The 115,343-nt window shown below is 56.7% G+C and carries 102 protein-coding genes and 2 pseudogenes (2 of these 104 cut by a window edge); 55 read left to right on the top strand and 49 right to left on the bottom strand.

Going from position 1 to position 115,343, the window contains the following annotated elements:
* The 3 genes from ACWKWM_RS04025 to ACWKWM_RS04035 all read right to left on the bottom strand — a co-directional run.
* Positions 1–127, bottom strand: the 5' end (the start) of a protein-coding gene (locus ACWKWM_RS04025) for an N-acetyltransferase family protein (RefSeq protein ID WP_483844866.1). The gene continues 329 nt to the left of window position 1, outside the view; only the first 127 of its 456 coding nucleotides appear in the window; its start codon is at positions 125–127; its stop codon lies beyond the left edge, outside the window.
* A 97-nt stretch (positions 128–224) separates the two neighbouring features.
* Positions 225–719 carry a GNAT family N-acetyltransferase gene (locus ACWKWM_RS04030; protein ID WP_483844867.1) on the bottom strand — a complete coding sequence of 165 codons (495 nt, stop codon included), beginning with the start codon at positions 717–719 and terminating at the stop codon, positions 225–227.
* Positions 720–920: 201 nt separating this feature from the next.
* Positions 921–1,208, bottom strand: coding sequence for an oxidoreductase (locus ACWKWM_RS04035; protein ID WP_483844868.1), 288 nt, complete (start codon positions 1,206–1,208; stop codon positions 921–923).
* A gap of 452 nt (positions 1,209–1,660) precedes the next feature.
* Here ACWKWM_RS04035 and ACWKWM_RS04040 point away from each other — a divergent pair, with 452 nt between their 5' ends.
* The 5 genes from ACWKWM_RS04040 to ACWKWM_RS04060 all read left to right on the top strand — a co-directional run bounded on the left by ACWKWM_RS04040 (position 1,661) and on the right by ACWKWM_RS04060 (position 8,628).
* Positions 1,661–3,136 (top strand): MFS transporter, encoded by a 1,476-nt coding sequence (locus tag ACWKWM_RS04040; RefSeq protein WP_483844869.1) that lies wholly within the window; start codon positions 1,661–1,663, stop codon positions 3,134–3,136.
* On the top strand, positions 3,133–4,161 hold the full coding sequence (locus tag ACWKWM_RS04045) for an HlyD family secretion protein (RefSeq protein WP_483844870.1): 1,029 nt from the start codon (positions 3,133–3,135) through the stop codon (positions 4,159–4,161). The genes ACWKWM_RS04040 and ACWKWM_RS04045 overlap by 4 nt, the downstream gene beginning before the upstream one ends.
* Before the next feature lies 1 nt (position 4,162).
* Positions 4,163–5,572: an efflux transporter outer membrane subunit gene (locus ACWKWM_RS04050; protein WP_483844871.1), complete on the top strand. Its 1,410-nt coding sequence runs from the start codon at positions 4,163–4,165 to the stop codon at positions 5,570–5,572.
* Positions 5,573–5,662: 90 nt separating this feature from the next.
* The gene (locus ACWKWM_RS04055) at positions 5,663–7,162 is read left to right on the top strand and encodes an FAD-dependent monooxygenase (protein ID WP_483844872.1); all 1,500 of its coding nucleotides are present in this window, start codon (positions 5,663–5,665) and stop codon (positions 7,160–7,162) included.
* A gap of 353 nt (positions 7,163–7,515) precedes the next feature.
* The gene (locus ACWKWM_RS04060) at positions 7,516–8,628 is read left to right on the top strand and encodes an NADH:flavin oxidoreductase/NADH oxidase (protein WP_483844873.1); all 1,113 of its coding nucleotides are present in this window, start codon (positions 7,516–7,518) and stop codon (positions 8,626–8,628) included.
* Between the two features lie 7 nt (positions 8,629–8,635).
* Here the strand turns inward: ACWKWM_RS04060 and ACWKWM_RS04065 are convergent, their stop codons facing one another.
* Positions 8,636–8,830, bottom strand: coding sequence for a hypothetical protein (locus tag ACWKWM_RS04065; RefSeq protein WP_483844874.1), 195 nt, complete (start codon positions 8,828–8,830; stop codon positions 8,636–8,638).
* A gap of 46 nt (positions 8,831–8,876) precedes the next feature.
* On the opposite strand from ACWKWM_RS04065, the gene ACWKWM_RS04070 reads away from it, so the two are divergent.
* The 5 genes from ACWKWM_RS04070 (at position 8,877) to ACWKWM_RS04090 (ending at position 12,984) form a co-directional block, all read left to right on the top strand.
* The gene (locus ACWKWM_RS04070; RefSeq protein WP_483844875.1) at positions 8,877–9,266 is read left to right on the top strand and encodes a tautomerase family protein; all 390 of its coding nucleotides are present in this window, start codon (positions 8,877–8,879) and stop codon (positions 9,264–9,266) included.
* A gap of 134 nt (positions 9,267–9,400) precedes the next feature.
* The gene (locus ACWKWM_RS04075) at positions 9,401–10,390 is read left to right on the top strand and encodes a zinc-dependent alcohol dehydrogenase family protein (protein WP_483844876.1); all 990 of its coding nucleotides are present in this window, start codon (positions 9,401–9,403) and stop codon (positions 10,388–10,390) included.
* A gap of 28 nt (positions 10,391–10,418) precedes the next feature.
* Positions 10,419–11,288, top strand: a complete 870-nt coding sequence (locus tag ACWKWM_RS04080) for an NmrA family NAD(P)-binding protein (RefSeq protein ID WP_483844877.1) — start codon at positions 10,419–10,421, stop codon at positions 11,286–11,288.
* Positions 11,289–11,327: 39 nt separating this feature from the next.
* Complete coding sequence (locus ACWKWM_RS04085) at positions 11,328–11,936, top strand: flavin reductase family protein (RefSeq protein WP_483844878.1); 609 nt, start codon at positions 11,328–11,330, stop codon at positions 11,934–11,936.
* 139 nt (positions 11,937–12,075) lie between these two features.
* Positions 12,076–12,984 (top strand): LysR family transcriptional regulator, encoded by a 909-nt coding sequence (locus tag ACWKWM_RS04090; RefSeq protein WP_483844879.1) that lies wholly within the window; start codon positions 12,076–12,078, stop codon positions 12,982–12,984.
* Positions 12,985–13,030: 46 nt separating this feature from the next.
* Here the strand turns inward: ACWKWM_RS04090 and ACWKWM_RS04095 are convergent, their stop codons facing one another.
* The 3 genes from ACWKWM_RS04095 to ACWKWM_RS04105 all read right to left on the bottom strand — a co-directional run bounded on the left by ACWKWM_RS04095 (position 13,031) and on the right by ACWKWM_RS04105 (position 15,680).
* A complete protein-coding gene (locus ACWKWM_RS04095; RefSeq protein ID WP_483844880.1) occupies positions 13,031–13,342 on the bottom strand; it encodes an EthD family reductase in 312 nt (103 codons plus the stop codon).
* A gap of 132 nt (positions 13,343–13,474) precedes the next feature.
* Positions 13,475–14,368 carry an NmrA family NAD(P)-binding protein gene (locus ACWKWM_RS04100; RefSeq protein WP_483844881.1) on the bottom strand — a complete coding sequence of 298 codons (894 nt, stop codon included), beginning with the start codon at positions 14,366–14,368 and terminating at the stop codon, positions 13,475–13,477.
* A 184-nt stretch (positions 14,369–14,552) separates the two neighbouring features.
* On the bottom strand, positions 14,553–15,680 hold the full coding sequence (locus tag ACWKWM_RS04105; protein ID WP_483844882.1) for a metallophosphoesterase: 1,128 nt from the start codon (positions 15,678–15,680) through the stop codon (positions 14,553–14,555).
* A 503-nt stretch (positions 15,681–16,183) separates the two neighbouring features.
* Between ACWKWM_RS04105 and ACWKWM_RS04110 the strand changes: the two genes are divergently transcribed.
* Complete coding sequence (locus ACWKWM_RS04110; protein ID WP_483844883.1) at positions 16,184–16,972, top strand: transporter substrate-binding domain-containing protein; 789 nt, start codon at positions 16,184–16,186, stop codon at positions 16,970–16,972.
* Positions 16,973–17,073: 101 nt separating this feature from the next.
* On the opposite strand, the gene ACWKWM_RS04115 is transcribed toward ACWKWM_RS04110, so the two are convergent.
* Positions 17,074–17,979 carry a LysR family transcriptional regulator gene (locus ACWKWM_RS04115; RefSeq protein WP_483844884.1) on the bottom strand — a complete coding sequence of 302 codons (906 nt, stop codon included), beginning with the start codon at positions 17,977–17,979 and terminating at the stop codon, positions 17,074–17,076.
* Positions 17,980–18,066: 87 nt separating this feature from the next.
* On the opposite strand from ACWKWM_RS04115, the gene ACWKWM_RS04120 reads away from it, so the two are divergent.
* The 4 genes from ACWKWM_RS04120 (at position 18,067) to ACWKWM_RS04135 (ending at position 21,940) form a co-directional block, all read left to right on the top strand.
* Positions 18,067–19,191, top strand: a complete 1,125-nt coding sequence (locus ACWKWM_RS04120; protein WP_483844885.1) for an alanine racemase — start codon at positions 18,067–18,069, stop codon at positions 19,189–19,191.
* A gap of 30 nt (positions 19,192–19,221) precedes the next feature.
* Positions 19,222–19,617 carry a RidA family protein gene (locus ACWKWM_RS04125; protein WP_483844886.1) on the top strand — a complete coding sequence of 132 codons (396 nt, stop codon included), beginning with the start codon at positions 19,222–19,224 and terminating at the stop codon, positions 19,615–19,617.
* A complete protein-coding gene (locus ACWKWM_RS04130; RefSeq protein WP_483844887.1) occupies positions 19,617–20,297 on the top strand; it encodes an HAD-IA family hydrolase in 681 nt (226 codons plus the stop codon). The genes ACWKWM_RS04125 and ACWKWM_RS04130 overlap by 1 nt, the downstream gene beginning before the upstream one ends.
* 119 nt (positions 20,298–20,416) lie before the next feature.
* Positions 20,417–21,940, top strand: coding sequence for a nucleobase:cation symporter-2 family protein (locus tag ACWKWM_RS04135; protein ID WP_483844888.1), 1,524 nt, complete (start codon positions 20,417–20,419; stop codon positions 21,938–21,940).
* A 31-nt stretch (positions 21,941–21,971) separates the two neighbouring features.
* On the opposite strand, the gene ACWKWM_RS04140 is transcribed toward ACWKWM_RS04135, so the two are convergent.
* Complete coding sequence (locus tag ACWKWM_RS04140) at positions 21,972–24,515, bottom strand: HWE histidine kinase domain-containing protein (RefSeq protein WP_483844889.1); 2,544 nt, start codon at positions 24,513–24,515, stop codon at positions 21,972–21,974.
* Positions 24,516–24,853: 338 nt separating this feature from the next.
* On the opposite strand from ACWKWM_RS04140, the gene ACWKWM_RS04145 reads away from it, so the two are divergent.
* A complete protein-coding gene (locus tag ACWKWM_RS04145; protein WP_483844990.1) occupies positions 24,854–25,375 on the top strand; it encodes a cupin in 522 nt (173 codons plus the stop codon).
* Between the two features lie 73 nt (positions 25,376–25,448).
* Here the strand turns inward: ACWKWM_RS04145 and dmeF are convergent, their stop codons facing one another.
* Together dmeF and ACWKWM_RS04155 are read right to left on the bottom strand one after the other, a co-directional pair.
* A complete protein-coding gene (gene dmeF, locus ACWKWM_RS04150; RefSeq protein WP_483844890.1) occupies positions 25,449–26,387 on the bottom strand; it encodes a CDF family Co(II)/Ni(II) efflux transporter DmeF in 939 nt (312 codons plus the stop codon).
* Positions 26,388–26,406: 19 nt separating this feature from the next.
* On the bottom strand, positions 26,407–26,682 hold the full coding sequence (locus tag ACWKWM_RS04155; RefSeq protein WP_483844891.1) for a metal/formaldehyde-sensitive transcriptional repressor: 276 nt from the start codon (positions 26,680–26,682) through the stop codon (positions 26,407–26,409).
* A gap of 182 nt (positions 26,683–26,864) precedes the next feature.
* Between ACWKWM_RS04155 and ACWKWM_RS04160 the strand changes: the two genes are divergently transcribed.
* Together ACWKWM_RS04160 and ACWKWM_RS04165 are read left to right on the top strand one after the other, a co-directional pair.
* Positions 26,865–27,167, top strand: a complete 303-nt coding sequence (locus tag ACWKWM_RS04160) for a DUF1883 domain-containing protein (protein ID WP_483844892.1) — start codon at positions 26,865–26,867, stop codon at positions 27,165–27,167.
* A 565-nt stretch (positions 27,168–27,732) separates the two neighbouring features.
* Complete coding sequence (locus ACWKWM_RS04165) at positions 27,733–28,209, top strand: hypothetical protein (protein WP_483844997.1); 477 nt, start codon at positions 27,733–27,735, stop codon at positions 28,207–28,209.
* Here ACWKWM_RS04165 and ACWKWM_RS04170 read toward each other — a convergent pair.
* Positions 28,180–28,326 (bottom strand): annotated as a pseudogene (locus tag ACWKWM_RS04170) (IS5/IS1182 family transposase); the annotation flags it as partial. The gene ACWKWM_RS04165 and the pseudogene ACWKWM_RS04170 overlap by 30 nt on opposite strands.
* 407 nt (positions 28,327–28,733) lie before the next feature.
* Between ACWKWM_RS04170 and ACWKWM_RS04175 the strand changes: the two are divergent.
* Positions 28,734–30,170: a carotenoid oxygenase family protein gene (locus tag ACWKWM_RS04175; RefSeq protein WP_483844893.1), complete on the top strand. Its 1,437-nt coding sequence runs from the start codon at positions 28,734–28,736 to the stop codon at positions 30,168–30,170.
* Between the two features lie 370 nt (positions 30,171–30,540).
* Here the strand turns inward: ACWKWM_RS04175 and ACWKWM_RS04180 are convergent, their stop codons facing one another.
* The gene (locus ACWKWM_RS04180; protein ID WP_483844894.1) at positions 30,541–32,016 is read right to left on the bottom strand and encodes an aldehyde dehydrogenase family protein; all 1,476 of its coding nucleotides are present in this window, start codon (positions 32,014–32,016) and stop codon (positions 30,541–30,543) included.
* Positions 32,017–32,048: 32 nt separating this feature from the next.
* Positions 32,049–33,800, bottom strand: coding sequence for an FUSC family protein (locus ACWKWM_RS04185; protein ID WP_483844895.1), 1,752 nt, complete (start codon positions 33,798–33,800; stop codon positions 32,049–32,051).
* Positions 33,801–34,002: 202 nt separating this feature from the next.
* Here ACWKWM_RS04185 and ACWKWM_RS04190 point away from each other — a divergent pair, with 202 nt between their 5' ends.
* From ACWKWM_RS04190 to ACWKWM_RS04220, 7 genes are all read left to right on the top strand, one after another.
* Positions 34,003–34,626 (top strand): TetR/AcrR family transcriptional regulator, encoded by a 624-nt coding sequence (locus ACWKWM_RS04190; protein ID WP_483844896.1) that lies wholly within the window; start codon positions 34,003–34,005, stop codon positions 34,624–34,626.
* Positions 34,627–34,758: 132 nt separating this feature from the next.
* Positions 34,759–36,120, top strand: coding sequence for an MFS transporter (locus ACWKWM_RS04195; RefSeq protein ID WP_483844897.1), 1,362 nt, complete (start codon positions 34,759–34,761; stop codon positions 36,118–36,120).
* Between the two features lie 19 nt (positions 36,121–36,139).
* A complete protein-coding gene (locus ACWKWM_RS04200) occupies positions 36,140–36,991 on the top strand; it encodes a fumarylacetoacetate hydrolase family protein (RefSeq protein ID WP_483844898.1) in 852 nt (283 codons plus the stop codon).
* 1 nt (position 36,992) lies between these two features.
* On the top strand, positions 36,993–37,814 hold the full coding sequence (locus tag ACWKWM_RS04205; protein WP_483844899.1) for an IclR family transcriptional regulator: 822 nt from the start codon (positions 36,993–36,995) through the stop codon (positions 37,812–37,814).
* Positions 37,815–37,842: 28 nt separating this feature from the next.
* On the top strand, positions 37,843–39,498 hold the full coding sequence (locus tag ACWKWM_RS04210) for a bifunctional 3-(3-hydroxy-phenyl)propionate/3-hydroxycinnamic acid hydroxylase (RefSeq protein WP_483844900.1): 1,656 nt from the start codon (positions 37,843–37,845) through the stop codon (positions 39,496–39,498).
* 14 nt (positions 39,499–39,512) lie between these two features.
* The gene (locus tag ACWKWM_RS04215) at positions 39,513–40,361 is read left to right on the top strand and encodes a VOC family protein (protein ID WP_483844901.1); all 849 of its coding nucleotides are present in this window, start codon (positions 39,513–39,515) and stop codon (positions 40,359–40,361) included.
* Positions 40,362–40,405: 44 nt separating this feature from the next.
* Entirely contained in the window at positions 40,406–41,887 is a 1,482-nt protein-coding gene (locus ACWKWM_RS04220; protein ID WP_483844902.1) for an aldehyde dehydrogenase family protein, read from the top strand.
* 71 nt (positions 41,888–41,958) lie between these two features.
* On the opposite strand, the gene ACWKWM_RS04225 is transcribed toward ACWKWM_RS04220, so the two are convergent.
* Positions 41,959–43,023 (bottom strand): hypothetical protein, encoded by a 1,065-nt coding sequence (locus ACWKWM_RS04225; protein WP_483844903.1) that lies wholly within the window; start codon positions 43,021–43,023, stop codon positions 41,959–41,961.
* Positions 43,024–43,317: 294 nt separating this feature from the next.
* On the opposite strand from ACWKWM_RS04225, the gene ACWKWM_RS04230 reads away from it, so the two are divergent.
* The 5 genes from ACWKWM_RS04230 to ACWKWM_RS04250 all read left to right on the top strand — a co-directional run bounded on the left by ACWKWM_RS04230 (position 43,318) and on the right by ACWKWM_RS04250 (position 49,903).
* Positions 43,318–44,634, top strand: coding sequence for a PucR family transcriptional regulator (locus ACWKWM_RS04230; RefSeq protein WP_483844904.1), 1,317 nt, complete (start codon positions 43,318–43,320; stop codon positions 44,632–44,634).
* 165 nt (positions 44,635–44,799) lie between these two features.
* Positions 44,800–45,783 (top strand): hypothetical protein, encoded by a 984-nt coding sequence (locus ACWKWM_RS04235; RefSeq protein ID WP_483844905.1) that lies wholly within the window; start codon positions 44,800–44,802, stop codon positions 45,781–45,783.
* 102 nt (positions 45,784–45,885) lie between these two features.
* Positions 45,886–46,881: a SphA family protein gene (locus ACWKWM_RS04240; protein ID WP_483844906.1), complete on the top strand. Its 996-nt coding sequence runs from the start codon at positions 45,886–45,888 to the stop codon at positions 46,879–46,881.
* Positions 46,882–47,027: 146 nt separating this feature from the next.
* Entirely contained in the window at positions 47,028–47,651 is a 624-nt protein-coding gene (locus ACWKWM_RS04245; protein ID WP_483844907.1) for a TetR/AcrR family transcriptional regulator, read from the top strand.
* A gap of 122 nt (positions 47,652–47,773) precedes the next feature.
* Positions 47,774–49,903, top strand: coding sequence for a TonB-dependent siderophore receptor (locus tag ACWKWM_RS04250; protein WP_483844908.1), 2,130 nt, complete (start codon positions 47,774–47,776; stop codon positions 49,901–49,903).
* A 143-nt stretch (positions 49,904–50,046) separates the two neighbouring features.
* Here ACWKWM_RS04250 and ACWKWM_RS04255 read toward each other — a convergent pair whose 3' ends face one another.
* From ACWKWM_RS04255 to ACWKWM_RS04290, 8 genes are all read right to left on the bottom strand, one after another.
* Positions 50,047–50,808, bottom strand: coding sequence for a 1,6-dihydroxycyclohexa-2,4-diene-1-carboxylate dehydrogenase (locus tag ACWKWM_RS04255; protein ID WP_483844909.1), 762 nt, complete (start codon positions 50,806–50,808; stop codon positions 50,047–50,049).
* Positions 50,809–50,817: 9 nt separating this feature from the next.
* On the bottom strand, positions 50,818–51,840 hold the full coding sequence (gene benC, locus ACWKWM_RS04260; RefSeq protein ID WP_483844910.1) for a benzoate 1,2-dioxygenase electron transfer component BenC: 1,023 nt from the start codon (positions 51,838–51,840) through the stop codon (positions 50,818–50,820).
* A gap of 10 nt (positions 51,841–51,850) precedes the next feature.
* Positions 51,851–52,339 carry a benzoate 1,2-dioxygenase small subunit gene (gene benB, locus ACWKWM_RS04265; RefSeq protein WP_483844911.1) on the bottom strand — a complete coding sequence of 163 codons (489 nt, stop codon included), beginning with the start codon at positions 52,337–52,339 and terminating at the stop codon, positions 51,851–51,853.
* Positions 52,336–53,727, bottom strand: coding sequence for a Rieske 2Fe-2S domain-containing protein (locus ACWKWM_RS04270; protein ID WP_483844912.1), 1,392 nt, complete (start codon positions 53,725–53,727; stop codon positions 52,336–52,338). The genes benB and ACWKWM_RS04270 overlap by 4 nt, the downstream gene beginning before the upstream one ends.
* 108 nt (positions 53,728–53,835) lie before the next feature.
* Entirely contained in the window at positions 53,836–54,783 is a 948-nt protein-coding gene (locus ACWKWM_RS04275) for an AraC family transcriptional regulator (RefSeq protein ID WP_483844913.1), read from the bottom strand.
* Positions 54,784–54,883: 100 nt separating this feature from the next.
* Positions 54,884–55,789, bottom strand: coding sequence for a catechol 1,2-dioxygenase (gene catA / locus ACWKWM_RS04280; protein ID WP_483844914.1), 906 nt, complete (start codon positions 55,787–55,789; stop codon positions 54,884–54,886).
* A 61-nt stretch (positions 55,790–55,850) separates the two neighbouring features.
* Complete coding sequence (gene catC, locus ACWKWM_RS04285) at positions 55,851–56,141, bottom strand: muconolactone Delta-isomerase (RefSeq protein ID WP_483844915.1); 291 nt, start codon at positions 56,139–56,141, stop codon at positions 55,851–55,853.
* Positions 56,142–56,170: 29 nt separating this feature from the next.
* Positions 56,171–57,292, bottom strand: a complete 1,122-nt coding sequence (locus tag ACWKWM_RS04290) for a muconate cycloisomerase family protein (protein ID WP_483844916.1) — start codon at positions 57,290–57,292, stop codon at positions 56,171–56,173.
* 102 nt (positions 57,293–57,394) lie between these two features.
* Between ACWKWM_RS04290 and ACWKWM_RS04295 the strand changes: the two genes are divergently transcribed.
* Entirely contained in the window at positions 57,395–58,261 is an 867-nt protein-coding gene (locus ACWKWM_RS04295) for a LysR family transcriptional regulator (protein WP_483844917.1), read from the top strand.
* Between the two features lie 108 nt (positions 58,262–58,369).
* On the opposite strand, the gene ACWKWM_RS04300 is transcribed toward ACWKWM_RS04295, so the two are convergent.
* Complete coding sequence (locus ACWKWM_RS04300; protein ID WP_483844991.1) at positions 58,370–59,155, bottom strand: cyclase family protein; 786 nt, start codon at positions 59,153–59,155, stop codon at positions 58,370–58,372.
* Between the two features lie 435 nt (positions 59,156–59,590).
* Here ACWKWM_RS04300 and ACWKWM_RS04305 point away from each other — a divergent pair, with 435 nt between their 5' ends.
* Positions 59,591–60,748, top strand: coding sequence for an alpha/beta hydrolase family protein (locus ACWKWM_RS04305; RefSeq protein ID WP_483844918.1), 1,158 nt, complete (start codon positions 59,591–59,593; stop codon positions 60,746–60,748).
* A gap of 122 nt (positions 60,749–60,870) precedes the next feature.
* Here ACWKWM_RS04305 and ACWKWM_RS04310 read toward each other — a convergent pair whose 3' ends face one another.
* From ACWKWM_RS04310 to ACWKWM_RS04375, 14 genes are all read right to left on the bottom strand, one after another.
* The gene (locus ACWKWM_RS04310) at positions 60,871–61,698 is read right to left on the bottom strand and encodes a cache domain-containing protein (RefSeq protein ID WP_483844919.1); all 828 of its coding nucleotides are present in this window, start codon (positions 61,696–61,698) and stop codon (positions 60,871–60,873) included.
* A gap of 93 nt (positions 61,699–61,791) precedes the next feature.
* Positions 61,792–62,991, bottom strand: coding sequence for a formaldehyde dehydrogenase, glutathione-independent (gene fdhA / locus ACWKWM_RS04315; protein ID WP_483844920.1), 1,200 nt, complete (start codon positions 62,989–62,991; stop codon positions 61,792–61,794).
* 114 nt (positions 62,992–63,105) lie between these two features.
* On the bottom strand, positions 63,106–64,080 hold the full coding sequence (locus tag ACWKWM_RS04320; RefSeq protein WP_483844921.1) for an NAD-dependent epimerase/dehydratase family protein: 975 nt from the start codon (positions 64,078–64,080) through the stop codon (positions 63,106–63,108).
* Between the two features lie 10 nt (positions 64,081–64,090).
* On the bottom strand, positions 64,091–65,074 hold the full coding sequence (locus ACWKWM_RS04325) for a fumarylacetoacetate hydrolase family protein (protein WP_483844922.1): 984 nt from the start codon (positions 65,072–65,074) through the stop codon (positions 64,091–64,093).
* Positions 65,071–65,646 (bottom strand): cupin domain-containing protein, encoded by a 576-nt coding sequence (locus ACWKWM_RS04330; RefSeq protein ID WP_483844923.1) that lies wholly within the window; start codon positions 65,644–65,646, stop codon positions 65,071–65,073. The genes ACWKWM_RS04325 and ACWKWM_RS04330 overlap by 4 nt, the downstream gene beginning before the upstream one ends.
* Before the next feature lie 16 nt (positions 65,647–65,662).
* A complete protein-coding gene (locus ACWKWM_RS04335) occupies positions 65,663–66,436 on the bottom strand; it encodes an SDR family NAD(P)-dependent oxidoreductase (RefSeq protein ID WP_483844924.1) in 774 nt (257 codons plus the stop codon).
* Between the two features lie 86 nt (positions 66,437–66,522).
* Complete coding sequence (locus tag ACWKWM_RS04340; protein ID WP_483844925.1) at positions 66,523–67,476, bottom strand: PDR/VanB family oxidoreductase; 954 nt, start codon at positions 67,474–67,476, stop codon at positions 66,523–66,525.
* 2 nt (positions 67,477–67,478) lie between these two features.
* Positions 67,479–68,519, bottom strand: a complete 1,041-nt coding sequence (locus ACWKWM_RS04345; protein WP_483844926.1) for a Rieske 2Fe-2S domain-containing protein — start codon at positions 68,517–68,519, stop codon at positions 67,479–67,481.
* A 48-nt stretch (positions 68,520–68,567) separates the two neighbouring features.
* A complete protein-coding gene (locus ACWKWM_RS04350; RefSeq protein WP_483844927.1) occupies positions 68,568–69,617 on the bottom strand; it encodes a Rieske 2Fe-2S domain-containing protein in 1,050 nt (349 codons plus the stop codon).
* 39 nt (positions 69,618–69,656) lie between these two features.
* A complete protein-coding gene (locus ACWKWM_RS04355; RefSeq protein WP_483844928.1) occupies positions 69,657–72,155 on the bottom strand; it encodes an efflux RND transporter permease subunit in 2,499 nt (832 codons plus the stop codon).
* Between the two features lie 3 nt (positions 72,156–72,158).
* On the bottom strand, positions 72,159–73,241 hold the full coding sequence (locus ACWKWM_RS04360; protein ID WP_483844929.1) for a WD40/YVTN/BNR-like repeat-containing protein: 1,083 nt from the start codon (positions 73,239–73,241) through the stop codon (positions 72,159–72,161).
* A 64-nt stretch (positions 73,242–73,305) separates the two neighbouring features.
* Positions 73,306–74,670 carry a DUF1329 domain-containing protein gene (locus ACWKWM_RS04365; RefSeq protein ID WP_483844930.1) on the bottom strand — a complete coding sequence of 455 codons (1,365 nt, stop codon included), beginning with the start codon at positions 74,668–74,670 and terminating at the stop codon, positions 73,306–73,308.
* A gap of 15 nt (positions 74,671–74,685) precedes the next feature.
* Positions 74,686–76,311 (bottom strand): DUF1302 domain-containing protein, encoded by a 1,626-nt coding sequence (locus ACWKWM_RS04370; RefSeq protein ID WP_483844992.1) that lies wholly within the window; start codon positions 76,309–76,311, stop codon positions 74,686–74,688.
* A gap of 161 nt (positions 76,312–76,472) precedes the next feature.
* A complete protein-coding gene (locus ACWKWM_RS04375; RefSeq protein WP_483844931.1) occupies positions 76,473–77,594 on the bottom strand; it encodes an FAD-dependent oxidoreductase in 1,122 nt (373 codons plus the stop codon).
* A 570-nt stretch (positions 77,595–78,164) separates the two neighbouring features.
* On the opposite strand from ACWKWM_RS04375, the gene ACWKWM_RS04380 reads away from it, so the two are divergent.
* Positions 78,165–79,091 carry a LysR substrate-binding domain-containing protein gene (locus ACWKWM_RS04380; RefSeq protein ID WP_483844932.1) on the top strand — a complete coding sequence of 309 codons (927 nt, stop codon included), beginning with the start codon at positions 78,165–78,167 and terminating at the stop codon, positions 79,089–79,091.
* Between the two features lie 160 nt (positions 79,092–79,251).
* On the opposite strand, the gene ACWKWM_RS04385 is transcribed toward ACWKWM_RS04380, so the two are convergent.
* From ACWKWM_RS04385 to ACWKWM_RS04400, 4 genes are all read right to left on the bottom strand, one after another.
* Positions 79,252–80,205, bottom strand: coding sequence for an NAD-dependent epimerase/dehydratase family protein (locus ACWKWM_RS04385; RefSeq protein WP_483844933.1), 954 nt, complete (start codon positions 80,203–80,205; stop codon positions 79,252–79,254).
* A 64-nt stretch (positions 80,206–80,269) separates the two neighbouring features.
* The gene (locus ACWKWM_RS04390) at positions 80,270–80,641 is read right to left on the bottom strand and encodes a Rieske (2Fe-2S) protein (RefSeq protein WP_483844934.1); all 372 of its coding nucleotides are present in this window, start codon (positions 80,639–80,641) and stop codon (positions 80,270–80,272) included.
* Between the two features lie 5 nt (positions 80,642–80,646).
* Positions 80,647–81,576: a VOC family protein gene (locus tag ACWKWM_RS04395; RefSeq protein WP_483844935.1), complete on the bottom strand. Its 930-nt coding sequence runs from the start codon at positions 81,574–81,576 to the stop codon at positions 80,647–80,649.
* 296 nt (positions 81,577–81,872) lie between these two features.
* Positions 81,873–82,598, bottom strand: coding sequence for an EthD domain-containing protein (locus tag ACWKWM_RS04400; protein ID WP_483844936.1), 726 nt, complete (start codon positions 82,596–82,598; stop codon positions 81,873–81,875).
* A 1,022-nt stretch (positions 82,599–83,620) separates the two neighbouring features.
* Between ACWKWM_RS04400 and ACWKWM_RS04405 the strand changes: the two genes are divergently transcribed.
* The gene (locus ACWKWM_RS04405; protein WP_483844937.1) at positions 83,621–84,910 is read left to right on the top strand and encodes an MFS transporter; all 1,290 of its coding nucleotides are present in this window, start codon (positions 83,621–83,623) and stop codon (positions 84,908–84,910) included.
* 21 nt (positions 84,911–84,931) lie between these two features.
* Here the strand turns inward: ACWKWM_RS04405 and ACWKWM_RS04410 are convergent, their stop codons facing one another.
* Positions 84,932–86,170, bottom strand: a complete 1,239-nt coding sequence (locus ACWKWM_RS04410; protein WP_483844938.1) for a LysR family transcriptional regulator — start codon at positions 86,168–86,170, stop codon at positions 84,932–84,934.
* 116 nt (positions 86,171–86,286) lie between these two features.
* On the opposite strand from ACWKWM_RS04410, the gene galB reads away from it, so the two are divergent.
* The 3 genes from galB to ACWKWM_RS04425 are packed head-to-tail and all read left to right on the top strand — an operon-like array spanning position 86,287 to position 88,835.
* Positions 86,287–87,027: a 4-oxalmesaconate hydratase gene (gene galB, locus ACWKWM_RS04415; protein WP_483844939.1), complete on the top strand. Its 741-nt coding sequence runs from the start codon at positions 86,287–86,289 to the stop codon at positions 87,025–87,027.
* Positions 87,024–87,740 (top strand): 4-carboxy-4-hydroxy-2-oxoadipate aldolase/oxaloacetate decarboxylase, encoded by a 717-nt coding sequence (locus ACWKWM_RS04420; RefSeq protein ID WP_483844940.1) that lies wholly within the window; start codon positions 87,024–87,026, stop codon positions 87,738–87,740. Before galB ends, ACWKWM_RS04420 begins: the two co-directional genes overlap by 4 nt.
* Positions 87,741–87,743: 3 nt before the next feature.
* Positions 87,744–88,835, top strand: coding sequence for a 4-oxalomesaconate tautomerase (locus ACWKWM_RS04425; protein WP_483844941.1), 1,092 nt, complete (start codon positions 87,744–87,746; stop codon positions 88,833–88,835).
* A gap of 121 nt (positions 88,836–88,956) precedes the next feature.
* Here the strand turns inward: ACWKWM_RS04425 and ACWKWM_RS04430 are convergent, their stop codons facing one another.
* The 4 genes from ACWKWM_RS04430 to ACWKWM_RS04445 all read right to left on the bottom strand — a co-directional run bounded on the left by ACWKWM_RS04430 (position 88,957) and on the right by ACWKWM_RS04445 (position 93,057).
* Entirely contained in the window at positions 88,957–89,424 is a 468-nt protein-coding gene (locus ACWKWM_RS04430; protein WP_483844942.1) for a DUF1203 domain-containing protein, read from the bottom strand.
* A gap of 380 nt (positions 89,425–89,804) precedes the next feature.
* Complete coding sequence (locus ACWKWM_RS04435; protein WP_483844943.1) at positions 89,805–90,182, bottom strand: RidA family protein; 378 nt, start codon at positions 90,180–90,182, stop codon at positions 89,805–89,807.
* 107 nt (positions 90,183–90,289) lie between these two features.
* Positions 90,290–91,558, bottom strand: a complete 1,269-nt coding sequence (locus tag ACWKWM_RS04440) for an OprD family outer membrane porin (RefSeq protein ID WP_483844944.1) — start codon at positions 91,556–91,558, stop codon at positions 90,290–90,292.
* A 206-nt stretch (positions 91,559–91,764) separates the two neighbouring features.
* Positions 91,765–93,057 (bottom strand): NAD(P)/FAD-dependent oxidoreductase, encoded by a 1,293-nt coding sequence (locus tag ACWKWM_RS04445; RefSeq protein ID WP_483844945.1) that lies wholly within the window; start codon positions 93,055–93,057, stop codon positions 91,765–91,767.
* A 300-nt stretch (positions 93,058–93,357) separates the two neighbouring features.
* On the opposite strand from ACWKWM_RS04445, the gene ACWKWM_RS04450 reads away from it, so the two are divergent.
* The 16 genes from ACWKWM_RS04450 (at position 93,358) to ACWKWM_RS04525 (ending at position 112,886) form a co-directional block, all read left to right on the top strand.
* Positions 93,358–94,626, top strand: a complete 1,269-nt coding sequence (locus ACWKWM_RS04450) for an MFS transporter (protein WP_483844946.1) — start codon at positions 93,358–93,360, stop codon at positions 94,624–94,626.
* 21 nt (positions 94,627–94,647) lie between these two features.
* A complete protein-coding gene (locus ACWKWM_RS04455; protein ID WP_483844947.1) occupies positions 94,648–95,271 on the top strand; it encodes a redoxin domain-containing protein in 624 nt (207 codons plus the stop codon).
* A gap of 46 nt (positions 95,272–95,317) precedes the next feature.
* Positions 95,318–96,442: a succinylglutamate desuccinylase/aspartoacylase family protein gene (locus ACWKWM_RS04460; protein WP_483844948.1), complete on the top strand. Its 1,125-nt coding sequence runs from the start codon at positions 95,318–95,320 to the stop codon at positions 96,440–96,442.
* Positions 96,439–98,406, top strand: a complete 1,968-nt coding sequence (locus ACWKWM_RS04465; protein WP_483844949.1) for an alpha/beta hydrolase domain-containing protein — start codon at positions 96,439–96,441, stop codon at positions 98,404–98,406. The genes ACWKWM_RS04460 and ACWKWM_RS04465 overlap by 4 nt, the downstream gene beginning before the upstream one ends.
* Positions 98,407–98,481: 75 nt before the next feature.
* Entirely contained in the window at positions 98,482–99,189 is a 708-nt protein-coding gene (locus tag ACWKWM_RS04470) for a GntR family transcriptional regulator (protein ID WP_483844950.1), read from the top strand.
* A gap of 162 nt (positions 99,190–99,351) precedes the next feature.
* The gene (locus tag ACWKWM_RS04475; protein WP_483844951.1) at positions 99,352–100,518 is read left to right on the top strand and encodes a pyridoxal phosphate-dependent aminotransferase; all 1,167 of its coding nucleotides are present in this window, start codon (positions 99,352–99,354) and stop codon (positions 100,516–100,518) included.
* Positions 100,519–100,656: 138 nt separating this feature from the next.
* A complete protein-coding gene (antA, locus tag ACWKWM_RS04480) occupies positions 100,657–102,057 on the top strand; it encodes an anthranilate 1,2-dioxygenase large subunit (RefSeq protein WP_483844952.1) in 1,401 nt (466 codons plus the stop codon).
* Positions 102,058–102,059: 2 nt separating this feature from the next.
* Positions 102,060–102,551 carry an anthranilate 1,2-dioxygenase small subunit gene (gene antB, locus ACWKWM_RS04485; protein WP_483844953.1) on the top strand — a complete coding sequence of 164 codons (492 nt, stop codon included), beginning with the start codon at positions 102,060–102,062 and terminating at the stop codon, positions 102,549–102,551.
* A gap of 17 nt (positions 102,552–102,568) precedes the next feature.
* A complete protein-coding gene (antC, locus tag ACWKWM_RS04490) occupies positions 102,569–103,600 on the top strand; it encodes an anthranilate 1,2-dioxygenase electron transfer component AntC (protein ID WP_483844954.1) in 1,032 nt (343 codons plus the stop codon).
* 58 nt (positions 103,601–103,658) lie between these two features.
* Positions 103,659–104,894 carry a dienelactone hydrolase family protein gene (locus ACWKWM_RS04495; protein WP_483844955.1) on the top strand — a complete coding sequence of 412 codons (1,236 nt, stop codon included), beginning with the start codon at positions 103,659–103,661 and terminating at the stop codon, positions 104,892–104,894.
* Between the two features lie 35 nt (positions 104,895–104,929).
* Positions 104,930–105,646, top strand: coding sequence for an SDR family NAD(P)-dependent oxidoreductase (locus ACWKWM_RS04500; protein ID WP_483844956.1), 717 nt, complete (start codon positions 104,930–104,932; stop codon positions 105,644–105,646).
* A gap of 583 nt (positions 105,647–106,229) precedes the next feature.
* Positions 106,230–106,547 (top strand): hypothetical protein, encoded by a 318-nt coding sequence (locus ACWKWM_RS04505; protein WP_483844957.1) that lies wholly within the window; start codon positions 106,230–106,232, stop codon positions 106,545–106,547.
* Positions 106,548–106,555: 8 nt separating this feature from the next.
* Positions 106,556–107,158: a hypothetical protein gene (locus ACWKWM_RS04510; RefSeq protein WP_483844958.1), complete on the top strand. Its 603-nt coding sequence runs from the start codon at positions 106,556–106,558 to the stop codon at positions 107,156–107,158.
* An 83-nt stretch (positions 107,159–107,241) separates the two neighbouring features.
* Entirely contained in the window at positions 107,242–107,385 is a 144-nt protein-coding gene (locus ACWKWM_RS04515) for a hypothetical protein (RefSeq protein WP_483844959.1), read from the top strand.
* 304 nt (positions 107,386–107,689) lie between these two features.
* Entirely contained in the window at positions 107,690–109,573 is a 1,884-nt protein-coding gene (locus ACWKWM_RS04520) for a DnaJ-like cysteine-rich domain-containing protein (RefSeq protein ID WP_483844960.1), read from the top strand.
* Between the two features lie 2,290 nt (positions 109,574–111,863).
* Entirely contained in the window at positions 111,864–112,886 is a 1,023-nt protein-coding gene (locus ACWKWM_RS04525) for a DUF4238 domain-containing protein (protein ID WP_483844961.1), read from the top strand.
* Between the two features lie 120 nt (positions 112,887–113,006).
* On the opposite strand, the pseudogene ACWKWM_RS04530 reads toward ACWKWM_RS04525, so the two are convergent.
* Positions 113,007–113,646, bottom strand: a pseudogene (locus tag ACWKWM_RS04530) (transketolase family protein); the annotation flags it as partial.
* A gap of 197 nt (positions 113,647–113,843) precedes the next feature.
* Here ACWKWM_RS04530 and ACWKWM_RS04535 point away from each other — a divergent pair.
* The gene (locus ACWKWM_RS04535) at positions 113,844–113,990 is read left to right on the top strand and encodes a hypothetical protein (protein ID WP_483844962.1); all 147 of its coding nucleotides are present in this window, start codon (positions 113,844–113,846) and stop codon (positions 113,988–113,990) included.
* A 628-nt stretch (positions 113,991–114,618) separates the two neighbouring features.
* On the opposite strand, the gene tnpC is transcribed toward ACWKWM_RS04535, so the two are convergent.
* Positions 114,619–115,343 carry the 3' end of an IS66 family transposase gene (tnpC, locus tag ACWKWM_RS04540; RefSeq protein ID WP_483844963.1) on the bottom strand. Its footprint extends 802 nt past the window's final position, so 725 of the gene's 1,527 nt are visible here — the last part of the coding sequence; the start codon falls outside the window, past its right edge; the stop codon is at positions 114,619–114,621.

Genomic DNA, 115,343 nt, shown 5'->3' on the forward strand with positions numbered 1-115,343 from the left:
TTCGTTGCACCTGTTCGATGATGTCTGGCGAATAGTCTTGAGCGTTTGATTCGCGCAATGCTGTGATGACGACCACGCTAATCGCTGTGGCGTCCGCGCTCGTTGCGTGTCGAATCATAAAGTTCATTGATGTCTCTGGCTCCAGTGTCGTTATTTAATCGTCAGTGCAGGGGGACAAGGGCGATGTGCAGCAATGAATACTGACCAAGAGTAATGAGTAAGTTCTAAGTCGGGATACAGACGCTGCTTCTTTCTCGGAAAATCCGTTTGCGCATTAATGCATTCTCAAGCTCGACACCACGTGACACGGAATGTCGGCGCTCCAGGACTTCAAAGCCATTGCGGATAAAGAAGGCCTGCGCTGTCTTGCTGACGTGTGAAGTTAGCTCATCGTACTGGTGGCCAGCGGCCTTTTGAAGAAGGTAACTCATTAACTGCTGACCTATACCTTGACGTGAATGAAAGCCCGAAACAAAAAAATGATCGATGTAACCGGTAGGTTGAAGGTCAGCGTAACCAACTATTTGCTCATCCAGCACTGCGACGAAGGGGTTTATGCCTCGAATGCGGGTGTTCCAAGCCATCCAATCCGGGTCCTTGGGTGCCCAGGCTTCTACTTGTTGAGACGTGTAGTCGCTACACGCGACCATCCGGATAGCTGATGAGAACACCTGAAACAGTGCTGCTTCGTCGCCTTCACAAAAAACTCGAATAATCATCCGGCTGCCCTCCTGCTCGCGGAGCAGCCATCTTAGCGAAAGCTGGAGGCTTCTAGCGAACGATCAAGGGTTATAAAACTTTAAACGAAAAACGGGCAACTGGCGCTTGGGATGGTGGCCAACAGAACGCCAGTAACCAGAAATTCAATCGCTGACGGTTTCTCTTGTATGACAAACGCCCGACTCATGCAGCCGGGCCCATTATTGGACTAGACGGTCAGGCTGTTGGCCAGACGCGAGAGGCGAGAGGAACTCATTGAGCAGGTAGCCAAGCGCTGTATGAATTTCAAGAACGTCAAAGCCCGCTTGGGCGGCACGACATGCGCCATGACCGAACGCCTGGACAATGCTCTTGATTTCTGCAGTCTCAAGCGCATGGGGAGCCGGACTTTGTTCCGTGAAAGGTATGGCCAAAAGCGCCCGAGGCCCTCTGTCCCAAGAACATACGCAAGTTTGAAACTGCTGGCTAAGTGATCCCCTTAGTTGCATTGGCTATGTTCAACCCCATTGGTCTACCTGATTATTTCGGAATTGGTTATCGGCCCATTTGTGCGTCTCTATTAGGATAGGGGCTTGCCGGAATAGGCCCTAATAGCACCAGAACATCAGGCGGTTACCCGCAAAATGTCAGCGGTTGCTCATATCTGGCGGGGGTGACCCGCAATGTCTTGCCACGACTAACAATTCACTAGGATCAGTTAACCAAGAGGCATAAGTCCTCAGGTTTTTCGCAGCTATTCACTTGTCACCGCAGTATCCAAATACTCGTGCGCAGACGCGCTTAATTGATCGGCACTTCACTTGACGTCGGCGTGTAACGCGCGAGTGGATGACCGATTTCCCGATTCTCCTCGCCTGGTCTGAGAGTTAAAAAGTTGTCATCCCCGATATCTGCGCCTGTCGCTGCATCCGGTTCCGCCTCGTTTGATGGTCGCCTGGCTGTGGGCCTGTTTGGAGTGCTGATTGCGGCGCTCACTTCCGGGATCAACGACCGTGTCACTGACATCACATTGATCGACACCCTCGGCGTTTTTGGTCTTGGCCATGATGAGGGCACATGGGTGAGCACTGCGTACGCTGCTGCTCAAGTGTCTGCGATGCTGATAGCCCCCTGGCTGGCGATTACCTTTTCTATCCGCCGCTTCGCGATTGCAGTGACGGTTGCGTTCACACTGCTTGGCATTGTCATTCCGCTCTCGCCCAACCTTCAAACGCTGCTCGTGCTTCGAGTGATGCAGGGCCTTGCGGGCGGTGCGTTGCCGCCGCTGTTGATGACGGTTGCCTTACGCTTCTTGCCCTGGAACATCAAACTTTACGGGTTATCGGCTTATGCGCTGACAGCCACATTCGGACCGAACCTGGCGATGCCATTGGCAGGGCTGTGGACGGAGCAGAGTGACTGGAAATTAGTGTTTTGGCAGATCGTCCCGACAGGTTTTCTGGGCGCTGCGTTGATTGCCTACGGTCTGCCACAAGACCCTTTGCGTCTGGAACGATTCAAGCAGGCTGATTGGCTCGGTGCCGCGCTTGGCGTGGGCTGGATCTCCATGCTGGTGATTGCTTTGAGTCAGGGCGAACGTCTGGACTGGATGGCCTCGCCGCTCATCGTTGCGATGTTGATGGGGGCGGCGGTTTGTCTGCCGCTGTTCTTGGTTAACGAGTGGTATCACCCTTTACCGCTGTTCAAGTTGCAACTGCTGCAACGACGCAATTTTGCCTATGGGCTGGCGACCCTCTGCCTGTTTGTCATCGTGGCCAGTGCAGGAGGCGCCATCCCTGCGGCCTACCTGATCGAAATTCAGCATTATCGCCCGCAGCAAGTGATGCCCATCGCCCTGTTGATTGCCGTGCCTCAATTGCTCCTCGCACCGCTGGTGGCGTTCGTCATCAATCGGCGCTGGCTGGATTCACGTTATGTGCTTGCGGCAGGTCTGGGTCTGTTAACGGTGGCGTGCGTCGGTGGCTCATTCATCACCAGTGAGTGGATACGCGAAGACTTTTACTTGTTGCAGGTACTGCACGCCATCGGCCAGCCAATGGTAGTCGTCCCCTTGTTGATGAACGCCACGGGCGTCATCGCGCCAATGGAAGGCCCGTTTGCCTCGGCGATGGTCAATGCCCTGCGGGGGCTGGCGGCCGTGGTTGCGGGCTCTGCGGTCGAGAACTTCGTCACCTGGCGCGAGCATGTTCACTCCAACGTTCTGCTCGATGCCGTGGGCTCGCGCTGGCACACCCTGGCGCAAACCCTGCCCCGGTTGCCGATGACCGAACTCGCCGAGCGTGTCAGAGCGCAAGCCTTCGTGCTGAGTTTTTCCGACGCCTTCCTGGCGCTGTTGCTGGTGATCGCCGTGCTGTTTTTCATCTTGTTGACCCTCCCGATACGCGCCTATCCACCGCAACCGCCGGTAACGCCATGAAGCATAGAACCGCTATTTCCCTCGTTGCCGCTGCAGTGCTGCTGTGCGTTGTTTATGGCATCTATCGCCTGTTGAGCGGTGGCTCGGTGCAGACCACCGATGATGCCTACATACGCGCAGATTCGGTGTTCGTGTCGTCGAGGGTGTCAGGCCAGGTCACGAAGGTGTTGGTCGAGGATGATCAGCCGGTGGACGTCGGGCAGCCGTTGGTGGTGCTCGATGATCGTGATTTTGTGGTTGCCAGGGCTGCAGCGGCAGCCGGCGTTCAGGGCTCCGAAGCGCAGGTGAAAAATCTGGCGGCGGGCATTGAGCGTCAAGCAGCGGTGATCGACCAGGCAGCTGCGACCACGCGATCCACCGCTGCGTTGATCAAATTTGCCGAGTACAACGCTCAGCGCTATCTGAACCTCTCCAATTCCGGGGCCGGGACCCAACAGGAGCGACAGAAGGCAGAAGCCGATCTGCATCAGCTTCAGGCCGCCCGCGACCGCGATGAAGCTTCGCGGGTTGCAGCCGTAAAGACTCTTGACGTGTTGAAAGCACAACTTGAAGTGGCCAAAGCAACACTGGCGCGCGATCAAGCGGCGTTGCGACAGGCCGATTTGAACCTCTCGTACACCCGAATATCTGCCCCGCAAGCCGGCATGGTTGGGCCGCGCTCGGTGCGGGTCGGCGCCTATGTGTCCCAAGGGCAACCACTGCTGGCTGTGGTGCCGCTGGCTGAGTCCTATGTCATCGCTAATTTCCGGGAAACGCAGCTTGCGCACATGCGTCAGCGCCAACAGGTGGAAATACGGGTGGACAGCCTTTCGGGGCAGATATTCAAAGGACATCTCTCTAGTGTGGCGCCGGCCAGCGGGGTTTCCTTTTCAGAAATCGCGCCGGACAACGCCACCGGTAACTTCACCAAAGTCACCCAGCGTATACCGGTAAAGATTGTGTTTGATGCCAACCAGCAGGACCTTGATCGCCTGCGCGTCGGCATGTCTGTAGTGGTCAGCATTGATACCGCTCAGGAGCAATGACATGAAGCGCCCGTTGCTGTTGCTGACCTGTCTGGGGCTTGGCGCGTGTTCGGTGGGACCTGACTTTCTCAAGCCCCAGCCGCAGCTGCCTGAGAGCTGGGCCGTTGCGCCAGGTTCCGAAACCTCGGCCGGCGGGGCAGTCGACAGCCTTTGGTGGCAGCAACTGGGCGATGACCAATTGACCTCTTTGGTCGCGCGCGCAGCGAAGTCCAATCTGGACGTGCGTACCGCCAGCAGTCGCTTGGATCAGAGCCGGGTCCTGCGCCAAGTCACAGGGAGTCAGCAGTACCCGGGTGTTAGCACTGGCTCCAGTTATCAGCGCGATCGAAGCAGCCAGAATGGACTGCTGGATCCTTCCAATCTCAATGGAAAGTCGCCTTATGAAGTCTGGACTGCAACCCTGGATGCCAGTTGGGAAATTGACCTTTGGGGGCGCGTGCGCAGAAATGTCGAAGCCGCCGACGCTGATATTCAGCTCACATCGGCACAGCGCGATGGCGTATTGCTGAGCATCGCCGCCGAAACCGCAACGGACTACATTCGCTTGCGTGGCGTTCAGGCGCGGCTCGCGGTTGCCCGGCAGAATCTTGAGATCGCCCGGCAAAGCGCCAACCTGACCCAGATTCGTTTCGACAACGGCGTGACCACTAACCTGGACACCTCCAACGCCGCTGCGCAGGTCTCCACCATCGAAGCCACGCTTCCCGTCTTGCAGGCGCAGCAAGACAGCCTGGTGAATGCGCTCAGCTATCTGCTCGCAGAGCCGCCACGCGCCCTCAGTGCAGAACTGCACGACGTAAAGCCGATTCCGCGTCCGGCGCCTGACGTGCCGCTCGGGCTGCCGTCTGAACTGGCTCAGCGACGACCGGATATCCAGCAAAGCGAAGCGGCGCTGCATCGCGCAACCGCCGAGATCGGGGTGGCCCAGGCGGACTTCTATCCGCGGGTTAGCCTGGGCGCAAGCATGGGCTATCAAGCATTGAACGGGTCCGATCTCGGCGCCTGGAATTCACGCCAATGGTCCTATGGCCCCAGCCTCTATCTGCCGATTTTTCAGGGCGGGCGCCTGACCGGGACGCTTGAGTTGCGCAAGCGTCAGCAGCAACAGGCAGCCTTGAATTATCAGCGCGTGGTGCTGGGCGCCTGGCATGAAATCGACAACGCGATGACTGATTACGCCGGTGAGAAACAGCATCACGCTGCCTTGCAGCAAGCGGTGCAGCACAACAGCGACGCGCTCGCCACCGCGCGTGATCGCTACAACCAGGGCGCCACTGATTTCATCAATGTGCTGGCGGTGCAACGGGCTTTGCTCGCCACGCAAAGCGAACTGGTGGACAGCGCCACTGAGGCAGCCATCGACCGCGTACGTCTTTACCGAGCTTTGGGCGGTGGCTGGCCGGCGCCCTGACTCTGGCAACACAAGGAAAATGGAACAGCTAAAGGGATTTCGATTGATCCACTCGCAATCAAAATCAACCGACAGATCTATGGATATCCAATGAATACCGACATCTTAATTGCAGGAGCCGGGCCGACCGGTCTGACACTGGCACTGCGTCTGGCACGCATGGGCGTTCGCTTTCGTATCATCGAGGCCAGCAGCGGCCCGGGCCAGGCGTCACGGGCAATGGTCGTCCAGGCCCGGACCCTGGAGTTCTACCAGCAACTTGGGCTGGCAGATGACTTGATCGAGCGGGGTATCCGCATCGACAGCATTCATTACAGCGAAGAAGGGCGGGATATCGCGAGCCTCTCCTGGGGTGACGCTGGCAAGGACATCACGCCTTATCCGTTCGTGTTGTCGTTCCCGCAGGATGATCACGAGCACTTTCTGGTGGAACAGCTGAGCAAGCTGGGCGTTGAGGTGGAGTGGGGCGTTGCGCTTGCGCGTTTTGAACAGCACCCGGATCGGGTTGACGTCACCCTGAGTCGAGGCGGCGTAGAAGAGCACTGCCAGCCCCGTTATCTGTGTGGATGCGAAGGCGCCCGCAGCGTGGTGCGCAAGCAATTGCAGGTAGGGTTTCCGGGCGGGACCTACAACCAGCTGTTCTACGTGGCCGATGTTGCGCTTGAAGGGCCGGCAAGTACCAATGTCTATCTGCATGCGGGCAAGCACAACATGGTGTTGATGGCGCCTGTGCGCAGCAGCGGCATGCAGCGGTTAATCGGCATCGTGCCCCCTGAGTTCGAAGGCCATGAAGGGCTGACGTTCGAAGATTTGCGACCCGGCGCTGAAGCGATGCTGGGCGTCACTGTCGGCAAGGCCAACTGGCTGTCGACCTACCGCGTCCACCACCGGGTCGCTGAACATTTCCATGTGGGTCGTGCATTTTTACTGGGCGACGCAGGGCATCTGCACAGCCCGGCGGGCGGCCAAGGCATGAACACCGGCATCGGCGACGCCGTCAACCTGGCGTGGAAGCTGGCAGATGTCATTCAGGGGCGCGCCAGTGAATCGTTGCTCGACACCTACGAAACCGAGCGCATCGCCTTCGCCCGCAAGTTGGTCGAAACCACCGATAAGGCTTTCGAAGGCATGGTCGGGGAGGGCTGGCGCAGTAAATTTCTGCGCAACTGGATGCTGCCTCATCTGGCCCCGCTGCTGAGCCACTTCGACACCTTCCGCAAGTCGCTCTTCCAGACCCTCTCGCAAACCAGAATCAAGTACCGCGACAGCTCGATCAGTGAAGGCCAGGTCGGTGAACTTCATGGCGGTGATCGGATGCCCTGGACCGGCGACAACTTCGGGCATCCGTCGAGCTTGTTTTGGCACGTGCAGGTGTTCGACGACGTCAATCCGGATTTTGAGCGCGAAGCTGGGCGTTTGGGTTTACCGGTGCTCAAGCGGCCGATGTCCGCGCGGGCCAAAAGCAATGGACTCAAGGAGAAGGCAGCCTACCTCGTCCGACCTGACAGCCACATCGCACTGGCGATGGAGCATCAGGATGGGAGCGTGTTGTCGGCATTTCTTCAGCGTAACGGCCTGACGCTGGTGTAACCTGCCTTGAAGTGCCGTCTGGCGATGCTGCAGATGGCCTTCAGCAGACACTGCGTCAAGCGCGCTTGCTGCGATCGAAATCGCGAGCAGGGGTGCAGGGTCAAGCTCCAGTCTGAGTCCTCGCAACTGCGTATGAACGGTCGCGCCCGCTCACAGGCTACTCCAGGACGAGCATTGCGGCCGTGCCGCAAACGTCATCGGCCCCCTTTCATTGCAGCCTAAAATTCCAGAGTGTTAAGCGCGACAGCCCATTTATCTGGACCGAAATCTCGACTGTACTAGCCCCCAAGCGCACTTGCGTCGAAGCCTTACAAGGCGTTCAACGAGGGCATTCAATTATCGAGGTCCAGTAAATGAGCTCACTTTTTTCGGCCTTCAAGTTACGCCAACTGACCGTTCAAAATCGCATTGCCGTCTCTCCGATGTGCCAGTACATCGCGAAGGATGGTCTGCCGAACAACTGGCATCTGATTCACCTGGGCGGGTTGGCCGCGTCGGGTGCGGGGCTTCTGTTCATTGAGTCGACCGCGGTCCTCCCGGAGGGCCGCATCACGCCAGGCGATCTTGGTTTGTATAACGACGCGACGCAGGCGGCATTCGTCCCGGTGCTTGCGGCGGTGCGCGAGTTTTCGAGTATCCCGGTGATTCTTCAACTGGGCCACGCCGGTCGTAAGGCTTCCAGTGCAACGCCATGGGACGGGGGGCAGTTGATTCCCGAGGGTGAGGGCGGTTGGACCACGTTTGCGCCTTCGGCAGTCGCGCACAAAGCCGGCGAACCTGCACCGCACGCACTCGACGCTGAAGGCATGGCGAAAGTGCTTGAGGCATTTGTTGTCGCAGCTGAACGCGCTGACAGGCTGGGTGTGGACGGTCTGGAGTTGCACGCTGCACATGGCTACTTGCTGCATCAGTTCCTGTCTCCCATCTCCAACCAGCGAACCGATGAATACGGCGGTTCACTTGCAAACCGCATGCGCTTTCCCCTCGAGGTTTTCCGCGCGGTACGTGCGGCATTCCCGCAACAAAAACCGGTTGGTGTGAAAATTACCGGTTCCGACTGGGTGGACGGCGGTATCGAGGAGCGCGAAGCGATTGCGTTCGCCGCTGCACTCAAGACGCTGGGCGTTGACTGGGTCTCTGTATCCTCGGGCGGTATTTCCCCGCTGCAGAAGATTACGGTGGGGGCGGGCTATCAAGTGCCGTTCGCTGAGGCGGTGAAACGCGCAACCGGTGTCACCACTCTCTCGGTGGGTCTCATTACCGAAGCTCAGCAAGCCGAAGACATCATCGCCAGTGGTCAGGCCGACTTCGTCGCGCTGGCCCGAGCCATGCTCTACGACCCGCGCTGGCCCTGGCATGCGGCTGAGAAGCTGGGCGGGACAGTTGAAGCGCCCGCTCCTTACTGGCGTGCACCGCCAACCGGTGTACACGGATTGTTTCGCAACATGACCTTTGGCGCACGATGACCCGCGATCAGTCCTCAGCCATGTTGGACTGCCTGCCGGAAACGCGCTTGATCAGCTCATCCGCTCGGGACAGGACCAGCTTTAGGACTGGGGAGGCATTTTCAGCAGCGTATGCCATGGCGAGCGCCACCGTGGGTGTGTCGCCGGACAGCGGCCGATACACGACAGACCAGGGCAGCAGGTTTTTGGCGTGCGCGGGCATCAGTGAGTCGACCAACAAGCGATTTATTACATGAGGGAGTTTTAGCATGCCACTGATCACAATCAAGGTAGCCGGCGCTGAACTGAGTGTTCAACAAGCCGAGCAAATTCAGGACGGTGCCGTAGACCTCATGGTCGATGTGTTGGGCAAGCAGCGCGATCGAATCGCGGTGTTCCTCGACAATGACCCCAAAGCCTCAGCGCGCGTAGGAGGCAAGCCTGCGTCGCTGGTTGCGCACATGGACGTCACGATCGGCGAGGGCACCAACACGGCGGCGCAGAAGAGTTCTTTCATCAACGGCGTCTACGAGTTGTTCGTCGCCCAGTTGGGGCCGGAGTTATCCCCTGTGACCTTTGTGGTACTGCATGACCTGCCGCTGGACTCATGGGGCTATGAAGGCATCACCAATGCCAGTCGGTATGCGAAACCAAGTTGATATCACCCGCTGCGAAGACTTTACCCCGCTGTTGCAGACCAGCGAAGTCGTCGTCAGCTAATACGGTGCTCTTTCACGACGGGCACCTCCAATTTTGAGTGTCATTAAAGGCGTCACGGCGCCGCGGAGTTCCCATGTCTCGTGTCATTGGTTTTACTCAATATGGCGGTCCAGAAGTCCTGACGTATACGGACATCGATGTACCAGCACCCGGCGACAACGAAGTACGAATTCAGGTCAAGGCCATCGGCCTCAACCGAGCAGAGTCGATGTGGCGCAACGGCGCCTATGTCGAACCGGTTAACCTACCCGCGCGTCTGGGCTACGAGAGCGCCGGTATCGTCGAGGCCGTGGGCAGCAATGTCACTCACGTTTCGGTCGGCGACCGGGTCAGCACGGTGCCGTCGTTCTCGTTGAACGACTACGGGATGTACGGTGAATTGGTCCTGGCCCCGGCTCACGCGGTAGTGAAACTGCCGGACTTTGTCTCCTTCGACCAAGGCACCGCGATCTGGAACGTGTTCATCACGCCCTACGGTGCGTTGATCGAAAACGGCCTGCTCAAGGCTGAGGATTTCGTGCTGATTCCCGCAGCCTCAAGCGCCGTAGGGCTGGGTACGATCCAGATCGTCAACTCTGTGGGCGCAACGGCAATCGCCATGACGCGCACCCGCGCCAAGCGTGACGAACTGCTCAAGGCCGGCGCGGCTTACGTGATCGTCACCGACGAACAGAACCTGGTTGCCGAGGTGAACACGATCACTGACGGGCGAGGAGTGAACATCGTCTTCGAGCCCGTGGGCGGCGCCAACTTCCCCAAGTTGATCGACGCATTGACGCCCGGCGGAACCGTGTTTATTTACGGTGCGCTCGCCGAGGACATAACGCCATTGCCGTTGCTTTCGATCATCTACAAACAACCGATCATCCGCGGCTATAACCTGTTCTCCACCACAACCGACGCGGCCCGCCAGAAAGCGGCGACCGACTTCATTTTCAAAGGGCTGGAATCCGGCCAGTTGAAAACCGAGATCGCCGCCAACTTCGCCTTTGACGACATAGTCGCCGCGCACCGTGAACTGGAGAAGAACCAGCACCTGGGCAAGATCGTGGTGAACGTCTAGTTCATTACGCAGCGGGGAGGGTGCAACGATGGCGACAAAAGTATTGATCATGGGAGCCACCGGGAAGGTCGGTGGCGCTGTCGTTTCGCTTCTGCGTGACGATCCGCAACTTCAAATCGTGGCCGGTGTACGTACGCCTTCGAAAGCCACTGACCTGGGCGTTCCTATTGTCGAGCTGGACATGGATCGCCCTGAAACTTTAGCGCCTGCGCTGGCCGGGATCGAACGTGTATTTATGCTCACGGGCTACACCGTGGACATGTTTCAGCAGAGCAAGAATTTTCTGAATGAAGCCAAACGAGCCGGGGTGAAACACATTGTCCATCTGGGGGCGTGTGGCGATGACGACACCAAAGTCGCGCATTGGGGTTGGCAGCAATTTGTCGAGAGGTACATTGAGTGGGCGGGTTTTACATTTACCCATTTAAGGCCGGACATCTACATGCAGAACTTGCTGAGCTACGGCGGGGCGAGGGCGGTGGATAGCGGCACGATCCGGCACTACGTCGCCGATGCACGGATCAGCTGGGTCGATTGCGATGACGTCGCCGCAGTGGGCGCAGCGTGCCTCAGGCTTCCGGAAAAACATGCTGGCAAGGTCTATCGGCTGGCGTCTGACGAGCAAACATTTTCTGCTGTCGCGGACACGCTGACCAATACCCTCGGGCAGACGTTTACCTACCAAGCCAGACCACCAGAAGAGTTCATGGACAAGGTACTGGCTGCTGGCGCAGACGCGGCCTACATGCATTCCGCGTACGAAAATTATGCCTTGTACACCGCTGGCGGAACGCCTGAGCCCGGTGCTGGGTTCGATGTGATGAACGCCATTCTCGGGCGCCCCGGGATCAAGTGGGCAGAGTTTGCCATCCGGCATGCCGCGCATTTTAAATACTGAACTCAAATCAGGATCGGCATTGTCCTTCGAGGAGTATTTATGAAATTCGATTTCACGCAAATCAGTCGCGAAATCCGCTACAAGCTGTTGGGTTCGACCGTGGTCCCACGTCCGATCGCGTGGGTGTCCACCGTTGACGGACAAGGACGCGAAAACGTTGCGCCTTTTTCGTTCTTCAACGTGTTTGGGGAGGACCCGCCGATCGTTGGGTTTTCGATCCTGCACCGTTCGGGGACCGACCTGAAGGACACCGGAAGAAACATCCGGGAGCGCGGCGAATTCGTTGTCAATCTCGTCAGCGACGATCAACTCGAAAGCATGGTCAGCTCCGCCGTTGATTACGGCCCGCTGGTCAGCGAGTTCGAGGAGGCGGGGCTTGTCTCGGCGCCGTCGGTTCATATCTCCACGCCGAGGATTGCCGAAAGCCGCGTCTCCCTGGAGTGCAAGCTGGTACAAATCATTGAGCTTGGGCCGATGCGCTCGCTGGTCTTGGGCGAGGTGCTGATGATGCACGTTGCCGATGAGTCGGTGATCGATGAGCAACGCGGCTGGATCGATACCGAGAGCCTGAGGCTGATCGGCCGTATGGGGCCAAATCGGTATGTACGCACGACTGACGTAGTCGAAAAAGCCGTTCCCTCCCGGTGAACATCCGCACATTTGCACTTAAGAGTTCCATACCCGACAAATTGAGCGGGCGGGATAAAGGCGAATACAGCGTCTTTCAGGCCTGTTTCCATCGGAACAACACGTTAAAGTCCGCCTTCTCAACGCGAGTATTTTGATCATGGATGTGCTTTTTGCCATGAAAGTGTTCGCCCGAGTCGTGGAAACCAACAGCTTTACACGTGCTGCGGACACGCTCCAGATCCCCAAGGCTTCGGCCACAATCATCCTTCAGCAACTGGAAGCTCATCTCAAAGTCCGACTGCTCCACCGCACGACTCGCAGTCTCAGTCTTACACCGGACGGAGCGGCGTATTACGAGCGCTGTGTATGCATTCTTGCGGACATCGAGGAAGCCGAACATGCTTTTTCCGTGACCGCCGACGCCCCCCGGGGAACATTGCGAATCGATATGCCGACCTCGCTGGGAAAGCTTCTGGTCTTACCGCACGTTTACGCCTTTCATGAACGCTACCCCGATATCGAGTTGATGCTCGGATTTGGGGACAAGCCCGTTGACTTGATTCAGGAAAGCGTCGATTGCGTCATCAGGGTGGGCACACTGCCGACGTCCAACCTGATCGCCCGGCGCCTTGGCCTGTATCGGCCCGTGACCGTTGCCAGTCCCGATTACCTGGCACGTTACGGTGTGCCTGAGTCGCTGGACGATCTCAAGCAGCATGTGGCCGCTAACTTTTTCTGGGGTCGTAACGGCCGACTGATGGATTTCAGTTTCACGCTCCAAGGGCGCAGTGTCGACATCAGAATGCGCGGTAACCTGGCGCTCAACGATACTGAAGCCTGGCTGCAATGTTGTTTGAAAGGGGTCGGTATCATCCAGGCGCCCCGATTCATGGCGGCGCCTTATCTGCTGTCGGGCGAGTTGGTGGAGTTGTTGCGCGAGTTCACGCCACCACCGATGCCTATTTCTGCGGTCTACCCGCAAAACAAGCATTTGTCCCCCACCGTCAGAGTGTTCGTCGACTGGGTTTGCGATCTGTTCGACAACCATCCGTTGCTGACGCAATGATAAGGCTGGGGGACGCCGGCCCTGAGTCGATGAGGGGTGTTGCGCGCTACCGGACGACTTCGCTGATTTGATAAACCGGTTTGGCGTTGGTGAAGTGGGCGACATCGTCCGCCAGTTCTTCGCCGTGAGGCGCAATGCCGGTCTGAAATGCCTCCAGCGATTCGCTGTACAGATGGCACATACCCACATAGAGCGGGGCGCTACCAGGCTCAATGCCTGAAAGTCCTTTGTCGATGCTGTACGAGGAAATGCTATCGCCCAGACGCTTCTGAACCAGCGGCATGTGGACATCGCGATAGTAGTCATGGTCAAAGGTCACACCGGGAGTAAGCGGGTACATCACACTGATCTTGATCATTTCAACACCTTCGATGGGTTATCCAACGTTACTCAAGAAGAGGGCAAGGCTAACGACCCGCATCACTGCAGGATTGTCCTTCGCGTCTGCGATGTGCCTGAGTGTCGTGAATCGTCAGCGATGCAGAGCCTGTCAGCGAGCGTTATAGGTCGCCGCAAAACGCTTGGCGAACGCTTCGATTGACGTGCCACCGAACGTTGCCTTGGTCTCGAAGAAGTGCTCGAACAGCAGGCCTTTGTCCAGCGTGTCGAACATTTCAACGTAGTCTCCGGCAGCGCCCTTGGCGAAGCCATAGCCCAGCAGCACCTGGCGGAAATCCTCCTGATCGAACTTTTCCCACTTCAGGTCTGGAATACCAATTTCCTTGCCGATCAACGTGGCAATCTCATCCGTGCCCGTCAAATCACTCACGACGTATTGATACGAGTGCCCCTTGAAATTCTGCGTGGCGAACGCCGCTGCGGCAGTCCGTGCGATGTCCTCGGGGTCGACAACAGTGAAAGTGCCTTGTGGGATATCGAACATGTTGCCCATGTGACCGGCTTTCTTAATCAGGTCGATCGACAGCAGCAGGTTGGAGTAGAAATACCCTGTGCGCAGGCTCAGCACGTTCACCTCCGGACTCAATGTGTTCAGCACATCTTCCGCCAGCCCCATGCCGCTGATCGGACCCGCGTCGTTGTGGCGATGAGCACCGTAGCTGCTGAGAAACACCACGTTCTTTACGCCCGTGGCCTGGATCGCTGTCTTGAAGTTTTCTGCGTACTTGATGCTTTGTTGCTTCTGGTCTGCCGAATCCCACATCGGTGGCAACATCAGATAAACACCGTCGGCACCGGCGAAGGTTTCCGTCAAGAAAGCCAGGTCTTCCATATCGCCGATGGCCGCGGTGGCGCCTTGTTTGATCAGGCCTGAGATATTTTTCGCGTTGCGACTGACGACGCTGACCTCATGACCCGCCTGAAGCAAGAGCTCGGTCAGCGGCTTGGACACGTTTCCAGCACTGCCTGTGACGATAAATTTCATGATGATCACCCGTTGGTAAAGGAAGAATTGCACTTGGCTACGAAGCCCGTAAGAGAGGACTTCGTTTCGGTGAAGTGACAATACGGTTCGCTTTAGTCGGGATAAATGCACTCAAATCGTAAACAGTATTTGGTCCTGCTAAACAATGCCGTGCGAGGAAATAATTGCTTGGAGTAGAGCGATGTTAGCCCGGCTCCCCGGCCCGCCTCAGTGTGATCCGCGTCAGCTCCGACGGCACGCCCAAACGCAGGGCAAAACCGGGCCAGAGCGCCGTGCCGTTGTTCACGTAAAGCTGCATGCCGTCAACGTCATAGAAGCCGGAAACGAAACCCTCGTTGGCCCGGGCGATGATCAGGTCGAGCGGGCGGATCATGCCGCCGTGGGTATGGCCGGATAACTGCAACGCCACGCCTTGGCTGGCAGCTTGCCGGGCATTGCGTGGTTGATGGTCCAGCAGGATGATCGGCGTATTGCCCGGCGCCCCGGCCAGCGCCTGTTTCAGGTCCGGCCCAGGCAAGCCGGCGCGCGGCGCGCTCAGGTCCGTGACCCCGGCGAGAATCAGTTGCGCGCCGCCACGCTCGATCAACGCGTGGCTGTTGGTCATGCGCTTCATGCCCAACGAGACGAAATGCTGCATCCACGCCTCATTGTCGAAGAAGTACTCGTGATTGCCTGGGATCACATACACACCATCTGGGGCATGCAGGTCCCGTAATGGCTCCACATCCTGCGTTCGGGCGCTGAGTGGGCCGTCAATCAGGTCGCCGGTGATCAGGATCATATCCACCCCCAAATCATTGGAGCGGTTCACCACCGCCCGCGCCCACGGCTCATCGAACAGCTTGCTGATGTGCATGTCACTCAGTTGCAACACCGTGTAGCCGTCGAATTGCGGCGGCAGATTTTTGATTGCTACCTCGATATCTTTCACCGGCGGCACACGCACCGCCTGGTGTACGCCAATGCCCGCCAGCAGTAGAGCCGCGGTGCCAACGGTGTAGCGCAGCGTGGCGGGTATGGTCAGCCACTGTCGACGAACCAGCATGGTCAGCAAGGTGCCCAGGTCGATGACAATTTGTAGCACGGCGATCAGCAGGATCGCGCCAAACGCCCAGTTGAAAAAGATCAACACCACCCTTGGAAATTCCGGGGAAAACACACTGCCGGACGAGAACCTGGCGTACAGGTGATATTGCGAGGCGGCCAGCAGCAACAGTGCACCGGCCAACCGGACGGGCAGGGGCCAAGGCATGGGCCAGATGAACCGAATGATCACATACAGGCAAGGGGTGCTGAACATAGCGTGAAACATCAAATTGCTCCTGAGGCTGTGATTGATCGGCCGACCGCTTCGCAAAAAGGCGCTGAAAGCACTTTACCAGAGAGGTTGAGATCAATCGCCACAGCGAAACGTTCATACTGATCCGCGTTTGCCCTGCACGTATTCGGCTGCGCGGCGCCAACGCAACTACGCGTCGTCGTCAGCCGTTTCAGACCAACACGAAATAAAATGTTGTCTCTTTCGGATCAAAACCTACATCCTTGCGTGTGGTTGTTTTCACCACGATCCATTTGCGCTAGCCGCCATGGATCAAATCCCCCCAGCGGGGCAGCTACAACGATGCACCGTGGACCGGATCGCCCAGGCAGCTTGCGCCGCATCACTGGCAAGAGCATGACCTCCTTCAAGAAGCCGTCCTTTTACCCCCTTTGATTCATCCCTGCCTCAGCTACGCCTACGGGTGCACGACCTCTGTCGTTGCCAGACTCGCAGGCGTCATGCTGTCCTTTGTTTAAATACTTTTGAGAGAAGCCATGAACCTATTTCGTCGTTGTCTGTTGAGCGCCTTTTTCGCCAGTGCTGCTTGTGCGGCCGTGCCATTTGCTCAAGCTGACGTGTTGTCTGATATCACCGGCAGGGGTGTGTTGAAAGTAGCGGTTCCCCAGGACTTTCCACCCTTTGGTTCCGTTGGCACGGACATGAAGCCGCGTGGTCTGGATATCGATATGGCGCAACTGATTGCCGACAAGCTTGGGGTCAAGCTGGTCCTGACGCCGGTCACGTCTGCCAATCGAATTCCTTTCCTGACCACGGGCAAAGTGGACCTGGTCATCTCAAGCCTGGGCAAAACCCCTGAGCGCGAAGAAGTGATTGGCTTCAGCAGTAAGTACGCGCCGTTTTACATGGGCGTCTATGGCCCTGAAGAAGTGAAGGTGAGCAAAGCTGCCGATCTGGACGGCAAGTCCATCGGCTTGAGCCGCGGCGCCCTGGAAGACATCGAAGTGTCCAAGGTCGCGCCGCCGGGCACCAAGATCAAACGGTTTGAAGACAACAACACCACCATCGCCGCATTCCTGGCCAATCAGGTTGACTTGATCGCCAGCGGTAACTCCACCATGGCAGTGATTGCCGACCAGAACCCGCACCGTCCACCGCTGCTCAAGTTCAAGCTCAAGGACTCCGGTTGCTACGTAGGTGTGGGCAAGGATGAAACAGCGCTCAAGGATAAGATTAACGGCATCGTGGCAGCCGCCAAGGCTGATGGAACATTGAACAAAATGTCGGAAAAATGGCTGAAGGAATCCCTGCCTGCCGATTTCTGATGAATCACGCCTCGTGGCTTACCCCTCAACTTTGCAACGGTTATTGCGCAGAGTGCTCAGTAATGGTGCCAAGGAGGGCCTGGAGGGATAAGTTCGGGTCTTCATGTCCTCCAAGGTGCTACAGGCCTGAACGAGTCCTGCAAAAAACGCATGAAGTTACGCGTGCGTTCGGGCAAACCTTCCCGTTGATGTGTCAACGCCACAACGTCCGCGTCCGGTAATTTCCAGGCCGGTAGCAGTCGCACAAGGGTGCCTTTGGCCAAGGCGTCGGCAACATCCCATTCAGACCGCAGGATGATGCCTTGGCCTTCACATCCCCATTGCCGGATGACGGCGCCATCATTACTGCTCAAGGTCGGACGGATGCGCACGCTTCGCGTTTTCCGTCCTCGGGTGAACTGCCACAAGGTCACGTCTTCGTTGTTCTCGCGTAAGGCAATGCACGGCAGTTCAGCGAGTTGTTCGGGCGTCTCGATTGGCCCCTGTCGTTCGAGAAACGCCGGCGAGGCACAGACGAACCGACGATTCGGCGCAAGGGTTCGGCCCACTAGATTTGACACTCCAAGCTGACCGATATGAATCACCACATCGAAGCGGTCGGTTGCCTCGACCATGGGCTGGTCAGAAAGGGTCAGCGCGATGTCGACCTCTGGGTGCAGGTTCTTGAAAGCGGCAACCGCAGGTGCAACGTACTGCCTGCCAAATCCAAAGGGCGCATTGATTTTCAGCTTGCCAACGAAACCCTTGCGCCTCTCATGCAAATCTTCCAACAAGGCGTCGAACTGCTCGAGGAGCTCGGCACCGCGCGCGCACAACAGCTCGCCTTCATCAGTGAAGCGCAACTGCCTGGCTGAACGGTCCACCAGACGGATACCAAGTTTTCTCTCCATTTGCTGAAGACGTTGAGTTACCGCTGACGGCGTCAGCCCAAGCTTGCGTGAAGCCTCCAGCAGGCTTTTGCTTTCACGAATCACGAGAAGGAAGCGAATTTCAAAGGCATCAGTCATTAAGGATTACTGAATCATAGAGTGAGTGAGTCTAAAGTTCACGACGGTTTTGAGGGCTTAGAATAGCGCCATTACCGGAGAGAACACATGGCAGAATTAGTCGAAACACCCTCGCTGTTACTGGACGTAGATCGGCTGGATGCAAACATCCTGCGAATGCGTGAAAAGCTGGCGCCATTCAATGTGAAACTGCGGCCTCACGTTAAAACCAACAAATCCCTTGAAGTGACTGAGCGCCTGTTTGAGGGTGGGCGAGGGCCGATCACAGTCTCGACCTTGCGTGAGGCGGACTTCTTTTTTGCCGCCGGCTTTACCGACATTCTTTATGGGGTCGGCATCGCCCCGAATAAATTTGCCCATGCCGAACGGCTGCTCGAACAGGGCGCTGCCTTGAAGTTAGTGCTGGATAATCTTGAGAGCGCTCGGCTGTTGGCGGATTTCGCCAAGAGCAGCGAGCAACGATTTGAGGTTCTGCTGGAAGTCGACTGTGACGGCCATCGTTCAGGTATTGCGCCGCAGTCACCCCTGTTGGTGGGGATCGCTGGCGTCTTGCGCGGCAATGGCGTGAAAGTCAGCGGAGTCATGACTCACGCCGGCAACTCTTACGACAGCCGCTCCATCAGCGAGATCCAGGCTTATGCCCGCCAGGAGCGAGCGGCTGTCGTCGATGCGGCGCAGTTGCTCAGCGATGCAGGATTCGAACTGTCGATCATCAGCGTAGGTTCCACACCCACGGCGCTGTTCACTGAGGATCTTTCAGGTGTCACCGAGATTCGCGCTGGCGTCTTCGCCTTCTTCGATCTGGTGATGGCGGGCCTGGATGTGTGCCGGGTCCAAGACATCGCGGTGTCGGTGCTCACCACTGTCATCGGACACCAGCCTGAGAAAGGCTGGACCATCGTCGATGCGGGCTGGATGGCGCTTTCCCGCGACCGAGGTACCGCCAGGCAGCGTGTGGATCAGGGATACGGCATTGTTTGCGACATCCACGGCGAGCCCATTGGCGATCTGATCGTCACGGCGGCCAATCAAGAGCACGGCGTCATCTCATCACGCTGCGGCGATATCGAAGCGGCCAAAGAGCTGCCCGTCGGGACGCAGCTGCGCATTCTGCCCAACCATGCCTGTGCCACTTCTGCGCAGCACGGCGGTTATCACGTCCTGACCCAGGGACGCCTCCTGGGTTACTGGCCGCGCATCTCGGGCTGGTAACGACGTACAACTCATGACTGGAGAGATTTGATGGAACTCATCACCTCACAAAAGTTGCCCGCGCCGGGTGGGCATTACTCGCAAGGCGTGGTGACGGGCGGTTTGCTGTTCGTTTCCGGGCAACTGCCGTTTGATCCGGCAACAGGCACCTTCGCAAAGGGTATCGACGCTCAATTCGTACAGGCGATGGCGAATGTCGAAGCGGTGCTGCTGGCTGCCCATGCAAGCCTGGCGAATCTGGTGAATGTACAAATCTTCATCGCGGATGTAGAGCAATGGCCCATCGTAAATGCGCACTACGCGAAAGTGATGGGCACCCATCGACCGGCGCGGGCAATTATCCCATGCGGTCAGCTCCACTACGGCGCCTTGGTTGAAATTACCGCTATCGCAGAACTTCCTCACCTTAAACAGGAAACACTGTAATGACTTCAAATCTGTCTGCGAACTCGGATAAGGGGCAACAGTGTGCCTCAGTCGAACTCGTATTATTTGATCTGCTCACCGCTTTGCTTGATTCCTGGACGCTGTGGAACTCCGTTGCCGGATCAGAGCAAATGGGCCGGACATGGCGGATGGCCTACCTGAAGGCGACCTACGGATGCGGCAGCTATCGGCCCTATGAGACCCTGGTGGAAGAAGCCGCCATTGCAGTGGGGCTTGGCAGGCAAGCAGCCGCTGAACTTGAAGCGCGTTGGGGCGAGCTGCAGCCTTGGTCTGAAGCCAAGGCTGTACTGGCTTCACTTAAGCCCCACTACAAGCTTGGGATCGTGACCAACTGTTCGGAGAAACTGGGGCAAATCGCAGCCGATCTGCTGGGCGTCCCTTTTGACGTAGTCATCACTTCAGAGAAGGCCGGCTTTTACAAACCAGACCCTGCACCTTATCGGATGGCGTTGGAGACCCTCGACATAGCGCCCGCCAATGCAGTCTTTGTGGCGGGCTCCGCTTACGACCTGTTTGGCACCCAGAAGGTAGGACTGCCGACGATCTGGCATAACCGTGTAGGCCTTGCTGCGCCTGAAGGTGCTCCGGCGCCGTTGCTTAGCAGGCCCACGCTGGAGACCCTCGCAGCGGACCTGTTGAGCATCAACCCGGGGGCATAATGGCGTTGGTGCGGCTGCATCGCGGATCAGCCAGTCGTGATGATTGTATACAAAGGTATAGACATAATTCGATAATATTGAATACAGTACCTCACAACAAAAATGTGGGTACCACCATCATGATCGAGTCCCAGACTACCGCTGTCCGCCCTGAAGATAAGAACCTTGGCCTTTTCGCCAACATGGCTTATGGGCTTCAGCACGTGTTGACCATGTACGGAGGCATCGTTGCGGTGCCATTGATCATCGGCCAGGCGGCGGGGCTGTCTCCTGCCGAGATCGGGCTGCTGGTGGCCGCCTCGCTGTTCGCTGGAGGGCTGGCGACCCTGCTGCAAACACTGGGCGTGCCGTTCTTCGGCTGCCAACTGCCTCTGGTGCAGGGCGTGTCGTTCTCAGGAGTCGCCACCATGGTGGCGATTGTCGGGAGCCAGGAAGGCGGCGGCGTACCGTCGATTCTCGGTGCCGTCATGGCCGCATCGTTGATCGGGCTGTTGATTACCCCGGTGTTCTCGCGCATTACCCGTTTCTTCCCACCTCTGGTCACCGGCATCGTCATCACCACCATCGGCCTGACGCTGATGCCGGTCGCCGCGCGTTGGGCCATGGGCGGCAATAGCCACGCCGAAAACTTCGGCAGCATGGGTAATATTGGTCTGGCGGCGCTCACCCTGGTCTTGGTGCTGGTGTTGAGCAAAGTGGGCAGCGCTACCGTTTCGCGCCTGTCCATTCTTCTGGCCATGGTGATCGGCACAGTCATCGCCACTTTGCTGGGCATGGCTGACTTCTCCACTGTCAGCCAAGGGCCGGTCTTTGGTCTGCCGAGCCCCTTCCACTTCGGGGTGCCGACCTTTCATCTGGCCGCGATCATTTCCATGTGCATCGTGATCATGGTGACGCTGGTGGAAACTTCGGCCGATATCCTGGCCGTAGGTGAAATCATCGACACCAAGGTGGACGCCAAGCGACTGGGTAACGGCCTGCGCGCCGACATGCTGTCCAGCCTGCTGGCACCGATCTTCGGTTCGTTCACCCAGAGCGCCTTCGCCCAGAACGTCGGTCTGGTGGCCGTCACCGGGGTGAAAAGTCGCTACGTGGTTGCCACCGGCGGCGTGTTCCTGGTGATTCTTGGCTTGCTTCCGGTGATGGGCCGAGTCATCGCCGCCGTCCCGACTTCGGTGTTGGGCGGCGCCGGCATCGTGCTGTTCGGCACCGTGGCCGCCAGCGGTATTCGCACCCTGTCGAAGGTCGACTACCGCAACAATATGAACCTGATCATCGTCGCCACCTCCATCGGTTTCGGCATGATCCCTATCGCCGCGCCGAACTTCTACGATCACTTCCCCACCTGGTTTGCCACCATCTTCCATTCCGGCATCAGCTCGTCGGCGATCATGGCCATCGCTCTCAACCTGACGTACAACCACTTCACCGTCGGCAACTCCGACCAGCAGTCAGTGTTCGTCGCCGGCACCGAACGCAGCTTGCAATACCGCGACGTGGCAGCCCTGCGTGACGGTGACTATTTCAGCGGCGGTAAGCTGTATAACGCCGAACACCAGGTAATTCCCCTGGTGGGCGAGGCCCATGGAACGCATCCCACTGCGCAGCGCGAGGCAATGTCGCCAGCTTCGGAGCATTCCTGAGCAACGTGCAGCCGCCCACAGCGGCTATTTCTTACTGCCGATGAAGCAGGTTTTGCAGGTTCATGAGGATCGAGACACCGTCGTAGGGCTTGCGAACGACGGGTGCTCGTTTCAGGTGGTCGGGGATGGTAAAGCTATCACCGTAGCCCGTTGCGAAGAGGAAGGGGATGTTCAGCCGTGTCAGCTCTTCGGCAACCGCTATGGAGGTTCCAGTGCCCAGGTTGATATCCAGCACCGCAACATCGGGTTTCCTGACAGCGAGTAGCCGCATTGTTTCGGCTTCGGAGCCGGCCGTGATTACGTCTTCTATGTTCGCATTAAAAAGGATTTGCTCGAGCCCGACCGCAATGACCAGTTGGTCCTCGAGTATCAGCACGCAAGCGTCGGCTAAATTGCTGAAGTCCAGGCCGGGCAGGGCGTTCGTTGCTGTCGTGTGCGGGATCTCGACGGGGTCGGCGAGGGTAAGATGCTTTGCCGGGACCCTGAAGTGTCCCTGAAGGCCTTCGGGTAGATATTCAACCGCGCTCGTCCCGCCGAGGTCAAAGGGGATGCTCCGGTCGATCAGCACTGAGCCGAAGCCGGTGCGGCTTGGCGGGCTGACCGTTGGCCCGCCGCGTTCGCGCCATGCGATGCCGCAAGCCCCCCCGGCATCAATCGACCAACTGACTTCGAGCGCCCCGGCTGCCCGGGATAGCGCTCCGTACTTCGCAGCGTTGGTTGCCAATTCGTGAAGCACGAGCGCCATGACTGAGTAGGCGCGGGCATCGAGTACGACATTGGGTCCGGTCAGTTCAATGGCGTCGGCGCAGGTGCGATAGGGCGAAAGCTCGGCGTTGAGCAGGGCGCGCAGGCTTCCGCCGCCATCACCCCGTACGACCTGATCGTGCGCGAGCGAGAGCGCCTGAATGCGCCCCCTCAGCGTAGCCACGTAGCCGCTGAGGGTTTGTCCTTCCGTTGTGGGATGGGCTACAAGCGCTCCGATCAGGGCGAGGATGTTCTTGACCCTGTGATTGAGCTCTTCGTTGAGCATCCGCTGACGGACGTCCGCCTTGGAACGCTCCACGTTCAGAAGCTCGCTGTTATGCAGCACGACCTCGACAATCGCCACGCGTATGGCCTCACCGAACTGGCGATCCTGTTCAGTCCAGGGTAGCGATTGCTGACGCACGGTTTCTTTCCACACCGAAAAGCTCTTGCGGGGAGTCAGGCGGTCGCCCAGGGGACCGGTGTCGTAGGTCTTGTTTGGATCGCCGGCCCAGTCAAGGGTCTCGACCACTTCCTTGCGGAACAGGATCAGATAATCCCTGGGGTGCTGCGACATAGGGATGACCAGCACGCCTGAAACGTCTGCGGCGTAGTCCTGCGCGATGGCGTGCACCATTGAAAGACGGTTGGAAGCCCAGGTTCGGCCTTCGGTCATCCCCTCGACAAAACGCAGCAGCGCCGGGACGGCTATGTTAGCGGGCGTCAAGCCATCCGCCGCCCACTGGCCACCCAATGACATGCCGATGCCGTCGCACGGTATCAACGCCTTGAAGTCAGACATGCGAGAAAGCAGAAACTCTTCGATGTCCGTGGCCCGGTTTGCGTCTCGAAGCAGGGTGTCCAGCAGTTGCCGGGCATGCGCGCCAGCTTCCAGCTTCTGCCGGGCCCGTAAAGTCTCGATGTGCATCGACAGAAATTCGCCGAACATCTCAGCCGCGATCCGCTGCCCCATTGCCAGGGTCCTTGGTGAGTAATGGTGGCAAGCAATCAGCCCCCAAAGTGCTCCATCGACGATGATTGAGATCGACATCGAGGCGCCCACGCCCATGTTGCTCAGGTATTCACAGTGAATAGGCGAGACGCTGCGCAGATGGGCATAGGACAGGTCGATGGGCTCGCCCGACAGGTCCAGCACTGGCACGATGGGTACGGTTTCACCCTTGGCGTCCGAGATGATCCGTATGGGGTTGCGCAGGTACAGCGCCCGCGCCTGCTGGGGTATATCTGAAGAGGGGAAGTACTGGCCCTTAAAGCTTTCGAGATCCACGCGCTTGGCTTCAGCAACTACCTTGCCAGCGCCGTCAGCGCCCAGTTGATAGATCATGACCCGGTCATAGCCGAGCATCGCTCGCGCAAATCTGGCGGCATCCCGAAACAGCCTGTCGGTCTGGTCGATCTCCCGGACCTGGGCGATGAGGGTGCGCGCAAGTTCAATGGGTTCTGCAATGCTCAGACCACAACGCTCGAACTCGATGATAGCCATACCCTTGAACAGGTGGGCAGAAATATCGAATGTTTGCCCGGAGGCGAGCGTCACGCCGAACGTCAGGACCGGGCGAGACGCTTCCCTGGTGCGCGCCAGGGAGTTGCGTATGGTGTGGGCAAGTTCCTCGCCGAGAATCGATTCCAGTCGCTGACCGTTCAAATCGTTCGACGAACCCAGCATGTGCGGGGCGTTTGCGGAATGTCGCAAGACGATGCTGGCCGACGCGTCACAGGCCAGCAGGCAGCCGTGTGGCTGGATGCTGCCCGGAAGGTGGATCGCCTCGCGGTCACAGTTGGTCAGGTTAACGCGAGGTTCTGGAGTCATTAGCTCTGCCGGTTGACGAAAAGAGTGGCCGTCCTGATGACTGCCAAAGCATTCTCAATATAAAGGGACAGCTACAGCGGCAGTCTATCCGCAGACCCAGGCTTCGTCACGCTGACCAAGAGCGCTCGGTAGCGCCTCGCTGCCATCGCCAGGGCGAAATAACCGAGTAGTCTCAGGCGTGGATGAAGAATGGCTTGAGCACTGAAGCTGTCGCCACGCCCCGGCATCCGCCTCGTGCACATTTACTTTACCCGACGGGAGTTCGAACCATGCCGCTGGCCCGACGTCAGTTCAATACAATCACCTTGCTGAGCGTGCTCGGCGTTGGAGCATTGACCATGAAACAGACCTTAGCCGCGCCTGTCGTGCAGACACTGATGCTGAAGGCCAATGGCGGTATCCCTAACAATCCGACGCTGCCCGTCCTGATTTATCCCGCCGCGCTGGGAGTGACCGGCAGCGATCCGGCTTCGTTGTTCGAACGCACATTTGCCGACAACGGCTGGCCCCCGCAATGGCGCTACGGGGTGTTTACTTATCACCATTACCACACTCGCGGGCATGAAGTGCTAGGCGTTTATGCCGGCCATGCGCAATTGATGCTGGGTGGGCCAAACGGCCACGTGGTCGAAGTCAAGGCCGGGGATGTGTTGTTGCTGCCGGCGGGGACGGGGCATTGCAACCTCGGCTCCAGCGATGACTTCATGGTGGTCGGCGCCTATCCGCCGGGGCAGGAGGGCGATATCAATCGTGATCCGGCCACACCCGCGCAGATCGAACAGATAGCGCACCTACAGTTTCCCCACACTGATCCGGTATTGGGCGACAAGGGCGGGATAGTGGAGCACTGGCGCGTGTGATGATCGGAAAGCGGAAACGCGCCTTAGAGTGTGGACATAGGCGCACGCTAATCTACGGCGTGCGCCTGGCACATCAGGCGGTTCGAAACTCGACGGTCAGATGGCTGATTTCGTGAACAGGCTTGAGGCGTTCACGGATGCTCTCGGCGTTTACAGTGATTTGGCCAGTCACGCTGACGATAGCCGCATGGGCTTCTGGTCCAACCCGCCAGACATGCAAATCTGTAATCGTTGCGTCCCCGGACCGTTCAACCAGATCGCGAATTTCCTCGGCAACGTGCTCATCCGTTTGATCGAGCAGTACGCCGGAAGTGACGCTGATCAGGCTCCATGACCAGCGGGCGATGACGATCGCACCGACGATACCCATTACCGGATCAAGCCATACCCAACCCAGGTATTGACCGGCGAGCAATGCAACGATGGCCATTACGGATGTCAGCGCGTCGGCGATGACATGGACATAGGCCGACTTCAGGTTGTTATCGCTGCCGTGGTGGTGATGCGCGTGATCTGCGTGGTCGTGATCTGCATGGTCGTGACCATGGCTGTGTCCGTGGCCCAGGAGGAGGGCACTCACGATGTTGACCATCAACCCAACAACCGCGATCAGCGTGGCGGTGCCAAATTGCACCTGCGTTGGCTGCAAGAGGCGCATGACGGACTCGACACCGATGACCAGCGAAACCATCCCGAGAATCAGCGCTGATGCAAACCCGCCCAAGTCTCCAACCTTTCCGGTGCCAAAGCTGTACCGCTGGCTGGAAGCGTGGCGTTTGGCATAACCGTAAGCAGCCGCTGCGATGCCCAATGCGCCGGCATGGGTTGCCATATGGAAGCCATCGGCAAGGAGTGCCATTGAGCCGGTGATATAGCCCGCGGTGATCTCGCCAACCATCATGACCACCGTAAGCGCCACGACCCAAAGCGTGCGCCTGGCGTTTTCTTCGTGGGCAGAGCCGAGGAACACGTGGCTGTGCGTGTGATCGATATTGCTGTGGGGCGTGCTCATGAACCTGTACCTGTCGTCATTACTTGGAATAGCGGCGGATGGCTTCGAGAAGCTCTTCGACACCCTTGCTGCGCTCATCTTCGCTAAGCGCGGGATTGGCTACATGCTCGCGGGCGTGTTCTTCGATGATTTCTTCCATCAGTCCATTGATTGCTCCACGGGTAGCCGCTACGAGGTGCAATGTTTTAGCGCAGTCCAGATCCGATTCCAGCGCCCGCTCAACGGCCTGGATTTGTCCGGCGATGCGTTTTACGCGGTTCAGAAGGCTGTCTTTGTTGGAAGATATGTGACCCACGGGATACTCCTTCGACCTGTGTCGGAGGCATCATAGGGGTACCCCCTATACCTATGCAAGGGCTGGTCGGCACTGGATCATTCGGTAGCGCGAATTTCGAGCAAAGGTGGATCTCAACTGTTGGTCCGCCTATGACCGGCTGTACCATCATCACCCCAGCATCTAAGCCGTTCGAGACTTGTATGAAATTCATTCACCAGCGCGAGCACTTGAACGAAGGTGACATCGTCATCATCGAGTGTTCGAACGCCTGCAACATACGCCTGATGACCGACGCCAGTTTTCGCAGTTTCAAGAACGCTGGGCGTCACGTCTATCACGGCGGTGCCTTCGAGAAGTTCCCGGCCAAAATCGTCGTGCCCAGCAGTGGCTTCTGGAATATCACGCTTGATACGGTGACTCGCAGGCCGATCAGCGTGACGCGCAAACCCAATCTCAAGTACACGATCAAGATTGTCCGACGCTCAAGTGGCAGACCCGTTTAGGCGCCAGCCCATTGGCTGGCAAATTCTTGTGAGCCAAAGCGGCGCCGAGCGAAACGCTGCAAGAGCGGTTGAGGTCGTGACACAACAGATCGACAGATCGACGCACGATGAAGGTTGATTGTCTGTGTTCAAACATAATCGCGAGCGGGTTGGAATTGATGCCGAGGCGCTGATCAATGACCTGGAGCACGATCGGATTTGTTCGGCGCAAACCGCCTGGCACTATAACTCTACTAAACGGGCATTTAATTGAGCTGGGAATGTGGCCCGCAGGAATAAGTCAAGGTTCGCATAACGTATATTATGTTAAATCATGTGTCAGAGTGGTCTATCTGCTGGGTCGCCATTTTCCCTAACCCCCCTTGCACGTCTCGAAATTCCGAACTAATTCAGATTCTTTCACCCCTCGGACTACCTATATTCTGCAAATTAGAAACTTTAGTACGCAATTTCTGTAATTTCCAAACTTTTGATTTGCTGATCACACCCCACCGGATGGTCTAAGCTTTGCTGTATTGGCCAATCATTTGCCTTTCATGCTGCTTCCCAGTCGTGAGACCAGTTGATGCAGAACACCTTATCGCTTGCCGCTGAAAAGAATGCTACACGCATGAATCTCCGCCATTACCGAGAGGCTTGGGGTGGAGATTTGCCAGCGTCTGTGTACACGTTAAAACGGTACATCTTGGCTATGGCCGGCTTAGTTGACGTTAAGTTAATCCGATCTCGCGTCAACGCCGTTTCTAAATGGCACCGTGACAACGCCCAACCGGATCCGGGAGCAGACGTGGCCGTACGAGCGATTCTGCGTGGGGTAGTCAAAGTTCATCGTCGTGATTATGCGCCAGTAGAAGACGTAAAGACGATTACGTTCGGACACCTTGAAAAGATTTGCCACGAACTTGAGGTTCATCCTAAATCGCGCCAAAATTACACCTCTAGGTGCCTGAGTATGCATCGGAACCAAGCACTTTTCTTATTGGGTTTCTGGGCAGTTTTAGTGATAAGCATCATTCCGGATTTTTTTCATGCGCCGCGTTAGTTTGGCTCTGGTGAAGTTTCGGTCACTGTTATTCACCGACTTAAAATTGCTGCCGTCGACAGCAAACAGGCTTTCCGAAAAAAGACTCAACCCCCGACACAGCACAACAAACTCCCGCAAAAACCTAGGTTACGTCTGAACGTCAGAGTGAGCTTCCGTAGTTTTCAGGTTGGTTGTTTTTGAGCTATAAAAATTAAGCCCCAGGATCAAGCAAGCAAATTACCTATCTACTTTTAAAAAATTCTCTGATATCAAAACTTTACATCTTTGCGAGCACGAAGAATTTAGGGTTGCTTATCAATATCCACTTATTCCCCAACTACCTTATAGGAATAACGACATCTGGCGTAGCGCTTCAGTAACAATTTCTCCCGCAGGACAGCACCACGACCCACAAGGTTCAAAAGAATATTTTTCTGTATCCCAGTACCAAGACCCAAAGGGAATTTGTACCCCTGACCCGCAGACACTCACAATACGAATGGATAAGTTATAAAAACCATTAACGATTGTGGATATCAAACATGTGGAAAAACAGCAGCCCATTCTTGAAAGGGATTCGACAGCCGTTGACCGGTGAAATGATCGTCGATGACCTTCGCATCGAAGGCGATGTCCCTAAAGAACTTGAAGGTGTCCTATTCCGAACCGGTTCAAATCAGCGTTGGCAGCCAGTACGCCCTGATCGATATCACTGGTTCGACGGAGATGGAATGGTCCATGCTTTTTACATCAGCAACGGTGCCGTCAGCTACCGCAATAAATGGGTGCGTACAGAGGGATTCAAAACAGAAGATGTAGCCGGAAAATCACTTTATAACGGTATTTATGGGTCCTACGACGTCGCGCAGCCGCGACATGAGAACGGTGAACCCGTTATAAAGCAGGTCGCTAACGTGAATGTTGTTGAAATTGACGGACGCGTGCTGGCGACGCAAGAAGCCGGCAGACATTATTACGAGCTTGATCGCACGACCTTGGAAACTATCGGCACCTTCGACTTTCATGGAGGAATCCATGCGCCGGTAACGGCCCATATTCACACGGACGCGATACATAATCAGCTGATGTTCTACACCGTCGAACCTGAGAGCCGACGGTTTGTCTGTGCAATGTCCGACAGGCAAGGCAATATTTTGAAGCAACACGTCATTGATCTCGATGCCCCGGCATATATACATGACTTCATGTTTACCGAAAACTACTTCGTTTTCTTTTTTGGGCCTATCAACTGGAAACCCGAATCACCCGACCGAGTGCCAGAAGGCAAGTCCGCCTGGACATTTGATCCTGAGCTGGGCAACCGAACCTTAGTGGTCCATCGACAAACCGGTGTGACTACCTGGCTCACAGATGAAGCCTACCAAACCACGCACTTCGTTAACGGTTATGAAGAAGATGGCAAAATAATCGTAGACGGGTGCGTCAGTAACTTGGTGTTTACTGATGATATAAAAGTCGAGAATTTTTTCCCGTTTCCTTTTCCTGACGTGGGGCGCTCTCCATTCACACCGCCCATGCTGTACCGGTGGACCCTGGATCTGGATGCGGGTCAAATGACGCGAGCACGGATCGGCGATTTTTCCGTCGAATTCCCAAGAATCAATGAAAAACTACTGGGTGCGAAGCACCAATACGGCTACTTTGCCGGTGTACACCAACCCAAAAGCGATAGTCATGACTTCAATTGCCTGATCAAGCATGATTTCTTTTCAGGCAAAACCGAGTACCAGACACTGGAAAATGACAGGGACGTGTCCCCCGCCGAGCCAATATTTGTGGCCAAACCTAATGCGGTGAGTGAAGACGATGGTTGGTTGCTGGTCGTATGGTGGGATCCGCAGACAAACAAAAGCGAATTGGCGATCCACGATGCAAGTGACTTCGAAGCCGCGCCGTTGGCACGAGTAAAGATGGATCATCACATACCGCTGGGCTTTCATGGGAACTGGATCCCGTAACCTGACAGCGAAGTTCATGCCACGTGCTTTGGCATGCGTAACGCATCAATGGCTGCCCTGCAGATCACATAGCGCTGCAGGGCAGTCTTTCGATAATGCCGGGCATCTTTAGGGAGAGTGGCGACCGCCTGACTTCGGCCAAAAGCGATTATCGACTCAGAGAAATCGGCTGCCCCCCACAAACTATATCCCCTGCATCGCTTATCACTGAAATAGCGAAATCAGACTGGCTCGCCCTCCATGTCAGAAAACACAAAACTCTAACGATGGTCTGCCATTCGTTTGCCCTTGAGATGCAACAATCTCGCGCCCTCAGGACGCGAGATTCGCCTTTGCGGCATCGTCGGCGAGCGCCGATCAGCAGCCTCTACTAGAAGGGATAGGCACGTGGTTTATGCTGAACCGAAATCCAGTGGTCGCTGGTCAGTTCAGCAATTATCCACTCGCTGTTGAATCGCCCGATACCACTGTTCTTCTCGCCGCCAAACATGTTGTTAGAGTCATCGTTCACCGAAATATCGTTGATGTGCGTCATGCCCGCTTCAATTTGCTGAGCGAAACGCAAGCCTCGTCCTTCATCCTTGGTGAACACAGCGGAAGACAGGCCGAACTCTGTCTGATTGGCCAGTTCAAGGGCATGGGCCTCATCACGGGCGGTAATGATCGGCGCAACGGGACAAAACTGCTCGGCTTGAGCCAAGTCACTCATATTGTCTACATTCACAAAGACATGGGGAGGCAGTACCTGCCCGCTCGCTGGCCCGCCCAGAATCATCTCGATCCCTTGTGCCTGCGCCGCTTCGATGCGGGCCACGGCCCCTTCCAATTGGCGGCGGTTGATCAATGGACCGATGACGGTGTCGGCAAGATCAGGATCGCCCACTTTAAGCTGACGAACACGGGCCACGAACGCTTCGACAAAATTCTTTTGCAGGGAGGCATCGACGATGATCCGGTTAGTGCTCATGCAGATCTGGCCCTGATGCAGGAAGCGACCTACCACTGCAGCGTGAACCGCAAGTTCCAGGTCGGCATCGTCGAGCACGACGCACGGCGCATTTCCGCCCAACTCCAGCCCGACACGCTTGAGCGTTGGCCCGGTCACGGCCAGCGAACCGATGTGGCGCCCTACCCGCGTCGATCCGGTGAACGAGATGAACTTGGGTATGGGGTGCAGCGTAAAGGCGTCTCCCAGATCAGCCACATCACCGACTACCACATTCAAAATGCCCGGTGGAAAGCCAGCTTCTTCGTAAAGTTTGGCCAGCAGCAGCCCACCGGTTACCGGCGTATCGTCTGCGGGTTTGACCACAACCGCATTGCCCAACGCCACAGCAGGCGCGATGGAGCGGTTGGATAAATGCATGGGCCAGTTCCAAGGACTGATAACCCCAACCACACCCAGCGGCTTGCGATAAACCCGGCTTTCTTTATCAGCGGTGTCGATGGGTAGAATCCGCCCGACCACGCGTGTTGCCATCGACGATGCGGTGATCAGGGTCGACCGTACTGCGGCCCATTCCATATGCGCCTTGGTGCGGGTACTTCCGGATTCGCGGATCAGCCAATCGACGACTTCGGCCTGCCTGGCGTCCAGGATGCTGACCGCTTTCATGAACAACGCAGCTCGTTCGCTGGGCAATGTTCGCGCCCACTCCTTCTGTGCAACAGCTGCAGCCTGGTACGCCTGATCAAGATCGGAGGCGTCGCCCAGCGAAATTTCAGTGATCAACGCATTGTCGTAAGGGTTGCGATTATCGAGTGTCTTGCGGGTGCTCCCTGAACGCCAGGCGCCAGCGATGTATTGGCCGGTGAAGTTTTGCCAAGGTGTTGGATGGTCAGACATGGACGTTCTCCAGTTGGATCAAGGTGGGTTAACTACAGTCGCGTCGTGTTAATCAGCTTGGCAGCCGCACTTAGCGCAGAGGGGTGATCGTGTTCGCCGCATTGCCCGTCTTCGGTATTCCGGCCCGAGATGAACTGTGCAACGGCTGCACATTCAAGGGTCGCGACAAGCAATGCAGAAGCCTGTTTTTCGATGCTGATCAGCTTGCCGACGAGCATCCTGATACGGGAATACAAAGCGCTGCGGACAGCGCCGTCAGGCGATACCGACAGCCTGATCGACGCCTGCGCGATTCGCCGGGCCAAGCGGCGGCGCTCTCTCTTCCTGGACGACGGTACAAGCCACCGATACGTAAAGACCGCCGTGTACACGCCCCCCAGAATCGCCGCTGCCTGCAACGCCGAGTGCAGAAAATCGGTGTCCGTGTGCAGGCCAGGTTGTGCAATCAAAAGAAAGGTCATATTCAGGTCGATCGCCATTTTTGCAGTGGCCGGCCGGGCCATCAGCAATGCACCTGCTAGCAAAAAAGGTGCGATGACACCGGCCAATTCCCAAGTGTCAGTGACCTGAGGCAGCAGCCAGAATCTGCATGCCAGGCCAAGCAGTGCTCCCGCGGCAGAGCCGGCCAGCACATCTTTAAGTGCCAGATCAGGCTGGTTGTGGCTGGAAAACAGCGAGGCGAACAAGACGGCGGTCATCACCATGATCGGACCATCGGACCAATCCAGAACCCACCACAGCGCGCTGGAAATACCCATCGCGATCAAGGGACGAAGCGCGGCAGACCAGACTGCGAAGCCGTCTTGCTGTCTCAACATTGTCCACAGTCCGACAGAACGGGAGCGCGGTCTGGCCTGGGTCAACGCAGCAGAGATGCACTGCAAACGCGACACGAGCACCCTCCCCGCCAGGGTCTGGCGATCACTCATGTCCAACTCGGCTATCAATGCCTCGACTGCCGGGACGGCAGGCGCTGCAAGGTGTGTGATCGAAAGATCCGGATAGGCTGAGCGCCAATCCTGAGCTTCAATACTCCTGCTCCAAATGAGCAGGTCGATGACTGCATCAATGACCTCGCGCGCGCGCCGAGCTTCTCGGCGCGCGAGCTGAGTCCCCCCCGCCAACTGATCACTTGCAGTCGTCAGACCCGCGATATCTTCGAGCAAACCGCTCAGACGCTGCTCCGGCGAGGACTGCGGGCCCATAGCGGGTGTAAGGCAATAGGACACGCTCGCCAGCACCAGTGCATCGACCCGGGTGCGCAAGCCTTCCTGAGCGGGCGACTTGTCCGTAAACGCCCATGAGAAAAGGCCGGAGGCCAGAACGCCGATGACCGTGCCGTACACGCGACCAAGAGCCAGGTCCACGTCGAACACCGGGGCCATGATCCCGAAAAGCGCTACGATCGTAGCGGTGTACCCCGCCAGGACGAATCCATAATTTCTGAAGTGTCGAAAGAAGTTGCCGACGCCTGCGCACGCCGCTACCCAGAGCGCCAACGCTAGCATCAGCCAGAGGTGTTCGTTGAAGAACCCCGCCAGTATCAACCCGCCGGCCAATGCGCCCCCGACCGTACCGATCAGTCTGGCACCAATGCGCTCGAGCAAAAGACCCCGCGTCGGTTGAGCCACCAGCCAGACTGTCATGGCCGCCCACCATGGGTGATGAAGCTCGAACATTTGCGCAATGACCAGCGCGGTAAGTGCAGCCGCCGTGGTGTGGAGGCTGAAAATCAGCCGCGCGGATGACGGCCCGGTAACTCTCGCAAACCAAAGGCCCGTCATCGGATACCCCTGCCCTTCACGGTGTGCTTCATGGCTGGCCGCGTACCCCCGAAAATGACCCTGAGCATGGCGCTCCAAAGCGGCTGAGAAGAGTGCTGAACGCCGCTTTATAAATGTACTGTGCTGTTCATTTATAAAGTGAGTTTACGAGGGGCGTCAAGTTAAATGTACAATGCTGCCCATTTATAGGGACGAACGGATCATGCGTGTAAAAACCGAAAAGCGCCGCCGCGCCATCATCGATATCGCGGGGAAATTATTCCTCGAACATGGCTACGCGGCGGTGTCCATGGCCGCTATTTCCTCGCAGGTTGGCGGGTCCAGAGTGACGCTTTATAACTACTTCGCGACCAAGGAATTGCTGTTTGAGGCCTGCGTCATCGCTGCAGGCGAGGATGTCTGCGAAGGCCTGCTCGACCTGCCAGAGCCGGGTGAGGACATTGAAAAGACGTTGATTGCGCTAGGCCATAACTTGCTTCGCCTGTCGCTCAAACCCGAGATCCTCGCGGTGCATCGCCTCATCATCGCCGAGGCCCTGCGTACACCTGAACTCAGCCGTATTTTCTACGGCAACGGACCAGGCAGAACGTTGCTCGACCTTATGGCCGTGATGGCGACCGCAATGGAGCGCAAGCAAATCAAAAACGGCGATACACTCAGGTGCGCCCTGCATTTCAAAGCGTTGTGTGAGGCCGGGCTAGTGGAGCATCAACTCTGGAATATCGTGAGCCCTTTGGCGGCAGATCAGATCGATAAAACCATCATCGACGCCGTCGCCGTCTTCCTTAGCGCCTACCGGCCCACACAAAACAGGCCCGCAAAATAACCTAATATTCCTGCAATTTGGGATTTGTTTATAATTCCTGCTTTACAGGATTTTCAGAAGGGCATAGATTTGATTTCAGTCACCGGGCACTTGCTTGCCCAACGACAATAAAAACAATACGAGGCGTGCGCCATGCATGAACCCACTACCAGCAATGCCCTTGCTGATGTCATCGACAGCCGTCCTGTCAGCCGATTGCAGATCGAAGTCCTTGTCCTATGCGTGTTAGTCGCCGTCCTCGACGGCTTTGATACACAGATTGTCGGATTTCTGGTCACCGCCATGTCTGCCACGCTTAACGTGGCACCCCAGGCATTCGCTCCGGTGTTTGCCGCAGGTCTTTTTGGCTTGATGCTGGGAGCGTTGCTGCTGGCGCCCGCGGCAGACCGACTGGGACGCAAAAAAATCCTGGTTGTCTCCATCCTGCTGTTTGGCTGCTTTGCTCTGCTGACTGCGTTCGTGACCAGCATCGAGCAGTTGTTCGTGGTCCGTCTGATTACCGGCATCGGCCTGGGCGGCGCCATTCCTAACCTGGTGGCATTGACCGCCGAGTACAGTCCCCTTCGCTATGCTCGCAGCGCCGTCACACTGCTGTTCTGCGGTATGCCGCTGGGCGCGATGATCGCCGGCCTGAGCGTTGATCAATGGCTGCCCACTACCGGATGGCAAAATCTGTTCCTTATAGGGGGAGCCCTTCCGCTGGCCGTTGCGGGCGCTGTTGCCTGGCGCCTGCCCGAGTCAGTCGAGTTTCTCAGCCGTAACGCCAGAAACACTGAGGAACTAACGTCAATCATCAAGCGACTTGCCCCTGACCTGCACACCTTGCCGTCAGGCCTGGATAGCGGACGCTCGGTGCAAAGGTCGAATACGTCCATCAGCCGACTGTTCACCTCGGGTGTCTGGCGCCGCACCCTTCTGCTGTGGCTCCCCTACGCCATGAACCTGTTGATTCTCTACTTCATCATGAGCTGGATCCCGACGGTACTGGTCGCATCCCATGCACCGCTGAGTACAGGCATCCGCGCGATCATTCTCTTCAGTCTGGGTGGGGTCATCGGCTCGGTCGTTCAGGGCTGGATGATGAATCGCTGGGGCTCGATCAACGTTCTGACCAGCGAATTCGCAGGCTACCTGGCCATCGTTCTGCTGCTCAACCAGCTGCCGATCACGCTCTATTCGTTTCTTCCCGCCATGCTGGTTTTGGGCATCCTGGTGCAAGGCGCACAAGCAGGTCTCAACGCGCTGGCGGCCGAGCTGTACCCGCAGGAAATTCGCTCGACCGGAGTGGGCTGGGCACTGGGTGTCGGCCGCATCGGCTCGATATGCGGCCCGGTTTGCGGAGGCTTGATGCTCGCGGCCGGTTGGGCTCTGACAGATATTCTCGGCGCCGCACTGATACCGGGTTTGATCGCACTGTTCGCCATTAGCCTGTTGCGTCTTGACCCCTCCAGCAAGCGGCCGATCGCTCCTCTTCCAGCCGCTCCTAACCGTTAATTCAATCAGAGGCATATCCATGAAAATCGCTAGCTTCGTTTATCAGAACCGCGCCACTTACGGCATCGTCCAGGGCGACCGGATCATCGATCTGGAATCACTGAAATCACAACTGGGTAGCGACCTCAAAGAGGCCATTTCCCGCAACCGACTGAGCGAGCTCGACGCCGAAGCACTGGCAGATCTACCGCGCATTGCGCTTGATGAGATCACCTTCCTGCCGGTCATTGCCAACCCGGGCAAAGTGCTTTGCATTGGCATCAACTACGCCACCCATGTGCGCGAAACAGGCCGGGACATGCCGACCTATCCGATGATCTTCACGCGGTTTGCCGACAGCCAGACGGCGCACCTGCAACCGATCGTTCGCCCCAAGGTTTCCCATAAGCTGGACTTTGAGGGGGAGTTGGCAGTTGTCATCGGTAAAACCGCCCGGCATGTAAAGCAAGAAGAGGCGCTGGATTACGTCGCAGGTTATGCCTGCTACAACGATGGCAGCGTGCGTGACTGGCAGAAGCACACCATTCAGTTCGTGCCTGGCAAGAACTTCCCGGCCACCGGCGGGTTTGGGCCATGGCTGGTGACTAGCGACGAAATCGGTGACCCCCAGAACCTTGAGCTCACCACGCGCCTGAACGGTGAAGTGATGCAGCACACCCGTACCAGCGACATGATTTTCGACGTACGTAAGTTGATCGAATACTGCACCGCCTTTACCGAACTGGCACCCGGCGATGTCATCGTCAGCGGCACCACCGGCGGCGTTGGCGCCTTTCGCGAACCGCCCGTCTGGATGAAACCAGGAGATGTTGTCGAAATCGAGATCGAGCACATCGGCGTTCTGCGCAACAGCATCGTGGACGAGCACTGATATGCACCGACCGCTCGATTCTGAAGAAGCACCTGAAGAGTTCGCTGAAAGCAAAGGCTCAAGTCTTGAGCGAATGCTGCGGATCCTGGATTTGTTTACCGAACTCCACCCGATCTGGACGGTGGATGGCATGGGCAGTGAGCTGGGGTTCACTCGCTCCTCGGCCTACCGCTACGTTCGTGAGCTGACTGACGCAAACCTGCTGTTTCAGGTAGAAGCCGGACGCTACGCGCTCGGCGCGAGAATCATTACCTGGGACCGTCAGTTGCGCGTCAGTGATCCACTGGTGCGTGCTGCCCATTCACTGGAATCGACCTTTCCGCAATGGGGTTCAGAACAGGTGTGGCTGGTGTGCCGGCTGTTCAAGGATCAAGTGGTCTGCATTCACCAAACGGGCAACATGGCCAGCCAGGTGAGTTATTCCCGCGGCTCGCCAAGGCCCCTGTTCATGGGGGCTACTTCCAAGGCCATCCTCGCCAACATGGGCTCACGGCAGCAGAGCCAGCTGTTTCTGGAAAACCCGGACGAGGTCCAGACGTGCAACTTGGGCAAGACATGGGAGCAGTTCCGGCGCTCGCTTCAACGGCTGCGCCGTCAGGGCTATGTGATCAGCACCCGCGAAGTGGACGAAGACGTATTCGGTCTGGCAGCCCCCATTTTTGATGGCGAGGGCAAGGTCGTGGGCAGCATCAGCTGTGTGCGACCTGCTGCGCAACACGACAGCGCATTGGATGAAACACACGGCCTGCAAATACTCACGTTAGCCGACAATCTTTCTCAGCTCATGGCAGCACTGGCCCACAGACCTGAAAAACTGGACTGACCACCACGCTGCTCAGGAGGGAATAATAATGACAACCCTTTCACCCATAGACACCGATGTACTGATTATCGGCGCCGGCCCCACGGGCCTGACTTTGGCCAACCTGTTGGGGCAGGCTGGCATTCGCACCACCATCGTCGATCGCAAGGCCGGGACGGTCACTGAACCGCGTGCGGTTTCGATCGATGACGAATCGCTGCGTACCATGCAGGCGGCCGGGCTTGATGAAGCGGTGCTGGCCGATGTGGTCAAAGGTTATGGCGTTCACTACTTCGATAAGCCCGGGGGGCATTGCTTCGGCAAGGTCGAGCCGGTCGGCAAGCTGTTTGGCTTTCCCAAGCGTAACGCCTTCCGCCAGCCCCTGTTCGAGCGCACGCTGCAGCACGGGATGAAACGCTTCGCCAGCCTGGCGCCGCTGTTCTGCCATGAGCTGATCGACTTTACACAGGACGACCAGGGCGTCACCGCACGGCTGAGTAATGAGGCCGGTGAAAACCTCAGCGTACGGGCTCAATACATGGTTGCGTGCGACGGCGGCAGAAGCCCGGTGCGTAAGCAGCTGGGCATAGAAATGGTGGGTTCCAGTTTCAAATCACGCTGGCTGGTGGTGGACCTGGATCAGGACGACGATCCGTTCTGGCAGACTCGTGTTTATTGCGATGCACAACGGCCGATCGTAGAAGTCCCAGGCCCTCACCAGACCCGTCGTTTTGAGTTCATGCTCAAACCTGACGAAACGGACGAGCAAATGCTCAGCGACGCCAGCCTTCGCGATTTGCTGCGTCCGCTTAGAGGTGACAAGCCATTCTCGCTGGTCCGCAAGATCGTTTACACCTTCCACGCCCGCGTGGCATCGAGCTGGCAGAACGGGCGGGTTTTCCTGGCCGGCGATGCTGCGCACCTGACCCCTCCCTATGCAGGGCAAGGCATGAACAGCGGCGTGCGCGATGCCCATAACATCGGCTGGAAGCTCATCTCTGTGCTCAAGGGCCAGATAGCCCCTGGCGCGTTGAACAGCTATGAGCAAGAGCGCCGAGACCATGCCTGGGCGCTGATCAAGCTGGCCTTGAACCTGGGCGTGGTGATGGCACCCGTGTCGGCACTGCGCGCCAGAATCATCAGCCATACGTTCCGACTCATTGGCCTGGTTCCGCCGTTGCGCGACTATTTCCTGCAGATGAAATTCAAGCCCAAACCGCGTTTCACACAAGGGCTGGTGTTGACCAAAGGCAAGGCAGGCAATCTTAACGCCGGCACGATGTTCCCCCAGCCAACGCTCTTCGATGCCGGCGGCAACGCTCGGCTGCTTGACGAATACATCGGCCCTGGATTCGCACTGATCCAGTACGGCGATATGCGCCGCGAGCGCATTGATCAATTGCAACACCCGCTCTGGGATCATCTGGAGGCCAGGCGCATCGTCATCATTGAACGCGACGCGTCAATCCCGGAACCGGTGCCAGGCGTGCAGATCCTTCACGACCGCCACGGCGAACTTCAGGCGATGCTGGGTGAAGCCAACGCCTTTGTACTGCTGCGCCCTGACCGTTACGTGGCGGCGATTTTTACCCAGTCAGACGAAACCCGAACAGCACTGGAGCTACAGGCTGTGATGGGTATCACGCAGATGTCGCGAGCGACCGAAAACTCTGCTCAAACCTATTCCATTCCTGTGACCCTTTGATCGCGGAGCTATCCATGACAACCCTTCAGACATCAACACCGGCCCAACTGTGCTACCTGCATCTGGCAAGCAAAGACCCTCAGCGCCAAGTGGATTTCTACACTCGCATGCTGGATATGACCGCCTTGCCGCAGCCTGATGGCAGCCATGTCATGCGCGGCCTCAAGCGCGCCGCGATCATTTCATCGGCCGATCACAGCGGCCTGTTGGCGGCCGCCTACAACCTGCACTCCACAGACAAGCTGGAGGCCTTGCGCCAACAGCTCACCCAGCGCGGTTGCCCGATGGAGTCACTGGCTTCACCGCTGCTTGAGTCAGGCGCATTCGCGATCCGTGACCCACAGGGTCGCCAAACCGTTTTTGGTGTTGCCGTCGCCGATGCCGTCGAGCCGCTACAGGGAATGCCGGCGCGCTTGCAGCATGTGGTGTTCCAGACCACGGAGCTGGAGACCATCGTCGATTTCTACGTGAATATCGTCGGGTTCACCATTTCCGACAACGTTGTGGATCAGGAAACCGGCAAAGTCATGGTGGTGTTCCTGCGCTCTGACGATGAGCACCACTCTCTGGCGTTCTTCCGTGGATCGAACAATGAATGGGATCACCATTGCTACGAAACCAATGAGTGGAACGACATCCGCGACTGGGGCGACCGGTTTGCCAAAGAGCGCATCAGTATCTTTTTCGGACCTGGCCGACACGGCCCAGGCAACAACCTGTTTTTCATGGTTGTGGACGCCGACCGCAATCGCCTGGAGTTTTCGGCGGAACTGGAAATCAAGCACGCCGAGCATGAAGCCGGAGTGTGGCCACAGAGCGAATACACCTTGAACTCTTGGGGTCGTGCGTGGATACGCACTTGACGCCTCACGCCAACGAGTCCTTTCGAACCGATCACGGAGTTCCCATGAGCAATCAGACTGCCCCTGCCCCGTTTGTCATTCAGGGCCACCAATACATCAACGGTCACTGGCGCGCTGGCCGTTCAACCAAACGGCTGGACAACCGCAATCCGTTCAACAACGCGTTGTTGCTGGAAATGCCCCTCGCCTCCGTTGATGACCTGCACGAGGCGTACCTGGCGGCGGAAAAAGCCCAGGTGGAGTGGGCTGCACTACATGCTGGCCAACGTGCCGTGCTGCTCGAAAAACTTGCGGTCGTTGTTGACCAGCGTCGGGAAGAAATCATCGACTGGCTGATCAAAGAGTCCGGCAGCACGCGAATCAAGGCCAGCATCGAATACCAAAGCACGCTGAATCTGGTCCGCGAGTGCGCCAGCATGCCGATGCACGTAGAGGGTCGTATTCTGACCAGCTACAAGCCAGGCGAGCAGAGCTTCGTGTTCCGCGATCCGCTGGGGGTGGTGGGCGTCATCAGCCCCTGGAATTTTCCGTTATACCTGAGCATGCGGTCTGTGGTGCCTGCCCTGGCGTTGGGTAATACCGTGGTGCTCAAGCCGGCGAGTGATACGGCTGTAACCGGCGGCCTGCTGATTGCCTACCTGCTGGAAGCAGCAGGTTTCCCCAGCGGAACACTCAATGTCGTCGTGGGCGCTGGCTCCGAGATTGGAGACGCCTTCGTCGAACACTCGGTACCGCGCCTGATCTCTTTCACAGGTTCCACCGACGTCGGTCGTAACGTGGGACGGATCGCCACCGGTGGCAAGCACATCAAGCGCGTAGCACTGGAGTTGGGGGGCAACGCCCCGTTGGTGGTCCTCGACGACGCCGACATCGAAGTAGCGGCCCACGCGGCAGTCGTCGGTCGCTTCCTGCACCAAGGCCAGATTTGCATGAGCGTCAACCGGGTGATTGTCGATCGTTCGCTCTATCCGGCATTCGCCGAGCTGGTGGTTGAGCGGGTGCGCAAACTCAAAGTTGGCGATCCCCATGATGCCGACACGGTGATCGGGCCTGTGGTCAATCATTCGCAGTTGAACGGGCTGCTGCAAAAAATCGACCACGCGCGCACCGGCGGACTCAAGCAACTGTTTGGTGGTGCTGCTGAGGGTCTGTTATTGCCGCCCCATGTCTTCGGCGAGGTCAGAAGCGATGACCCGCTGGCAAGCGACGAGACGTTCGGCCCGCTGTTGCCACTGTTGATCGCCGAAGATGAAGCCCATGCCTTGCGATTGGCCAACGGAACCGAATACGGACTGTCCAGCGCAGTGTTCACCAAAGACATGGCGCGGGGTCTGCAATTTGCGCGGGGCATTGTGGCGGGCATGACTCACATCAACGACATTACGGTGGATGACCAGCCAAATGCGCCATTCGGGGGGGAAAAGAACTCCGGCCTAGGCCGCTTCAATGGTCACTATGCCATTGATGAATTTACTCGAGCTCACTGGATCACCTGGCAACCGGGCGGTCATCAGTACCCGTTCTAAAGCACGGGACACAACGTGCAATCAGCCCCGATCGGGGCTGATTGTCATCGACGTCAAAACGCTGAAGCGTGTTATTCGTCATCGCCCCCCAGTGCTGCAACCTGGGCTTCAATGGACCTGATGCTCTGCTTATCGGATGCAGATTGCGGGCTCGCGCCACCTAAGGCTGCGTGGAATGGACATCCCACAAACTTCGGATCGTCCTTGTATTTTTCGATGTAATGCTCGGGAAATTGTTTGTCGAGGTCTTGGATGCCTTTGCGTACGTCCGCTTTTTCCTCACTGGACATATTCATCCTTTCCTCAATGTAACTTTCGGTCGGATCGTCAGAATTCATCTCCATCATGCCCATCATGTAGCCGGCCAGTTGCGGTAAAAGCTGCGCAGCGGCCGGGTCCGGTCGATCCACTTGCATGGTATCGAGGGTGGTCGTCAGCGACATGGAGCGCAGAAGTTGGTGGCCAAACCAATGGAGCTCTTTGGGGAAGAAACGGAAAACGAACTGCTCATGAATAGCTGTGATGATCAGGTTGCCACGCTCAAGTTTGGGTTTGGGAGCGTTTTCGAAGCCTTCGCAGAACTCGACCAAACCATCGAAACTGTCGGGATATCCAGTGATTGGCTGATCATTTTCAGCACGGAACAGTTGGCACATGTCGCGCCAGAACAGATGAGCGGCAATCTTCTCATTGTCGCTGAGCCCTGGAGCACCCATCTTCAACTTCAGGCGGTGCATCGTGATCGCGGTGAAGGCACAGACGTACACGTAATCATCGTTGTAAGAAAAGGCGCCCGGAAACTGTTTGGCCCAATGCGCGTGCAGATTGTTGATGCCCTCTACCGATTTGATCGTGCGGCTGTCCTGGGGGCCGTAAAACCACCAAAGCGCATTGGCGCTCCCCGTCTGTTCTACTCGCGAGGTAGAGCGGGCCACGACCTTGCCCCCGTCCTCGCGCCAGACTGCTCTTGAGCCCCAGTCGGTGACGACGAAGTTGGGAAACGTCAACGCATAGATGAAATTCTGCATGAAATCGTTCAGCCCGTAGCTGTTCGACAGACGCCAGATCTCAACGTAGTCCTTGTGAGGGTCAAGGGTCTGGATCTTGGCTTGAATCCACTTTTTTGGGGCAGTCATAGTGTTCCTCTCATCTTTGAATCGCACACGGCATTTACGATAAAGGGCCCGTGGGCCTCCCTTGATGCAGCTAGTGACCGTAGCCATTGCAGCGGGAGCCTGGGCCTTTCTCGATTGCCTGCCACCCTAGAACGTTAGCCCAGAAGAGTCTCCGGCCTGCGCAGCCAAGTTTGCGCAAGCTTTTGGTATTCCAGTACTACCGCCGCGCTACACTGGAACTTCGGGAGATTGACCTGTGTCAGTGCCTGAATAACGAACGCGCCACTGTTTGATCTGATGCGTAAGGAGTCACGCGTGAAGTCTGACCTATACCTGCACCTGCAGCCAAATACCTCGATAGAACAAGTATTTGCCGCTGCAGCGGTTGCTCCTCAGCAGTTGAATGAAGCCGTCGCTCAGATGGGGGAAGGTGGCGTGGCCTGGGCGTTGGAAGAAGCGGCAAAATCCCTTGAGCGTCTGCAAGGCGAGTTTCAAACGGTGCCCGACTTGCCGACGTCGGAAATACGTCTGAATCTGGAAACCCTGATCCTCGACATTTTCATGAGTTCAGTGCTGAAAAACAGCGATCACCACACACTTAAACTGATTCCGTCGATGGCACGACAGGCCGCTCGCCGGGAGGTGCCTTTCAGCAGCATCGTAAAAAATATGCGGGCCAATCAGATCAACTGGATCAACAGCTATTTTGCGGCGTCCGAATCCCGGACGCTCTCGCCGGCAACAGTGCAGCGGCTGGTCACCTGCGGTGCGGGAGTGGTCGATGAACTGATTGAGTACTTTGTGCTCGCGTATCTGGATGAGCGTCAATTGCTCATGGAAGGCCAGATCGCCAAACGTCGTGCCCTGGTCGAAAAGCTGATCACACACGAGGCTTCGCTGGACGAGGTCGACTTCAAGCAGATCAAGGATGATCACGGCCTTGACCTTCAGCACTTCCATATCGGGATCGTCATTTCCGACATCACCGCCAAACACAATGCTGACTTGAGCAAACTGCAACGAAATCTGCAGAAGGCGCTCGTCGGCGGCACAGCGCTCGTTGTCTCGGCCACCCAGCAAATCACCTGGGCCTGGGTAAGTACGCCGCACCCACCTACCCTCGTTCAGATCAGGCGCCTGGAAGACGCACTGGCTCACGTCACGGGCGCGCGATGTGCCTTGGGCGAAGCGGCCAATGGGCACGATGGATTCAGACGTACGCACCTGCAGGCACGTGATGTCGGCAGCGTCGGGACACCGTCCTCGATCAAAGGTGTCCTGCGCTGGTCGGATCATCTCCTGACGATTCTGCTCGGCCAGGATCTGGAAAAAGCCGCCTGGTACGTCCACTCAGTCCTGGGCCCTCTGGCCGAAAAATCGCCCAAGGCGGCAGCCCACCGCAAAACGCTTGGCGCTTACCTGCTGTCCGGCAACAGCTTGCTGCACGGCGCCGAGGCGCTGGGCATCCATCGCAATACGTTGGTCTATCGACTGCAGCAGATTGAGGCGCTTCTGAACCACTCTGCCCGGGAGAGAGAGCTGGAACTCCGCTGCGCGCTTCACCTCGTCGAACGCTTCGCGGAGCGCGTCCTCAAAGAAAACCTCACAGTGCTTGCCAAACCTGACCCGTGAGGTTTTCAGTCCAACGCGATGCATTGGTACTGCGGTACTAAAAACGGTCGCGCAACTGGTTTGCCAGACTGAAGATTAACGCGCCGATTCCTCATATTGTTCTGATCGTGTAAGGGCAGCCCGCAGAGGCTGCACCGCGTCTATAAAAACAAGAGAGGACCCGCCATGGCACGTCACTGGATTGCAGAACGAATTCGACAGCTAGACGCCACCACCGACTATGACGAAATCTGGAAGCTGGCCACCGCCTACCGGCCCACCGATTTCATCATGAATCTGATCTACGCCGTCACATTCCCCCACTTCTTCGTTCGTCGACTCGACGCCCTTCCATTGTTTGATGGCGGGGCGGGCAAGATTCTCAAAAAGCCAGACGCCAGGTCCGATGACACTTCGTGGAAGATGCAAGTGTGGTGGCACCACGGATCGCGGCATGACAAGACCCGGCAGAACGTCGAGTCCATCAACCGCATCCACGAGCATTACGCAAAGTCCTATCCCGAAAGCTTCGATCGCAATGGCACTTACATTTACACGCTGTGCTATGAGGCGGCGGGCATGCACCGACTGATGTTACGCGTTGGCATGAAGGGCATCTCTGATCAGGAAAAGACTGCAGCCGTGCATTACTGGGCAAACATGGCCAGAATTTTCCGCAATGCCACTTCCGGCGCCGCCCTTACAGACTTTCCAGAGAGCTTCGATGGCATCATGGCTTTCATGGATCTGTGGGAAAGTGAAGCAGTGCCCAAACACGAAATGGGGACTCCCGCTGCTACGGCGATTATTCAGCAGTTCGCTGACAAATATTTCCCCCGCCTTCTGCACCCGGTGGTCTTCAAATGGATCATCAGCCTGTATCCGGATCACCTGATCAGCGCTTACGACCTGAAGCGGCCCAGCACCTTCACGGTCAAGGTTTTCAGGAAATTGACCGCGTGGTTTCTGTGGTCCGGCGAACACATCGTCGCAGACCCTACCGACACCTTTACCGAGCGAAGAAGTGCCGCCAAACGTGCGCAGTGCCCTGTTGTGGCGTCTGGAAGTCAGCACGAAACAGCCTCCACTCGCGCACCACTCTCGGGATGCCCGCATCTTCGTCAGCAGCAGCTCGATGCTGCAGAAACGTGGGTGCAAAAAAATGACTGACATCCTCGCTGCCAAGACACGGCAGTGAGTTCGGTTGCCTGTCAGCCGAGAAAAATGTTGCACGCCTATAGCTGCTCACAAGACTAAAAATAGAGCTAATCCATGAAGATCAAACACACTGTACTGTGCTCTTTTCTTGCGCTTTCAGCGCACTGCGGCGGGTTAATGGCAGCCGACGGCCCGCCTCCACCGAGCGTCAGCGAACCTGCCGGCATCAATCTGGGCGGCACCAGTTTTTATGACGGCTTCGCGGGACTGCCTGGGTATTCGTACCAAACCTATCTGCGCTACAGCAGTGCCAGTTCGATTCGCGACAAAAGTGGAAACAAGGTCAAGGCCTTCGACGACCCGAAGATCACCAGCGCCCAATGGCTGAACCAAATCACCTACTACAGCCCGGATTCGATTGGCGCTGGCGGGCACCTGGGCTGGAGTTTTTTGCTTCCGATCATCGCGCTCGACGGTAGTTTTGGCTCCGGCGGACCCGCACTAAAAGACAATGCCACCGGTTTTGGGGACATCACTACCGGGCCTCTTATCCAGTTCGATCCTATTGTCGATGCTCACGGCAGACCCGTATTCGTTCAGCGTCTTTCGCTGGATGTCATCTTGCCAACCGGCAAATACGATGAGCACAAGGATATCAATGCCGGTGCCAACTTCTTCTCAGCTAACCCCTATTGGGCAGCGACCTGGATGCCCGCGCCTCGCTGGGAAATGAGCTGGCGCTGGTACTACCTCTATAACCTGAAAGATAAAGATCCTGCCAGTAGCACGCCGCAGGTATACCAAGGGCGAGCCGTAAACGACACCCAGGCAGGCCAGGCCTCTTGGATAAATTTCACCGCGTCTTACGAGATATTTCCCAACGTCTCGGCCGGTTTGAACGGCTACTACTTTCGACAGCTCTCGGACGACAAAGTCAACGGTAGCCAGCTCGAAGACTCTCGTGAAAAAGTCCTCGGTATAGGCCCTGGGTTATTCTGGAAAATTCGTGACGGCGACGGACTGTGGTTTAACGTGTATCAAGAGACGGGTGTTGAGAACCGCGCCAAGAATGACCTGTTCGTCACCCTCAGGGCTGCGTTCCATTTGTAGTCAAAAAGTCGGTGCCTGGTACTCGCGGCACCGACGACCTCGGCCCAATCGCTATTTCGGAGGAGCAAGCGGGGGCAATAAAAACCAATCTGCCGGTGCGTAGTGAGTAGAATTCGCCCTCATATTCCCACCCCGACGAATCACTCATGCGCACCAAAACAGACAAAAAGCGACAGGAAATCATAGATGCCGCCTTTGAAGTGTTTATCGAGATTGGTTTCGCACAAGCCGCAATGAGCGAAATCGCCGTGCGGGCGGGTGCATCGAAAGTCACCCTTTACAGCTATTTCCCATCAAAGGAAGAGCTGTTCACTGAGGTCATGTGTGAAAACGCGATCGTTGAGGTGAAAGCCGCATTTTCGTTGCTCGATCCGCAGCTCGCCATTCGCAAGACCTTGACCGACTTTGGGGTGCATTACCTCAATGCGGTACTGACACCCAAGATGCTTGCGGTACGCCGTCTGGCCGATCATGAAGGTGGCCGATCGGGCCTGGGCAAATTGTTTTACGAACGCGGGCCCAAGCGGGGATGGCAAATGGTCGCCGACCTGCTGGAAAACCATGTTCAAAGTGGCCAACTCAGACGCTGCGACACCTCGGTCGCAACGGCCCACCTCAGGGGCTTGTATGAAGCTGAGCTGATGGAAATGAGTATTTTAGGCGTGACGAATGCCAGCACGCCCAACCGTGTAAAGGATGTCGTGGAAAGGGCTGTCGATGTATTCATGCTTGCCTACGGTGGTGCTGGCGCCCTGCAGACCTCGCTTTGACGCCTGCCTGGCCGCGCCGCACCATTTCATGAGGATCGTTCGGGGATCACTGGTATCAACGGGCCGCTATCGTTAATAATAATGGTTATTATCTAGCATTCTATCTGGAACCTCCCCCTCCCATGTTTTTTCCCCGCTCACGAGCCGTATTCGTCATCTGCAGCGCATTGCCCTGCTACGCCCTCGCCGCCCAGCCGGCGCTGGAATTACCGTCGAGCAACGTTCAGGCCATTGGCGAGGAAAAAAAGGATGACACCCTTTACACCAGTCCTACGACAAACACCGCCAGCAAGACCGATACATTGATCAACGATGAAGCGCAGACGGTTAATACCGTGACCCATCAAACGCTGGACGACTACCAGGTTCGTTCACTTGATGATGCGATGAAGTTCGTCAGCGGCATCTCGCAGACCAACACGCTGGGCAATACCAAAGACGCCGTCATCAAGCGTGGTTTTGGTGCCAACGACGATGGCTCGATTCTGCGCGACGGTATCCGTTCGGTCGTAGGGCATAACCTCGGCGCGACCACTGATCACATCGAAGTGCTCAAAGGGCCGGCGTCTTTGCTGTACGGCGCGATGGATCCGGGTGGCCTTATCAACATCGTCAGCAAACAGCCACAGTTCTTACAGCAGACCACCCTGACAGGATCCGCCTTCAGTGAGGGCGGCGGCACCTTCGGCGTCGACACAACGGGGCCGGTGGGAGACACCGGCCTGGCCTATCGATTGATCGCCGAGCGCAGCCATGAAGATTACTGGCGCAATTTCGGTACCAACGAACACACGCTAGTCGCGCCTTCCCTGACTTGGGTCGGCGAACGTTCGAGCCTGACGCTCGCGTATGAAAATAACGATTATTCAGGGCCGTTCGATCGCGGCACGGTCTTCATCAACGGCAGCCCTGCCAACATCAGCTACAAAGACCGCCTCGACGAACATTGGGCCAGAGCCGGGGGTACTAGCGAAACGGCCACCGCTAAATTCGAGTATCAGCTCACCGATGACTGGAAATCGCGCCTGACCTATAGCTGGAACAATGATCGCTACACCCAGTCGATAGCCCAGCCCGCCGCAGCCGGATCGAACCTGGCAACAGGCGTATTGCGTCGCCAAGCCAATGGCGGCGTTTACGATTATGAAACCCGCTATACCGCACTCGACTTCATTGGCGACCAGCGCGTGTTCGGTCAACGTCACGAGATTCTGGCGGGTATCGACACCGAAGCCCAGGATCGTTATCGCGGCAATACCTATCGCAACACCAGTACCACAGCGGGCAATCTGAATATTAACGACCCGAGCTACGGCCGGCTGTCGGAGCCCGCCGTGGTGAGTCCAACACAAAGTGATGCCCGCAACGAACTGACCTCCACCTCGCTGTATCTCAAAGACAACTGGCACCTCAATGATCAATGGATTCTGGTGTTCGGCGGGCGTCAGCAACATTACGATCAATACGCTGACCAGGGTCTGGGAAGCGCCTACACCCGCCTTCGCGACAGCAATGGGGAGAAATTCATTCCCTTTGGTGGTGTGGTGTACCAGCCCACCGAGGCCTGGTCGGTGTATGCCAACTACAGTCGCTCATTCGTCCCGAACACCGATACTGACGACCAGGGCAATACCTTCAAGCCCGAGGAAGGTCGCAGCTATGAAATCGGATCGAAGTTCACGCCGTCCGATTCCCTGAGCGTCAACCTGGCCGTGTTCGATATCGTGAAGAAGAACGTCGTCACCACCTCCACCCTCGCCAATGGCGACACCGTTTCCGAGGCTGCCGGGAAAGTGGGCTCGCGCGGTGTGGAGCTGGATGTGACCGGGCGCCTGGCGCCGCGCTGGGACGTGATCGGCACCTACGCTTACACCCACACTGAAATCCTCGACGACCCCTCCGATGAAGGCAACCGGCTCAACAATGCGCCCATGCACACCGCCAGCCTGTACCTGACCCACCACTTGGCGATGCCCGAAAAAACCGGTAAATGGCACGTGGGCGGTGGTGGCCGCTATGTCGGCAAACGGCCCGGCGACAATGACAACAGCTTCTGGATGGACAGCTACGCCCTGGCAGATGCGTTCCTGCGTTGGGACTTGCCGGTATCGGGTTACAAAACGCGTTTACAGCTGAACGTGAACAACGTGTTCGACAAACGTTACTACCCGTCAAATACCGGCAGTGGGCAGTTGCAAGTCAACGAGGGCGAGCCTCGCACAGCACGTCTGACAGCAAGCGTTATCTTTTGATGGTAATGAGCCTGGTCTGTCTTGGGCTTCAATCCTTGACGGCACCCCGCTGACCCCTTCAGCGGGTGGCTGTGGTCATTGGTCGTGGACAGAGTTTTGCGACGCATTGCGTTAGGGTGTGAGGTTCAGGCATCAACGCGGCATCACCCCAGATCGCCGCCGCCCACCGGTAAGGTCACACCGGTAATGTAGGAGGCCTCATCGGAAGCCAGAAACAAAATGGCCGAGGCCTGCTCATCGATGGTCCCGTAGCGTTTCATCAAGCTGCTTTCGATTGTCTGGTCGACGATTTGTTGGTACCAATCCTTCTCCTGCTCGCTCTGCGGCTGGCTGTTGCGCGGAATGCGACGCGGTGGCGCTTCGGTGCCGCCGGGCGCTGTGGCGTTGACGCGTATCCCGCTGCCGGCAGTCTCCAGCGCCAGGCATGCGGTCAGCGCATTGACGCCACCCTTGGCCGCGCCGTAAGGCACCCGATTGATGCTGCGTGTGGCGATCGATGACACGTTGACGATAGCGCCGCTGCCTTGCGCGAGCATGTAGGGCAATACGCTGTGGCAGCACCACAAAGTCGGGAACAGAGAGCGACGAATTTCAGCTTCAATCTCATCTTCGGCATAGTGCTCGAAGGGCTTGGCCCAGATCGTCCCGCCCACGTTGTTGATCAGAATGTCGATGCGCCCGAAACGCTCTTTGGTCGCAGCCATCACCTGCGCGCACTCCACGTGGCGCTCAAGGTCAGCAGTCAACGTCAGTACACGGTCATGCTGCAGCTCATGAACCAGTTCGGAGCGGTCGACGGCCACCAAAAACGCGCCCTCTTCCAGCAAACGCTCGGCGACCCGTCGGCCGATACCTTGAGCTGCGCCGGTCACCAGCGCGACCTTATCGTTGAAACGTGAGTTCATTACATCTCCTCAGGCGGCATCGCCGGTCACGATTGCGTTGGGCGTGAACTTCTCGTAATAGAAGTTAATCGGGGCGACACCCTGATCCTTGAAATACTGGCGTACCGCATCAACCATGGGCGGTGGCCCGCAGAGATACACATCGACCTCGCCGTCGTTGAGCGCGCCCGCCGCCATGTGTTGAGTGACATAGCCTTGTTGCGGATGACGGGTCTGAGGGTCGGCAACGCAGGTCACGAAAGTGAAGTTCGGCAGGCGCAAGGCCAAGGTTTCCAGGGCTTCGACCATCACCAGATCCTGATCGCGGGTTACGCCATAGATCAGCGACACTTTCTGCGTTTCACCACGTTCAGCGAGCACCTGGAGCATCGACAGAAACGGCGCAAGCCCGGTGCCACCGGCCAGAAAAAGTAGTGGTCGCGTTACGGCACGCAGGTAAAAGCTGCCGAGCGGCCCGGTCATCGGGACGCTGTCGCCTGCCTGAGCACGGGTCAACCAACTGCTCATCAAGCCGCCCTGCACCTGCTTGATCAAGAAGCTCGCGTGCTTTTCACCGGGGCGACTGCTGAATGAGTACGAACGGGTCTGTTCGCTACCGGGCACGCCGATGTTGACGTATTGGCCGGGCAGAAACGCCGGCGCCTGGTCCAGATCGAAGCTGATCTCGATCGCGGCATCGGCATGGGCGGTAATGCGCGTGACGCTGGCGGCAAATTGGGCCGTCCCGGTTTTGCAGAGAGTCGAGGACACAGGCACCGCGATCACGCAGTCCGATTCGGGCACCATCTGGCAGGTCAGCACCTGGCGCTCTTGCGCCTCGTCCTCAGTCAGCGCGTCCTCGATGTAGTCGTCGCCCAGATCATAGGCACCGGTTTCACAGCGGCATTTACAGGTGCCGCACACGCCGTCCGAGCAATCCATGGGCAGGTTGATACGCTGGCGAAAGGCGGCGTCGAGCACCTTCTCACCCACTTTACAGTCGATGAAACGGGTCACTCCGTCTTCAAAATTGAGGGCGATGGAATACGTCATGGGCTTGTCCTCAGATGTGATAGATGTCGATGACCTGATGGATGTAATCGTTCTTGAGCACCACCTTCTTGCGCGTGATCAGCGGTTGTTGCGCGCTGACATCCAGGCGATAGAAAGAAGTGCCGAAGTACGAGTCCGTGGTCTTGTATCGATGGCTGAGGGTTTGCCAGTTGAAACGCAGTTCCACATTTGTACCCTCTTCGCTGAGCACCTCCAGATTGGCGATGAAATGTGCGGTGCGAGGCTCAGGTGTACTGGCGCTGGAGCGCTCGGTTTTGATGCGGAACACGCGATCCTCCAGGCCATCGCGGCTGGGGTAATAGATCAGCGAGATTTCGCTCTGTGGGTCTTGCGTCAGCGTGTCGTGGTCGTCCCACGCAGGCATCCAGAACTCGGCGTCGGGCGAGTAGCATTCCAGCCATTCGTCCCACTGGCGGTCATCCAGCAGCCGCGCTTCGCGGTAGAGAAAAGCCAACAGGCTGTCACGGGAAATGCTCATGGGCGTTCACTCCCCTCGACAGCAGCCTTGTCAGTGGCAATCAGGCCTTGCTGTTCAATCTTGATCGCTCGCTGCAGGGTCTCTGCCCAGTGGGCGTGCTGGCGCACGAACAAGCCTTCATCCTCGGTTTTCACGCCACTGAGCTGCGGGTTCATGCCCATGGCGCGCGCATTGTCGTCAGCGCCTTCGATCCATTGTTTAGCGCCCCGGCTAAGGTCGTTCCACAGACTGGTCGCACCCTGATAACCCGTCTGACAGGCGCGAAACTCCTCCAGATCATCGGGGGTTCCCATACCACTGACGTTGAAAAAGTCCTCGTACTGACGAATCCGGGTCGTGCGCTCCTGGGCGCTTTCACCCTTGGGTGCCATGCAGTAGATGGTCACTTCAGTCTTATCGACAGAAATTGGCCGCACCACGCGGATCTGCGTTGAGAACTGATCCATGAGGTAGACGTTGGGATACAGGCACAGGTTGCGGGTCTGGTCGACGATGAAATCCGCGCGCTCTTGCCCCAGGCGCTCGGCAAGGGCCGCTCGGTGTGCATGAACTGGACGCACCTCGGGGTTGAGCAGACGGGTCCAGAGCAGGATGTGACCGTGCTCGAACGCATAGACACCGCCCAGGCTCTTGGACCAACCATTGGCGTCTACCGTGCGCGTGCCTTCGGCCTCGTAATTGCGTCGGCCCATGGTTGCCGAGTAATTCCAGTGCACAGAGCTGACGTGATAACCGTCGGCACCGTTCTCGATTTGTAATTTCCAGTTGCCGTCGTAGACGTAGGAGGAACTGCCACGCAACACCTCTAACCCCTCAGGCGCCTGATCGACCATCTGATCGATGATGACCCGGGTTTCGCCCAGGTAATCACTCAACTCCGGAACGGCCTCGCTGAGACTGCCAAAAAGAAAGCCGCGATAATTTTCGAAGCGGCCCAGCCGCGTCAGGTCGTGAGAGCCATCGCAATCAAAGCTGTCAGGGTAAGCGCCGGTCTTGGCGTCTTTGACTTTGAGCAGCTTACCGGCGTTGCTGAATGTCCAGCCATGGAACGGGCAGGTAAATGAACCTTTATTACCTTGCTTGCGGCGGCACAACATCGCGCCGCGGTGTGCGCAGGCATTGATCAACCCATGCAACGCACCTTGTTTGTCGCGGGTGACAACGACGGGCTGACGGCCGATGTAGGTGGTGAAGTAGTCATTGATTTCAGGCACCTGGCTTTCGTGCGCCAGGTAGACCCAACCGCTTTCAAAGATGTGCTTCATCTCCAGCGCAAACAGTTCAGTGTCGGTAAAAATGTCGCGGCGGCAACGGAAGACTCCAGTAACGGGATCGTCCTGAACGGATTCGCGCAGTTGATGGGCGAGTCTGTCGAGTGTGCTGATCATGGGGTAGGCCCTCGGTTGTTCTTGTATCAGGCCCCCTCACCCTACTTCTTCGCCGCCTCCATCAATATCCAGTGTCTGCTAATCGTTATCCACTCAGTGCAAAGCCTCTCAATGGGGGCGGCGTCGGGTCTGTGAAGGCAACTCACCGAAGCGTTTGCGGTAGGCCTCCGAAAAGCGCCCCAAATGCAAAAAACCGTGGTCCAGCGCCACTTCGGTCACACTGCGAGCACTCGCTGACTGCAAGGCTTCATGCACACGCTCAAGTTTGCGTTGGCGTATGTAATCGCGGGGAGTCAATCCGATCTGACGCTCAAACATGGTGTACAGAGAACGCTCACTCACTCGTGCGACGCTGACCAGTTGTTCAATGGCGATGTCTTTGGTCAGGTTTTCTTCAATGAACTGTCGCACCGGTTCAAATCCACCGTGTTCTTCAGACGCAGGGATGATGCGCAACACGTTGCTGGCGAGCAATCCCAGCAGTTTGCTGGCGACGATGCGTTCGTATAGCCCCTGGACTTGCGGGTCGGCACCGTTCTCGGCTTCGTGGCAAATAAGCCCGAGCAGTTGCACGAAACCCTCGATCTGCGCTAGCTGGTGGCGCGCAGCATCAAAGCGAATCCCGTGTGGCGGCAAAGTCCAGTGCTGGTCCAGACAGGCGTTTTCCAGCAGCCTCACCGGCAACTTGACGATGAATTTTTCGCAGTCCGCCGAATACGTCAGGTCCACCGGGTCATCGGGATTGATCAACAGAATCTCGCCGGTCCGCAAGAGCTGTTCCTTGCCGTGGACGACAGATCGGCAGTGGCCCTGAAGCAGGATCTGCAGGTGATAGACACTTTCCAGCGCATCAGATGTGACCTGTACCGGCGCGCCATAACTGATTCGGCACAAGTCCAGGGTGGAAAACGTACGATGGCTGATGCTCGCCTCGGGGCGGCCTACGGGCGGCAGGCGAATGCGGTGAGTGCCTACATGCTTGTTAACGTACTCCGACACGGCATAGGCATCGGCACGCTCGAAAATCTGGCTGCGATCACTCAATAACACGGTCATGTTCACGCCTCTTTAGTTTTATTATTCAAGGCCAGGCTGAAGCCAAAAAGCCTGCGTCAGCAATCGCTGCGCAGGCTCGGACATCAAGCGACAGGGTAAGTCACACCTCAAGCGCCCTCACCCGCTCAGGACGGCTTTCATCCTCGGGAGCAGCGGTAGGTTGAAGCACAAAATCGAACTCGATGTCAGCACGCTGGCCATCGGCGTTTTCACTGAAATTAATCTCGGCAATCAGCTCATCACGCGTTGCGTAAGCGAAGTCATCGTGCAGGTATTGATCGCCCGCCAGGTTGATTTGCGTGGTCAGATGACGATGTCCCGGCGCCGAGATAAAGAAGTGAATATGTGCAGGGCGCTGACCGTGACGCCCCAACTGATCCAGCAGTTGCTGGGTCGGACCGTCCGGCGGGCAACCATAGCCCGAGGGCACGATGCTTTGGAAGCGGTAGCGGCCCTCGGCGTCAGTCAAGATACGGCGACGCAGATTGAACTCGGACTGCGAAGGATCGAAATACGAGTAAGTGCCGCCAGTGTTCGCGTGCCAGACATCGACTACTGCATTGGCCAGCGGCTCGTTATCGGTGCCACGCACCTGCCCTGTCATGAACAACACCGTGCCAGGGTCCTGGCCATCATCCAGGCGGGCGTAGTGCTCTGACAAGGGAGCACCGGCCACGTACAGCGGGCCTTCGATGGTGCGAGGCGTACCGCCGGTATGACCGGCCTGTTCATCTTCAGCGTCCATCAGCAGGTCCAGATAATGCTCCAGCCCCAGGCCCGCAACGATCAGCCCTGCCTCTTGGCGGCTGCCCAGATCATTCAGGTAATTGACGGCTTTCCAGAACTCTTCCGGGGTTATCTGCAAATCCTCGATGATTTTGATCGAGTCATTCAGCACACGGTGAACGACGTTCTTCATCCGCTGGTTGCCAGTTGGCTGATCGAAGCCGGATGCTTTTTCGAAGAATTGCTGCACTTCAGCTGTTTGGGAAATACGAACGGTCATGGTCTTTGTCCTCATCACTATTATTTATCTTGTCGATGTCAGTGCTGCAAACCTTCTGAACTCAGCGGTCGTCGGCATGAATCGACGACGGATGGCGGCACATCGGCGTGACTTCGATTTCCATGTAGGGATACAGCGGCAATTGCATCAACGTGTCATGCAGCGTCTGGTTATCCGGCACATCGAATACGCTGACATTGGCGTAGAGGCCAGCGAGACGCCATAGATGGCGCCAGATGCCTTCTTGTTGCAGACGCTGGGCCAATTCCTTCTCATCGGCCTTTAGCTGGTTGGCCTTTTCAACTGGCATATCGGTCGGCAGTTTGACGGTCATGCGTACGTGGAAAAGCATGCTGTGAGTATCCTTTTTGTAATGGCTGATCAGCGGCGCGCAAAGCGCGAAAGACGTTCTTCATCCAGCTCGATTCCCAAACCGGGTGTGTGGGGAATCATCAGCTGGAAGTCTCGATACACGGGGGGTTCAACCAAAATGTCTTCGGTCAACAGCAGCGGCCCGAACAGCTCGGTATGCCACTCCAGCTTGTCGAGCGTGGCGAATGCGTGAGCGGATGCCAGCGTGCCGATGCTGCCCTCAAGCATGGTGCCGCCGTACAGCCCGATGCCTGCGGCCTGAGCTATCGCGGCCGTGCGCAATACCGCCAGTGGGCCTCCGGTCTTGGCGATTTTTAGCGCAAAGATAGACGCAGCGCCCATTTGCGCGAGGGCAAAGCTGTCCTGAACCGACTCGATCGCTTCATCGGCCATCAGCGGTATTGGACTGTGAGCACTGAGCCGCACCATACCCGGACGATCGTAACGGGACAGCGGTTGCTCGATCAGCTCGACGCCTGCATCGGCCAGCAGGCGGCAGGCGCGAATGGCGACGGCCTCGCTCCATGCCTGGTTGATATCGACGCGTACGCTGGCGCGATCACCAAGGGCACGTTTGATCGCCGCCACGTGGGCGATATCGCGGGCCGATTCCCCGGCTCCGATCTTCACCTTGAAGTGGCGGTGGCGACGCAAGTCGAGCATGCGCTCGGCTTCCTCGATGTCCCGGGCCGTATCGCCGCTGGCAAGCGTCCACGCGACTTCCACGCCATCTCGCACGCGACCGCCCAGCACTTCCGCCACCGGCAGCCCAAGGCGCTTGCCCTGTGCATCGAGCAAGGCTGTCTCCACGGCGGAACGCGCAAATGTGTTGCCGCGAATAGCGCGGTCAACCCGTTGCATGGCGGCGTTGAGATTAGTGGCGTCTTGCCCTATCAGCAAAGGACCGAACCATTTATCGAGATTGACCTTGATGCTTTCGGGGCTTTCGCCAGCGTAAGCCAGCCCTCCGATGGTCGTGGCCTCACCGACGCCAATGATGCCGTCGCTGGATTGAATGCGCAGAATGACCAGCGTCTGGCCGTGCATGGTGTGCATGGCCAGCTTGTGCGGTCTGATAGTAGGGAGGTCGACGATTTGTGTATCGAAGCGTTCGATGGTGATAGCGGTCATGAGCGTTCCGTCTGCATTGTGTTTGTTATTGGTCAGAGATTGACGCTGGGCAAGCGGACCGTCCAATATTGATTAGGTCTGGTTTGATACCTTGGAGGTATCGTGGAACTTCGTCATTTGCGCTACTTCCGGGTGCTTGCGCATACCCTCAACTTCACCCGTGCCGCCGAAGAACTGAACATTGCCCAGCCTCCGCTGAGTCGACAGATCCAGCAATTGGAGGAGGAGTTGGGGGTCGCGTTACTGGAGCGCTCTAGACCCGTGCGGCTGACCGCTGCCGGTCGTTTTTTTCACGAGCACTCCAGCCAACTTCTTGACCAACTGGCGCGCGTTGGCGACGACACACGTCGTGTTGCTACGGACCAAAAACGCTGGCTAGGGATCGGTTTCGCCCCCTCTACCTTGTACGGCGCACTGCCTGAATTAATCCGTCAATTGCGCGGCCTGGGCGATGTCGAGCTAGGGCTGTCCGAGCTGATTACATTGCAACAGCTCGAAGCGTTGAAGACTGGCCGCATCGATATCGGATTCGGCAGGATGATCTTCGATGACCCCACCATCACTCAGGAAATTTTACGTCAGGACCCACTCGTGGCGGCACTCCCCGCCGGACATCCTCTGTTAACCGGTCCCGTCACTCTCGAACAGCTGGCTGCCGAGCCGTTCGTTCTTTACCCTGGTTCACCGCGCCCTAGTTATGCCGACCATGTACTTGGCATTTTTTCAGCTCAAGGTCTGAAAATTCGCGTCGTACAAACGGTAAATGAGCTACAAACGGCCATCGGTCTGGTGGCGGCTGGCATCGGCGTCACATTGGTACCCGCTTCAGTTCAGAGACTGCATCGCGACGACATTGGCTACACGCCGCTGTTGGACAGCAGCGCGACTTCGCCCATCGTTGTGAGCTTTCGTGCAGGCGACGCATCGCCGGTATTACACCAATGCCTACAGCTGTTATCCAAAAAATAGAGCTCGCTCTTTTGGCACCAAGGCCCCAATCCGTCGTGTTCGCAATCTCCTGAGCCCCGACGTCGAAAATAAAAGCAGCTCACCAATCGCCTCAACGCCCGTGCGCATTCAACCCTCGAATATCGCCACGGCCCGCACGAAACCGGCGGACGCATGCTTTATTTTGTAGGGAAAGCACGAGACAAGAAACCCGGTTGAGGGCAGCGTATGCAGGTTCGCCAGTTTTTCCATTTGCCCGTAACCAATGTCTCGTCCAGCTTTGTGGCCTTCCCAAATGATGGATGCATCGCCATTCGCCGCGAAACGTTCACGGGTGTATTTGAAGGGTGCGTCCCAGCTCCAGGCATCGGTACCCACCACCCGTATACCGCGCTCTAAAAGATAAAGCGTGGCTTCACGACCGATACCTACCCCGGCGTCCAGATAGCCCGGCTGGCCAAAAATATCGCCGGCGCGGGTGTTGATCAGCACGATGTCCAAAGGTTGGAGGGTGTGATTGATGCGAGACAGTTCGGCTTCTATTTCTGCAGCGCTTACCACATGCCCGTCAGGAAAATTACGGAAATCCAGCTTCACACCGGGTTGCAGACACCACTCCAGTGGCAGCTCATCAATACCAAAAGCGGGCTGTCCGCCATTGGTGGTAGAGGCGTAGTGCCAAGGCGCATCCATGTGGGTGCCGCTGTGGGTGGTAATTTGCAGGTACTCGGCAGCCCAGGATTCTTGTCCCGGCATCTGATCGAGCTCAAGACCTGGAAACATGGCCGACATCTCAGGCCAGCCCTGCTGGTGATCCATGTAATCGATTTTTGGCAACAAACTGGGCGGGTCGGTATAGGGGTTGTTTTCCAGGGTCACCGAGAGGTCGACCAGCCGACGCGTACTCTTGACCAACAGGTGATTTGCTTGAGACACGAATAGGTACTCCGCCGCAGAACCCGGATCGGAAAAGTGCGGGCTCAGACTTGCGATGCCCGCACATTTGGCAGTACCAACGACGCATCGTCAGCACGCTCGTCCTGGCCAGGTATTTTTATTTTCGACGCAGATAAGGGCCGCGTCGCTATCATCAAGGGTCTGCGTAAAACCGCAATTTTACTAATCGCATCTGAGGATAGGTTGTATCTGCCCGCGCGATACATGCGGCATCAGTGCGCAGCGGAAATCAGATCTTGCTGCCCCGGCGAGTATCGTGCTCCACGATACCTGCCATCCCGACTCACGATTGGCCAAATGGATAGGCCGCGCTTACCTTGCCCCACAACCGGCATGGCCTCTTGCAGGCTCGCAGGGCCGTTGGCTACCGTATCCATAAGGACAATAACAATCATGTTTCGATACTTCCCCACCAACTATGTCTGGAACCTCTCTGTAGACCTCGCCATCGAGATGGGCGCTCGTATGGGCGAAATCGAAGAAATGTGCGCGCCACTGCAAGAGGCTGCCAAACAACCCGATGCAGCGGGTACCAAAGCATTCCGCGAAACCTGGGCAAAGATGGCAGACAAGCTTTGCGACATGGCAAAGGAGGACGAACAACAGGGTCGTCTTCTGTCTGCTGGAGAAAAATACAATCGCGCGGCCACGTATTACCTGACTTGCGAACGTCTGCAGGCTCATGGGGGCGAAGGTCGTACGGAACTGTACAAGACGTTTCTCGATACCTTCGAGCGAGGTATCAAGCTCTCTAAAGAAAATTGTGAACGCGTGGAAATCCCATACGAAGGCACCCATATTTCAGGCTTGTTGGTACGTGCCGAAGGGGTAAGCGGTCCACAACCGATTCTTGTGCAGGTCAATGGTCTGGACTCGACCAAAGAAATGAAATACCGCGTGGGTCTGCCGTTCTGGTTGGCGAAACGAGGGGTAGCGTCACTGCTGATTGACCAGCCTGGAACCGGGGAAGCCTTGCGCTTGCACAACCTGATTGCACGTTACGACAGCGAACACTGGGCGAGTCGCGTCGTGGACTGGCTAGAAGAGCGCAGCGACGTTGATCCAAAGCGTATCGGCCTGGAAGGCGTCTCTCTCGGAGGCTACTACTGCCCACGCGCGGTAGCGTTCGAACCTCGTTTCGCGTGTGGTCTGGTATGGGGCGCCAACCACGACTGGCGCGACGTCCAGAAACGCCGCCTTGAAAAAGAAGGAAGCTTCCCTGTGCCTCATTACTGGTCCCATGTGTGCTGGGTATGGGGTGCCAAAGACGTCGACGAGTTCATGACCATTGCCGAGAACGTGCATCTGGACGGCGTGCTTGATCGCATCAAGGTGCCGTTTCTCGTCACTCACGGTGAAAAAGACTCGCAGATTCCTCTGAAATGGGCTGAGCGCACCTACGAGCAATTGGTCAATAGTCCGAAGCGTGAGCTGAAAATCTTCACTGATCGCGAAGGCGGCGTGCAGCATTCAAGCTTCGATAATCCCGTAAACGCTGGACACTATATTGCGGACTGGGTAGCGGAAACGCTGGGTGGTCATATCGCTTAGTCGTGTTCGTATCTGAAAAAAAAGCGCCGACTCTAATCGGCGTTTTTTTATGAAATTCCTTTGCGCTATTAACGTCAATCGCCGGCCAAACTCAGCGGAGGATAGTTTAAACGACCGAAGATTTACTCAGGATTGATGTAGTACCCCACAGCAACCAGGTAATGCCCCACCTTGCTAAACAAAGCGTGTTTTTCTTCCACCTTCCCGGTGACCGGATTTTTCCATTTGTAGTCGTATCCGCCCTGATCAGATTTGCCTATCGAGGCCAGAATCGGCGCCCCAACGGGTTTGCCATCTGGGTCATGGATGCTGGAAAACTTCACTCCGAGCAGCCTTAGATTATAGCCATGGGCCACATAGCGCCCGCTTGGGAGATCCACTACAAATACGTAGAGGTCATCCTCATGAAACTCGGCAGACAGGTGATTGATCGCAGAAAAGCTACCCTCGGGATCTTTCGCAATAGCGGTGGACGCACGCGCTAACAGTTCCTTCGCTTGTTGGGGAGATGCGCGCGGAAGGTACTGGCCTACGGCGATAATTCGGTCGCCAACTCTGCGGAAATAAACCCGCTTACGCTCGACGTGATTGTCTGCCGGGTTCTTCCAATAGTATTCGGCGCTCTGCACCCCTTGTTCTTGCGCGGTATTGAGGGCCTGTTTGAAGGCGGACTGCAGCTGCGGCGCGATTACGTTTGATACATCCCTACCTATCAGCACGGCAGACGGGCCACCGCTCGCCAGCATTTTCCCCTGCGTGTCGACGACGAACACATAGCGCTCACTGTCGATAAACTCTCCCTGGCGACTGAACGCTGCAAATGCAGCGTCCCCCTGGGTCGAGTAATAATCAACAGCACGCTCCAGCAGCGCTTGGGCCGCTTGTTTTTCATCGGCAGGAACAATAAACGGAACCAGAAGCAAGAACGCACCAGCAGCGACTTTTTTCATGACATGACTCTCTGGAACTGGCCCGCATGTAAATCAGAAGAAGTCTGAGTCAATGCGGGCAAGCTAATACCTGAAGGGCACAACTACTCAGCTTTAAGCCGCGCTAAACAACTTATGCGGATCGATCACGAATTTCTTCGGTACGCCTGCATCGAATTCGCCGTAACCGCGCGGTGCGTCATCGAGGGTGATGACTTCGACACCGACCACGTCGGCAATGTTGATACGGTCCCACATGATCGCCTGCATCAGCTGACGGTTGTACTTCATGACCGGAGTCTGGCCGGTATGGAAGCTGTGGGATTTGGCCCAGCCAAGACCGAAGCGAATGCTCAGGCTGCCCATTTTCGCGGCAGCATCGACAGCACCCGGATCTTCGGTCACGTATAGGCCCGGAATACCGATCTTGCCGGCTACGCGGACCACGCCCATCAGCGAGTTGAGCACGGTCGCAGGCGCTTCGGCCTTGACGCCATCGTGACCGTGGCCGCGCGCTTCAAAACCCACGGCGTCTACCGCGCAATCTACTTCAGGTTCGCCCAGCAATGCGGCGATCTGCTCGTGCAGCGGGGTGTCCTTGGAAAGATCAGCGATTTCAAAACCTTGAGCTTTGGCATGGGCCAGACGCACAGGGTTGACGTCACCGACGATGACAACGGCAGCGCCCAACAGCCGCGCCGACGCAGCCGCAGCCAGACCCACCGGGCCAGCGCCTGCGATGTAAACGCTGCTGCCTGGGCCGACGCCCGCGGTCACGGCACCGTGATAACCGGTTGGCAGGATGTCGGACAGGCAAGTGAGGTCGCGAATCTTCTCCATCGCTTTGTCGCGATCAGGCAGTTTGAGCAGGTTGAAGTCGGCGTAAGGCACCAACACATATTCAGCCTGGCCACCGGTCCAGTCACCCATGTCGACGTAACCGTATGCGCCACCGGGGCGGCCCGGATTGACCGTCAGGCACACGCCCGTGTGTTGTTCTTTGCAAGAGCGGCACAGGCCGCAGGCGACGTTGAACGGGACGGACACCAGATCGCCGATCTTGAGGTTTTCGACGCCGGTACCCATTTCGATCACTTCACCGGTGATTTCGTGACCCAGAACCAGCCCCACCTGGGCAGTCGTACGACCGCGCACCATGTGCTGGTCCGAGCCGCAGATGTTGGTGGAAACCACACGCAGAATGACCCCGTGCTCGATCTTCTTGCCGCGTGGGTCCTGCATTTTTGGATAGTCTATTTTCTGTACTTCGACCTTACCGGCCCCTAAATAAACAACACCACGATTACCGGACATGTGCTTCTCCTTATTATTTTGGACGGTGAAATATGACGCCGATTGTTGCGAATTCTGTTTAAGCAGGTTTGTCTTTGCCAGACTCGGCATACGCTTGCCCAAGCGACTGGGGGTTTAGGTCGCTACCCTGGTTTTCGAGCGCCGAGGCTTTACGGGTGCTGACTCCAAGACGTGCTTTAGCAGCGAAGCGGCAGTACCGTCATGGGTGAAACCAGCGGCACGCGCTAGCGGCGTTTTGATGACAGGGAAACTATCCACACCCCCCGTCAGCTCCGGAACGGGGTCGAAGTTAATCAGACTGAGGCAGTCGCGACCGAAGCGAGCCGATAGCGCATCTACCATTTTCGCAACGGACAAATGCAGCACGGGTAACTGCCAGATACGTCGATCCCTATGAGATTGCAGATCCAGCTCTGCTGCATGGATAAGGTTATGAACCGCGCAGCTCACCGACATCCGCCACGTCGTCGCATCTGGCGAAACAGGACAGCGGAACATTTCGTTCTTTGAAACAGCCAGGAGTAGATTGCTCATGACCTCATTGTTCAGAACATGAGGCGCGACGAGATCCGGGAGACGAATCACACGACCATCAACCTCACCGCGTCGGGACAAACTTTCCAAGAGGTACTCAACCATTACGCTGTGATAGCCGTAGGATGAATCGGGCTTAACAGCGGCCTGCTCATCCATACGCATGGGCAGTACTCTCCCGTACACCGCCGTGCTACTTGCGAAAACCAGCACCGCTGGCTTGCGATTCGAGCGCAGCTGACTAAACAGTTCCTGGCTGGCAAGCAGATTGAGTTGGTAGCCGAGTTCGTACTGGGTTTCGGCCACGCTCGGTGAAACACCCGCCAAGTGGAATACCAGATCAATGCCATCGGCCAACACTCGTCGGATTGAAGCTGCATCGCAGAGGCTCAAGGTGTGCCGACGCAGACGTGAATCTTCAGGCAGGCTCGACAACTCTTTATCCAGTACCAGCAGCGCATCGATGACTCTCCCTCGCACGGTCCCTTGCGCCAACAGCCTTGAAGTCAGTTCACGGCCGATGAGGCCATTTGCACCGGTTATCAACACACGCATACCGTTCACCTTAACGCGTGGCCTGGACGATGCGTTGATTGATACCGCCAAATACTGACTTGCCGCAGCCATCGACAACATCCATGCGCACGTGGTCGCCGAAACGCATGAACGGTGTGCGCGGCTCACCGAATTCAAGCAGCTCCAGAGCCCGGCGCTCCGCGATGCAGGCCGACCCGACATTGCCATCGGCGTTCGAGATGGTCCCCGAACCGACAATGGTCCCGGCGCGCAAGGTCCGGGTCAGGGCAGCATGGGCAATCAAATCACCGAAACCAAAGGTCATCTGGCCGGCATGGGGATTACCAAACCACTTGCCGTTCCAGTCAATATGGACCGGCAGGTGCAGGCGACCCTCAACCCACGCTTCACCCAATTCGTCCGGTGTAACTGCTACTGGCGCAAAGCTTGAAGAAGGCTTGGCTTGAAGGAAGCCAAAGCCTGTTTTCATTTCCCGGGGCGCAAGCGCGCGCAAGCTGACGTCGTTGAGCTGAAGTATGAGTCTGATGTGCTTGAGCGCCTCTTCAGCGCTGCAGCCCATGGGGACGTCGTCGACCAGTACCGCGAGCTCGCCCTCGAAGTCGATGCCATGCGCTTCGGAGGGGAGCAGGAGATCATCACGGCCACCGAGGAAATCATCGCCTGCGCCTTGGTACATCAGCGGGGTGTGTTCGGCGCCCTCGATAGGTGGCAGGTTGAACGCTTTTTCCATCAGTTTGCCGTGGCTGGTGAAAGCCGAACCATCCAGCCACTGATAAGCCCGAGGCATAGGCGCCATGGCATTTGCCGGATCAAAGTTGAATGCGCCCTCAGCCATGCCATTGTTGAGATTTTGATAGAGCAGGTTCAGGTCTGCCTCGATGTAGCCCCAGTGTTCGATCGCCAGCTGCATGGTTGCTGCCAACGGTGAGGCATCCACGGCAAATTGCAGGTCACGGGAAATGACCACCAACTGACCATCGCGCGTGTGATTCTTGAGCGTTGCCAGCTTCATGAGTGGGCACCTATAACAAGCTCAGGCGCAAATCGCCCATCGAGCAGAATGAAGACCATGCGTGCCATCTGCTCCGACCGATTGCTCCAGGCGTGATTGGTGCCCCGCTGAACGACAATGTCGCCTGTTTTCAACTGCACTTCTTCTTCGTCCAGCACCAGCCAGACTTCGCCTTCAGTCACGACGCCGTAATCGATGGTTTCGGTTCGATGCATCAGTTTGTGCCTGGCATTGGCGCCGCCTGTACCGGCATGAGCTTCGCCGATTTCGCCGAAGGTAGCAGCGGCTTCCTCTGCGCTGACCTGGCTGTGGGTGCTGTCTGGCGGAATGTCCACCACACGAATCAAACTGCCCAACGCAGTCGGGCTCAGCTGCAGGGGCTTTTCGGTAGGGTCAGTGCCGTTGTCTATGACGGCAGGCGTTTCAGTCGTGTTCCAGACTTCGTAGAACACCGTGCCGGGCGCTGCTTTGAGCGGAAAATTGTTGGGTGTCGGCCCGCTGGTCACGACGATCGCCTTCCCCTCGGCATTGTGGCCGGTCACCACTCGCTTGAAATCCGGTAGCTCTGACATGCTTGTCTCCTATCAATCAATTGCCATCGCCTATGGTGGTCCCACCATCGACAACGATATTTTGTCCGGTGATAAATCCCCCAGCGGGCGTCGCTAACAGCAGCGCTAACGCGGCTACCTCCTCCGGCTGCCCGATACGTCGCAGCGGGGTGAGCGCCAGTCGACGCTCCAGTACCTGCGGTTGCTCAGTCAACGGGCGAGCGAAGTCGGTCTGGATCAGGCCAGGACTGATCGCATTCACGCGAATATTCGACGGGCCCCATTCCACCGCAAGATTTCGCGCAAGCTGAGCCAAACCCGCTTTGGACAAGGCGTACAGCCCTAGTCCTTTGTTACCCCGTATAGCGGCGATGCTGGCCATCAGAACGACGCTCCCTCCTCCCCGCTCAGCCATCGACGGCAGTACCGCGCTGGTCAGCCATAACGCGCTGCGAAGATTGACTGTCATGGTCAGGTCCCAATCATCCGAGTTGGCGCTGGAGATCGGGCCGATATGCGGCGCCACGCCTGCGTTACAAATCAGTACGTCAATGCCTCCGTGAAGATCGAGGACTCGCCTGGCTAAGCCATCGACTTCAACTTGCCCACGCAAATCGGCGGCAATCGCGTTAACACTTATGCCCTGCCTCTCCAGCAGATCGACTGCGCGAGTACAGTCCTCGGCGCTCTCACTGCTGATGACTACGCGGGCTCCGGCCAGGCCGAGTGCCTGTGCGATGGCGAAGCCGATTCCTCGAGTGCCGCCGGTAACCAGGGCTACCTTCCCGACAAGGGTGAACAATTCACTCATGTGCATGTACCTAGAGTTCTGGCTCGACTCAGCAACTTTAAAAGGGTCAGGCCGCAGGTAAAATTGGAGATGCTGATTGCTGATCCTTAAATATCCAGTACGAGACGAGGCGATTTAGAACGCGAGCAACATGGCGTGAACTGGTCATTACGTGCTTGCTCAGCAGTAGTGAGGAACATGTCCCGATGATCAGGCGTACCTTCCAGCACACGCGTCAGGCAGGTACCGCAAATTCCTTGTTCGCAGGAGAGCGGAATGTCGATGCCAGCCTCATTCAAGACTTCGGCGACGGAGCGGTTCGCCGGGATGTGCAGACACTGCCCCGAGCTCGCCAACTGAACCTCAAACGAGCCGTCATCCGCCTTTACCGTGGGCGCCGCAGCGAAATATTCACGGTGCAGGTTTTCCTCAGCCCAGCCTGCTGAACGGGCTGACGACAGCACAAACTCCATAAAACCGGCGGGGCCGCAGACATAGAGGTGATCGCCCTCGGCAAAGCCTGCAAGCAAGGCAGGAGCATCAAGCTTTTGTGCAGCGTCACCCTCGTCAAAATGAAAATGTACCCGGTCGGCGATGGGTGACGCCTGAATGCTCTGCACGAACGCAGTACGCGATGCCGAGCGGCCACAGTAGTGCAGTTCAAATGTCTGACCGATCTGCGCAAGACGGGTCGCCATGCAAAGGATCGGGGTTATGCCGATACCCCCCGCGAACAACAACGAGCGCCTGGCTTCATGGGCCAGTGGAAATAAATTTCGCGGCTCACTGATAGTGAGGCGCGTCCCCTCATGCACTTGCTCATGCATCGCTTTGGAACCGCCGCGAGAAGCCTGATCCAGCAGCACACCAATCAAATAGCGATCTTTTTCAGCAGGCGAGTTGAACAACGAATACTGACGGACGATCGCCCCTGGAATATGCACATCGATGTGCGATCCGGCACTGAACGCTGGCAGCACGCCGCCATCCTCGGCCGCCAGTTCGAAACTGCAGATACCCTCAGCTTCGATGCTCTTACGGGTAACCCGGACCTCCAACATGATTAACCCCGGCCCTGCTGCTCAGCAGCGATCAAGCGATCCAGCACGCGCCTTGCCCGGATGGCGCCGGCATCGCCGATGAGAAGTACCGGCTTCAAATCCCAGAACGCAGCGTCGCCAATCATTTTCTGCTGGTTTTCCAGCATGGGCAGGTCTTCCGTCGTGAACGGTACGTTGATGGCCCCTGCCTGCTCTTCGGCCAAATGTGCGCCGAACTCCCCCATAGCCTTGGGGAAGCACATGGAAAACCAGTAATGCGTTGTGGTTTCGGTTTCTGGGGTAAACAAGTGTGGGATCGGGCTGGATACTCCCTCTGCACGAGGCTTGCCCGTTGCCACCGCACCTGACAACAGCAACATGTTCGCAGGTGCATCCCAGCGCACGTCAATCCAGCGATCGACAAGGGTCCCGTGTGGGATTTGCCATGCGTCATACAGGAAGTCCGGCATGATCTCGGCTACGGTCTGCCGATTGGACCAGACTGTATTTTCCGTCTCCTGAACGCTGGTCAAGGCACTCCTGACGCCATCACCACCTAAAGTGCCCGGATGAAGAAACTCGATATGGCTGAGGTCCATGATGTTGTCGGTCTCCAGCACATAGTTCGCCTTGGCATGCAGGTAACGCTTGCCCACGTAGAAGTGCTCGGGGTCCATGCAGCTGAAATCCGGAATCAGCGCGTCATCAGCCAGTTCCTCCTCACCCATCCAGATCCACAGCAGACTGAAGCGCTCCACTAAAGGGTATTTTTTTACCTTGGCCGCTTTAGGGATGGCGCCATCACCGTGGGGGTTATGCACGCAGGCGCCGGAGCCATCGAACTGCAGACCGTGATAAGCGCAGCGAACCGCATCACCCACCAGAGTGCCCATGCTCAGGGGTGCAAACCGGTGCGGACAGCGATTTGAAATGGCCTGTGCCTTGCCCGCAGTGTCGCGAAAAAACAGTACGGTCTCGTTTAGCAGCGTTCGCTCAAACAGCGTATCAGTCGCAACTTCGGTGTCCCATCCAGCGGCGTACCAGGCATTACGTAAGAAACTCATCGTGGGTATCTCCTTTAGCGAAAAGACAGGTCAGGAAAACGCAGGGCGTCAGGCGCTTTGCGTCAGCGGCAAGGCCGCGCTCTCGGCATCAACCAAGCGCTTCAATACGCGCCGGCAACGGATAGCCCCCGCGTCTACAGGCAGCAGAACCGGGCTCAAGGAAAGCAGATCGACGCTGCCTATCTGACGTTGCTGGGCCTCAACCATTGGTTTGTCTTCGTTAGAAAAAACGCCTACCAACATGTGCTGGATAAAGCCATTGAGTTCGTGATTGTCCCTTTCGAAGCTGCGCGTGTTGGCATAAAAGTAATGAGTGTTGCCAGCATCCTGAGGGGTCATCAGATGCAAATTGACTGAATGTGGCCCCTCTTCAACCGGCTGGCCTGTGGGTGTTGCTCCGCTACGAAGAAGCATGAAACCTGGCGGGTGCCAAACCACGTCAGCCCATACATCGGCGTTGTTGGGGTTTTCCATCTGCGAGCCAAACGCTGGTGGCGCTACATCGTTGGGTGCCCACCAACTGATACGCACCTTGCTCTCAGGCAGCTCTTCCACTTGGGCACGGGCGCTGGACAAAGCCCCTCCTCCCAAGGTGTCGGGATGCAGAAAGTCCACATGACTCAGATCCATGATGTTGTCTGACAGAAGCTCGTAATTTGCTTTAGTCGGCAGATAGCCTTTGCCTTTGGCGGCTTCGGGCGCTTCTTTGTAAAAGGCAAAATCCGGAATGAGGTTTTCGTCGGCAAGCGCCACTTCGCCCGTCCATACCCAGATCAAATCATCGCGTTCTACTACGGGAAAAGAACGCACGCAGGCAGCTTTAGGAATGTTTCCTTCGCCGTGCGGGTTGAGCGTACACGCGCCGCTGCCATTGAAATGCAGACCGTGATAGGCACACTGGATGCTGTCCCCGACCAGCTTGCCATCGTGCAAGGGCGCGAATCGATGAGGGCAACGATCATAGATGGCACGGACTTGGTTAAGCGTGTCCCTGAAAAAAACAATCGGTTGCTCAACAATTGTGCGAGCCAGAAGGCCGCCATCAATGAGTTCGTCAGCCCACGCGGCGACGTACCAGGTATTGAGTAGATACTTCACGGTTAATCACCTCTTTTTATAGTCATGGAGGAGCCTTGATCAACGAGACGAGAGCAGAGGCTCACGTCTGGTTGAGTGCTGGAACTCGACTGAGAGTTGGGCGTCAACAACTGGGATTTTTGAATGGGCATCAGAACTTTCCTCTGCCCCTGGCTCACGCTTCTGAACGGGCAGCAGGAAATAAGCGAGCGCTGGCAACAGGATGAGTGCGCCTACCATGTTCCAGATGAACATGAATGCCAGCAGGATGCCCATGTCAGCTTGAAACTTGATCGGAGAGAAAACCCAGGTACCGACCCCGATAGCGAGCGTGACGCCGGTCAACATCACCACTTTGCCGGTGAATAAAAGCGCGCGGTAATAGGCTTCCGAGAGGCTGGCGCCCATGCGCAGTTGGGCCAGGACAATGCTCATCACGTACAACGCGTAGTCCACTCCAATGCCAACGCCTAATGCGATGACCGGAAGAGTGGCGACCTTCACGCCTATCCCCAGCCACACCATCAAGGCCTCACACAGGATTGAGGTGAGCATCAACGGCAGCACCGCGCATAACACTGCCCGCCATGAGCGGAATGTGACCAGACAGAGAATCACCACCGCGCCGTACACCCACCACAGCATTTCACGGCTGGCTTGTTTGACAACGATGTTGGTCGCCGCTTCGATGCCCGCACTGCCTGCTGCCAGTAAGAACTGCGCTTGCTCGCTGTTGTTTTCTCTGGCGAAAGACTCGACGCTGTTGACCACTCGCTCAAGTGTGTCTGCCTTATGGTCCGACAGATACGCATACTGAGTCAGCAAACTGCAGTCGTCGTTGTACAAGCCACGTGGAGCACCAGCAGTCACCATGTTGAGGGTCGTTTGGTTATTGACCAACTCGTACCATTTCGGGTTTCCCTCAGAGAGCCCTACCAACACGCGGCGATTAAGCAATGCCAATGAATTGGTAGAGTCCACCCCGTCCAATCCACGAAGCTGCCAATCAAGACTGTCGACGCGATGCAACGTATCGTAGACCGCACATCCCCCAGCCGGGGTTTTGACCATGACGGCAAACACATCGCTGCTGGCTCCGTAGTGATGAGCCAGGTAGCTATTGTCCTGGTTATATCGTGAGTCGGCGCGCAGTTCGGGTGCGCCGGAATCAAGGTCACCGATCTTCAAATGCAGGCTGACCATGTATCCGCCTGCCGCTATCAGCCCGGCCACCACCACACAAACGGCGGCCCAACGGCGCTGGGTAAACAGGTCAAGAAAAATCCAGAATCGATGCTTCTCCTTACCCGCCGTCTCGTCGTCCTCAGCCCGAAGACTGCGACGCGCTGCCGCGGAGCTGACACCTATGTATGACAACAGAATCGGCAGGAGGATAAGGTTAGTGAAAATCAGCACCGCAACGCCAATACTGGCAATGACAGCCAAGTCCTGGATCACCTGAATCTTGATGATCATCAGTACTGCAAAGCCCACCGCATCACACAACAGGGCCGTGAGACCTGCGAGAAACAATCGACGGAAAGTGAAGCGCGCCGCTACCGATCGATGCATTCCACGGCCAATGTCCTGCATGATGCCGTTCATTTTCTGCGCGCCATGACTCATGCCAATGGCGAAGACCAAAAAGGGTACCAACACCGAATACGGATCGAGTTGATAGCCCAGCATCGGCAACAGCCCCAGTTGCCAAACCACCGCCACCATTGAACAGCTCAACACCAGCAGAGTGCTTCGTACACAGCGGGTGTACCAGAACAGCACTACACCGGTGATGGCAATGGCGGCGGCGAAAAAAACGAGTATCTGCCGCAGACCATCAATCAAATCACCCACGACCTTGGCGAAACCGGTGATGCGAACGTCGACGTTGTCGCTTTGGTACTTGCTTCTCAACGCGTCGAGTTCTGAAGAAACCTTGCGGTAATCCAGCAACTTCCCATCAGGCGTACGTTCCATTAGCGGTACGTAGATGATGCTGGACTGCTGGTCGAAAGATACCAATTGGCCGATCTCATTAGAGCGTTCGACATTCCGCTTTAACGCGTCGAGGCTGCTGGCGCCCCCATCGTAGCCATCGGGAATCACTGGCCCTCCTTCCAGCCCGTCTTCCGTCACACCGACCCAACGTGTCGCCGGAGTCCAAAGCGACTTCATAAACGCGCGATCAACACCGGGCAGCAGATAGACCTCGTCGTTGAGCTGTTGCAAGGTCTGCAAATAGCGCTTGTCGTAGATCCCGGTACCGGACGTGTTAACCACCGCAATGCGAACGGCGTTGCCCAGTCCGGCCAGATCTTTTTTATGCTCCAGGTAATTGACGATGAACGGATGATCGGTAGGAATCATTTTTTCAAAGCTGGCATTGAGCTGCAGACGCGTCGCCTGCCACCCCAGTAACGCCGTAACGACCAGGCAGATAATCAGCACCAGCACGCGATGGTTGAACAGGCCGCGTTCCAGTAAAGAGCCGGAAGCAGTATTAAAATCGGCAAGGCTGATGGCAGGGGATGTGCGGGAAGAAGAAGTTGGCATTTGCATGGATTACTCCGCAGTCGACTGTATACCGGCCAGTGTTGGCGCGAAGCTTGAAACCCCAGCAAAACCAACACCCACGAGCGTGCCGTCATCAGCGCGTGCAAGCGCAGTTAACGGATGGCCTGGAGGCGCGGCCACGGGTAATAAATTCAACCGCGCGGAGCTGCTTTGAAATGCGGCCCCGGCCTGATTGACGAACAGTAGCTGGTCGCCGCTCAGGTTAATGGCGTTCCAAGACACCGGCGCGGGACTGGTCACTGACCGGAAGCTTTCACCTCGATCAATGGAGAAGAAAATATTCCCGCGTAATCCGGCAATCACCAGTGTGCTATCGGGCAGCAGCGCCGCGGCGAAATAGCTTCCTTCGTAAGGGGGTTGCAACGCGGAAAAAGCATGCCCGCCATCAAGCGAGCGCAGCAAGAACCCCTGCTCCCCCGCCAGGTATATCTGCAAGCCTTGCTGCACCGCTGCGTATATATGCAGGCCATGCGGATTGGTGACCCTGTCCATCCAGGAAGCCCAGGTCACGCCACCATCATCCGTATGGAAGACCATACCGAATGCCCCGACCACAAGCCCATGCTGGGCATCAGTGAAAGCCAGGGAAAGAAATGGCTTATCGGCACCGTCATCCATCAGACGCTGGGCTGAGCGAACCCGGTATTGCGCTGATTCATCATTACCAGCGGACGAAGCAGCTCTGAACTCAAGCTCCGCAGCCTTACGACCGTCCAACTGCAAAGCCCAGGTCTCACCCCCATCCGTTGAATGCAAGACCACACCCGAATGCCCTACAGCCCAGCCGCTCGAAGCATCTACAAACTGAATCGCGGTGAGGGTCGTGCTGACGGGTACCTTGGCTTGCCGCCAACTGCGGCCGTTATCATCGGATAACAGCACGACTCCACGCTCTCCCGCCGCGACCAGCCGATTGCCAGCACGCGTAACGGCTTGCAGTACCGCGCTGTCGGCCCTTGCCATCAATATCGCCGGCGTACCAAGCGCATCGTTTGCCGCCCCCGAGAAAGCACTGGAAGACAACCCCAACAAGCTGGTGGCAATCAGCAGGCAGCAAATTTTATTCTTCATTGTTGTTAACCCCATAGAGCATACGACTGCAGCTGAACTGATCGCCGACCATGCCTTCCCCCTGCTAGCGAATGCCTTCGCCAGCCATCGCATCAGGGGTAAATGTCGAGTCTTTGATTGGACTGACGATGTGGTATTGCTCCTTCGCACCTGACGGGATGTTCAAAGCGAACCAGCTACCGGAGATCAGGTCATAAAAACCAGCCATCGAAGCAGTCGTTGCCGGGATATCCGGCATAGTCACCATGGGTTGCCACAGCACTTTCGAAAGCTGGCCTTGCTGGTCATAACGCTCGCCCAACACAGCGGTCCAGGTGTCTTCATCCAGATAGTAAGTACTCTTGGGCAAGACATGGCGCTTACCGTTGGCCAATGAGGCCTCAACGACCCATACGCGGTGTAATTCCCAGCGCTGTGAGTCCTGCGTCAGATGGTGCTTATCCAGCAAAGTAGTGGGGTCAGTGATAGTGAAAATTTTATTATTGTTATAGGGAAGGTAGATCTCCTTTTTACCCACGAGCTTCCAGTTGAATCGATCTATACGCCCATCAAACACCGACAATTCGTCAAAGCTCATAACGCCAGCCGTAGAGGGTGTTGGCGTATCACAACAGGCATTTGGCAATTTACGTACGCGGCGCTGCCCGGGTAAGTAAGTCCAGGCCGCGCTCTTGTCCTGATCAAGATTGATACGACCGACAATGGCCTCACCAGCGCGCAAAGGCGGCCCGGAGTTGACTAACCGTACAGTCCAGTACACGCCGTCCGACGAGCCACCTGGCAGGTAATACGGCATTTGAAACTCGCCAAGGCCAACAGACGTCAGCACCGTTTTACCGTCCGCAGTCACCAGGTATTGCGAAGCGGTTTCACGCCATGTAGCTCCGCGCCAGCGCAGCAGATGGTTCCAGATGGCTTCGACGCCATCTTTAGGAATGGGAAACGGAATACCACCCTGCGCAGCGGCGTCTGGCATAAGACCGCCGGCGCTGTCGGCGAGCTTGATCGTGGTGGCGTTTTTAAAAGTCTGCTCGTAAACCGACTCTGGCGCCGCGGCAGTGCGGCGGGTTGCGTACACGTCAAGGCGATAGCTTTCCGGGTATTTCTTGAACATCGCCTGTATACCGGGCGCGAGCTTGTCGGCGTACTTGCTCATGTTTTCGGCAGTGATGGTAAACAAAGGTTTATCTGCAGCGAACGGATCGCCACGCTTTCCCGCCGCCAGGCTCTTATCGACCGTGGTGTAACCGCCGGTCCAGGCCGGGATAGAGCCGTCAGCGTTCCCCGCTCTCTCTCCACCCAGCGGAGTCAGTGTCGTTTTCAATTTGGCTGCGTCTTCGGCGGATACAGCAGCCAACACACCGTTAGCCATGAGCAACGACGCGCTCAGCGCGGTTAACAGACAAATAATTTTATTATACTTTCTCATATTACTTCCCCGAACTCAGAAGGTGCGACTAAGACTGAAAGCGATGAAGTCGCGATCTTTCAGTGTTTGTTCAAACGTGTAATTACTGTTTCCATCGAGGAACGTATTTTCAGGACCGTAGTAATGGGTATATGTCAGACCCACGTTCCAGACGTTCAGATAGTTGCCTTTAATTCCGATGTTTAGATCGCCACCTCGATCTGCCCCGAACGCCGTACCCAGCGCAGACGAAGCGCCGTGGGTAAAGCCGGCACCCATGGGCACGCTGAGGTCAAGGCCTGGGGAAATTTGACGATACATGGGCTCGTAAACAGTCCGCATCGACCACGCGTCCCGGTCCGCATTAGGGTCCATCGCATCGGCATTTTTGGTCACACTCAGACGGCGGTTCCAGGCGAATTCGCCCAGAAAACTGGCTTCCCGTGAGACAAACGAAGGCTCGAGCGTGGCCAGCCAGGAGAAGTTGGCGTGTAACGTATGACCTGTGGCGTACAGAGGATCTTTACTGTTGTTTATGGCTTCGCCTGGCAGCAGCGTGCGTTGTAACGTAGACGCCAGAGGCTGATTCCAACGGGTGGAAAGCTCGCCCGCCAGATTGAAGTTGTTAATGGTGGTAGAAAAGCTGGCACCCAAGGCCTCAATGCCTTCTGGATACACCCAGTTGTATTCGCCCGCGTGACCGGTAAACGGGTTCAGCGCTGCGAAATCCGGCCGAACGTTAAGCTGCGGGTTTTTGTCGTGGAAGCGAATGGCATAAAAGCCCCAATCCACAGTTTCCGTACGCCAGCGCAGTTGGAAACCGCCCTGCCCGGAGTCTTTGGCGTCCTTATCCTTGCCGTGATAAAACGCCAGATTTTCACCACCCGGAATGACCGGGCCACCGATGTATAGCCGCTCGTTACCATCACCAAACGTGTCAGTGCTAGAGAAGTAACTACCCGCTGCGGGAAGGCGATTGCCCTCCCATTCAAACTGGTAGTAGGCGCCGACAGAAACATCCGGATTGATCTGAAGCTGACCAGATACCTGTTTTACCGGGCGGATCAGTTCTTTGAACTGCGTATTGGGTACAGACAGAGCTTTAACAACATCTGTGGGCGCCATGCCGCCAGCAATCCCGTTCATCCCGTAAAACAGGCTTTCGCCCCATTGCATGGCGTATTGGCCTACGCGACCTGACGCAGACATTCCGGCCAGTTCGGTTTTGCCAAACAGAAAAGCATCCAGAATCTCGGCTTTGCGGCCATGTAATTCGCGTGTGTCATCGGTGAAGTGATCGTAGTCAACCGAGTAGCTGTTGGCACGACTGGGATCATTGTTATCTGTTTTGCGGTTATACACATCGTCATACCAGGCGGCGCCACTCACCCGGGCGCCGACGTTGTCGTAAACCACATCAAGCTCCGACAACAGGTCAAAACGATTGGAGATCAGGCCCTTGTCGAAGTTACGATCGCCATCATCCTGGTTTAAAGCATTTGCGCCTTGGGTCAGCTTTGAACTCTGATCTTCAGTACGCCAAGCCGCACTGTATTTCAGGGAGTTATCCCAGCGCACGCTCAAATCGGGATTACCCGTGTCTATTTCAAATGCGTGAACACCCGGGGAGGCAATAAGGGCCGCCAGTAAACTAATCTGCATATTGCGAGACGAGGGAGTACACCGACGCCAAGGCGAATTGATCTTGTAAGTCGTCATGCTTGCGACCTCATTGTTTTTGTTTTCAGATCTAATAAATGCTGCTGCGCACCTGAATGCTCCAAGCGCTCCGCAGATAAAATATCGGCACTGCGTTATGTGGGTTAAATAGGCTTCGCTGTCAGTTGGAGCATGGCTTTAAGGAGGCTGATACGGTCAAACGAATGATCTTTTTGAATTTCCTTATCGCCTGCCAGAACAGACTTCTCACTGATAAATTTGCATCGCTCGAATCGCCGGGCCATGAAGCGTTCCAGCTTCTGATGCACTGAGCCGCTGCTCGAAAGCTCCTCACCCAGGACCACGGCGTCTTCAATGGCCATACCGGCGCCCTGACCCAGGTGAGGTGTGGTGGCGTGTGCCGCATCACCGATGATCAACACCCGATCACGGAACCAGGGCTCGTCGACGAAGACCACTTCCATCGGTTTATAAACGACTTGCGCGCTGTCCGTAATCTGTTCCCGCAACTCACCAATCAAACCAGTAAAGCCATTCAGTCGATCGCGCATTTCATGGGCGAGTGTGTCTGGCTCTTTCCAGGGATTACCAGGCTCGTGGGAAGTCAGGTACATGTACATCAAGTTGTCGGCAAGGGGGCACAGCCCGGCCACTCCGCTTGGTCCGTGAAAGTTAGCCAGATGGTCGATTTCGGGACGGCGCGGGAAGTTGTAACGCCACACCGCCTGGCCAGTGAAGCGCGGAGTGTATTTCTCGCCGAAGAGCAAGCTGCGTACTTTGGAGAACAGGCCATCGGCACCGACTACCAGGCTGTATCGGCCTTTGGAGCCATCGGTAAAAACCACATCAACGCCGTCCGCATCCTGGTCCAGAGCGTCGATGGTCAGGCCCAATCGAACTTCAGAGCCCAGATCGATGGCGGTTTTGCTGAGTACCTCGTGCAATGCAAGACGGGAGATACCAACGTTCGCCGGATATTCAGGGCCTGCCAACCGGAGAGATGGAATGCGGGTTTCGTTTCCATCAACATCACAGATGCTGACCACTTCAAATGGGTACGCCGCTTCCAGATAGGCGTCGAGCACACCCAAGCGTGCCATCTCACGGACAACGTTACTCTGTTGAATAATTCCGACGCCGTAAACGGTCCATTTGGCCTTCAACTCGACAACATCGACAGCGATACCTTTACGCCGCAATGCGATAGCAGCACACAACCCGCCAATGCCGCCGCCAACAATCAAAACCTTACTAATTTCACTCATTGTTATAACTCTTGTTTTTTTGAATGAATCACAAAGACGCTGCATTCGCTTTTATCGCATGCGACGCCTGCAAAGGACCGACTGACGAAGATTGCGCACTTAGTGGAGAGCGCAGCCAAACTGAGAACAGGTATTCGCTGAGTGCGAGCTTACCCAGGCGGTATTCCTGGTAAGAATTTGGATCTGCAAGCCCACTGACGATTGAGCAACTAACTCGCCGGTCGCGAACATGCCTTGAGGATTTAGGTTACGGAGGGAGTCATGCACAACGCCTAAACCCAGCAGGCTGCCGATGATGAGGCAAATGGGGAGACGCAGTGAGCCCTTGGCAGAGAGAGACTTTGGGCGAAAAGCTGCAGACGGCTGACCTATCATTATTATTCTCCAGCGCTGGGAAAAAGGGCAGATGAGTGCTATGCCCTGCCACCGGTTCACAGGACTGACACGGACTCATTGTCAGATCGCTGCGTTCATGGATTCAAAAGGTAGGCTTGCACGAGGCGTTTGACTAATCGTGAGTTGGGATGGAAAGTATCGCGAAAATAAATACAACAAGGAGGTATTTTCCCGATGCGGTTCCAACAGCTGGATCTGAACCTATTAGTGGCCCTTGATGTGCTTCTCGAAGAGCAGAACATCACCAGGGCAGCCGAGCGGCTACACATGACACAGTCCGCCACAAGTGGCGTTCTAGGGCGGTTAAGAGCATATTTCGAGGATGATTTGCTGGTGCAGGTCGGGCGGAAAATGCAACCCACTCCCTACGCCAAACAGCTTGAGCTCCCTGTGCGGGGAGTGCTGTTGACGATCCAGTCTTCGATCACCGCAAAGCCTGTGTTTGATCCTATGACAAGCAGACGGCATTTTCGCCTGATCACATCCGATTACCTGATCAGCACCTTGTTTGCGAATGTCATCCAGGCAGTGACCAAGCAGGCGCCCCACATCAGCTTCGAAATGATTTCTCCCGGTGACACCTCCCATGAGCTGCTTAGCCGCGGCGAGGTTGACCTGATGATCTGCCCAGAACAATACCTCGCCGAAGGGTATCCTTCTGAGCGCATCTTCGAGGAGGAACACGTCTGCGTGATCTGGGAGGGAAATACTGAAATCGGGGAAAAGCTGTCCATGGAGCAGTATCTGGAAGCAGGCCATGTGGCGACCGGATTCGGGCGTAACCGTCGGATGAGTATTGAGGAGTGGTTCATGTCTCAGTACGGATGCAGTCGGAGAATCGAGGTGGTAACCAACAACTTCACCACTTTGCCGCAACTGGTTATTGGTACTCAGAGAATTGCGACCATGCATCGCCGGTTGGCATATCAATTTGCTGCTCTGCTTCCGCTACGTATCTTGCCACCTCCGGTCAAGCTGCCAACCATCACTGAGTGCATGACATGGCATCGCAGCATGGACGGTGACTTGATGCACCGGTGGTTGCGCAAGGTCATTGTAGAGACGATCGCTACCCAAGAGCCGCTAGTTGGCGGCTTCTGATTGTGCCCAGACGACCCAGCAACGTGCCGAATATGAGTCCTGAAGCTAAGTCATGGGACCCCTTCACCAGCCCGACGCTCAGCTCAGCTCATCTCTGTGCAGTGCCAAGACAAAGCTGAACGCCACGGCTAGAAAGATTATTGCCGAATTGCCCAGGCAATCAGCCAGCAGTCGCACGTTCAATTAACTGCATCAGATGACCGTCATGCTTAAACCCTAGTGCAGTCGCTGCGTTCGCATGTAACTCGGGGAAGCGGCCGAAGGCTGCCTCCAGCTGATCGTTAGGCAAATATGTCACCAACGCTCGACGGTCCTCACCAAACCTCGCGACTAAGCCATCCACTACCTGCGCGACGGTCAACCGGAGCACCGGAATAGCGAGCGCGCGGCGCTGGGAAAAAGCTTCTGCGGGAAGAATCGCCGCATGGATCAGGTTATCGACGCAGCAGCCTACAGACATCCACCAGGCAATCGCATCAGGCGAGACGGGACAGTCAAACGGCTCACCCGCCTTTAGCCGCCAGAACATGTCGCTCATGAAAGCTGATAGTAAGCCTGAGGGCTGGGGGGGACGGGCAACAATTCCGGGCAGCCTGAGCGCTCTCCCGTCGATCCAGCCTCGACGACTAAAGTCTTCAAGCAGGATTTCACCAATCAACTTCTGCGCCCCATAGCTCATTCCGGGTTTGAGCGGTGTGTCATCGGTGACGATCGATGGCATGGCGGCGCCGTACACGGCAATCGTGCTGGCAAAAACTACTCGCGCAGTGGGCACCTGTCTGCTCAGCCGCTCAAGCAGATCCAACGTTGCGTCAAGATTGACCTGCCTCCCCAATTGATATTCTCGCTCCGCCAAACCGCCGGGCACACTGGCGAGATGGAATACACAATCGATTGGCGGAGCATCGAAAACGGCATCGAGGGTTGCGCCGTTGCTGAGATTCCCCTGAATCTGGACTACGCGCTGATCCGGGTGAGGATCAGCGAACTCCAGATCGAGCAATGTCAGGCGCTTCAAATCGGCCTGCCCTGGCAGACCGAGGTTGTGTGTGAGTAGACGTTCGGCCAAAGCGCGGCCAACAAAACCACCCGCGCCAGTCACAAGAATATGCATGAGAACTTCCTCACAAGAACGAACCAGCTGCGTCCATTGGGTGGGAACGAAAAGGCGAAAGGATTCACTCAGGATGCTTTTCTTGGAGGAGAAACACCTGTCCCGATGAATCCACAAAACAAGGCAGCGAAGTCAGCCTCTCACCGAGGCAAGGGCCAAAAACACAGAGGCCAGATTCAGGCAGAAAATGCGCGCCGTGTGCATAGCAGATTATCCGTTGGCCATCGCCCGACATGAAGCGGTCCTTGCGGTACTCCATGCTTACAGCCAGGTGTGGGCAACGATTCAGATAGGCTTTGATTTCCCCGCCGCAACGAACAACAAAAACGCTGTCCCTTCCCTGCCGCCAAGGATCAAAGCCTCTAGCCTGGCCTTTCTGAATCTCTGCGAGATCGCATAAGTAGAGCGACAATTGGACAATCTCGGCCGGCAACATAGAAATCAGTGCGGTCCACCGCCGGGTGCCCACTTCGGCTGCGTCGCAAACAGGAATAACTGAGAAGCGTCAGCCGACAGCGCTCCTTGCCGCGCTACCCACGAAAGGTCGTGCTTATCCATATCCGCGTCGTACTCGATATGGCAACCCAACGGGCTGTTGAAGTACCAGAACCAGTTCGAACCATAGAGATGGCGGCCTGGTCCCCAGAAGCTCGTCCAGCCTTTCTCCGCGAAGCGGGTCCCAGCGAGAAGCACCTCGGTGCCGCTGCCCATGTGGAAGGTAAAATGCTCACACCCTTTCATGTGCGGCGGGGTCTGAATCATGAACAAGCAATGGTGATCGTCCGAGCCTGCCGGGCGCATGAATGGACCCACGCCGATGAAGCGATCAGTGGTGACAAAGCCAAGACGCTCGTAAAAGGCCTCGGCCTTTGCAAAGTCCGGAACGAAGTAGACGACGTGGGATAAAGATCGAGGCAAGGCCGACATGTCTGGAGCGATGCCGACTTGATTGACAGGCCGCTGAGGGGCAAAGCCCGGAGAGTTCGTCAAATCCGCAGCAGCCTCAAACGACCGGCGTACCGAAATCTGAAAACCAATGGCGAAGCCCATATCATCTACGCTGTGGATAGAACCATTTTGATGATGTTTTACGTCGCGATCCCGGCCAAGCTCATCAGCGACTGCAGCAAGCGTCGCTTGGTCACGAACGCCGTAAATGGTCTCCCGCAAGGACGGTGCAGGGCCAATCGCTGGCGGTAACGAGGTGTCCTCCGCTCGACGGATCACGACCGAGGTCCCGTCGAGCGCTTCAAATTGACCACCAGTATCGTCGAGAAATACCGTCTTTAGACCGTAGTCCCGCAAACATTGTGCGCAGGCGGAAATATCGTCGACACCAAATACCAAGGTATCAAGTCCTACAATGTTCATGGCTGTTCCTCCGATTATGTTTATTAGATGTGGCAGACCAGGACCCTGGTTTCTCGAGCATCCGAACGAATCGGACGCTGAAAAACTGATAGAGCGCATTATGAAATCTTGATAACGCACGGATTTTTTCATGACGAGGCACAAGGGACTAATCGCTAATCACGATGTGACGTATCTCAGAATCCGATGCTTGAAGAGGGACAGCGGAGGGACTCTCGGTCGGGGCAAAAATATTAAAACGCTAAGCTGTTTAGCCTTGGCCAGGGAACCTCAAAGCAGCGCCATTCACGTTTGATTTAACCAAGAATGCGAACTTCTTTAGCGTATGCAAAAAACGAATTGCTGGGATCCAACACCCCGTCCTCCAGAAGTTTTTTTGCCAGGACGCGCTGGTAAGAACGAAATGACTTGAGCCCGTCTTCATTTTCGAACCACACACTCACCAGCCCGTGGTGGACCTCGACATCAGGGCCAAAATACGCTGTCACTTTGTCGCCCTCGGGAAGGTATTCCGAGCGAACATGCCTGCGCACGGCGCTTGAGAAATCGACGCATTGTTGCTGGGCGTAGTCGTGCGCCGCGTGCCAGGCAGAAAAGAAAGTGTCCAGGTCTGATTCGGCTGCTTTCTTCAGAAAGTACATTACTTTGATTTGAGCAGGGCCAGGCGTTGCGACCGGTTGTTCCGATTCGCTCATTAACTGGGCGGCTTGCTTCGTCAAGTCGGCGAAATTCGCGCCATCGGGTCCTACTTTCTCTCGCGTATAGGGATCACTGAAGGTTTCAATAACCCCGGCAAAATCCTCGAAGTAGAGTTCGGTAACCGAGTCTCTGTGAAACGTTTGGCGGTAGCCAACATCCGAATCAGCACCAAACGCCGAATCAAAAATATGGTTTTGAATGTATTTTTTCAGGCCAAGCGGTTTCACCCGGGAAATCTCTCCGTGAACATGCTCAATGTACTGCAAGCATTCGGCATGGGTCATCCCGGGTTTGCGACGCATTGCAGCAACAATTTTGATCATTTCCAGCCTCCCTTTGTATCGTTGAGGATCATTGCAAATAGGTCTGCTTATTAAGTTTTGAAATGCACGACAGCGGAGTGAAATTCATCCCGAATCACCCGAAGGGCCTACAGCCGCGACGTGTAAACTTGCACCTACACGAGCACTCGCTTTCGCCACCGAGCGAACACGCCCATATTATCCGTAGCGTTATTTGCTGCGTGACTTTGCTCAGTCGCAGAGCTGGCAGAGTTAAATGCTGTAACGCTACGCCGAGAGTCGAACTCAGCAACAAACCAAATCTAATGGTCAGCTTGCGCCCAATGAGTACATCTCCCAACAGTCGCAGCAATGATGACATTGCCCTTCCATTCCACCTGGCCCTAGTTATTTCTTTCCCCCCTGTGGAGTTCATGGTTTTGGCTGGCGGAGGTGAGTCAAGGTAAAACCAGATCCCGCATCTGGACCAATCTATATTTCAACTGGCTGCTATCGCGAAACTCAATGCGTGGCAAAAGCTGTCGGGGGTTGATCGAAAGCTGGACACGCCCTGCAGATTGAACACAGGCCTAAGACAGATCGTAGATTTCTCTTGAACAAGATCCGGATCAGCCAAGCTCGCGTGATTCGATTGAAGACGCATCTAGACCCACGACTTCCAAGCACACGGCAGCGTCTTTGTCGCATCACCTCTCTGGGCAGGACGCTTGAACATCCCTTCAACGCCTTGTACCTCTGGACACTCGATCATTTGGCTGCGGTCGTACAGGCCCAATCAGCATTCGATACAAGGGAAACCGAGGCGGTGCAGGTTTAGCCGGTTCGGCTAAAGGAGTTTTCGGCCAAAAGCTGAAGTCCCGATCTGTGCGGAGCAGGATGAACTTTGGTCCTGTACCGTCCAAAATGTGAGCCCACACCCAAGGTGGCCTGAGCACATAGCAAACCCTATAAATAAAATAGAAGGCTGCATAAAGATTTCGAGCCATTGACGCAATGCGATCCCAGTACCCTCCTGACTTACTGTCATAAAAAAAATAAGGGTCATGCATATGCGACTGGGCTGGTATTCCGATCTGACATCCACTGAGAAGCGCACCTACTGGGCGTGCTTCGGTGGCTTCACTCTCGACTCGATGGACGCAACGATTTTCGCGTTGATGATGCCTGTCCTGATGACAGTGCTCAGCCTGAGCAAATCCGATGCTGGACTGCTCGGTTCCGTCTCGCTGATTGGCAGCGCGCTGGGCGGCTGGGGCGCTGGCATGCTGGCGGATCGCTACGGCCGCATCAAAGTGATGCAGGGCACGGTGTTGTGGGTTGCGATCTTCACCTGTATGGGAGCCTTCTGCACCGGTTTCTGGACGTTCCTGCCGGTGCGATTCCTGCAGGGCATCGGCTACGGCGGTGAGGCGGTGGTCGGCGCGGTGCTTATCAGCGAAGCCATCAAGCCGGCATTGCGCGGCCGTGTAGCCGCCTCGGTGCAGAGTGGTTATGCGGTGGGCTATGCCATCTCGTTGGCGACCATGCCGGTGCTGTTCAACTTCCTGCCGGAAGACGTTGCCTGGCGAGCATTCTTCGCCATCGGCCTGCTGCCGGCGCTGCTGGTCTGGTTTATCCGCCGCCTCGTGCCTGAGTCCGTCGCGTTCACCCAGACCCGCAAGATCGGCAAAGGCATCGACGTGCGGGCGATCTTCGCCGCTGAGCACCGTCGGGTGACCATCATCAGTACCGTGCTGGCAAGCGGCATCTTCGGTGGCGCCTACGTCATGATTACCTGGCTGCCGACGCTGATGCGCACGGTACTCAACCTGCCAATAGCCTCGACCTCCGGCTACCTGGCAGTGAACATTGTCGGATCATTGGTGGGGCCTTTCATTTATGGGCGGCTGAGTGACCGATTCGGCCGAGGCCGGACCTTCATGTTGTTTCTGGTCTGTCAGGCCATCGTCGTCTCGATCTACATGTTCGCCGACGTCAGCCTGAACCTGATTCTCGCGCTGGGTTTGCTGCTGGGAGCGTTCCAAGGCGGGCTGGCATCAGGGCTGCCATTGACGTTCTCCGAGTTGTACCCCACCCGAATGCGGGCCAACGGCGCCGGCTTCTGCACCAGCTTCGGTCGCGGCTTCGGCTCGATTATGCCAGCGGCGGTAGGCTTCGCGTCGCTGCACATGAGCCTCCCGGTGGCCATGGGCTCGTTCGCCATCGGCTCGTACCTTATCGGCTTCATCGCTGCGCTGTGCTTGCCAAATGCGACCGGGGCCGACCTGACGACGGTGGAAGGCAGCTTATCGGGGTCGGATCATTTGCCTGCGCCTGCCGTCAGCCACACCTGAACGAACCCGCACCGCCATCGGTTATTCGCCGGCGGTTGCGGCGCCCGGCAAGACGTCCTGCTGACCGCTTTGCACTTGCTGCGCAACCTCGCGGATCTTCTCGATCAGCGCTTGCGCCGCCGGTGAGTGCAAGCCGGTAGCGCGGTAGATCAGGCCAATCGGCCGCTGCGTGTCCTCCAGCTGGAGACTCAGGCGCTGCAGCTCACCGGAGGCCATCTCGTATTCCAGCTGATGTTCAGACACGATCGCCAGCATGTCCGAGCGCATCAACAGGCCACGGATAATCGCCATGTCACCGGTCTCCACCACCGGCTCCGGTGGCGTGCGCCCCAATCGCGAGAAGTGCGCGTCCAGCAGCAACCGGGCAGGCGTATCGGCGCGGGGCAACACCCATTTCACGGTGCGGAAATCCTCCAGCGTGACCTTGCGCTTAATCCACGGATGACCGTACCGCCCAAGAATCACCATCTCCTCATCGAGCAGCTTTTCGCCCTGTAGATCGCTGGCGTAATCAGGCGAGCGCAACGCCCCGAACACAAAGTCGACGTCACCGGCGCGCAATTCCAGCGCCAGCAGATTGAAAGGACTTTCGTTGGTCGCCACGCGTACCCCCGGATGATCGGCCAGCAGCCGCACGATGGCCTCCGGCAAGATCCGCGTGCGCCCCAGCGGCAGTGCGCCAACGGTGACCAGTCCTTGCAGCGAGCCCTTGATCAGCGCGACATCGGCACGAATGTGGCGCAACTCATTCAGCGCCCGGCGTACCGGGTAGAGGATGTCGTGGGCCGCCCGGGTCGGTTGCAGCCCCCGGGCGGTGCGTTCGAACAGGGATTTGCCAGCGCCGTCTTCCAGCACTTTCAAGGCCGCGCTGATGGCCGGCTGCGTCAGACCAAACGACCGGGCAACGGTTTGCATGTGCTGGGTTTCGCACAGCTTGACGAAAATCTGCAGCCGCCGCATGTGCAGCAAGTACAGCGGGTCATGGGGCGCATGTCCCAACAAGGCGGGGATTGCCTCCAGTTCCGCCATCACCCTCCGCGCCCTTGGCAGGATGGCCTTGCCATAAGGCGTCAGCAGCATGCCGCTGGCGTGGCGCTCAAACAATGGCACCTCGAGGCTGGCCTCCAGATCGCGGATCGACCGCGTGACTACCGACTGGGCCCGCAACAAGACCTCAGAGGCACGGGACACGCTGCCGTGTTCCGCGATGCGAATGAACGCCCGTACTTGCATGAGGTGGACCAGCGGTGAGTTCTCCATCAGTGATTTGCACGCCGTCAATAAATAAAAGGTATGGGCGCCCAAGCCTTACGCATTAGTCCCGCCAAGACAAGCCTGTCAGCATTTGCGCACACCAATAAGGGAGTCTTCCCCCCATGAATCAAGCCATCAACAAATCTGCCCTGGTCGTCAGCGCGCACTCTGCCGATTTTGTCTGGCGCGCCGGCGGCGCCATCGCCCTGCACGCGGCCCAAGGCTACGACGTGCATATTGTCTGCCTGTCGTTCGGCGAGCGCGGCGAGTCTGCCAAGCTGTGGCGCAAGGGTGCGCAAATGACCGAAAGCACCGTCAAGGCCGCCCGGCGAGTAGAGGCCCAAGCGGCTGCCGACATTCTCGGAGCGACGGTTGAGTTCTTCGACATCGGCGACTATCCGATGCGCGCCGACAAGGAAATCCTGTTCCGCCTGGCTGATGTTTTCCGCCGCGTTCATCCGGAATTCGTCCTGAGCCATTCGCTGAAAGACCCCTACAATTACGATCACCCGCTCGCCGTTCACCTGACTCAGGAAGCGCGGATCATCGCTCAGGCCGAGGGCTACCGGCCCGGCGAAAAGATCATCGGTGCGCCACCGGTCTACAGTTTCGAGCCGCATCAGCCTGAACAGTGTGAGTGGAAGCCGGACGTACTGCTGGACATAACCTCGGTCTGGGACAAGAAATACGCAGCGATCCAGTGCATGGCCGGTCAAGAACATTTGTGGGAGTACTACACCCGCGTCGCCCAGCAGCGCGGCGTGCAGGCCAAGCGCAACATCGGGATCACGGCAAGCAAGGACATCATTTACGGCGAGGGCTATCAGAGCATCTTCCCCCGCGTCACGGAGAATCTGGGATGAGTAGTCTGGTAGGCCGGACCGGCATCGTCGTACGCAACATCCAGCGTGGCGACCCGGCGTTGGTTGACGAGTTGACCCGCTACGGGGTTGCCACAGTGCATGAAGCGCAAGGTCGAAAGGGATTGTTGGCCCCGCGCATCCGCCCAATTCAGCAGGATATCGCCATGAGTGGGTCGGCGGTAACCGTGCTGGTAGCGCCTGGCGACAACTGGATGTTTCACGTAGCCGTGGAACAATGCCAGCCCGGCGACGTTCTGGTGGTAGCGCCCAGCTCCCCGTGCACCGACGGGTATTTCGGCGACCTGCTCGCCACATCCCTGCAGGCCCGGGGCGTACGCGGTCTGGTGCTCGATGCGGGTGTGCGTGATACCAAGACCCTGCGCGAGATGGGCTTTCACGTCTGGTCCAGCGCGGTACATGCCCAGGGCACTATAAAGGAGACCATCGGGTCGGTGAACATTCCGGTCATCTGCGCCGGACAACTGATCAATCCCGGCGATGTGGTGCTGGCGGACGATGACGGTGTGGTGGTAATACGTTGTCACGAGTTACCGACCGTGATCGCCGCCAGCCGCAAGCGTGCCGACCTTGAAGAGCAGAAGCGTTTGCGCCTCGCTTCGGGGGAGCTGGGTCTGGACATCTACAGCATGCGCGCGCGTCTGCAGGAAAAGGGGCTCAAATACGTAGACAGTGTCGATCACCTGGAGGATTGAAACATGGGGCAGGTTCGTATTCCGTGCATGTTGATACGCGGCGGAACCTCAAGAGGTGCGTATTTTCACGAGGACGATCTGCCCTCAGACCCTACGATCCGGGATCAGGTTTTGCTCGCCGCCATGGGCTCACCCCACAAGCTGCAGATCGATGGGTTGGGCGGTGGCGACTCGCTGACCAGCAAGGTGGCGATCATTCGCCGGTCGCAACGGCCTGGCGTGGATGTCGATTACCTGTTCGCCCAAGTAGCGGTGATCCAGGCACGGGTGGACTACGGCCAGAACTGCGGCAACATTCTCGCCGGTGTCGGCCCATTCGCTCTGGAAAGCGGGCTGGTGCCGGCACGGGGTGAGCAGACCGCCGTCCGGATCTACATGGAAAACACCGGGCAGACCGCGACCGTCATGGTACAGACGCCTCAGGGCCAAGTGTCCTACGAAGGCGACACCCGAATCGACGGCGTGCCCGGAGCGGCCGCCGCGATCATCGTGCAGTTCGACGACGTCGCCGGCGCCAGTTGTGGCGCCCTGCTCCCCACCGGAAAGCCGATTGATCGCCTCGACGGCGTCGACGTGACCTGTATCGATAACGGCATGCCAGTGGTGCTGATCCGCGCGGGCGACCTTGGGCGCACCGGCCACGAAGGTTGTGAGGAACTGGATGCCGATGCAGCCCTGAAACAGCGTATCGAGTCAATTCGTCTGAAGGCGGGTGTGCTGATGAACCTGGGCGATGTCAGTCAGCGGACCGTCCCTAAGATGATTCTTGTCGCGCTACCGCGCCAGGGCGGCACCATTTGCACTCGGAGCTTTATTCCTCACCAATGCCACACATCCATCGGCGTGTTTGCTGCCATCAGCGTCGCTTCGGCATGCCTGATTAAAGGCTGTGTTGCAAACAAGCTGGCGCATACTGACCAAGCTGATATGCAACAAGTGTCAGTCGAGCATCCCTCCGGGGAATTCAGCTTACGGCTACGCAGGCATAACGGTCGACTGACGGGATGCGGACTCGTGCGCACAGCGAGAGTGATTTTCGATGGCTACGTTCATATACCCGGATCAGTATTCGTTCCCCCTGGCCGCAGCCTGTAAATGGCGTTGAGGGATTGGGTTGCATAAACCAGGGGTGCAAATCAGGCAGTTATCGGCCAATACCGGCCAGTCGTTGACCGGTAGAGTCGATAGAAGAACGGACCACCCAGACCTGCGGTGACTACGCCCGATCTATTCGCCCTGAGTAGCAACCCTGTTTGGCATTGTGAACATGAATGTAACTAACCTCTGGATTGGCAAACATCCGAGTGACTACAGGTTCTATCACTATTCCATCAGCTACGTCGGCGTCCAGCATCATCCCATCATCATTGAAAGCGCGAAGGGATAGCAGGCGGATGCGCATCGACTCAGGTACCTGATCGACTGCGTCATAAGCTTGCGTAGCCCACTCCCGTATGAAGATCGCGTGTGAGGCACGGTATGGCGTCTTGGCTGGCTGACAGACATGGTTGAGTAAAAGCACGCTCTGACCCAGTTCCGCATCTTTCATTTCGATACGGTCAGGAAAGCCTGGGTTGCTGTCGACGATGTAACGCTTCATCCCAAAAAATGCCAGATCTTGGTAGGGCAATCCAAACAGTGACTGGAATGGCTCGGCGGCAAGGCCAGTTATACGGAACGCCATGGTCGGACTCCTATTGGTTTAGAGTCCTATCAGACTGCAACTCGTACCGTACTTACTATCCGATTCTTGCTGCCTTATTCAAACTGCCGCGACCGGCAGCTTTGGGTCGTTAGCTGCCAGTCATGCCCGGCAAGCTTCGGCCAGACCCGGAAGCGCAACGTTACACGGGCCATGGAGATTCCGCTGCGAGCTTGGGAGGCTGAAGCCACCATGGGCATACTTGGCATTAAGGGATGCGATTCTGAATGCGCTGCTGCAACTGTTTGTTGGTTGCCGTCAACCCGAACACATCGGCAACGTGGGTGTATTGCGGGCTCCAAATGAGCGCTGCACTTACAACTGACGGCTGAAATAGCAACAGGCTGCCTGGCGCCCTCAAATCAAGACTTGCGTGCAACCACTTCAATTTCAACCTTGATATCGTCATTCACGAAACCGCAAACGATGGTTGTATTGGTCGGACGAATTTCTCCGAAATATTCACCCAGGACTTTGGATATCGGAATGATGTCGTCTCTGCGCGCAGCGTAAACCCGCAAACTACGCACGTGGGTGAGATCAGCGCCGGCTTCAGTCAATGTGCGAGTGATGATATCCAGAGATTTATGAGTCTGCGCGACGACATCGTCCGAGGCCGTTTCGCCGGCGATGAAGCCAGCGGTCCCGGAAATGAAAATCCATTCGCCATCGACAACGGCGCGGGAGTACCCGGCAATTTTTTCAAAAGACGAGCCTGACGATATGAGGGTAACGGACATTAATGCCTCCGGTTCTTATTACATTGAATTGGATAGTCGCGCACAGCGCAGTAAACCCGTTGCAAGGGCGGCGCGCTGAAAATCCGGCCGCACTGCACGGGTGTCGGTTACAGCAGGTTAATTGGGTAATCCACGATTACCCGGAATTCGTTACTGTCCTTGGAGCTGACCGCTTGGCTATTGCCGCGCGTGATCGCCTGGCGCAGACGGATCGACAGGTTTTTAACCGGGCCGCTTTGCACTACGTACTTCGCGTCGATGTCGCGCTCCCACTGGTGGCCAGTGCTGGTACCAAACTTTCTGGCATAGTCCCCGGCTGGATCGGCATGGGAACCGTCGGTTTTGCCGATCTGGTGCCAGAGCATGAACGAAAGGCCGGGAATCCCGTACATGGCCATGTCCAGGTCATACTTGAACAGCGCAACGCGCTGACGAGGGCCTTCGAACTCTTCAGTCAGCATGGACACCGGCAGCGCCAGGCCTGTGGCTTTACCATCGGAGAAAGCAATTTTCTCTACCGGGGTATCGCCGTCGTTGACCATGCCGCCGACAGTGATCGTATGCCCTACATAGCTCCACGCCGTAGTAAATGACGTAGCAAAGTTATCGATATTGCCTGCCAGCGAGCGTCCGGAGTCTTTCTGCTTGTAGCTGTCGAGATTGAACGTCAACGATTGCTTGCTATCCAGAGGCAAAACATAGATCGCGCCCAGATAGTACATATTGAAGTTATCTTCGGCCTCGGCGGCGTACGCTGAGACATTAAGCCCTTTGTTCACCTTGTAAGTGCCGCCACCGTATTGGTACATAGACACTTCGCGGCCACCATACGCCGCTCTGAAGATGTCATCAGTGCTGCCGGTGCCGGATTCGGCAGATGTGATACGCCCCGCTTGCAATGACAAATCCTTGATATCGGTACTGGCGAAGTTCCAGCCATGCGCAAGCTGAGGCAACAGGCGACCGCGATCAGTTTGGAAAACCGGGTTGTTGGACATGAAGTCGCCGTAGCCGACCTGTGTCTGGGATATCTTCACCTTTAACATGCCATTGACCGAGCCTTGGCTGTCCAGCGCTTTGCGATCATCACCGATAGGAAGTATCTGAGTACCAACCCGGCCGCCGCCGCTGTCCAGCTTGATGCCGCCTTTGCCGTACAGATCCACGCCAAAGCCCACTGTGCCTTGAGTGAAGCCAGACGAAAAATTCAGAAATGCGCCCTGGGCCCACTCGCCACGATAACTACCTCGGGTGCTGCCGTAACTGTTGGACGCACCGTTACGATAGTCACGGTTGAAATAATAGTTTCGCAGCAGCAGGTTGGCAGTCGAATCCGCCACAAAGCCTTTGCTGGCGTCTTGGTCGGTAACTGCCATTGCCGGATCGACGAATAAAAATGCCGAAGAAAAGAGAGCCCCAACTTTAAAGATGTTTGCATTCTGCATTATGATTTCCGCTGTGAGAAATTGCCTTGTTCACTGCAACTGCAGTTCTGTTTATGGGCAGTTCAAACATCTGCTCGGAGCACCAGCAAGCTTGGCTGTCTCCTTATATCGGCAATCTTCGTTGCCTGTTTAAAATATCAGCGCCGCAGAGCGTCCTGAAGGATGCCCAGTGGCAGCAAAATCTGCGGAGCGCGCTTGACCCATTGATAATTCATAATCGGGCGCGGCTGCGTCAGCGGCAGTGGCAGTACCGATGGATCGTTGTCCACCAGGTAATGTGCGATGCGTTGACCAAGCGAGGTCGACATTGCGATGCCACGACCGTTGCAACCCAACGGCGCCAGCCAGTGCTCGTCCACCAGCATCAAGCGGGGTAAAAAGTCCGGGGTAAGCGCGGCGGTACCCTGCCAGATGTATTCGAATTTCACCGGTTGCAGCTCGGGAAACAGGCGTCCCATTCGGGCCGCCAGTGATTTGAGCAAGCGTGGGCGGGCTAACCATTGCGTCAGCGGCGCCATTCCGCCTGTGACGAGCCGGTGATCAGCCGTGTAGCGCATGGCGAACAAATTGTTACGCGTGTCGGAGAGCGCATGGTTGCCGGGCAGAACGCTTGCGCGGACCTCCGCCGCCAATGGTTCGGTGGCCAGCTGAAAGACGGTCAGCGGTACGAAGCTGTTAGCCACCGAGGTAGACAGGCGAGCGTCCGCAGCCCCCATCGCATTGGTGCATTGCACTACCTTGTTGGCGGTCACGCTGCCTTGCGCTGTAGTGATCTGGCGGCGATTGCCGATAACGTTGATCGACGTCACAACCGAGTCCCCGAAGATCTTCACTCCTGCCTGGGTCGCCGCCTTCGCCAACGCCTGGGTATAGGCATAAGGATTGAGATGACCCCCAGTCGGGTCGAACAGGGCTCCGTGAAACTGCTGACTCCCGATGCGCGCTCGGCTGCTGTCGCGGTCCAGCCACATAGCGTTGGATCCCGCCCGTCGCCAGGCATCGACGCGTTTTTTCAGTCCGGCTTCCAGCTCACTGGCGTGGGCTGGATTAATCCAGCCACCCTGCACGGCGCTGCAGTCCAAGGCGTATTTCTCGATCAAGTCAAAGACCACTTGGGCCCCTTGAGCGACCAGGCGCACCATGCGTCCCCCGTATTCGTCGCCAAGCGCACTGTAGACCTCTTGAGGTCCAAGCCGAGGCAGGCTCGGCACCACCAGTCCTCCATTGGCCCCTGATGCGCCGGCGGCGGGCTGTTGCGCCTCGACAATCGCTACGCTGACACCTCGCTCTGCCAGGTGCAGAGCAGCACTCAGCCCCAGAATCCCTGCCCCGATGATCACCACATCGGTATCGATGGCCTGTGTCAGCGGGGCGTAGGTAACGGCGTGAGCGGCGGTCAATGGCCAATAGCTGCTGTAGGAGGTTTGCATGACGTCGAACTCAGTGCATACGGGATTGGAGAAGCGCGGTGATCATTCGATCAGAATCCGCCCTCATAATATTTGATCAAATGATATATAAATGCGATCAGGCGTCAACACATTCCTAGAATCCAATCTTATCGGGCGTTTACGTCCTGTACGCCCTTGACATGGTTGAAATGCATCAGCAAGATTCGCTCGCTAAATCAAAAAATAAAATGATCAAACAAGATTTTGGCGCTTAAACGCTTATGCTGAATTCAGCGCTGCCAATCACAGATAACTGACATGAGGTGGGTGATGGTAGGAATGGGAGAGTTCAAACGGGGGTGGCGCTTGATCCTGGCCGCGACATTGGGCATTGGTACGGGCCTGACGACCCTGGTGTTCTACACGACAGGAGTATTCATCCCGTCGCTGACCAAGACCTTTGGCTGGAGCGACTCGCAGGTCATGGTCGCTATCAGCATCGTGCTGCTTGGTTCGAGTGCAATGGGACCTTACGTCGGCGCGCTGGCTGACCGCGTCGGGCCGCGTAAGGTTGCCTTGTGTTCGGTTGCAGGCATGGGCTTGGCCTGGAGCCTTTTATCAATGACGAATGGCTCCTTGCCGTTGTTTTATGCCAGCTTTGCCATCCTCACGATCCTGGGCGCCGGGACCTTACCGGTCACCTGGACCAAAAGCATCATCGCGAACTTCAAAGAGAAGCGCGGCTTGGCGCTAGGTCTGTGCCTGGTGGGAACCGGCCTTTTCGGCTCTCTGGTCAAGCTGTATGCGTTTCAGATGCTGACTGAGCTGGGCTGGCGCACCGCATATGTGTGCATCGGGGCATTCGTGCTGTGCATTACCTTGCCGTTTACATACATATTCTTCCGTGAACCGAAGACACCTTTGGTGACTTCGACCGAACCTGAATCGGTGATTGCGGAAGCCGGTATGACCTTGAAGGAAGCACTGCGTACCAAGGCATTCTGGATCCTTTCAGCCAGCTTTTTCATGCTGTCGCTGTCTATCTCTGGCATCGCGCCCAACCTGGAGCGTTACCTGACGAATGCAGGCTTCGACCTCGCTACGTCGGTCAAGATTGCGTCGTGGTACGGCATCGGTATCGTGGTCGGGCGCCTGGTGACGGGCTTTTTCCTCGACAAAATGTGGGCACCTGCTGTGGTGTGCATTCTGGTCATCCCGACCGCCCTGACCTTCTTCGCCTTGGCGGGCGGTGTGAGCTCGGTACCGGCAGCGATCTTGATGGTGTTTCTGGTCGGAACCGCGTCTGGCGTCGAATACGATGCGCTGGCCTATCTGGTCTCGAAGTACTTCGGACTCAAGGCCTACAGCGCTGTTTATGGTTCGGTATTTATCGGTTTCGCCTTCGGTGCGGGTTTCGGCCCCGTGACCTTCAGCAAGGTATTTGCCATGACCGGCAGCTATCAAGGTCTGGTCATTAGTACCGGCTTGCTAGTGCTGGTCGGTGCGGGCATTCAGCTGGCGTTGGGCGCCTATCCAAAATTCAAGCAACGTCCGGCCCCTCAGGCAGTAGAAGCAGGCGCACCGCTGGCGAGCCAATCCTCACTTTAAATTTCAAGCGGAGACTGCTGCATGGCCAGCGTTGGCAAATCGGTAGATGACTTTACTGTTACCTCGACCTTGGGCGACATCGACTTCACGGCCTGGCGAGACGAATCCTGGTCCCTGATATTCGCCTATAAAGCCAAATCACCCACGTGCAGCACCGAGATCGTCGAGTTGCAACGCCTGAATGATGCGTTTGCCGAGCAGAACATCAAATTGCTGGGTATTGCGGTGGAGTCGTCACAGGTGATCGATGAGTGGCTTGCTGACTTGCAGGCAGTCTGTGGGTGCAAACCCTCCTTCGCTCTGGCCTCGGACCAGACGCTGGCAGCAGCGCGGGCCTTGGGCTTTATCGATGAAGACGCGGCAGTGCCGACCCTTCTGCGCACTGCCTCGGTGATCTCGCCACAGGGCCGAGTGGTCAGCCAGGTTACGGGTTCTATCAATAACGGGCGCAACTTCAGCGAATTGCTGAGAACGGTCCAGGCATTGCAGCTCACGGCCAAGGCGAAGGTCGCAACACCGGCGCAGTGGCAGCCGGGAAGTGAAGTGATGCTTCCGCCATCGCTCAGTGAAGATGAAGCGCAACGCCGCTATCCGGGGGTCGTCACCCTCACACCGTACCTACGAATGGTTCCACAACCCCTTTGATAGGGCCCCCCGGTTGGGGGCCACTTTAACTGCCAGGAATTCGAACATGGCCCATACGATTGAAAAGCTCGCCCTCATGCAGTCCAGCCCAGGCGCAGAACGCTACGTCAAAGTGCATCGCTTCGGTGAGCGCGGCGCGCGACCACTTCTATACGTGCAGGCTGCCCTGCACGCTAACGAGACCCCTGGCCTGCTGATTACCCATCACCTGATCGCAGCGCTGCAGACCGCAGATCAGCGCAATCAAATCGTGGGCGAAGTCGTGGTGGTGCCGTTCGCCAACCCGATCGGCTTGTCAGAGAACATTCTTGGCCAGCAGATTGGTCGCGAAGCGTTGGACGGCAACGGTAATTTCAATCGCGGCTTCCCCGATTTGTCCCCCGCGTTGATCACTGCGGTGGCCGACAAGCTGACGCAAGATCCAGCGGAAAATACTCGGATCGTGCGCAACGAGCTGAAAACGCTTGTAGCGGCCATACAGCCTGTCAACGAATTCAAGTCTCTGCAGAAGACCCTGATGTCGCTGGCTATCGATGCCGACTTCGTCCTCGATATTCATACCGAACTGGAAGCCTGTGTGTGCATGGTCGTGGCGCCGTGGACGACGCCGTCTATCAGTGACCTCATTGCCGAGATCAATCCGCAACTGGTCCATGAAACGGATACACCTGCGCTGTTCGATACCATATGCAGCCGACCGTGGTTTGATTTGAGCGAACACGTCGCCGGACGCTTCCCTGTCGAGCAGGCTTGCGTTGGTTCGACCCTTGAAATGCGAGGTGTTACCGACGTCGACGACGAGACCGCCTCAGCAGATGCCGCAGCCATGCTGCGCTTCATGCGTGGACGCGGCATGCTCACGGACTTCCCGCAAGCACCGGCGCAATGGCTTGGCGTGATCACTGCGCACAAGGACGTCGAGTTCGTCCGTACGCCGGTCGCCGGGGTGGTTGCGTACAAATACCCGGTCGGTGCAGCCGTAGCGGCCGGCACGCTCATCGCTGAAATCGTCAACCCGGACGCCGACGATGTGACCAAGGCGCGCACGCCGATCTATGCCGCCAAAGGCGGTCTGCTGTATGGGCGCACGCTGAACCGTCTGGTACGACCTTTTGATTGCGTGGCCAAGCTTGCGGCAGGTCTGGGCGCACTCGAGGAGGCCGGGCAGTGAATGGTGTACAACGCTTCGATGTGACCTCGCGCCAGGCCGTGTTTGACGGCCACGCGTTCGGTGACAACGGCAAAGTCGGCCCCTATGAGTTGCTGTCCGGCAAGGCATGGTGCGTGATTGATCCCCGCAACCCGCTTAACGCCGACATCGTGCACCTGGACAAGATCCCGGTAAACGATTCGGGCCTGGTCGAGTACGCCGTGGATTTTCATATCTACAAGCCGATCGACCTGCACAAAGGCAACGGATGGCTTTTCTACGAATACCTCAATCGGGGCACCCAGCGGGGGGTGGCGCGCATCAACAATGCGCCGCCTGTGCCGGTGCCCATGCAGCTCGAAGATGTCGGCAACGGTTTCCTGATGGACGAAGGCTATAGCGTCGTATGGACCGCTTGGCAGGGCAACGTTGAACCCGGTGGCGGCCGCATGCTGGCGGAGTTCCCAGTCGCAAGAAACGGCAACGAGCCGATCATCGGCACGGGTTGGGAAGAGTTCATTCTGGATGCTGCGGACTCGATTCGCGGTGCGCAATTGCAGGAAGTGAGCCCGACCCAGTTAGTCCTGACCCTGTCCTATCCGACTGCCGATCTGCAGACTTCGCAGGCGACACTGACGGTACGCGCCAGTCAGGGCGCTGAGCGCGTGCAGCATGAGCACGTCAGTTGGCGCTATCTGGATGAGTCGCGGATCCAGATCGATCTGGGGTCAGGCTTCGACCTCGACCGTGCGGCCATTTTTGAATTCATCTATCCAGCAAAAGATCCCGTGGTCATGGGCCTGGGCTATGCCAGCGTGCGCGACGTGGTGGCGTTTCTCAAATCCGTGCCGTTGGACAACGACGGTGTCGCCAACCCCTTGTGGCTGGAGGGTTCGTCTGGTGGCCTGCGAGCGCTGGGCTTCGGTCTGTCCCAGAGTGGACGAGTGCTGCGAGACTTCCTGCATCAGGGTTTCAATCAGGACCTGAACCACGGAAAGGTATTCGATGGCGTCATTCCGATCATCGCCGGTTCGCGCAAGGCTTGGGTGAATGCCGAGTTTTCACAGCCGGGGCGCTACTCCCGCGAACACGAAGATCATGACTATCCGGGCGATCAGTTTCCGTTTGCCTACCAGACACTGACCGACCCCCTCACCGGCATGACTGACGGGGTGCTGACCAGCGCGCGCGCGACCGGCACGGCGCCTAAAGTCATGCACATGGATACCGACTCCGAGGCATGGTCTGCCCGCGCCTCCCTGGTAGCCACCGATTGCACTGGCCGTGACCTGCCTGCCGACCCGGATGTGCGCTTGTACCTGACCACGGGCATCGCCCATGGCGACTATCCATTACCCAATGCGCCGGTGGTGCGTTACGCCACCAATCCTTTGACGTACGGCGCCACCCTGCGAGCCTTGATTCGCGCCATGCCAGCATGGGTAGACAAAAATATTGAGCCGCCATCCAGCCAATTCCCGTCGCACAGCGCGGGTACCTGGTGGTCACTGGATAATTTCAGGACCTGTTTCCAAAACTGCACAGGGCTGCAAGCGCCGCAGTTGATCAATGCGCTGCGGGTGCAAGACCATCAGCAGACGCCGCCACTGCAAAGCGCGCAGTACCCCGTCAGCATTCCTGCCGTCGACGCCTGCGGCAACGGTACCGCAGGCGTGTTGCATCCGCTTGTTCAGGCGCCAACGGGTACTCACTCCGGTTGGGCATTGCGCGCAGATGGCTTCGGCAACGGGCATCTATACAGCGTGTATGGCTCCTATGTGCCGTTTGCTCCTACCCTGCAGGCCCGGGAAGCAGAGGATCTGCGGCCGGCCCTTTCCGATCTTTACGCCAGCAAGGAAGCCTGGCGTGAGCGTGTACTGGAGGTGGCGGACGATCTTGTCAGGCAGCGACTGCTGATCCCGGAAGACCGCATGCGTTTAGAGAAGTCACTGCTGACGACTGAGGATTTTTTTCATTTGATCTAATGATTACGAATTCCCAGTGCGGGCAGTTCTGCTATGCTCGCCGGCAAATTGATCGTTCGATCAGGGAGACAGTTAATGGCGGAAATGCACGTCAAGCGTGTGGTCAAGCGAGCCACTATGCAGGACTCCATCTATGCGCAGCTTCGCATGTCGCTGATGCAGGGGCGATTTGAGCCTGGAGCGCAAATCACTGTTGCAGCGCTGGCCGAGGGTTTTGGCTCCAGCGCCATGCCCGTGCGTGAGGCACTGCGCCAACTGGTTGCAGAAAACGGCTTGATAGCGCTCGCTAACGGCACCATTCAGGTGCCGGAAGTCAGTGACGAGCGATTGCGCGACCTCTGTGAAGCACGTCTGAATCTCGAGGGACTGGCGACCGCCAAGGCCTGCGAGAATATGGACGAGACGACGCTTCGCAAAATAAAGCGATTGATTTCCGAGCATGAGCTAGCCATCGAGCATGACGGCATCCATGCGAGCCTTGAAAAAAACCAGGAGTTTCACTTCCTGATTTACAGAGCCTCGCGCTCATCGGTACTACCGCAGTTGATCGAATCGGTATGGTTGCAATGTGGTCCGTATATGCGGGTTATCACCGAGGAAGTCGAGCGCAATGGTCAGGCGCCGTATCACACGGCAGGTACCAATCTTCACCATGTGGTGGTCGACGCTTTCGAGCGAGGTGACGTCGCGGCTGCAAGGGCGGCGATGGAGCAGGACATTCGCAATGCGTTTGATTTTCTGCATCACATTCTGGCCGAGCGCAAGCTGGCCTCTACCGCCTGACCCAATTCTCACCTAGGCAATTTCGCCAGGCCGCCAGCGCAAGCTAGCGGCCTTTTTTATTTTTGATCAAATTATTTTCAGTCTTGACAATCTTTACGGACGGATCGAAACTCGCCTGACTTTATCAAGATATCATTTGATCAAATCTCTAGGCGATGAATTATGAGTTTCATAGCAGACCGCATTACCAGCACCTCGAAGAAGAGTTACGGGATGTTCGAGAAGGCGCTTAGCCACCCGGATTTTGACGCGCTCATTCACCTGGAGTTGGGCATGCCCTGCCACGACACTCCTGAACACATCAAACAGGCAGTCATCGACGCACTGCTGGCAGGCGACGTGCACTACAGCGACATGCGTGGCAACGGCAAGCTGCGAGCCGCTCTGGCGAGCAAGCTGGCCGAGTTCAACGCGCTGAAGGTTGCCCCAGAACAGATCCTGATTACCAACGGCCTGACACAAGCGTCCAACGCGGCATTCTTCGCCACCATCAACCCGGGCGACGAAGTGATCGTGCTCGATCCGTTTTACCCTCAGCACAACGGCAAAATCGAGCTGGCAGGCGGCAAGGTAGTCAAGGTGCCAATGGATGCCGCCAACGGCTTTGCAATTCGCGCCGACTGGATCGAACCGCACATTACCGATCGCACCCGCGGCATCGTTATCGTCAATCCGTGCAACCCGACCGGCCGCGTTCATACGCTGGCAGAGCTTCAGGGGCTGGCCGATCTGGCCATCAAACATGACTTGCTCATTTACGCCGATGAGGTCTATGAGTTCATTACCTACGATGGTGCCGAACACATCAGCATCGCCGCATTGGCGGGCATGGCTGAGCGCACTATCTCCATGTACGCCTTCACCAAGGCCTACGCGATGGACGGCTGGCGCCTGGGCTACATGACTGCCTCGCCCGAGATCATCGCAGCCATGGCCAAGGTCCTTTCCAGCGACGTGACCCACGTCAACACGTTTATCCAGCACGGTGCGTTGGCAGCAGTGACCGGCCCTCAGGAACCGATGCTGGCCATGGTTGCCGATGACCAGCGTAAGCGAGACATGGTGGTCGAACGCCTGAACCGCATGCCGGGCGTGGTATGTCCACAGGCGCAGGCAACCATCTATCTGTTCCCCGACGTACGCGGCACCGGCATCGAATCGCAAGTCCTGGCCGATCGCATTCTGCAAGAGGCCAAGGTAGTGGTCGAAGCTGGCAGCTTCTACGGCCAGGCGGGTGAAGGCTTCCTGCGAGTGTGCTTCGGTTCGGTCGACTACGACGAACTGAGCATCGCAATGGACCGACTCGAAGTCTTTTTCAATGCCCTCTGAGACAGCCTGAATCTCGACAATCACTTGCCCACCCCACAGCACTACGCAATCGGTTGATTCGGCGCACGGATCAGCTATTGCGGCGCAGTGGGCTCGTGCTTAAACCCCTGAACCGTAGTTAGCCCAGAGGTCCTCGTCATGACCCAGAAATCCACTGCCCAATGGCAGCACTTCGTCGAAGGCTGCCTGGACTTTCGTCCCGCTGAAGGCATCTACCGTATCGATCGGGCGATGTTCACCGAGCCCGACCTGTTCGACCTGGAGATGGAACTCATCTTCGAAAAGAACTGGATCTTCGCCTGCCACGAAAGCCAGATCCCGAACAACCACGACTTCTTGACGATGCGCGCCGGCCGCCAGCCGATGATCATTACCCGTGACGGCGAAGGCAAACTCAACGCCCTGATCAACGCCTGCCAGCACCGCGGCACCACGTTGACACGTATTGGCAAAGGCAACCAGTCGACGTTCACCTGCCCGTTCCATGCCTGGTGCTACAAAAGCGATGGACGCTTGGTGAAGGTTAAAGCGCCGGGTGAATATTCTGAAGGGTTCGACAAAACCACCCGCGGCCTGAAGAAAGCCCGCATCGAAAGCTACAAGGGTTTTGTTTATATCAGCCTCGATGTGCACGGCACCGACAGTCTTGAAGAGTACCTGGGCGACGCCAAGGTGTTCTTCGACATGATGGTTGCGCAGTCGCCGACCGGTCAGCTCGAAGTCCTTCCAGGAAAATCCGCCTACACCTATGACGGCAACTGGAAGCTGCAAAACGAAAACGGGCTGGACGGGTATCACGTCAGCACCGTGCATTACAACTACGTAGCGACTGTGCAGCATCGTCAGCAAGTGAACAGCGAAAAAGGCCTCGCCAGCGGCGACACCCTGGACTACAGCAAGCTCGGTGCCGGCGACAAGGAAACCGACGATGGCTGGTTCTCTTTCAAAAATGGCCACAGCCTGCTGTTCAGCGACATGCCCAATCCGTCGGTGCGCCCAGGCTACGCGACCATCATGCCGCGCTTGATGACCGAGCACGGGCAAAGCAAGGCTGAGTGGATGATGCACCGCCTGCGCAACCTGAACATTTACCCGAGCATGTTCTTCCTCGATCAAATCAGTTCGCAGTTGCGCATCATCCGCCCGATTGCCTGGAACAAGACCGAGATCAACAGCTTCTGCCTTGGCGTGGTCGGGGAGTCGGATTCAGACCGCGAAAACCGCATTCGCCAGTTCGAAGATTTCTTCAACGTCTCCGGCCTTGGCACTCCGGATGACCTAGTGGAATTTCGTGAAGCGCAGCGTGGCTTCCAGGCACGCCTGGAGCGCTGGAGTGATATCTCCCGCGGCGAAGGCAAGTGGGTAGAAGGCGCGACAGCCAACAGCGAAGCCATTGGAATCGCTCCGGTGCTTACAGGCACTGAGTTCACTCACGAAGGACTTTACGTCAACCAGCATGGCAACTGGCAACGCTTCCTGCTCGAAGGCTTGGCCCGCAAGGCGGCCGAAGAGCAATCCCTCAAGCTCAAGGAGGTGTGACCGTGAATCACGAACTGCAATATCGCGTCGAACAGTTCTTCTACCAACTGAGTGCACACTGCGACAACAAGGACTGGGACGCCTATCTAAGCCTGTTCAGTGAAGACAGCGAGTTCCACTTGCCGCAGTGGGACTCGGAGCACGTCTACACCACGGATCCAAAGACCAGCATGTCGCTGATCTACTACCCAAACCGTGGCGGTCTGGAGGATCGCGTGTTCCGCCTGCGCACCGGCAAAGCAGCGTCTGCAACACCACTGCCACGCACCGTGCACCTCATCAACAATGTGCGTCTGCAGGCACTCCCAGGCGGTGACCTGCAAGCAACCGTCAACTGGAACACCTTGTACCACCGCCTGCAAATCAGCGAACAGTTCTTCGGCTTTGCGACTTACAAGCTGAGGCCTTCCGGTGACAGCTGGTTGGTCAGCCGCAAGCACGTGGTGCTCCTCAACGACACGATCAATTCCGTACTCGATTTCTATCACCTGTAATCCCGTGGATGCCGACCATGACGTACAAAGCCGCCCTTAGTTTCGCCGACGGCAAGACCCTGTTTTGCACTGTGCAGAAGAACGAGCTGCTGCTGGACGCGGCATTGCGCAGCGGTATCAACATTCCCCTCGATTGCCGTGAAGGTGTGTGTGCGACCTGCCAAGGCCGTTGCGACTCGGGGCATTACTCGCAAGATTATGTCGACGACGAAGCGTTGTCGGCCAATGATCTTGCGCAGCGCAAGGTGTTGACCTGCCAGACCCGTTTGCTGTCAGACGCCGCGTTCTACTTCGACTATGACTCGACGTTGTGTAGCAAAGCGGGCACCAATACACACCGGGCACGGGTGACTTATATCGCGCGACCTTCCGACACCACCGCCATTCTTCATTTGAAGCGCGAAGGCGAAGGCGAAGGCGAAGGTGTTTTAGAGTATTTGCCTGGCCAATATGCGCGCTTGCATGTGCCTGGGACTGATCAAAGCCGCTCCTACTCCTTCGCTAATTCGCCCGGTAGCAACGCCTTGCAGTTTCTGGTGCGCCTGCTGCCTCAGGGCGTGATGACCGACTACGTGCGCGAGCGCTGCCAGGTCGGTGATCTGATCGAATTCGAAGCCCCACTGGGCACCTTTTACCTGCGGCATATCGACCGACCGCTAGTGATGGTTGCCGGCGGTACCGGGCTTTCGGCGTTCCTGGGCATGCTCGACCAGATTGCTGAGCGTGGCGGTTGCGGCCAGCCGGTGCACCTCTATTACGGAGTACGGGACGCCAGCGACTTATGTGAGCTGGCGCGTATCGAGAGCTACGCTCATCGCATCCCTGGCTTCACATTCGAGCCGGTGGTAAGTGAGCCGCAACCGGACTGGGTCGGCAAACGAGGCTTTATCGCCGAACACCTGGACACCTCAGGTTTGACCGACCAGCCTTTCGACCTTTACCTGTGCGGCCCACCGCCAATGGTGGAGTCGATCAAGACCTGGCTGCAGGCACAGGGCCTGGCGGACACGCGTCTGTATTTCGAAAAGTTTACCGAGAGCAATTCCTGAGTCGGCCAGACTCGTGCGTACCTCCAACCGATTTTCGCGACTTTAAAGGATCGATCCAATGGGACATTACGTACAGATCAAATCGCGCGATGGCGCGGGCAGCTTCAAGGGTTATCTGGCCCTTCCTTCGGGTGGCAAGGGACCTGGCCTGGTCATCGGTCAGGAGATTTTCGGCATCAACGACAACATGCGCGCCACTGCCGACATGTATGCCGAAGAAGGCTATGTAACCCTGGTACCTGATCTGTTTTGGCGCCAACAACCGGATATCGAACTGGGCTATACGCCGGGTGATTTCGAGAAAGCGTTGGGTCTGTTCACGGGGCTTGACCTGGACAAGGCTGTAGATGACATCGCTGCGAGTATCAACCTGCTACGCGATCTCGAATTCGTTTCTACTCCAGCCGTGGGCTACGTCGGGTACTGCATGGGCGGCAAGCTCGCATACCTGACAGCTACCCGAACAGATGCAGCCTGTTCGGTAGGCTACTACGGCATGGGTATCGACGCCTTCCTGGACGAAGCCGACAAAATTAATGGCGGTCTGATACTGCATTTCGCCGAACAGGACAGCTACTGCGATGCCGATACTCGCGCACGCATCAGTGCCGCTTTGGGTGGGATCAAAGGCGTCGAGCTTTATACCTATGCTGATGCCGACCATGCCTTTGCCCGCATTGGAAGCGACCACTTCCACAAGCCGTCAGCAATGATGGCCCACGGTCGCACTATTGCTGCACTGAAGAAATACATTGGCCCGGACTTTAACCTCTCTGCTCTATGGGAAGAGCACTGTCTGTACGAGTTCGGCACCCGCGATGTGCCTGCCACGATGGCGACAATGGTCAAGGAGCCTTACGTCAACCATATCCCGACCTTGACTGGTGGAGTTGGCAGCAAGGAGTTGAGTCGTTTTTACCAGCACCACTTTGTGCACGTGAACCCGCCCGACACCAAAATGATCCCGATCTCGCGCACGGTTGGCGCCTTGCAACTGGTCGATGAATTCATCATGTGCTTCACCCACACAACCGAGATCGACTGGATGCTTCCTGGCGTAGCCCCAACGGGTAAATACGTTGAGATCCCGATGCTCGGGGTGATCAGCTTCCGTGGCGACAAGCTCTATCACGAGCACATCTACTGGGACCAGGCCAGTGTGCTGGTACAGATCGGGCTGCTGGACCCGGAAGGCTTGCCGGTAGCCGGTGCGAAGACTGCACGCAAGTTGCTGGACGAAACCTTGCCATCTAACGAGCTGATGGCTCGCTGGAAAAACAGCGAGGGCCTGTAAGCTTATTCGATAGTTGTTTAAATCCTGAGGTGACTATGCAACTAACCAACAAGACGGTGCTGTTGACCGGGGCCAATGGCGGCTTGGGCCAAGCGTTGATTCAGGCGCTGCTGGCTGCGGGTGTCGACAAGGTCTATGCGGCTTGTCGCAATCCCGAAGCGCTCGACTTCCATGATGTGAGAGTCCAGCCGATAGCGCTGGACGTTACGGATCACTCGCAGATCGCCCGCGTGCGAAAACAGGCAGACAATATTGATGTGCTCATCAACAACGCCGGGCTGAATCGACAACAGCGCATGCTTGACGCTACCGATATCGATGCCGCGCAAGCGGAGATGGCTGTCAACTATTTCGGCACATTGCACATGTGTCGTGCATACGCAGCCCTGCTACGCGAGCGTCAGGGCGCGGTGGTTAATGTGCTGTCTATTTTGGCAAGGGTCGCCCTGCCCGCCATGGGGTCGCTCTGCGCGTCCAAAGCAGCAGGATTGCGGCTGACCGAAAGCCTGCGAGCAGAGCTGTCCAGCTCTGCTGTGCAAGTGATGGCAGTGATGCCGGGCGTTATCGATACACAGATGAGCCGAAATTTCCCCGGTCCGAAAGCTGATCCCAAGGACATTGCGCAAGCCATCGTCGACGGCATACAGATGGATCTCGATACGCTCTACCCGGATCCGATGGCGCAGCAAGTGGCACATGACTTGGCGGTAGATCGCGAGGCAACGGTCGGTAGCTTCGCGGTTTATCTTTAATGGTATCGCGCTGGATATTCAGCGCGGTCATCTGAACAATTGTGCCTCTTAAAAACATACGGAGATGACTAAGCGACGACGCGGTCATGCCCACGATTTCGCCGCGGTTCCGCCGGCAAACACAATCGGTGGAGAACGCTGAGTCGGGATGACGGGCTCAACCACGCACAAGTCAGAAACTGCGCTTAATGAGCAGCAAAGGTCCTGAAAGTAGTCGATGGTAAAAGCATCTTTAAATTGTGGACCTCCATCATAACGCTCCCATAGCAAGTCCCGAAAAAAGTACTGCCGCCAACGGTTCCATTCTGACTAGTCGACCGACCGCTCCGGATGGAAGCGGTCAGGACTGGTGTTATCCACAATGGCTTGATTGCGTTGTGCAGATGTCGACCACAGCTACTGCAGAATCGGGAAGATCAACTCCGTCACCGCCAAGGTGCACTGACAGGCAGCTATCGGCCAGAAGCGGTCAGTCAGCCCCCATGAAATTGGGGGCGGTTCAATAAGTGGAAATCACATTACTGAATTTTGAGCCCTAGGTGTCGTAAGGCATTATGTTCGACCATTCAAGTCGAGTGACAAAATGACTAGTGTCAAAATCCTGAATCTTGCATCGTACGTTTTTCAGCTCCTTGCCCTGTGGCTCGCAACACGCATAGATCTGAAAGCGCTGGCCATCAGCCAAGCTGAGGAAAAACTACCGATCGATTTTTTGAAAGAGATATATGAGAAAAAAAGAGACGGTAAGCCTATGACTCCAAGCGAAGCGGAAATCAGCTTTCATCAACTGAATAACACCAATGACGAAATACGCAATGGTGCGTTTCTAAGGTGGGCGGCCACCTTGGTTGCCATCTCAATAGTCTTGCAGGGGATCGCCACTTGTGTGGCTCCAGATTGATGTGCTGAGTGAACAGTCTGCGCGAAACCTCCGCAAGAAAGCGCCCTCATTACCGCACCTCAATGCACCGGCTTCCCAATCAAACATCAACCGAAATAGCATTCCCGTACAATCACCGTGCTACCATCAATGACTCTCAGCTAACGTCAGAAGCATTCATAGTCAAAACGGACGAGCATGGCATGGACGATCAAACACAAGTTACACCTGATACTAATGTAGATGCACAAAATAAAAGCTCTGAAGTAAAGTCTCTTGTTGTGTTGAACGCATGTGCAGCGAAGTTTTTCAAAAAAAAACTAGGTGGCCTATCATTCTACGATAGTAACAAAGGAAGCGATTGGGACCTAGCGTCTCCAATATGTGTCGACTTTGTAAATCTCATTGGCAAAAAGTTTTCCAGAACTGGAAGGATTTACGGATACGTGAATCCAAACATGCTGGCTGCTGCCGATAATTTCTCACAATATTCCAGCAATCCCGATTTTGACGCGCTTGTCACTGGCGTTATGGAGCGATTGTGCCACGAAGCGAACGACCCCGCACGCAGCTCTCTCAACGAGGGCTACGTGGCATTTTCACACTATCGTGATTACCGGCAGGAGAACTGAACACAATCCCTGTTTGAGGCGTGCCCTCATAACGCGGCACATCAGGATGTTGGCGCTGATGCGTCATTGGTGCTGGCCTCTTAGTGGGCTCCAGCGCTGTTATCGCTTCCACCGGACCGGGAGCCTTCATCACTTACGCCATTACAGGCCTCATGGTTGCACTGATGATGCGTATGCTCGGGGAGATGTCCGCAGCGCAGGAGTATCTGGCTAACACCGCCCCATAACGCTTTCCAAACTGAGGCTTCCTACGTGCCCGAAATCAGCCTTGATGTTGCTGCGCTCAATGAGCGCCTGCGCATTTCCACCCTCGCCCCCTGCGAACGGATTCAGTTTGAGTCCTAACTGAGGGAATTCACCCTCCCACCAGTACCAACATCTGCCCGGCATCGCTGGGTATTTTCACGCGTGATTCTAGGATCAAGCCCTCTAGCACAGGTGATTGGAGGCGCTTAATTAGGTGCCAAAGCATCAGTTGTGATGGCAGAATGCCACGTACAACGTAAATCTATCCAAGGTCCAGGGTCGGTAATGGCAGCAGCAATAGACGGATTCAAACCAAGCGACATCGCGCATTCGCTCAAGTCAAAAGCGGAGCATGCCTTTGGCGTAGCAGTCACAGACCCATTTGCGGTCAAGGAAATCGAGAATCACAGGGCTGACATCACCTATACGGTGACCGCTTCCTACACAAGCGAACCAGTGAGCCGTCAGGTTCAGTACGCGGCAGGCCCGTCTTACAGTCGGGAGTACATTGGTGAGGTTCTGGCTCAGCGACACGAACAGATTTTCAGTGATGCGACCTACACGCGCGACCTCATGCAAGGTCACCTCAAGGGGAATGCAAACCTGTACCGCAGCCCCGTCTCCAAGCATTTGATCCTTCGTGATGACGCATATTGCTACAGCGTGGAGGAGTGCCGAGGTTGCGGCGGATCAGGCAAAAATGATTGCTCCACCTGTAACGGAACGATGTACCACACCTGCCGCGAATGTAATGGCCAGTGCCGGATGCATTGCACCAACTGCAGCGGCACCGGAAATACCTCACACAGTCGTTACTGCGTAGGGTGCGGTGGTTCTGGCGCGAGAATGAGCGACCGCTGCAACCAGTGCTACGGTACCGGCAAATCAGGTAGCCCCTGCTATCGCTGCCATGCGACAGGCACCATGACCTGTAACGGGTGCAACGGCGGAGGCAGGCAGAACTGCCAGCAATGCCACCAGGGCGAAGTCCAATGCAGCAGCTGCAGGGGCGCGTGCCAGCTGACCTACCAATACAACCTGAACGTCTATGCCCAGACTAAGGTTTCGTATGGCTGGAAGAACCTCACTGCGCCATGGCTTGCGCCAGCCCTGACGGAGATGATGAACGCCCCCGAGTGCAGCACTATCTTCAGTGTCGACCGCTACGAGCGCGCCAATGAGAACCCGAATGTATTCGTCGGTACCGGGCAAGTCGTGGCTGCCCAGGCGCAGGTTGGCTTCCAAGGCATGAACGGCACCTGCCAGTTCATTGGGCCGGCGCTCGTCCCTGTGTTCCTGGACAATATCCTCAGCGGGGGTTTCAAGAAGACATTGGAGGGCGTGAAGGATCACAAGAACCTCAAGAAGGTGTTCCAGGCATCGAGCAGCAAGATCGCGCGTGAGCTGGTCAGCGAGCAGGCCAAGGGCAAAGGCCTGGATGAATGCTCGCCGGTTCGCAAGGGGATCATCACCTCGAGTGATGCCATGGCGTTTTCCATGGCCCGCAACCTCTCAACGCTTCATATTCTGACCTCGTTCAAGCAGTTTCGCTGGAGCGCAGTGTTTGGGTTGGCCAACTCGTTGTTCGGGGTGCTGTTCGTCCTCTACGGGCTGATGAGCATCCTGCACATGGACGCAACCAACGAGCACAGCAAGGGAGAGTGGTGTCTTGGGCTTCTTGCGATGCTGGTGGACCCCAAAGGGGTTTCGGACGCATTCATGAGCCCAATACAGTATTTCTTTGACCGGTTCAGGTACGGCATCGACTACATGCTTATCGCGTGCTGGATGCTTGCCGCCCTGCTGTTCAACCGTTTCACCCTCCCTCTGCTTTCGCCGAGGCTGTGGAACTGGACTACCGGTTCGTTCATAAAGCCGTTGATTCTTGCAGTGCCGAGCATGGCGGTTGTCCAGATGCTCATGGCGCTGCATCCATCCCAGTTCGTTCCACTGCAGTTCTCATCGTTGATCCCGACCGTCCACCTGAATATGGGCCAGGTGTTCGCGTGGTTCGTGGTGATTACCCCTCAGATCTATTTGCTCTCCCTGACGATTGCGATCATTCGGTACAAGGCGGCGGGGATTCACTGGGGTGAGAAGATGATGAGACTGATGCTCCTGGAGGAAAACACAACCGGCATTCGACGGGCGTTCTTGGAGAAATCCTAATCACGCTAGCGGAACCCACGCGCACATTGCGGCAAGCACCTGAGGCCCGTCATCTGCTGGGCCTTTGGCATTCTGGGGGATAGACCATTCCCTATCAGCGGGTTCGGGTGCCTTTCAGCGGAGCTGGGGGGGCTGGCACAACGACGCATCAGCACAACGGCCGCGTGCTACTGGCTGTTGCGGAAGAAAAACTCGATTGTGTGTCCGGGAACTGTTGACCACTACAGAAAGCTACCTACACAAAGACGCTATTTCGCTGGCGTTTTGGCTTCGATATCGAGGTCACTGATCATCCCGCGGGGGGAAAAGCCACACCGAAGGTTTTTTGGGAGGCGTTCGCCGCTCACTCCGTTAATGGCAAGCCTCTAAAAGATTCGAATGCAAAAAGGAAGCTTGCTCAACTGGCCTTCCCTCGCATGACCGCGGCGATGCTAGGTGAGCGAGGTCCAGTCGAAAAAGTTCGCGGCTGGTTCCGACGCTTGGGTGAGATGCTGACATAACGCTCAGCTCAATCAAAAGACGGCCTGCGTAATTGCATGGACTTTACAACCCCTTTGCACTCGACTTGACCAGTTGTTTGCATAGAATATGACCACCGCATGGGTTCGCCCTGGTCGGCAGAAATCAACCCAAACCTGCCATTGGCCACAGGCAGATATCGCCAAAACCAGCCTCAGGACTTCGCATCAACCTCACGGGTTGGCTTAAGGACCATAGCTCCGTCGGCGAGCTCAATGCTCAACGAATCACCGAGACTGATGTTCATTGTTCTTAGGACGTCCGGATGGAGATCAATGATGGCGTCACCGCTGCCATCCCCTGGATCTTGGCAAACCACTGTTGTTTGCATTGACTCACTCATCAGATGCTAGCTCCGTTCTCGGCTTAGGTGTTCAGACGATATCCTACGCCACTCGCACTAATTGGCCGATAGCGGATGTTGTTAAGTGCTGGGTTTAGAGCGATGTCTCCTGCGGGAGCAGTACATCAGGAATGCCGTCAAACAAAGGTATCTTTTCGAGTGTTTCAATGCGGCTGCGTTAGCGATATCGTCGACTCTCCAAGCAGCACACGTAGGAAGCGGAACATAGTCAATGAATGACGGATCGAAAAATGGAACGCACGATGGATGATCGCTGCCGGGCGAGCGGTATGCACTGGCTGCTTAAAAAACCAAGCACTGGAAGAATGCCAGAAACTGTTTTCTCATGTTCCCACGTGCGAGGCTGGCGTTGAAAAAGTCATACATCCGTGGATTGCGTTGCACGACAATGCACGGTATTTATGAAACAGGGTTATCTTTTGAGACCTTGCTGTTGATCGTTTGGCTTGGTCACGCTTAGGTGGAAACTGATAATTGTTCTTGTGCTGTTATCTATAACTGTAGTGGCGACGGGCCGGACGTACTCTCGCCCATTTGGTCCGTCAGTTTCAACGAAAACGTCAAGTGTGGTGCTGTCGAGTCTGGCTGGAATCTGCGTCATGTTCATATCTCCGTCGATCATCCTGGATATTAGAAATCAGGCGCTGTGGCCTCTATGAGTTAGACAGTATGACGCTAGCATCTTGCTTCTAGACGTCAAGGGCATACGTCCACCCAATTTAGGTGGACACCATAGGTCTTAGACTGGGAATTCCGGAAGTGTGTTCGCCAGACGGATCTTAAGACTGCCTTCCTCCTTTTACTCATGTGAAGCCAGCCGCTCCCGATCCAGGCACTGATCCACGAGGTCATCCAACTGGTCAGTATCAACAGCCATAATCGATTTCCGCTGCTCGGGCGGTACACTGATGGTGCTCACTTCCTATCTTTTTAGGCAACTAAATAGCGTGGTTGAGGCATCCGACCTAGTGGTTCTAATCTCAGGAGGCCTGATCGCTGGTATTATTCCACACAGATAGACCAGCCCTCACCTCTATGGATTGAGCATTCATGACATGCAAAGCCAGACGCCCGGACACGGTCACGTGCGGAAACACTCAGTGCAATCGCACCCCGTTCAGTCTTGAGCAGTACTCGTGCCCCTCCCCCAGCGACGACGTCGAAGAGTCTAGAATTCAATCCGTCACGATGCCTGTCATTTCCGGTTGGACTGTGCAGTGCAGCAAGTGTGGCCATTACACTGTCTTCTCGTGACTAAATGGACATCAGTTGGCATATCCTGAATGTGCAGCTGTTCCCTCCTGACAAGAACATTCATAGCTTACCCGCTAACGACCTACCCTCTCATGCCCTAGATGAGCACGCTTTGTTGAAGCTGCCTGCTTCGTCACAATGGACAAGGTACCGATGCAGCAACTGCGCAAAGACAATCACTATGTGCCCAAGCTGTACTTGAAGCAGTGGGCCGACAACGGCCAGATTTTCACTTACAAACTACTGGTCCCGAGCGAGAATATACCGTTGTGGAAAAAGCAGTCCCTCAGAGGAATCGCTTTCCACCAGCATTTGTATACGTATCTGTCGGGGCAAGAAGAAACAGACGAGTTTGAGCGTTGGCTCGACAGTGAGTTTGAAAGCCCTGCCGAGGAAGCGATCCGGAGGGTTGTTGAAGAGGACCGGATGTCGCCTGAGCATTGGAGACGCTTGGTGCAGTTCGCGGTTGCCCTAGATGTTCGTACTCCGGCCAGCCTGCGGGACTTCATACGTCGCCAAAATGAATCACTGAGAGCGTTGATGGATGAAACCATGCAGAACTCAGTCTTCAAGATGGAGCAGGCCTGTCAGAGAAATGAACATCTTCCAACGCCTGTGATAGAAAGCGCCGCGTCGTCCCTTTTCAAAGTTTTTATTGAAGAGCTACCAGGCGGATGCGGCCTGGTAAGGGCTGAAACCGTTGTGGGGCCACGGCTGTGGCTCTGGCAGATGAGGAGTCTGCTCACTGAAACGCTCGGTAGGCTGCCCCGCCAAAAGTGGACCATCCTGCACGCCCCCAATGGCATGTCGTGGCCTACATCCGACAATCCCCTCATACGTCTCAATTTTCACAGTGCTCAGAAGCACGACTTTGGCGGCGGGTGGGGTGTCAAAAATGGAGACATACTCATCCCACTAAGCCCGAAACATCTGCTCTACACATGCATCGAAACCAAGGTTAGGCTACGTGGTACCACCCTGTACATCAAGACGGCCCGCTTAATTCAGAAAATTATCATCGAGCACGCTGATCGCTACATTTTCGCCCGCGTCCCGTGTGACGTGCATAAGGTACGGCCAAGATTTGTGTGCGCAGAGACGTTCAAAAGTGAGCTATCTGTATGGCAAAACTGGCATGCAGAGCAGTGCGAGGCTGAAAGAGAAATGCAGCGGTGAGTGGGCCGAAATTTGGTAGTTCAAGTATTTGCAGACCAAGTTTGGCCAAAGATTGATTTCGTGTACGCGAGTCAGCAATGCAATAGTCGGAGAGCGTAGAACTACCAAGGTTTGGTAGCTCTACGAACCTGTAACAGACCACAACCATGCTTCGATATGGGCGCAAACAGCATTTGTGGAAATGCCGTAGCGATCACGCAATGTTAGCAACGCACCCGCGTAGAGGAATGCATCTGGCAACGCGACTTGCCGGAACGTCGGAGTTACGCACTAGCAGGCCAGCCACCGCCTCGCCCAACCCGCCGACGATCGAATGGTTTTCAGCGGTGACAACTAGGCGTCCAGACTTGCGAGCCTCGGCTAGAATCGTCTGCTCGTCCAGCAGGTTGATGGTTGGTACGTGCAGCACAGCTACATCGACGCCGTCTTACTGCAACTGAGCGGCTGCTTCCAGCGACGCATGGTCATCAGGCGTATGGAAATGATCAGCACGTCCTTGCCGGCGCCCAGGGTCTTGGCCTTGCCGATATCGAATTTGTAACCGTACTAGTTCAGCACCAGCGGCACGTTACCGCGCAGCAAGCGCATATAAACCGCCACTGGTGAGCAGTGATGGCGGGCACGGCCTGTTTGATGTCCAGCGCATCGCATGGGTCGACGATCATAAGATTTGACATGGCGCGGAAGATCGCCGGATCGTCCGTGGCAAGCCGCAGACGATCTTAACATTAAGGTTTTCCTCAGAAATCGCCATGCAGATACTCGCTTCAAGCGCAGATTTGGCGAGCCTCCATCGCGAGTAAGAGCGCAGCATTTCAACGGTCGTTGAGGTCCCCGCGTCATCTGCTCGGTTACCCTAGATAGAATGTCGCTTGCTGGCTATCATCAGTGTAAGCGTCCGGCCAAGCCACCTACCGAACTCCAGCATCATGCGCTATCACGTCCACGTATTTTCAAGTGGACGCGATAGCCATTCACGTCGGGATTTCCATACGCCAACGAAGCCGCACGGTGCTGATCTGTTTGCCGGACGCCGGGAGCGATTGGGTGACCGGCGCGCAGCAAAAGCCCGCCTGGGCGGGCGTGTTTGCGCCGGCCGATTGAATATAGCAACTGTCGCGGGCTGCGGATTGGTAGGGTTCTGTTTTCAAGCGCCGAGCTTTCGTGCCGATATCGTCATAGAGACGTTAGGCAAGCGCTTAAAATTTTGAGCGGGCAAACAGGGAGTCATTTGATGAAATACCAGTCGCGAGTGCACAGCGTGCTAGTGATAGCAGGCTTTGCCACTGCACTTTTACCTGCCACCTTAAACGCCGCCTTGGGATCACTGGCGGCGATCTACGCATTGCCCATAATTTTCATGGCCCCACTTGTGCTCATACCGATAGCGGCAGCTCTTTGGGGGTTAGTGTCTGGTTGGAGGCTCTTTCTTTTTTTCAGATCCGGTACAAATGAGCCGGGCGTTGGGTGCTGGCTCGGGGTAGTGGTGTTCATAGTCGTAGCGCTCAGTAACAACTTTTTCGGGGCTAGACCGAAGCATGAAGTTCCATACCTATCCATTGCAGTAGGCTTGCACTGGCTGTGGCTGTATTGGAAAGACTTCCTGTTGGGCTGGCAGCGTGCGCCAGCACAGCGCGATTTACCATGGAAATAGGTATGCTTATTGAGGGAGGAGTCGGTATAACCTGGACTAGATGCCCAAGTTAGCAATAGACAACGCACCTTGCACAGATCAGGCAGGCATCCACTGATGCGGCAGCAGCTGCTCGATCTCACTGGCCCGTTGCGCCGGCAGCCGAGTCAGCACATCCTTGAGATATGCATACGGATCATGCCCGTTGATGCGCGCCGACTGGATTAGGCTCATGATCGCCGCCGCCCACTTGCCGCTGCGCAGCGACCCTGCAAACAACCAGTTCGACCACCCAAGCGCCCACGGCCGGATCAAGTTCTCGATCTGGTTATTGTCGATCGGCACAGCACCATCTTCCAAGTAGCGCCTCAGCGCTACCCAGCGTTTGAGGCTGTAATCCAGAGCTTTAGCCGAGGCCGAACCCTCAGGCACAAGTTCACGCTGGGCCAGCATCCACTCATGCAGCTTTTCAGCGATGGGTACAGCTGTTTCCTGGCGTAATCGCCAACGGTCTTCGTCGCTCATTTCCTTGGCCTGTCGCTCGACTTCGTACAGCCCGCCAATCGAGCGGAGCGCCTGCTCCGCCAACTGGCTTTTATTGGCTACATGCAGGTCGAAGAACTTGCGCCGAACGTGCGCCATGCAGCCGATCTCGCTGATGCCCAGCTCAAAGCTGGCTTTGTAGCCGGCAAAGTCATCACAGACGAGCTTGCCGTTCCAAGCGCCTAGGAAGTTACGCGCATGTTCGCCGGCACGGCTGCGGCTGAAATCGTAAACCACGGCTTTGAGTGCCGAAAACGGCGTTGAGCTGTAGGCCCAGACAT

Source organism: Pseudomonas rosaeacicularis (genome assembly GCF_057128745.1).

What these genes read in the sequence shown, in the direction of transcription:
- ACWKWM_RS04210 (WP_483844900.1), top strand. Translation starts at nt 37,843, where the DNA reads ATGACAACCCTTTCACCCATAGACACCGATGTACTGATTATCGGCGCC.
- ACWKWM_RS04205 (WP_483844899.1), top strand. Translation starts at nt 36,993, where the DNA reads ATGCACCGACCGCTCGATTCTGAAGAAGCACCTGAAGAGTTCGCTGAA.
- ACWKWM_RS04125 (WP_483844886.1), top strand. Translation starts at nt 19,222, where the DNA reads ATGGAACTCATCACCTCACAAAAGTTGCCCGCGCCGGGTGGGCATTAC.
- ACWKWM_RS04035 (WP_483844868.1), bottom strand. Translation starts at nt 1,208, where the DNA reads ATGCAACTAAGGGGATCACTTAGCCAGCAGTTTCAAACTTGCGTATGT.
- ACWKWM_RS04075 (WP_483844876.1), top strand. Translation starts at nt 9,401, where the DNA reads ATGTCTCGTGTCATTGGTTTTACTCAATATGGCGGTCCAGAAGTCCTG.
- ACWKWM_RS04270 (WP_483844912.1), bottom strand. Translation starts at nt 53,727, where the DNA reads ATGATCAGCACACTCGACAGACTCGCCCATCAACTGCGCGAATCCGTT.
- galB (WP_483844939.1), top strand. Translation starts at nt 86,287, where the DNA reads ATGAATCAAGCCATCAACAAATCTGCCCTGGTCGTCAGCGCGCACTCT.
- ACWKWM_RS04320 (WP_483844921.1), bottom strand. Translation starts at nt 64,080, where the DNA reads ATGCGTGTGTTGATAACCGGTGCAAATGGCCTCATCGGCCGTGAACTG.
- ACWKWM_RS04400 (WP_483844936.1), bottom strand. Translation starts at nt 82,598, where the DNA reads ATGATCAAAATTGTTGCTGCAATGCGTCGCAAACCCGGGATGACCCAT.
- ACWKWM_RS04135 (WP_483844888.1), top strand. Translation starts at nt 20,417, where the DNA reads ATGATCGAGTCCCAGACTACCGCTGTCCGCCCTGAAGATAAGAACCTT.
- ACWKWM_RS04305 (WP_483844918.1), top strand. Translation starts at nt 59,591, where the DNA reads ATGTTTCGATACTTCCCCACCAACTATGTCTGGAACCTCTCTGTAGAC.
- ACWKWM_RS04410 (WP_483844938.1), bottom strand. Translation starts at nt 86,170, where the DNA reads ATGGAGAACTCACCGCTGGTCCACCTCATGCAAGTACGGGCGTTCATT.
- antA (WP_483844952.1), top strand. Translation starts at nt 100,657, where the DNA reads ATGACCCAGAAATCCACTGCCCAATGGCAGCACTTCGTCGAAGGCTGC.
- ACWKWM_RS04475 (WP_483844951.1), top strand. Translation starts at nt 99,352, where the DNA reads ATGAGTTTCATAGCAGACCGCATTACCAGCACCTCGAAGAAGAGTTAC.
- ACWKWM_RS04180 (WP_483844894.1), bottom strand. Translation starts at nt 32,016, where the DNA reads ATGTCTGACCATCCAACACCTTGGCAAAACTTCACCGGCCAATACATC.
- ACWKWM_RS04470 (WP_483844950.1), top strand. Translation starts at nt 98,482, where the DNA reads ATGGCGGAAATGCACGTCAAGCGTGTGGTCAAGCGAGCCACTATGCAG.
- ACWKWM_RS04030 (WP_483844867.1), bottom strand. Translation starts at nt 719, where the DNA reads ATGATTATTCGAGTTTTTTGTGAAGGCGACGAAGCAGCACTGTTTCAG.
- ACWKWM_RS04435 (WP_483844943.1), bottom strand. Translation starts at nt 90,182, where the DNA reads ATGTCCGTTACCCTCATATCGTCAGGCTCGTCTTTTGAAAAAATTGCC.
- ACWKWM_RS04450 (WP_483844946.1), top strand. Translation starts at nt 93,358, where the DNA reads ATGGGAGAGTTCAAACGGGGGTGGCGCTTGATCCTGGCCGCGACATTG.
- fdhA (WP_483844920.1), bottom strand. Translation starts at nt 62,991, where the DNA reads ATGTCCGGTAATCGTGGTGTTGTTTATTTAGGGGCCGGTAAGGTCGAA.
- ACWKWM_RS04250 (WP_483844908.1), top strand. Translation starts at nt 47,774, where the DNA reads ATGTTTTTTCCCCGCTCACGAGCCGTATTCGTCATCTGCAGCGCATTG.
- ACWKWM_RS04160 (WP_483844892.1), top strand. Translation starts at nt 26,865, where the DNA reads ATGAAATTCATTCACCAGCGCGAGCACTTGAACGAAGGTGACATCGTC.
- ACWKWM_RS04115 (WP_483844884.1), bottom strand. Translation starts at nt 17,979, where the DNA reads ATGACTGATGCCTTTGAAATTCGCTTCCTTCTCGTGATTCGTGAAAGC.
- ACWKWM_RS04140 (WP_483844889.1), bottom strand. Translation starts at nt 24,515, where the DNA reads ATGACTCCAGAACCTCGCGTTAACCTGACCAACTGTGACCGCGAGGCG.
- ACWKWM_RS04100 (WP_483844881.1), bottom strand. Translation starts at nt 14,368, where the DNA reads ATGAAATTTATCGTCACAGGCAGTGCTGGAAACGTGTCCAAGCCGCTG.
- ACWKWM_RS04195 (WP_483844897.1), top strand. Translation starts at nt 34,759, where the DNA reads ATGCATGAACCCACTACCAGCAATGCCCTTGCTGATGTCATCGACAGC.
- ACWKWM_RS04120 (WP_483844885.1), top strand. Translation starts at nt 18,067, where the DNA reads ATGGCAGAATTAGTCGAAACACCCTCGCTGTTACTGGACGTAGATCGG.
- ACWKWM_RS04340 (WP_483844925.1), bottom strand. Translation starts at nt 67,476, where the DNA reads ATGTTGGAGGTCCGGGTTACCCGTAAGAGCATCGAAGCTGAGGGTATC.
- ACWKWM_RS04495 (WP_483844955.1), top strand. Translation starts at nt 103,659, where the DNA reads ATGGGACATTACGTACAGATCAAATCGCGCGATGGCGCGGGCAGCTTC.
- ACWKWM_RS04405 (WP_483844937.1), top strand. Translation starts at nt 83,621, where the DNA reads ATGCATATGCGACTGGGCTGGTATTCCGATCTGACATCCACTGAGAAG.
- ACWKWM_RS04220 (WP_483844902.1), top strand. Translation starts at nt 40,406, where the DNA reads ATGAGCAATCAGACTGCCCCTGCCCCGTTTGTCATTCAGGGCCACCAA.
- ACWKWM_RS04110 (WP_483844883.1), top strand. Translation starts at nt 16,184, where the DNA reads ATGAACCTATTTCGTCGTTGTCTGTTGAGCGCCTTTTTCGCCAGTGCT.
- ACWKWM_RS04235 (WP_483844905.1), top strand. Translation starts at nt 44,800, where the DNA reads ATGGCACGTCACTGGATTGCAGAACGAATTCGACAGCTAGACGCCACC.
- ACWKWM_RS04215 (WP_483844901.1), top strand. Translation starts at nt 39,513, where the DNA reads ATGACAACCCTTCAGACATCAACACCGGCCCAACTGTGCTACCTGCAT.
- ACWKWM_RS04520 (WP_483844960.1), top strand. Translation starts at nt 107,690, where the DNA reads ATGGCAGCAGCAATAGACGGATTCAAACCAAGCGACATCGCGCATTCG.
- ACWKWM_RS04240 (WP_483844906.1), top strand. Translation starts at nt 45,886, where the DNA reads ATGAAGATCAAACACACTGTACTGTGCTCTTTTCTTGCGCTTTCAGCG.
- ACWKWM_RS04420 (WP_483844940.1), top strand. Translation starts at nt 87,024, where the DNA reads ATGAGTAGTCTGGTAGGCCGGACCGGCATCGTCGTACGCAACATCCAG.
- ACWKWM_RS04380 (WP_483844932.1), top strand. Translation starts at nt 78,165, where the DNA reads ATGCGGTTCCAACAGCTGGATCTGAACCTATTAGTGGCCCTTGATGTG.
- ACWKWM_RS04145 (WP_483844990.1), top strand. Translation starts at nt 24,854, where the DNA reads ATGAAACAGACCTTAGCCGCGCCTGTCGTGCAGACACTGATGCTGAAG.
- ACWKWM_RS04395 (WP_483844935.1), bottom strand. Translation starts at nt 81,576, where the DNA reads ATGAACATTGTAGGACTTGATACCTTGGTATTTGGTGTCGACGATATT.
- ACWKWM_RS04080 (WP_483844877.1), top strand. Translation starts at nt 10,419, where the DNA reads ATGGCGACAAAAGTATTGATCATGGGAGCCACCGGGAAGGTCGGTGGC.
- ACWKWM_RS04525 (WP_483844961.1), top strand. Translation starts at nt 111,864, where the DNA reads ATGCAGCAACTGCGCAAAGACAATCACTATGTGCCCAAGCTGTACTTG.
- ACWKWM_RS04310 (WP_483844919.1), bottom strand. Translation starts at nt 61,698, where the DNA reads ATGAAAAAAGTCGCTGCTGGTGCGTTCTTGCTTCTGGTTCCGTTTATT.
- dmeF (WP_483844890.1), bottom strand. Translation starts at nt 26,387, where the DNA reads ATGAGCACGCCCCACAGCAATATCGATCACACGCACAGCCACGTGTTC.
- ACWKWM_RS04385 (WP_483844933.1), bottom strand. Translation starts at nt 80,205, where the DNA reads ATGCATATTCTTGTGACTGGCGCGGGTGGTTTTGTTGGCCGCGCTTTG.
- ACWKWM_RS04440 (WP_483844944.1), bottom strand. Translation starts at nt 91,558, where the DNA reads ATGGCAGTTACCGACCAAGACGCCAGCAAAGGCTTTGTGGCGGATTCG.
- ACWKWM_RS04330 (WP_483844923.1), bottom strand. Translation starts at nt 65,646, where the DNA reads ATGTCAGAGCTACCGGATTTCAAGCGAGTGGTGACCGGCCACAATGCC.
- ACWKWM_RS04460 (WP_483844948.1), top strand. Translation starts at nt 95,318, where the DNA reads ATGGCCCATACGATTGAAAAGCTCGCCCTCATGCAGTCCAGCCCAGGC.
- ACWKWM_RS04455 (WP_483844947.1), top strand. Translation starts at nt 94,648, where the DNA reads ATGGCCAGCGTTGGCAAATCGGTAGATGACTTTACTGTTACCTCGACC.
- ACWKWM_RS04290 (WP_483844916.1), bottom strand. Translation starts at nt 57,292, where the DNA reads ATGACCGCTATCACCATCGAACGCTTCGATACACAAATCGTCGACCTC.
- ACWKWM_RS04175 (WP_483844893.1), top strand. Translation starts at nt 28,734, where the DNA reads ATGTGGAAAAACAGCAGCCCATTCTTGAAAGGGATTCGACAGCCGTTG.
- ACWKWM_RS04085 (WP_483844878.1), top strand. Translation starts at nt 11,328, where the DNA reads ATGAAATTCGATTTCACGCAAATCAGTCGCGAAATCCGCTACAAGCTG.
- ACWKWM_RS04365 (WP_483844930.1), bottom strand. Translation starts at nt 74,670, where the DNA reads ATGAGAAAGTATAATAAAATTATTTGTCTGTTAACCGCGCTGAGCGCG.
- ACWKWM_RS04245 (WP_483844907.1), top strand. Translation starts at nt 47,028, where the DNA reads ATGCGCACCAAAACAGACAAAAAGCGACAGGAAATCATAGATGCCGCC.
- ACWKWM_RS04200 (WP_483844898.1), top strand. Translation starts at nt 36,140, where the DNA reads ATGAAAATCGCTAGCTTCGTTTATCAGAACCGCGCCACTTACGGCATC.
- ACWKWM_RS04190 (WP_483844896.1), top strand. Translation starts at nt 34,003, where the DNA reads ATGCGTGTAAAAACCGAAAAGCGCCGCCGCGCCATCATCGATATCGCG.
- ACWKWM_RS04335 (WP_483844924.1), bottom strand. Translation starts at nt 66,436, where the DNA reads ATGAGTGAATTGTTCACCCTTGTCGGGAAGGTAGCCCTGGTTACCGGC.
- catA (WP_483844914.1), bottom strand. Translation starts at nt 55,789, where the DNA reads ATGACCGTTCGTATTTCCCAAACAGCTGAAGTGCAGCAATTCTTCGAA.
- ACWKWM_RS04345 (WP_483844926.1), bottom strand. Translation starts at nt 68,519, where the DNA reads ATGAGTTTCTTACGTAATGCCTGGTACGCCGCTGGATGGGACACCGAA.
- ACWKWM_RS04095 (WP_483844880.1), bottom strand. Translation starts at nt 13,342, where the DNA reads ATGATCAAGATCAGTGTGATGTACCCGCTTACTCCCGGTGTGACCTTT.
- ACWKWM_RS04425 (WP_483844941.1), top strand. Translation starts at nt 87,744, where the DNA reads ATGGGGCAGGTTCGTATTCCGTGCATGTTGATACGCGGCGGAACCTCA.
- ACWKWM_RS04355 (WP_483844928.1), bottom strand. Translation starts at nt 72,155, where the DNA reads ATGCAAATGCCAACTTCTTCTTCCCGCACATCCCCTGCCATCAGCCTT.
- ACWKWM_RS04055 (WP_483844872.1), top strand. Translation starts at nt 5,663, where the DNA reads ATGAATACCGACATCTTAATTGCAGGAGCCGGGCCGACCGGTCTGACA.
- ACWKWM_RS04325 (WP_483844922.1), bottom strand. Translation starts at nt 65,074, where the DNA reads ATGAAGCTGGCAACGCTCAAGAATCACACGCGCGATGGTCAGTTGGTG.
- catC (WP_483844915.1), bottom strand. Translation starts at nt 56,141, where the DNA reads ATGCTTTTCCACGTACGCATGACCGTCAAACTGCCGACCGATATGCCA.
- antC (WP_483844954.1), top strand. Translation starts at nt 102,569, where the DNA reads ATGACGTACAAAGCCGCCCTTAGTTTCGCCGACGGCAAGACCCTGTTT.
- ACWKWM_RS04065 (WP_483844874.1), bottom strand. Translation starts at nt 8,830, where the DNA reads ATGCCCGCGCACGCCAAAAACCTGCTGCCCTGGTCTGTCGTGTATCGG.
- ACWKWM_RS04130 (WP_483844887.1), top strand. Translation starts at nt 19,617, where the DNA reads ATGACTTCAAATCTGTCTGCGAACTCGGATAAGGGGCAACAGTGTGCC.
- ACWKWM_RS04505 (WP_483844957.1), top strand. Translation starts at nt 106,230, where the DNA reads ATGACTAGTGTCAAAATCCTGAATCTTGCATCGTACGTTTTTCAGCTC.
- ACWKWM_RS04360 (WP_483844929.1), bottom strand. Translation starts at nt 73,241, where the DNA reads ATGAAGAATAAAATTTGCTGCCTGCTGATTGCCACCAGCTTGTTGGGG.
- ACWKWM_RS04225 (WP_483844903.1), bottom strand. Translation starts at nt 43,023, where the DNA reads ATGACTGCCCCAAAAAAGTGGATTCAAGCCAAGATCCAGACCCTTGAC.
- ACWKWM_RS04165 (WP_483844997.1), top strand. Translation starts at nt 27,733, where the DNA reads ATGCAGAACACCTTATCGCTTGCCGCTGAAAAGAATGCTACACGCATG.
- ACWKWM_RS04045 (WP_483844870.1), top strand. Translation starts at nt 3,133, where the DNA reads ATGAAGCATAGAACCGCTATTTCCCTCGTTGCCGCTGCAGTGCTGCTG.
- ACWKWM_RS04185 (WP_483844895.1), bottom strand. Translation starts at nt 33,800, where the DNA reads ATGACGGGCCTTTGGTTTGCGAGAGTTACCGGGCCGTCATCCGCGCGG.
- benB (WP_483844911.1), bottom strand. Translation starts at nt 52,339, where the DNA reads ATGAGCATTTCCCGTGACAGCCTGTTGGCTTTTCTCTACCGCGAAGCG.
- ACWKWM_RS04445 (WP_483844945.1), bottom strand. Translation starts at nt 93,057, where the DNA reads ATGCAAACCTCCTACAGCAGCTATTGGCCATTGACCGCCGCTCACGCC.
- ACWKWM_RS04275 (WP_483844913.1), bottom strand. Translation starts at nt 54,783, where the DNA reads ATGACCGTGTTATTGAGTGATCGCAGCCAGATTTTCGAGCGTGCCGAT.
- ACWKWM_RS04370 (WP_483844992.1), bottom strand. Translation starts at nt 76,311, where the DNA reads ATGCAGATTAGTTTACTGGCGGCCCTTATTGCCTCCCCGGGTGTTCAC.
- ACWKWM_RS04375 (WP_483844931.1), bottom strand. Translation starts at nt 77,594, where the DNA reads ATGAGTGAAATTAGTAAGGTTTTGATTGTTGGCGGCGGCATTGGCGGG.
- ACWKWM_RS04390 (WP_483844934.1), bottom strand. Translation starts at nt 80,641, where the DNA reads ATGTTGCCGGCCGAGATTGTCCAATTGTCGCTCTACTTATGCGATCTC.
- ACWKWM_RS04105 (WP_483844882.1), bottom strand. Translation starts at nt 15,680, where the DNA reads ATGTTTCACGCTATGTTCAGCACCCCTTGCCTGTATGTGATCATTCGG.
- ACWKWM_RS04500 (WP_483844956.1), top strand. Translation starts at nt 104,930, where the DNA reads ATGCAACTAACCAACAAGACGGTGCTGTTGACCGGGGCCAATGGCGGC.
- ACWKWM_RS04255 (WP_483844909.1), bottom strand. Translation starts at nt 50,808, where the DNA reads ATGAACTCACGTTTCAACGATAAGGTCGCGCTGGTGACCGGCGCAGCT.
- ACWKWM_RS04060 (WP_483844873.1), top strand. Translation starts at nt 7,516, where the DNA reads ATGAGCTCACTTTTTTCGGCCTTCAAGTTACGCCAACTGACCGTTCAA.
- benC (WP_483844910.1), bottom strand. Translation starts at nt 51,840, where the DNA reads ATGACGTATTCCATCGCCCTCAATTTTGAAGACGGAGTGACCCGTTTC.
- ACWKWM_RS04070 (WP_483844875.1), top strand. Translation starts at nt 8,877, where the DNA reads ATGCCACTGATCACAATCAAGGTAGCCGGCGCTGAACTGAGTGTTCAA.
- ACWKWM_RS04050 (WP_483844871.1), top strand. Translation starts at nt 4,163, where the DNA reads ATGAAGCGCCCGTTGCTGTTGCTGACCTGTCTGGGGCTTGGCGCGTGT.
- ACWKWM_RS04090 (WP_483844879.1), top strand. Translation starts at nt 12,076, where the DNA reads ATGGATGTGCTTTTTGCCATGAAAGTGTTCGCCCGAGTCGTGGAAACC.
- ACWKWM_RS04430 (WP_483844942.1), bottom strand. Translation starts at nt 89,424, where the DNA reads ATGGCGTTCCGTATAACTGGCCTTGCCGCCGAGCCATTCCAGTCACTG.